The organism is Microbacterium sp. TWP3-1-2b2 (assembly GCF_049896145.1).
Lineage (GTDB): Bacteria > Actinomycetota > Actinomycetes > Actinomycetales > Microbacteriaceae > Microbacterium.
In genome coordinates, this window is sequence record NZ_JAFCTS010000001.1 from 852,540 (window position 1) to 966,316 (window position 113,777).

The 113,777-nt window shown below is 66.4% G+C and carries 109 protein-coding genes and 2 tRNA genes (2 of these 111 cut by a window edge); 72 read left to right on the forward strand and 39 right to left on the reverse strand.

Annotated features, from left to right (window positions below; translation table 11 throughout):
* Both ACP7AR_RS04260 and ACP7AR_RS04265 read right to left on the reverse strand, forming a co-directional pair.
* Positions 1-188 carry the 5' end (the start) of a formate/nitrite transporter family protein gene (locus tag ACP7AR_RS04260; protein WP_426183113.1) on the reverse strand. 757 nt of this gene lie to the left of the window's left edge, so 188 of the gene's 945 nt are visible here — the first part of the coding sequence; it begins with the start codon at positions 186-188; its stop codon lies off the left edge, out of view.
* Positions 189-348: 160 nt separating this feature from the next.
* On the reverse strand, positions 349-633 hold the full coding sequence (locus ACP7AR_RS04265; protein ID WP_426183115.1) for a hypothetical protein: 285 nt from the start codon (positions 631-633) through the stop codon (positions 349-351).
* An 85-nt stretch (positions 634-718) separates the two neighbouring features.
* Between ACP7AR_RS04265 and ACP7AR_RS04270 the strand changes: the two genes are divergently transcribed.
* The 48 genes from ACP7AR_RS04270 to ACP7AR_RS04505 all read left to right on the forward strand — a co-directional run bounded on the left by ACP7AR_RS04270 (position 719) and on the right by ACP7AR_RS04505 (position 56,342).
* Entirely contained in the window at positions 719-2,056 is a 1,338-nt protein-coding gene (locus tag ACP7AR_RS04270; RefSeq protein ID WP_426183117.1) for a replication-associated recombination protein A, read from the forward strand.
* A gap of 193 nt (positions 2,057-2,249) precedes the next feature.
* The gene (rpsD, locus tag ACP7AR_RS04275) at positions 2,250-2,879 is read left to right on the forward strand and encodes a 30S ribosomal protein S4 (protein WP_426183119.1); all 630 of its coding nucleotides are present in this window, start codon (positions 2,250-2,252) and stop codon (positions 2,877-2,879) included.
* A gap of 108 nt (positions 2,880-2,987) precedes the next feature.
* A complete protein-coding gene (locus tag ACP7AR_RS04280) occupies positions 2,988-3,176 on the forward strand; it encodes a hypothetical protein (protein WP_426183121.1) in 189 nt (62 codons plus the stop codon).
* A 67-nt stretch (positions 3,177-3,243) separates the two neighbouring features.
* Positions 3,244-5,904: an alanine--tRNA ligase gene (gene alaS, locus ACP7AR_RS04285; protein ID WP_426183123.1), complete on the forward strand. Its 2,661-nt coding sequence runs from the start codon at positions 3,244-3,246 to the stop codon at positions 5,902-5,904.
* Positions 5,901-6,374: a Holliday junction resolvase RuvX gene (gene ruvX / locus ACP7AR_RS04290; RefSeq protein WP_426183125.1), complete on the forward strand. Its 474-nt coding sequence runs from the start codon at positions 5,901-5,903 to the stop codon at positions 6,372-6,374. Before alaS ends, ruvX begins: the two co-directional genes overlap by 4 nt.
* A gap of 2 nt (positions 6,375-6,376) precedes the next feature.
* Positions 6,377-7,849, forward strand: a complete 1,473-nt coding sequence (mltG, locus tag ACP7AR_RS04295) for an endolytic transglycosylase MltG (RefSeq protein ID WP_426187626.1) — start codon at positions 6,377-6,379, stop codon at positions 7,847-7,849.
* Positions 7,850-7,853: 4 nt separating this feature from the next.
* Positions 7,854-8,678, forward strand: a complete 825-nt coding sequence (locus ACP7AR_RS04300; RefSeq protein ID WP_426183127.1) for a shikimate dehydrogenase family protein — start codon at positions 7,854-7,856, stop codon at positions 8,676-8,678.
* 57 nt (positions 8,679-8,735) lie between these two features.
* A complete protein-coding gene (gene aroC / locus ACP7AR_RS04305) occupies positions 8,736-9,965 on the forward strand; it encodes a chorismate synthase (RefSeq protein WP_426183129.1) in 1,230 nt (409 codons plus the stop codon).
* Positions 9,952-10,470: a shikimate kinase gene (locus tag ACP7AR_RS04310; protein ID WP_426183131.1), complete on the forward strand. Its 519-nt coding sequence runs from the start codon at positions 9,952-9,954 to the stop codon at positions 10,468-10,470. Before aroC ends, ACP7AR_RS04310 begins: the two co-directional genes overlap by 14 nt.
* Positions 10,467-11,555 carry a 3-dehydroquinate synthase gene (aroB, locus tag ACP7AR_RS04315; RefSeq protein ID WP_426183133.1) on the forward strand — a complete coding sequence of 363 codons (1,089 nt, stop codon included), beginning with the start codon at positions 10,467-10,469 and terminating at the stop codon, positions 11,553-11,555. The genes ACP7AR_RS04310 and aroB overlap by 4 nt, the downstream gene beginning before the upstream one ends.
* Positions 11,552-12,103, forward strand: coding sequence for a GNAT family N-acetyltransferase (locus ACP7AR_RS04320; protein ID WP_426183135.1), 552 nt, complete (start codon positions 11,552-11,554; stop codon positions 12,101-12,103). Before aroB ends, ACP7AR_RS04320 begins: the two co-directional genes overlap by 4 nt.
* Positions 12,100-12,543, forward strand: coding sequence for a type II 3-dehydroquinate dehydratase (aroQ, locus tag ACP7AR_RS04325; protein WP_426183137.1), 444 nt, complete (start codon positions 12,100-12,102; stop codon positions 12,541-12,543). Before ACP7AR_RS04320 ends, aroQ begins: the two co-directional genes overlap by 4 nt.
* Positions 12,544-12,638: 95 nt before the next feature.
* On the forward strand, positions 12,639-13,199 hold the full coding sequence (efp, locus tag ACP7AR_RS04330) for an elongation factor P (RefSeq protein WP_426183139.1): 561 nt from the start codon (positions 12,639-12,641) through the stop codon (positions 13,197-13,199).
* Between the two features lie 3 nt (positions 13,200-13,202).
* The gene (gene nusB / locus ACP7AR_RS04335) at positions 13,203-13,613 is read left to right on the forward strand and encodes a transcription antitermination factor NusB (protein ID WP_426183141.1); all 411 of its coding nucleotides are present in this window, start codon (positions 13,203-13,205) and stop codon (positions 13,611-13,613) included.
* Between the two features lie 70 nt (positions 13,614-13,683).
* Entirely contained in the window at positions 13,684-16,938 is a 3,255-nt protein-coding gene (locus ACP7AR_RS04340) for an SNF2-related protein (RefSeq protein WP_426183143.1), read from the forward strand.
* Positions 16,939-17,119: 181 nt separating this feature from the next.
* Positions 17,120-18,508 carry an MFS transporter gene (locus ACP7AR_RS04345; RefSeq protein WP_426183145.1) on the forward strand — a complete coding sequence of 463 codons (1,389 nt, stop codon included), beginning with the start codon at positions 17,120-17,122 and terminating at the stop codon, positions 18,506-18,508.
* Between the two features lie 2 nt (positions 18,509-18,510).
* On the forward strand, positions 18,511-20,133 hold the full coding sequence (locus ACP7AR_RS04350) for an FAD-dependent oxidoreductase (RefSeq protein WP_426183147.1): 1,623 nt from the start codon (positions 18,511-18,513) through the stop codon (positions 20,131-20,133).
* Entirely contained in the window at positions 20,130-22,232 is a 2,103-nt protein-coding gene (locus tag ACP7AR_RS04355) for a molybdopterin oxidoreductase family protein (RefSeq protein ID WP_426183148.1), read from the forward strand. Before ACP7AR_RS04350 ends, ACP7AR_RS04355 begins: the two co-directional genes overlap by 4 nt.
* A 94-nt stretch (positions 22,233-22,326) precedes the next feature.
* On the forward strand, positions 22,327-23,904 hold the full coding sequence (locus ACP7AR_RS04360; RefSeq protein WP_426183149.1) for a Rieske 2Fe-2S domain-containing protein: 1,578 nt from the start codon (positions 22,327-22,329) through the stop codon (positions 23,902-23,904).
* A gap of 71 nt (positions 23,905-23,975) precedes the next feature.
* A complete protein-coding gene (pyrR, locus tag ACP7AR_RS04365; RefSeq protein ID WP_426183151.1) occupies positions 23,976-24,506 on the forward strand; it encodes a bifunctional pyr operon transcriptional regulator/uracil phosphoribosyltransferase PyrR in 531 nt (176 codons plus the stop codon).
* Positions 24,503-25,468 carry an aspartate carbamoyltransferase catalytic subunit gene (locus ACP7AR_RS04370; protein WP_426183153.1) on the forward strand — a complete coding sequence of 322 codons (966 nt, stop codon included), beginning with the start codon at positions 24,503-24,505 and terminating at the stop codon, positions 25,466-25,468. Before pyrR ends, ACP7AR_RS04370 begins: the two co-directional genes overlap by 4 nt.
* The gene (locus tag ACP7AR_RS04375; RefSeq protein WP_426183155.1) at positions 25,468-26,769 is read left to right on the forward strand and encodes a dihydroorotase; all 1,302 of its coding nucleotides are present in this window, start codon (positions 25,468-25,470) and stop codon (positions 26,767-26,769) included. The genes ACP7AR_RS04370 and ACP7AR_RS04375 overlap by 1 nt, the downstream gene beginning before the upstream one ends.
* Positions 26,766-27,275: a hypothetical protein gene (locus ACP7AR_RS04380; protein ID WP_426183157.1), complete on the forward strand. Its 510-nt coding sequence runs from the start codon at positions 26,766-26,768 to the stop codon at positions 27,273-27,275. Before ACP7AR_RS04375 ends, ACP7AR_RS04380 begins: the two co-directional genes overlap by 4 nt.
* A complete protein-coding gene (gene carA / locus ACP7AR_RS04385; RefSeq protein WP_426183159.1) occupies positions 27,272-28,414 on the forward strand; it encodes a glutamine-hydrolyzing carbamoyl-phosphate synthase small subunit in 1,143 nt (380 codons plus the stop codon). Before ACP7AR_RS04380 ends, carA begins: the two co-directional genes overlap by 4 nt.
* Entirely contained in the window at positions 28,414-31,701 is a 3,288-nt protein-coding gene (carB, locus tag ACP7AR_RS04390) for a carbamoyl-phosphate synthase large subunit (protein ID WP_426183161.1), read from the forward strand. Before carA ends, carB begins: the two co-directional genes overlap by 1 nt.
* Entirely contained in the window at positions 31,698-32,543 is an 846-nt protein-coding gene (gene pyrF, locus ACP7AR_RS04395; protein ID WP_426183163.1) for an orotidine-5'-phosphate decarboxylase, read from the forward strand. The genes carB and pyrF overlap by 4 nt, the downstream gene beginning before the upstream one ends.
* Entirely contained in the window at positions 32,536-33,441 is a 906-nt protein-coding gene (gene gmk / locus ACP7AR_RS04400) for a guanylate kinase (RefSeq protein ID WP_426183165.1), read from the forward strand. Before pyrF ends, gmk begins: the two co-directional genes overlap by 8 nt.
* An 84-nt stretch (positions 33,442-33,525) precedes the next feature.
* Positions 33,526-33,783 carry a DNA-directed RNA polymerase subunit omega gene (gene rpoZ / locus ACP7AR_RS04405; RefSeq protein WP_033107065.1) on the forward strand — a complete coding sequence of 86 codons (258 nt, stop codon included), beginning with the start codon at positions 33,526-33,528 and terminating at the stop codon, positions 33,781-33,783.
* Between the two features lie 14 nt (positions 33,784-33,797).
* Positions 33,798-34,994 (forward strand): methionine adenosyltransferase, encoded by a 1,197-nt coding sequence (metK, locus tag ACP7AR_RS04410; protein ID WP_426183167.1) that lies wholly within the window; start codon positions 33,798-33,800, stop codon positions 34,992-34,994.
* A 43-nt stretch (positions 34,995-35,037) separates the two neighbouring features.
* Complete coding sequence (locus tag ACP7AR_RS04415) at positions 35,038-36,978, forward strand: primosomal protein N' (RefSeq protein WP_426183169.1); 1,941 nt, start codon at positions 35,038-35,040, stop codon at positions 36,976-36,978.
* Between the two features lie 25 nt (positions 36,979-37,003).
* Positions 37,004-37,939 (forward strand): methionyl-tRNA formyltransferase, encoded by a 936-nt coding sequence (fmt, locus tag ACP7AR_RS04420; protein WP_426183171.1) that lies wholly within the window; start codon positions 37,004-37,006, stop codon positions 37,937-37,939.
* A complete protein-coding gene (locus ACP7AR_RS04425) occupies positions 37,936-39,429 on the forward strand; it encodes an RsmB/NOP family class I SAM-dependent RNA methyltransferase (RefSeq protein ID WP_426183173.1) in 1,494 nt (497 codons plus the stop codon). The genes fmt and ACP7AR_RS04425 overlap by 4 nt, the downstream gene beginning before the upstream one ends.
* 4 nt (positions 39,430-39,433) lie before the next feature.
* Positions 39,434-40,114: a ribulose-phosphate 3-epimerase gene (gene rpe / locus ACP7AR_RS04430; RefSeq protein ID WP_426183175.1), complete on the forward strand. Its 681-nt coding sequence runs from the start codon at positions 39,434-39,436 to the stop codon at positions 40,112-40,114.
* The gene (locus ACP7AR_RS04435) at positions 40,111-40,374 is read left to right on the forward strand and encodes a phosphoribosyl-ATP diphosphatase (RefSeq protein ID WP_033107061.1); all 264 of its coding nucleotides are present in this window, start codon (positions 40,111-40,113) and stop codon (positions 40,372-40,374) included. The genes rpe and ACP7AR_RS04435 overlap by 4 nt, the downstream gene beginning before the upstream one ends.
* A gap of 37 nt (positions 40,375-40,411) precedes the next feature.
* The gene (hisG, locus tag ACP7AR_RS04440; protein ID WP_426183177.1) at positions 40,412-41,251 is read left to right on the forward strand and encodes an ATP phosphoribosyltransferase; all 840 of its coding nucleotides are present in this window, start codon (positions 40,412-40,414) and stop codon (positions 41,249-41,251) included.
* A gap of 13 nt (positions 41,252-41,264) precedes the next feature.
* Positions 41,265-42,026, forward strand: coding sequence for an imidazole glycerol phosphate synthase subunit HisF (hisF, locus tag ACP7AR_RS04445; protein WP_426183179.1), 762 nt, complete (start codon positions 41,265-41,267; stop codon positions 42,024-42,026).
* Positions 42,023-42,406 (forward strand): phosphoribosyl-AMP cyclohydrolase, encoded by a 384-nt coding sequence (gene hisI / locus ACP7AR_RS04450; protein WP_426183181.1) that lies wholly within the window; start codon positions 42,023-42,025, stop codon positions 42,404-42,406. Before hisF ends, hisI begins: the two co-directional genes overlap by 4 nt.
* On the forward strand, positions 42,403-42,993 hold the full coding sequence (locus ACP7AR_RS04455) for a Trp biosynthesis-associated membrane protein (RefSeq protein WP_426183183.1): 591 nt from the start codon (positions 42,403-42,405) through the stop codon (positions 42,991-42,993). Before hisI ends, ACP7AR_RS04455 begins: the two co-directional genes overlap by 4 nt.
* A gap of 48 nt (positions 42,994-43,041) precedes the next feature.
* On the forward strand, positions 43,042-43,272 hold the full coding sequence (locus tag ACP7AR_RS04460; RefSeq protein WP_426183185.1) for an HGxxPAAW family protein: 231 nt from the start codon (positions 43,042-43,044) through the stop codon (positions 43,270-43,272).
* A 2-nt stretch (positions 43,273-43,274) separates the two neighbouring features.
* Positions 43,275-44,051 carry an indole-3-glycerol phosphate synthase TrpC gene (gene trpC / locus ACP7AR_RS04465; protein WP_426187628.1) on the forward strand — a complete coding sequence of 259 codons (777 nt, stop codon included), beginning with the start codon at positions 43,275-43,277 and terminating at the stop codon, positions 44,049-44,051.
* Positions 44,048-45,316: a tryptophan synthase subunit beta gene (trpB, locus tag ACP7AR_RS04470; protein ID WP_426183187.1), complete on the forward strand. Its 1,269-nt coding sequence runs from the start codon at positions 44,048-44,050 to the stop codon at positions 45,314-45,316. Before trpC ends, trpB begins: the two co-directional genes overlap by 4 nt.
* Complete coding sequence (trpA, locus tag ACP7AR_RS04475) at positions 45,313-46,116, forward strand: tryptophan synthase subunit alpha (RefSeq protein WP_426183189.1); 804 nt, start codon at positions 45,313-45,315, stop codon at positions 46,114-46,116. The genes trpB and trpA overlap by 4 nt, the downstream gene beginning before the upstream one ends.
* A 10-nt stretch (positions 46,117-46,126) precedes the next feature.
* The gene (lgt, locus tag ACP7AR_RS04480) at positions 46,127-47,149 is read left to right on the forward strand and encodes a prolipoprotein diacylglyceryl transferase (RefSeq protein WP_426183191.1); all 1,023 of its coding nucleotides are present in this window, start codon (positions 46,127-46,129) and stop codon (positions 47,147-47,149) included.
* Between the two features lie 89 nt (positions 47,150-47,238).
* Positions 47,239-51,807 carry a glutamate synthase large subunit gene (gene gltB / locus ACP7AR_RS04485; RefSeq protein ID WP_426183193.1) on the forward strand — a complete coding sequence of 1,523 codons (4,569 nt, stop codon included), beginning with the start codon at positions 47,239-47,241 and terminating at the stop codon, positions 51,805-51,807.
* Positions 51,800-53,266, forward strand: coding sequence for a glutamate synthase subunit beta (locus ACP7AR_RS04490; protein WP_426183195.1), 1,467 nt, complete (start codon positions 51,800-51,802; stop codon positions 53,264-53,266). Before gltB ends, ACP7AR_RS04490 begins: the two co-directional genes overlap by 8 nt.
* Before the next feature lie 58 nt (positions 53,267-53,324).
* Positions 53,325-54,773 (forward strand): pyruvate kinase, encoded by a 1,449-nt coding sequence (pyk, locus tag ACP7AR_RS04495; protein WP_426183197.1) that lies wholly within the window; start codon positions 53,325-53,327, stop codon positions 54,771-54,773.
* Between the two features lie 76 nt (positions 54,774-54,849).
* Complete coding sequence (locus ACP7AR_RS04500) at positions 54,850-55,638, forward strand: alpha/beta fold hydrolase (protein ID WP_426183199.1); 789 nt, start codon at positions 54,850-54,852, stop codon at positions 55,636-55,638.
* Positions 55,638-56,342, forward strand: coding sequence for an esterase/lipase family protein (locus tag ACP7AR_RS04505; protein ID WP_426183201.1), 705 nt, complete (start codon positions 55,638-55,640; stop codon positions 56,340-56,342). The genes ACP7AR_RS04500 and ACP7AR_RS04505 overlap by 1 nt, the downstream gene beginning before the upstream one ends.
* Here the strand turns inward: ACP7AR_RS04505 and ACP7AR_RS04510 are convergent.
* From ACP7AR_RS04510 to ACP7AR_RS04525, 4 genes are all read right to left on the reverse strand, one after another.
* Positions 56,339-57,250, reverse strand: coding sequence for a CPBP family intramembrane glutamic endopeptidase (locus ACP7AR_RS04510; RefSeq protein ID WP_426183203.1), 912 nt, complete (start codon positions 57,248-57,250; stop codon positions 56,339-56,341). The genes ACP7AR_RS04505 and ACP7AR_RS04510 overlap by 4 nt on opposite strands.
* Before the next feature lie 115 nt (positions 57,251-57,365).
* Positions 57,366-58,049 carry a response regulator gene (locus ACP7AR_RS04515; RefSeq protein ID WP_426183205.1) on the reverse strand — a complete coding sequence of 228 codons (684 nt, stop codon included), beginning with the start codon at positions 58,047-58,049 and terminating at the stop codon, positions 57,366-57,368.
* Positions 58,046-59,176: a sensor histidine kinase gene (locus ACP7AR_RS04520; RefSeq protein WP_426183207.1), complete on the reverse strand. Its 1,131-nt coding sequence runs from the start codon at positions 59,174-59,176 to the stop codon at positions 58,046-58,048. Before ACP7AR_RS04520 ends, ACP7AR_RS04515 begins: the two co-directional genes overlap by 4 nt.
* A gap of 61 nt (positions 59,177-59,237) precedes the next feature.
* Positions 59,238-59,320: transfer RNA gene (locus tag ACP7AR_RS04525), tRNA-Leu, on the reverse strand.
* Between the two features lie 101 nt (positions 59,321-59,421).
* Between ACP7AR_RS04525 and ACP7AR_RS04530 the strand changes: the two genes are divergently transcribed.
* Positions 59,422-60,048 (forward strand): ANTAR domain-containing response regulator, encoded by a 627-nt coding sequence (locus ACP7AR_RS04530; RefSeq protein WP_033107049.1) that lies wholly within the window; start codon positions 59,422-59,424, stop codon positions 60,046-60,048.
* A complete protein-coding gene (locus ACP7AR_RS04535) occupies positions 60,045-60,587 on the forward strand; it encodes a GNAT family N-acetyltransferase (RefSeq protein ID WP_426183210.1) in 543 nt (180 codons plus the stop codon). Before ACP7AR_RS04530 ends, ACP7AR_RS04535 begins: the two co-directional genes overlap by 4 nt.
* A gap of 10 nt (positions 60,588-60,597) precedes the next feature.
* On the opposite strand, the gene ACP7AR_RS04540 is transcribed toward ACP7AR_RS04535, so the two are convergent.
* A complete protein-coding gene (locus ACP7AR_RS04540; RefSeq protein WP_426187630.1) occupies positions 60,598-60,984 on the reverse strand; it encodes a hotdog fold thioesterase in 387 nt (128 codons plus the stop codon).
* Between the two features lie 84 nt (positions 60,985-61,068).
* Here ACP7AR_RS04540 and polA point away from each other — a divergent pair, with 84 nt between their 5' ends.
* The 8 genes from polA to ACP7AR_RS04580 all read left to right on the forward strand — a co-directional run bounded on the left by polA (position 61,069) and on the right by ACP7AR_RS04580 (position 70,382).
* Complete coding sequence (gene polA / locus ACP7AR_RS04545; RefSeq protein WP_426183212.1) at positions 61,069-63,702, forward strand: DNA polymerase I; 2,634 nt, start codon at positions 61,069-61,071, stop codon at positions 63,700-63,702.
* 48 nt (positions 63,703-63,750) lie between these two features.
* Positions 63,751-65,427 (forward strand): DUF885 domain-containing protein, encoded by a 1,677-nt coding sequence (locus tag ACP7AR_RS04550; RefSeq protein ID WP_426183214.1) that lies wholly within the window; start codon positions 63,751-63,753, stop codon positions 65,425-65,427.
* 6 nt (positions 65,428-65,433) lie between these two features.
* Positions 65,434-66,459: an LLM class flavin-dependent oxidoreductase gene (locus tag ACP7AR_RS04555; protein WP_426183216.1), complete on the forward strand. Its 1,026-nt coding sequence runs from the start codon at positions 65,434-65,436 to the stop codon at positions 66,457-66,459.
* The gene (locus ACP7AR_RS04560) at positions 66,456-67,808 is read left to right on the forward strand and encodes an MFS transporter (RefSeq protein WP_426183219.1); all 1,353 of its coding nucleotides are present in this window, start codon (positions 66,456-66,458) and stop codon (positions 67,806-67,808) included. Before ACP7AR_RS04555 ends, ACP7AR_RS04560 begins: the two co-directional genes overlap by 4 nt.
* A 35-nt stretch (positions 67,809-67,843) precedes the next feature.
* On the forward strand, positions 67,844-68,599 hold the full coding sequence (locus tag ACP7AR_RS04565) for an SGNH/GDSL hydrolase family protein (protein WP_426183221.1): 756 nt from the start codon (positions 67,844-67,846) through the stop codon (positions 68,597-68,599).
* Complete coding sequence (locus tag ACP7AR_RS04570) at positions 68,596-69,225, forward strand: YczE/YyaS/YitT family protein (RefSeq protein WP_426183223.1); 630 nt, start codon at positions 68,596-68,598, stop codon at positions 69,223-69,225. The genes ACP7AR_RS04565 and ACP7AR_RS04570 overlap by 4 nt, the downstream gene beginning before the upstream one ends.
* On the forward strand, positions 69,222-69,965 hold the full coding sequence (locus ACP7AR_RS04575) for a formylglycine-generating enzyme family protein (protein WP_426183225.1): 744 nt from the start codon (positions 69,222-69,224) through the stop codon (positions 69,963-69,965). The genes ACP7AR_RS04570 and ACP7AR_RS04575 overlap by 4 nt, the downstream gene beginning before the upstream one ends.
* Positions 69,966-70,118: 153 nt before the next feature.
* Positions 70,119-70,382, forward strand: coding sequence for a DUF6458 family protein (locus ACP7AR_RS04580; protein WP_426183227.1), 264 nt, complete (start codon positions 70,119-70,121; stop codon positions 70,380-70,382).
* 25 nt (positions 70,383-70,407) lie between these two features.
* Here ACP7AR_RS04580 and ACP7AR_RS04585 read toward each other — a convergent pair whose 3' ends face one another.
* The 4 genes from ACP7AR_RS04585 to ACP7AR_RS04600 all read right to left on the reverse strand — a co-directional run bounded on the left by ACP7AR_RS04585 (position 70,408) and on the right by ACP7AR_RS04600 (position 73,660).
* Entirely contained in the window at positions 70,408-70,827 is a 420-nt protein-coding gene (locus tag ACP7AR_RS04585) for a GNAT family N-acetyltransferase (RefSeq protein WP_426183229.1), read from the reverse strand.
* Positions 70,824-72,074 carry an MFS transporter gene (locus ACP7AR_RS04590; RefSeq protein WP_426187632.1) on the reverse strand — a complete coding sequence of 417 codons (1,251 nt, stop codon included), beginning with the start codon at positions 72,072-72,074 and terminating at the stop codon, positions 70,824-70,826. Before ACP7AR_RS04590 ends, ACP7AR_RS04585 begins: the two co-directional genes overlap by 4 nt.
* Before the next feature lie 91 nt (positions 72,075-72,165).
* The gene (locus tag ACP7AR_RS04595) at positions 72,166-72,753 is read right to left on the reverse strand and encodes a GNAT family N-acetyltransferase (RefSeq protein WP_426183231.1); all 588 of its coding nucleotides are present in this window, start codon (positions 72,751-72,753) and stop codon (positions 72,166-72,168) included.
* Between the two features lie 76 nt (positions 72,754-72,829).
* The gene (locus ACP7AR_RS04600; protein WP_426183233.1) at positions 72,830-73,660 is read right to left on the reverse strand and encodes a class I SAM-dependent methyltransferase; all 831 of its coding nucleotides are present in this window, start codon (positions 73,658-73,660) and stop codon (positions 72,830-72,832) included.
* 95 nt (positions 73,661-73,755) lie between these two features.
* On the opposite strand from ACP7AR_RS04600, the gene ACP7AR_RS04605 reads away from it, so the two are divergent.
* Genes ACP7AR_RS04605 through ACP7AR_RS04615 form a run of 3 tightly spaced genes read left to right on the forward strand, consistent with a single transcriptional unit; the run spans position 73,756 to position 75,365 of the window.
* A complete protein-coding gene (locus ACP7AR_RS04605; RefSeq protein ID WP_426183235.1) occupies positions 73,756-74,439 on the forward strand; it encodes a winged helix-turn-helix transcriptional regulator in 684 nt (227 codons plus the stop codon).
* Between the two features lie 53 nt (positions 74,440-74,492).
* The gene (locus ACP7AR_RS04610) at positions 74,493-74,813 is read left to right on the forward strand and encodes a hypothetical protein (RefSeq protein WP_426183237.1); all 321 of its coding nucleotides are present in this window, start codon (positions 74,493-74,495) and stop codon (positions 74,811-74,813) included.
* 54 nt (positions 74,814-74,867) lie between these two features.
* Positions 74,868-75,365, forward strand: a complete 498-nt coding sequence (locus tag ACP7AR_RS04615; RefSeq protein WP_426183239.1) for a GNAT family N-acetyltransferase — start codon at positions 74,868-74,870, stop codon at positions 75,363-75,365.
* Here the strand turns inward: ACP7AR_RS04615 and ACP7AR_RS04620 are convergent.
* The 6 genes from ACP7AR_RS04620 to ACP7AR_RS04645 all read right to left on the reverse strand — a co-directional run bounded on the left by ACP7AR_RS04620 (position 75,328) and on the right by ACP7AR_RS04645 (position 80,604).
* Positions 75,328-76,260 carry an aminoglycoside phosphotransferase family protein gene (locus tag ACP7AR_RS04620; protein ID WP_426183241.1) on the reverse strand — a complete coding sequence of 311 codons (933 nt, stop codon included), beginning with the start codon at positions 76,258-76,260 and terminating at the stop codon, positions 75,328-75,330. The genes ACP7AR_RS04615 and ACP7AR_RS04620 overlap by 38 nt on opposite strands.
* A 38-nt stretch (positions 76,261-76,298) precedes the next feature.
* A complete protein-coding gene (locus tag ACP7AR_RS04625; protein ID WP_426183243.1) occupies positions 76,299-76,820 on the reverse strand; it encodes an AAA family ATPase in 522 nt (173 codons plus the stop codon).
* Between the two features lie 157 nt (positions 76,821-76,977).
* On the reverse strand, positions 76,978-77,328 hold the full coding sequence (locus tag ACP7AR_RS04630; RefSeq protein WP_426183245.1) for a hypothetical protein: 351 nt from the start codon (positions 77,326-77,328) through the stop codon (positions 76,978-76,980).
* Positions 77,329-77,390: 62 nt separating this feature from the next.
* Complete coding sequence (locus ACP7AR_RS04635) at positions 77,391-79,748, reverse strand: ATP-binding cassette domain-containing protein (RefSeq protein ID WP_426183247.1); 2,358 nt, start codon at positions 79,746-79,748, stop codon at positions 77,391-77,393.
* Between the two features lie 41 nt (positions 79,749-79,789).
* Positions 79,790-80,200, reverse strand: coding sequence for a VOC family protein (locus tag ACP7AR_RS04640; protein ID WP_426183249.1), 411 nt, complete (start codon positions 80,198-80,200; stop codon positions 79,790-79,792).
* Positions 80,201-80,205: 5 nt separating this feature from the next.
* Positions 80,206-80,604: a helix-turn-helix transcriptional regulator gene (locus ACP7AR_RS04645; RefSeq protein ID WP_426187635.1), complete on the reverse strand. Its 399-nt coding sequence runs from the start codon at positions 80,602-80,604 to the stop codon at positions 80,206-80,208.
* 142 nt (positions 80,605-80,746) lie between these two features.
* On the opposite strand from ACP7AR_RS04645, the gene ACP7AR_RS04650 reads away from it, so the two are divergent.
* Positions 80,747-81,349: an HdeD family acid-resistance protein gene (locus ACP7AR_RS04650; RefSeq protein WP_426183251.1), complete on the forward strand. Its 603-nt coding sequence runs from the start codon at positions 80,747-80,749 to the stop codon at positions 81,347-81,349.
* A gap of 64 nt (positions 81,350-81,413) precedes the next feature.
* Here ACP7AR_RS04650 and ACP7AR_RS04655 read toward each other — a convergent pair whose 3' ends face one another.
* The gene (locus ACP7AR_RS04655; RefSeq protein WP_426183253.1) at positions 81,414-82,178 is read right to left on the reverse strand and encodes an SDR family oxidoreductase; all 765 of its coding nucleotides are present in this window, start codon (positions 82,176-82,178) and stop codon (positions 81,414-81,416) included.
* A 121-nt stretch (positions 82,179-82,299) separates the two neighbouring features.
* Between ACP7AR_RS04655 and ACP7AR_RS04660 the strand changes: the two genes are divergently transcribed.
* From ACP7AR_RS04660 to ACP7AR_RS04675, 4 genes are all read left to right on the forward strand, one after another.
* Positions 82,300-82,773, forward strand: coding sequence for an NfeD family protein (locus ACP7AR_RS04660; protein ID WP_426183255.1), 474 nt, complete (start codon positions 82,300-82,302; stop codon positions 82,771-82,773).
* An 8-nt stretch (positions 82,774-82,781) separates the two neighbouring features.
* Entirely contained in the window at positions 82,782-83,714 is a 933-nt protein-coding gene (locus ACP7AR_RS04665) for an SPFH domain-containing protein (protein ID WP_426183257.1), read from the forward strand.
* On the forward strand, positions 83,711-84,505 hold the full coding sequence (locus ACP7AR_RS04670; RefSeq protein WP_426183259.1) for a glycerophosphodiester phosphodiesterase family protein: 795 nt from the start codon (positions 83,711-83,713) through the stop codon (positions 84,503-84,505). The genes ACP7AR_RS04665 and ACP7AR_RS04670 overlap by 4 nt, the downstream gene beginning before the upstream one ends.
* Positions 84,506-84,618: 113 nt before the next feature.
* On the forward strand, positions 84,619-85,002 hold the full coding sequence (locus tag ACP7AR_RS04675) for an RNA polymerase-binding protein RbpA (protein WP_426183261.1): 384 nt from the start codon (positions 84,619-84,621) through the stop codon (positions 85,000-85,002).
* Here the strand turns inward: ACP7AR_RS04675 and lnt are convergent.
* The 9 genes from lnt to ACP7AR_RS04720 all read right to left on the reverse strand — a co-directional run bounded on the left by lnt (position 84,999) and on the right by ACP7AR_RS04720 (position 94,865).
* The gene (gene lnt, locus ACP7AR_RS04680) at positions 84,999-86,567 is read right to left on the reverse strand and encodes an apolipoprotein N-acyltransferase (RefSeq protein WP_426183263.1); all 1,569 of its coding nucleotides are present in this window, start codon (positions 86,565-86,567) and stop codon (positions 84,999-85,001) included. The two genes, ACP7AR_RS04675 and lnt, sit on opposite strands and share 4 nt — an antisense overlap.
* Positions 86,568-86,578: 11 nt before the next feature.
* Positions 86,579-89,053, reverse strand: coding sequence for a DEAD/DEAH box helicase (locus ACP7AR_RS04685; RefSeq protein ID WP_426183265.1), 2,475 nt, complete (start codon positions 89,051-89,053; stop codon positions 86,579-86,581).
* Positions 89,050-89,811: a twin-arginine translocase subunit TatC gene (gene tatC, locus ACP7AR_RS04690; protein ID WP_426183267.1), complete on the reverse strand. Its 762-nt coding sequence runs from the start codon at positions 89,809-89,811 to the stop codon at positions 89,050-89,052. The genes ACP7AR_RS04685 and tatC overlap by 4 nt, the downstream gene beginning before the upstream one ends.
* A gap of 62 nt (positions 89,812-89,873) precedes the next feature.
* Positions 89,874-90,122: a Sec-independent protein translocase subunit TatA gene (gene tatA, locus ACP7AR_RS04695; protein ID WP_426183269.1), complete on the reverse strand. Its 249-nt coding sequence runs from the start codon at positions 90,120-90,122 to the stop codon at positions 89,874-89,876.
* Positions 90,123-90,172: 50 nt separating this feature from the next.
* Positions 90,173-91,144, reverse strand: a complete 972-nt coding sequence (locus tag ACP7AR_RS04700) for a helix-turn-helix transcriptional regulator (protein ID WP_426183271.1) — start codon at positions 91,142-91,144, stop codon at positions 90,173-90,175.
* Positions 91,144-92,178 carry a helix-turn-helix transcriptional regulator gene (locus ACP7AR_RS04705; protein ID WP_426183273.1) on the reverse strand — a complete coding sequence of 345 codons (1,035 nt, stop codon included), beginning with the start codon at positions 92,176-92,178 and terminating at the stop codon, positions 91,144-91,146. The genes ACP7AR_RS04700 and ACP7AR_RS04705 overlap by 1 nt, the downstream gene beginning before the upstream one ends.
* A complete protein-coding gene (locus ACP7AR_RS04710; RefSeq protein WP_426183275.1) occupies positions 92,178-93,152 on the reverse strand; it encodes an FKBP-type peptidyl-prolyl cis-trans isomerase in 975 nt (324 codons plus the stop codon). Before ACP7AR_RS04710 ends, ACP7AR_RS04705 begins: the two co-directional genes overlap by 1 nt.
* 10 nt (positions 93,153-93,162) lie before the next feature.
* On the reverse strand, positions 93,163-94,179 hold the full coding sequence (locus ACP7AR_RS04715) for a tRNA (adenine-N1)-methyltransferase (protein ID WP_426183277.1): 1,017 nt from the start codon (positions 94,177-94,179) through the stop codon (positions 93,163-93,165).
* A complete protein-coding gene (locus ACP7AR_RS04720; RefSeq protein ID WP_426183279.1) occupies positions 94,176-94,865 on the reverse strand; it encodes an HAD family hydrolase in 690 nt (229 codons plus the stop codon). Before ACP7AR_RS04720 ends, ACP7AR_RS04715 begins: the two co-directional genes overlap by 4 nt.
* Before the next feature lie 90 nt (positions 94,866-94,955).
* Between ACP7AR_RS04720 and ACP7AR_RS04725 the strand changes: the two genes are divergently transcribed.
* Positions 94,956-95,810 carry a PAC2 family protein gene (locus tag ACP7AR_RS04725; RefSeq protein ID WP_426183281.1) on the forward strand — a complete coding sequence of 285 codons (855 nt, stop codon included), beginning with the start codon at positions 94,956-94,958 and terminating at the stop codon, positions 95,808-95,810.
* Positions 95,811-95,856: 46 nt separating this feature from the next.
* Here ACP7AR_RS04725 and ACP7AR_RS04730 read toward each other — a convergent pair whose 3' ends face one another.
* Positions 95,857-96,684, reverse strand: coding sequence for an undecaprenyl-diphosphate phosphatase (locus ACP7AR_RS04730; RefSeq protein WP_426183283.1), 828 nt, complete (start codon positions 96,682-96,684; stop codon positions 95,857-95,859).
* A gap of 28 nt (positions 96,685-96,712) precedes the next feature.
* On the reverse strand, positions 96,713-98,008 hold the full coding sequence (locus ACP7AR_RS04735; protein ID WP_426183285.1) for a M20/M25/M40 family metallo-hydrolase: 1,296 nt from the start codon (positions 98,006-98,008) through the stop codon (positions 96,713-96,715).
* Between the two features lie 120 nt (positions 98,009-98,128).
* Between ACP7AR_RS04735 and ACP7AR_RS04740 the strand changes: the two genes are divergently transcribed.
* Positions 98,129-98,211 (forward strand) — tRNA-Leu (locus ACP7AR_RS04740).
* 72 nt (positions 98,212-98,283) lie between these two features.
* Here the strand turns inward: ACP7AR_RS04740 and ACP7AR_RS04745 are convergent.
* From ACP7AR_RS04745 to ACP7AR_RS04755, 3 genes are all read right to left on the reverse strand, one after another.
* Complete coding sequence (locus ACP7AR_RS04745) at positions 98,284-99,585, reverse strand: MFS transporter (RefSeq protein WP_426183287.1); 1,302 nt, start codon at positions 99,583-99,585, stop codon at positions 98,284-98,286.
* 29 nt (positions 99,586-99,614) lie between these two features.
* Positions 99,615-100,715, reverse strand: a complete 1,101-nt coding sequence (locus tag ACP7AR_RS04750) for a VIT1/CCC1 transporter family protein (protein WP_426183289.1) — start codon at positions 100,713-100,715, stop codon at positions 99,615-99,617.
* Positions 100,716-100,842: 127 nt separating this feature from the next.
* A complete protein-coding gene (locus ACP7AR_RS04755; protein WP_426183291.1) occupies positions 100,843-102,585 on the reverse strand; it encodes a DEAD/DEAH box helicase in 1,743 nt (580 codons plus the stop codon).
* A 142-nt stretch (positions 102,586-102,727) separates the two neighbouring features.
* Between ACP7AR_RS04755 and ACP7AR_RS04760 the strand changes: the two genes are divergently transcribed.
* Complete coding sequence (locus tag ACP7AR_RS04760; RefSeq protein ID WP_426183293.1) at positions 102,728-103,570, forward strand: SGNH/GDSL hydrolase family protein; 843 nt, start codon at positions 102,728-102,730, stop codon at positions 103,568-103,570.
* Here ACP7AR_RS04760 and ACP7AR_RS04765 read toward each other — a convergent pair whose 3' ends face one another.
* On the reverse strand, positions 103,571-104,371 hold the full coding sequence (locus ACP7AR_RS04765; protein ID WP_426183295.1) for a TrmH family RNA methyltransferase: 801 nt from the start codon (positions 104,369-104,371) through the stop codon (positions 103,571-103,573).
* A gap of 74 nt (positions 104,372-104,445) precedes the next feature.
* On the opposite strand from ACP7AR_RS04765, the gene ACP7AR_RS04770 reads away from it, so the two are divergent.
* Together ACP7AR_RS04770 and ACP7AR_RS04775 are read left to right on the forward strand one after the other, a co-directional pair.
* Positions 104,446-105,285, forward strand: a complete 840-nt coding sequence (locus ACP7AR_RS04770; protein ID WP_426183297.1) for a Sir2 family NAD-dependent protein deacetylase — start codon at positions 104,446-104,448, stop codon at positions 105,283-105,285.
* Positions 105,282-105,866: a histidine phosphatase family protein gene (locus tag ACP7AR_RS04775; RefSeq protein WP_426183299.1), complete on the forward strand. Its 585-nt coding sequence runs from the start codon at positions 105,282-105,284 to the stop codon at positions 105,864-105,866. Before ACP7AR_RS04770 ends, ACP7AR_RS04775 begins: the two co-directional genes overlap by 4 nt.
* Before the next feature lie 10 nt (positions 105,867-105,876).
* Here ACP7AR_RS04775 and ACP7AR_RS04780 read toward each other — a convergent pair whose 3' ends face one another.
* From ACP7AR_RS04780 to ACP7AR_RS04800, 5 genes are read right to left on the reverse strand one after another with little or no spacing between them, the layout of a single operon-like run.
* Positions 105,877-106,686, reverse strand: a complete 810-nt coding sequence (locus tag ACP7AR_RS04780; RefSeq protein WP_426183301.1) for an HpcH/HpaI aldolase/citrate lyase family protein — start codon at positions 106,684-106,686, stop codon at positions 105,877-105,879.
* The gene (locus ACP7AR_RS04785) at positions 106,676-107,161 is read right to left on the reverse strand and encodes a MaoC family dehydratase (protein WP_426183303.1); all 486 of its coding nucleotides are present in this window, start codon (positions 107,159-107,161) and stop codon (positions 106,676-106,678) included. Before ACP7AR_RS04785 ends, ACP7AR_RS04780 begins: the two co-directional genes overlap by 11 nt.
* A 9-nt stretch (positions 107,162-107,170) precedes the next feature.
* Positions 107,171-108,322: an acyl-CoA dehydrogenase family protein gene (locus ACP7AR_RS04790; RefSeq protein WP_426183305.1), complete on the reverse strand. Its 1,152-nt coding sequence runs from the start codon at positions 108,320-108,322 to the stop codon at positions 107,171-107,173.
* Complete coding sequence (locus ACP7AR_RS04795) at positions 108,319-110,253, reverse strand: acetyl/propionyl/methylcrotonyl-CoA carboxylase subunit alpha (RefSeq protein ID WP_426183307.1); 1,935 nt, start codon at positions 110,251-110,253, stop codon at positions 108,319-108,321. The genes ACP7AR_RS04790 and ACP7AR_RS04795 overlap by 4 nt, the downstream gene beginning before the upstream one ends.
* 4 nt (positions 110,254-110,257) lie before the next feature.
* On the reverse strand, positions 110,258-111,811 hold the full coding sequence (locus ACP7AR_RS04800; RefSeq protein ID WP_426183309.1) for a carboxyl transferase domain-containing protein: 1,554 nt from the start codon (positions 111,809-111,811) through the stop codon (positions 110,258-110,260).
* Positions 111,812-111,905: 94 nt separating this feature from the next.
* Here ACP7AR_RS04800 and ACP7AR_RS04805 point away from each other — a divergent pair, with 94 nt between their 5' ends.
* Positions 111,906-112,493 carry a TetR/AcrR family transcriptional regulator gene (locus tag ACP7AR_RS04805; RefSeq protein WP_426183311.1) on the forward strand — a complete coding sequence of 196 codons (588 nt, stop codon included), beginning with the start codon at positions 111,906-111,908 and terminating at the stop codon, positions 112,491-112,493.
* A gap of 63 nt (positions 112,494-112,556) precedes the next feature.
* On the opposite strand, the gene ACP7AR_RS04810 is transcribed toward ACP7AR_RS04805, so the two are convergent.
* A protein-coding gene (locus ACP7AR_RS04810; RefSeq protein ID WP_426183313.1) for a dihydrolipoamide acetyltransferase family protein crosses the window boundary here: on the reverse strand, positions 112,557-113,777 show its 3' portion. 138 nt of this gene lie beyond the right edge of the window; the window shows 1,221 of its 1,359 coding nt (coding positions 139-1,359); its start codon lies off the right edge, out of view — the gene reads right to left on this strand; the stop codon is at positions 112,557-112,559.

Below are 113,777 nucleotides of genomic sequence, written 5' to 3' on the forward strand. Positions count from 1 at the left end.
AAGAGCACGGCGCCGAGAAGGGGCTGCCCGGTGTTCGTCGAGACGGTGACGGCGAATGCCGCGGCCATCGTGAGCAGCGCCGCACCCATGAAGGCGCGGATGATCGTGTCGCGGGCAGACAGCTGCATCTTGTAGGCGCCGGCGTCGACCATTCTGGTGACGAGTTCAGCGGGTTTGACGTAGGACACGGGCAACCTCCACGGACGTATCGGATGAGCACAGCGACTGGGCTTGGTGCCAGCGTGACTCACCGGCGTTACCGGCAGTGGCCTCGATCGTTACGACTGTGAAGCGAACCCCTCACATCAGCGGTGCCCGCGTGTGAGGTGCGCGCGTGTGAGGTGCCCGCTACTCGACGGCGGCGTCTGAGAACAGGTCGGCGAAGGGGTCCTCGATCGGACCGGGCGTGGAGGTCTCAGTCGGCTCGGGCTCCGGGGCGAACACGGAAGCGTGCACCGACTGGCTCGCGATGGCGCCGACCACGAGAAGCCCTCCGACGATGCCGGCGATCAGGTTGTCGCGCGTGCGCCGCCTGATCTGGCCGTCATGCCATGCCGTGCGAGCTGCGTACAGGCGTGCGCGCTCGGCTTCGGCACGTGAGCGCTGTGCGTTCTTCGGTCCGCGACCGGCCATGGACTCCTCCTTCGACGCCTCGCTGGGCGCCGTCTGCGAGCCTATCGTGGCGGGCTTTGTCGGTGTGTCGCATTAGCCTGGACGGATGACCTCCGCACCTCTGCTCTCGGGACAGACGCCGCTCGCCGTGCGCATGCGTCCCGTCTCGCTGGACGAGGTCGCCGGACAGCAGCACCTGCTTCGCGCCGGATCTCCGATCGTCGCACTGGCAGACCCCGAGGCGACGTCGCCCGGCGCGGTGTCGATCATCCTCTGGGGGCCTCCCGGCACGGGAAAGACCACGCTCGCGCAGGCCATCGCGCGTTCGTCCGGTCGCCGCTTCGTCGAGCTCTCGGCGATCACCGCCGGGGTCAAAGACGTGCGCGAGGTGATGCAGGAAGCGATCACGCAGCGCGATCTCTACGGGCAGACGACGATTCTCTTCCTCGATGAGATCCACCGATTCACGAAGGCGCAGCAAGACGCTCTGCTGCCTGGCGTGGAGAACGGCTGGGTCATCCTGATCGCTGCGACGACAGAGAACCCGTCGTTCTCGGTGATCTCACCGCTGTTGTCGCGGTCACTGCTGCTCACCCTGCAACCGCTCACCGACGACGACATCGCGCTGCTGGTCGATCGGGCGATCTCCGATGCGCGTGGGCTCAACGGTGCGGTATCGATCGAAGAGGCCGCACGGTCGGCGCTGGTGCGGCTGGCATCCGGCGACGCACGGCGCGCCCTCACCGGACTCGAGGCGGCCGCGGCCGTCGCCATGTCAGGCACGGCCGACGACGCTGAGCAACAGGCCAGCGTCATCACGGCAGACGACGTGGCGCAGGCCGTCGACCGCGCGCTGCTGCGCTACGACAGGCAGGGCGACGAGCACTACGACGTCATCAGCGCGTTCATCAAATCGATCCGCGGCTCGGATGTCGACGCGGCGCTGCACTATCTCGCCCGCATGATCGAAGCGGGGGAGGACCCTCGTTTCATCGCACGTCGTCTCGTGATCTCCGCATCCGAAGACATCGGACTCGCCGACCCTCAAGGGCTGGTCATCGCCACGGCGGCCGCAGATGCCGTGGCGTTCATCGGCATGCCTGAAGGCCGCATCCCGTTGGCGGAGGCGACCGTCTATCTCGCGACCACTGCGAAGTCGAACGCTGCGTATGACGGCATCAATGCAGCGATCGCCGACGTGCGCGCCGGCAGCTTCGGTCGCGTTCCCGCGCACCTGCGAGATGCGCACTATGCCGGCGCCAAGCGCCTCGGCCACGGCAGGGGCTACGTCTTCCCCCACGACAACGAGAACGGAATCGTGCCTCAGCAGTACCTGCCTGACGAACTCGTCGGCCGTCGTTACTACGAGCCCAAACAGCTCGGCGCCGAGCGCGATATCTCGGCCAGACTCGAACGCATCCGCCGTATCCTCGGCGGTCGCTGACCTTCGCCGGCTGCCCCCGTCGGGGGTGCGGATCGTGATCTGTTAGACTTGAGCGGCTCGAAACACAGTTTTCGGGCATCCCCTCGTTCACACCCCACCTTCTCGGCGCCCCGGCGTGCGCTCGAAGGCAGAACGGCGGAGATACGTCCGTGAGGCGTGAAAGACACGTCCACGTCATCGGAAGGAAAACTTCGTGGTTACGAAGTCCCAGGACCGCCGCAAGGTCCGCCTGTCCCGCGCCCTCGGCGTGGCACTCACCCCGAAGGCCGCCCGTTACCTCGAGAAGCGTCCCTACGCTCCGGGTGAGCACGGCCGCACGAAGCGCAAGACCGACAGCGACTACGCCGTCCGTCTGCGTGAGAAGCAGCGTCTGCGCGAGCAGTACGGCATCCGCGAGAAGCAGATGCGCAACACGTTCAACGAGGCTCGTCGTCACGACGGCCTGACCGGTGAGAACCTGGTCGAGCTGCTCGAGATGCGTCTCGACGCCCTCGTGCTGCGTTCGGGCTTCGCCCGCACCACCGCACAGGCTCGTCAGCTCGTCGTGCACCGTCACATCCTCGTCGACGGTCAGCTCGTCGACCGCCCGTCGTTCCGTGTGAAGCCGGGTCAGCTCATCCACGTCAAGGCCAAGAGCGAGGGCACCGAGCCCTTCCAGGTGGCAGCAGCCGGCGGACACGCCGAAGTGCTTCCTCCCGTTCCCGGCTACCTCGAGGTCGAGCTCGACAAGCTCCAGGCACGTCTGCTTCGTCGTCCGAAGCGCGCCGAGGTCCCCGTGACCTGTGAAGTGCAGCTCGTCGTCGAGTACTACGCGGCTCGCTGATTCAGCGAACAGTACCTGCAGGAGGCGTCGGGGTTATCCCGACGCCTCCTGTCGTTTCCGCATACGATGGAGAGACCGCGCCTCGCGGTCCAAGGCAAGGATGACGAGATGAAGACGTTCCTGTGGTTCCTGATCGGTGTGATCGGCGGATTCGTCGCCGCCCACTTCATGAACAAGGATCCTCGCGGTCACGACATCCTCGCCGAGGTCGACGCCAGGATCAACGGGTTCACAACCGTTCTCAGCGACGCCTACCGAGCGCAGGAGGCTCGCCTGGTCGAACCAGGCGACCACTGATCACAAGCACACAGCACCGCGGTCGTCGCGGTGCTCATCCTCCTCACTCAAGGACAGCCGTACCCCTATGAAAACTGCGGACATCGCGCAGCGCTACCTCAGCTACTTCGAGAAGAACGGTCACACAGTGGTGCCCTCGGCATCGCTGGTGAGCGACGATCCGACGGTGATGTTCAACATCGCCGGAATGGTGCCGTTCGTCCCGTATCTCACCGGGCTCGTGCCTGCGCCTTTCGCGCGCGCGACCGATCTGCAGAAGTGCATCCGCACCAGCGACATCGAAGAGGTCGGCAAGACCGTGCGTCACGGCACCTTCTTCCAGATGCTCGGCAACTGGTCGTTCGGCGACTATTTCAAGGAGGGAGCGATCACCTACGCGTGGGAGCTCCTGACCACGAGTGAGGCCGATGGCGGTCTGGGTTTCGCCGAGAAGGACTTCTGGGTCACCGTCTACGAGACCGACGACGAGGCTGCGGACATCTGGCGGCGCGTGATCGGACTGCCGGAGGAGCGCATTCAGCGACTCGGACGTGCCGACAACTACTGGCACACCGGACAGCCCGGCCCCGGTGGCCCCGACTCGGAGATCTTCTTCGATCGAGGCGCGGAATTCGGCCGCGAAGGCGGCCCCGCCGCGGACGACAACCGGTACATGGAGCTGTGGAACCTCGTCTTCATGCAGGACCTCCTCAGCGAGGTCCGGTCGCAAGTCGATTTCGACATCGCCGGTCCGCTGCCGAAGAAGAACATCGACACCGGTATGGGCCTGGAGCGCGTCGCCTTCCTCAAGCAGGGCGTGGCGAACATGTACGAGACCGATCAGATTCGTCCTGTGCTCGACCGCGCCGTAGAACTGTCAGGCAAGCGCTACGGCGCCGTCCACGACGACGACGTCCGCTTCCGGGTCATCGCAGATCACGTGCGGTCCTCTCTCATGCTGCTTTCCGACGGCGTGAAGCCGTCGAACGAAGGCCGCGGCTATGTGCTGCGTCGCCTCATGCGCCGCACCGTCCGCGCCATGCGGCTGCTCGGTGTCGACGCCCCCGTCTTCCCCGAGCTGTTCGCGGCCTCCCGCGACGCGATGAAGTCCGCCTACCCGGTTCTCGAGGCCGACTGGACTCGACTTTCCGGCCTTGCCGTCGCCGAGGAGGAGACGTTCCTCCGCACGCTCGCTCAGGGCTCGACGATCCTCGACCTCGCACTCGCTGACACCAAGAAGGCCGGCAAGCAGACTCTCGCCGGTCCTGAGGCGTTCCTCCTGCACGACACCTACGGGTTCCCGATCGATCTCACGCTCGAGATCGCCGAGGAAGCGGGCCTCAATGTCGATCGCACGGCGTTCGACTCTCTGATGCAGGAGCAGCGCACACGCGCGAAAGCCGATGCGAAGAGCCGCAAGCGTCAGCTCGCCGACATGTCCGTCTATCGCGACTTCCGCGCCCTCGGCGAGACCGGATTCGCCGGCTACACCGATCTCGACATCGAGTCGCGGGTGCTCGGCATCCTGGTGGACGGCCAGCCCGTGGCATCCGCCGGCGAGGGTCAGGTGGCCGAGATCATCCTCGCCGAGACGACGCTGTACGCCGAGTCGGGTGGGCAGGTCGCCGACAAGGGCACGATCGTGGGCGCCGGATTCGAACTCGATGTGCTCGATGTGCAGAAGCCGGTCGCCGGCCTCATCAGTCACACGGTGCAGGTCGTCAGCGGCAGCGTCGCCCTGGACGATCGTGCGACGACCGTCGTGGACGCAGCGAACCGCCGCGCCGCCCGTCAGGCCCACTCCGCGACGCACCTCGTGCACGCCGCGCTGCGTGACACGCTCGGCCCGACCGCGACACAAGCGGGATCGCTCAACCGCGCGGGCTACATGCGCTTCGACTTCTCGTGGTCGCAGGCCCTCTCTGCCGACGCGCGCACTGAGATCGAGGAGATCACCAACCGCGCCGTGCAGGAGGCGCTCGAGGTGACGACGCGCATCGTGTCGCTCGATGAGGCCAAGGAAGCCGGAGCCATGGCACTGTTCGGTGAGAAGTACGGTGATGTCGTGCGGATGGTGGACATCGGCGGACCGTGGTCGCGGGAGCTCTGTGCGGGGACGCACGTGAACACCAGCGCGGAGATCGGGCTGGTGAGCGTCGTCGGAGAGTCCTCCGTCGGTGCCTCCAACCGCCGAATCGAGGCGCTGGTCGGTCAGGACGCATTCCGAGAGCTCGCCGCGGAGCGCGCGATCGTCTCTCAGCTCACGAGCGCCCTCAAGACTCCTCGGGAGCAGCTTCCCGAGCGGATCGCCGAGATCGCAGCGAACCTCAAGACGGCGGAGAAGCGCATCGCCCAGTTCGAGGCGAAGCAGCGTGAGGGGCAGGTTCCCGCTATCGCTGAGGCGGCAGAACGCGTCGGTGCGTACCGCGTCGCGGCGATGTCGCTCGGCGAGGTCGCCTCTGCCGATGACGTGCGCGGCCTCGCTCTCAGCGTGCGTGAGCGGCTCGGCTCTGATGCAGCGGTCGTCGCCCTCGGCGGCATTGCCGCCGGACGACCGATCGTCGTGGTCACCACCAACGATGCTGCACGCTCGGCGGGCGCGAAAGCCGGTGCGCTCGCGAAGCGTGCCGCCGGTGTGCTCGGCGGCGGCGGCGGAGGTCGTGATGATGTCGCTCAGGGCGGTGGCACTGATGCGTCCGCACTCGGTGCTGCGCTCGAGGCCGTGACGCAGGAGCTGCGCGGCGCGTGAGTGGATTTCGCCGCGGTGTGCGGCTCGGCATCGACGTCGGCAAGGCGCGGGTGGGCGTGGCTCGCTGCGACCCCGACGGCATGCTTGCCGTTCCGGTCGAGACGGTGCCGCGATCGGAGAACTCGCTTGCGCGCATCGCAGAGATCGCCGCGGAGTACGAACCGCTGGAATTCGTCGTCGGCCTTCCGGTCAACATGCGGGGTGAAGACACGCCTTCGACAGCGGATGCCCGCGAGTTCGCGGCGACGCTCCAGCAGCTCACAGGGGTACCTGTGCGCATGATGGACGAGCGGCTCAGCACTGTCACGGCGCATGCCGCATTGCGTTCTTCTGGCAGAACTCAGCGAAACTCTCGTAGCATTGTCGATCAGGTCGCAGCAGTGGTGCTTCTGCAGCACGCGATCGACACGGAGAAGAGCACCGGCAACCCGGCCGGGTCCGTGGTCCCAACGGACGAGGAGCCCACTTGAGCATGCCCGAACGTGAGAGTCCAGAACGCGGGTCGAACTCGCTTTCCGACGACCTGTTCTCGAAGCTTCCCGCACCTGGGCACCAGGTTCCCGCCGTCGACTCGACGCCGCCGGCGCCCGGTTCACGCCGCGCGCTGCGCGAAGCTGCCAGGTCCGAGGGGGCCCAGCCTCGAACGGCACAGCCTCAGGCGGCAGAGCGTGCGGCAGCAGAGCCCCATACAGCACAGCCTCATACGCCACAGGCCGGTGAAGCCGCGGAGCCGGACGCAGACATGACGGACGCTGCGGCGGCTACCGAGGGCGCGACCGCCGCGGAGCCGGCATCTGCTTCCTCGTCGGGGCCGGCATCGCTGGACGATCTGTTCGCAGCGGAGCACGACGACTCTGACGGAAGGGCGCCTCGCAAGAAGAAGCGCCGCACCGGCTGCCTCGTCGCACTCATCATCGTTCTTGCCCTGATCGGCGGAGCTGTCGCCGGTGGGTTCTGGGTCATGAACACCTATGGCGACAAGATCAACGAGGTCATGGGCTGGGGAGAGCCGGCAGACTACGAACCCGGTATCGCCTCAGGTGAGGCGCTCGTCACGATCCGCGAGGGCGACACCGGCGCGCCTGTGTCCACGACGCTCTATGAGGCCGGAGTGACCAAGACCGAGGAAGTCTTCTACGACTACCTCGTCAACGAGAACATCGCGGTGACCTTCTACCCCGGCGTGTACAAGCTGCAGCAGAAGATGACCGCCGAGGACGCCCTCGCTGCGCTGCAGGACGACGCGAACAAGATGGAGAACTCCGTCGGCATTCCCGAGGGCGGCACCCTCGAGTCCTCGCTTCCGCTCATCACGGAGGGCATCGGCATTCCTCTGGAAGATCTTCAGGCTGCGGTCGCCGATCCCGCTGCGTACGGTGTGACGGCGCAGAGCCTCGAAGGCTGGCTGTTCCCCGCCGTCTACACGTTCGATCCGGAGGCCACAGCCACGCAGGTGATCCAGCGGATGGTCGACCGCACTCGGGAATCCCTGACCGCGGCGGGAGTGCCTGCCGGCGATGAGCAGCGGATTCTCACGATCGCGTCGATCATCCAGCGCGAGGGTCGCACAGACGACTTCGCCAAAGTGTCGCGTGTCATCCAGAACCGTCTGGACGACGGAATGATGCTGCAGATGGACTCGACCGCGCAGTACGGCTACGGCGAGCTTCATGCCGGTGTGGTGAGCACCTCCACCGAGGCTCAGAACGACGACAACCCGTGGAACACCTACGTCCACACCGGGCTGCCGGTCGGTCCGATCGCGAACCCGAACGACGCCGCCATCGATGCAGCGATGCATCCCGCGGACGGACCGTGGTTCTACTTCGTCACGATCAACCTCCAGACCGGCGAGACGGTGTTCTCCACAACTTACGACGAACATCAAGCAGCCATCGAGACATGGCAAGAATGGTGCCGCGAGAACCCCGACCAGGGATGCTGAATCGATGAGCGCCCGTCATCTGGCGGTGTGGGGCGATCCGATCGCTCACAGCAAATCGCCCGCCCTGCATTCTGCCGCCATCCGTGTTCTCGGTCTGGAATGGGAGTACGGACGCCGGCAGGTGAACGCTGACGGCTTCGCGGCGGCGATCGACGATCTGGATCACTCGTGGCGAGGGTTGTCCCTCACGATGCCCCTCAAGGAGGTGGCGTTCCGCGCGGCGGTTCGGCACGACCGTCACGCCGAATTGACCGGTGCTGTGAACACCCTGCTTCTGGAGCCCGAGTCGGCCGGATTCAACACGGATGTCGGCGGCATCATCGATGCGTTCGCCGAACATGAGGTCCGCAGCGTCGTTCGCGCACGCATACTCGGAGCGGGGGCGACCGCGGCATCGGCTTTGGTGGCTGCCGTAGAGATGGGAGCGCAGCGCATCGACGTGCGCGCGCGCCGGCCGGAACGTGCGATCCCGTTGCGCGCGCTGGGGGAGCGACTCGGAGTCGAGGTCAGTGTCAGCGAATTCGCCGCCAAGATCGACCAGGTCGATGTCACGGTCGCCACGCTTCCCGGCGGCGCTGTGCTGGACGGTTCCGCCGCGTTCGCTGCCGGAGGCGGCACCCTGCTGGATGTCGCGTATGCACCGTGGCCATCCGCACTGGCTGCCGCATGGCCGAGCGGCCAGGTCATCCCTGGCGTCGCGATGCTGCTGCACCAGGCTGTGCGGCAGGTGCGCGTGTTCGTCCACGGCAGTCCGTTGCACGAGCTCGAAGATGAAGCGGGCGTCCTGGCCGCCATGCGCACCGCGCTGATGGTCTCGACGCAGCCATGACGCGATCTCCGCGACACGCGGAGAAAACAAGGTCCTCGCTCATGGGAGACTGGAGCAATGCTCCGCGTGCTCACGGCCGGCGAATCGCACGGCCCCGAACTCATTGCCGTCATGGAAGGGCTGCCGTCCGGCGTCCCGATCTCGTCTGAGGCGATCCAGAAGGATCTCGCTCGCCGCAAGCTCGGCTATGGACGCGGATCGCGCATGAAGTTCGAGCAGGACGAACTCACGATCTCCGGTGGCGTGCGCCACGGCCGCTCCCTCGGCAGCCCTGTCGCACTGCGCATCGGCAACACCGAGTGGCCGAAGTGGATCGAGGTCATGAATCCCGAGCCAGTCGAGATCACCGACAAGTCCCGTGGCCGTTCCGCACCTCTGACCCGTCCGCGTCCAGGGCACGCTGATCTCGTCGGTATGCAGAAGTACGACTTCGACGAAGCGCGCCCGATCCTCGAACGCGCGAGTGCGCGCGAGACGGCAGCACGTGTCGCGCTCGGCGCCGTCGCACGCTCGTTCCTCGGCGAACTCGGCATCCGCCTCGTCAGCCACACGCTCTCCATCGGACCGGTGCGCGTACCCGACGGCACTGCGTTGCCGACGCCCGACGACGTCGACGCACTCGACGCCGATCCGCTGAGGTGCTTCGACGCCGACACCTCGGCGGCGATGGTCGCAGAGGTCGACGACGCGCGCAAGGACGGCGACACCCTCGGCGGCATCGTCGAAGTGCTCGCGTACGGCCTTCCCCCGGGGCTCGGCTCGCACGTGCACTGGGACCGCCGTCTGGACGCGCGCCTCGCCCAGGCGCTCATGAGCATCCAGGCCATCAAGGGCGTCGAGGTGGGCGACGGGTTCGAGACCACGCGCCGACGGGGCTCCGCCGCGCACGACGAGCTCTTCTCCGCCGAAGCGGGCATCACCCGCGGATCCGACCGTGCTGGCGGCACCGAGGGTGGCATGTCCACCGGCACCGTGCTGCGCGTGCGCGCCGGAATGAAGCCGATCGCGACCGTCCCGCACTCCCTGCGCACCATCGACGTCGCCACAGGCGACGCGGCGACAGCACACCACCAGCGCTCCGACGTGTGCGCTGTTCCCGCAGCAGGCGTGGTCGCCGAGGCGATGGTCGCCGTCGAGCTCGCGAACGCCGTGCTGGAGAAGTTCGGCGGCGACAGCATCCGTGAGACGGCCCGCAACGTGCAGAGCTATCTCGACGCGATCCCGGCCGAGCTGCGCACCGCGCCCGCCTCGGAGGCGGCGCTGATCGCCCACGATGAGCACGCCTGAGCAGCTGACGCTCGTCCTCGTCGGGCCCATGGGTGCGGGCAAGACCAGCGTCGGTCGACAGGTCGCCAAGCGCCTCGGTGTCGGGTTCATCGACACCGACAAGCGGATCGCCGCCGAACACGGCCCGATTCCGGGCGTCTTCGAGAAGTTCGGCGAATCGCACTTCCGCGCACTCGAGCAGGCGGCGGTGGCTACGGCACTCAGCGAAGGGGGAGTGATCTCCCTCGGCGGCGGTGCTGTGAGCTCCGCGGAGACGCGAGAACTGCTGCGGCAGTATCCGGTCGTCTTCCTCGCAGTGACGCCCGAGGCAGTCGCCGACCGCATCCGCAGCGGCGGGCGTCCGCTGCTGGCGGGGGACGAGGACCCGCTGCAACGCTGGACCCAGATCTACGAGCAGCGCCGCGGCTGGTACGAGGACGTCGCGGATGCGATATTCGACACCTCTCGCCGGCCGATGCAGCGCATCGCCGAAGAGATCGCAGCATGGAGGAGAGAACAGGCATGAGCACGACCACGATCAGCGTGACAGGGCAGGCGTCCTACGACATCACGGTCGGACGCGGGATCCTCGACCGGGTGTCCGCTGCCCTCGATCCAGCGGTGCGGAAGATCCTCGTGGTGCATCCGCCGACCCTCGCCGCGCGTGCGGCAGAGCTGCGCGACCGTCTTCTCGCCGACACGGCAGAGGGGCCCCGTGAAGTGCTGCTGGCAGAGGTTCCTGACGCCGAGCAGGGCAAGCGCATCGAGGTCGCGGCGTTCTGCTGGCAGATCATGGGTCAGTCCGACTTCACGCGCACGGACGCCGTCGTCGGGTACGGCGGCGGCGCAGTGACCGATCTCGCAGGCTTCGTCGCCGCCACCTGGCTGCGTGGCGTGCAGGTCGTGCATGTCCCGACGACCGTGCTGGGTCTCGTCGATGCGTCGGTCGGTGGCAAGACCGGTGTCAACACCGCCGAGGGCAAGAACCTCGTGGGCGCCTTCTGGGCACCGCGCGCCGTCATCGGCGACCTCGACGAGCTGGGCAGTCTCAGCCCGCACGAGGCCACGGCAGGTTTCGCAGAGGTCGTGAAGGCCGGATTCATCTGGTCGCCCGAGATCCTCGACATCATCGAGGCCGACCCTGCCCGTGCCATCGACACGACGACGGATGAGTTCCGACGCACGATCGAACTCGCGATCGACATGAAGGCACGGGTCGTTTCCGAGGACTTCCGCGAGGCCGGTCAGCGCGAGATCCTCAACTACGGCCACACGCTCGGTCACGCCATCGAGCACGCCGAGCGGTATCGCTGGCGCCATGGTGCCGCGATCTCGGTCGGGATGCTGTTCGCCGCAGAGATCTCGCGGCTCGCCGGACGCCTCTCGGATGAGGCCGCCGACCGCCACCGCACGGTGCTGGAAACTCTCGGGCTGCCGACAAGCTACCGCGCAGGGGCATGGCCGCAGTTGCTCGCGACGATGCAGCGCGACAAGAAGAGCCGTGGCGGGATGCTGCGATTCATCGTGCTCGACGACATCGCCAAGCCCACCGTTCTGCGGGCCCCGGATGAGTCGCTGCTGTTCGCCGCCTATCAGGAGGTGGGCGCATGACGTTCGCAGTGCGGCGCGTGCGCGCGAACGAATGGGAGCGGGTGCGGGACCTGCGCCTCGATGCCGTCCGCGACCCGGCTGCGGCGATCGCGTTCCTACACTCCTTCGAGGAGGAATCCGCGCACGACGATGAGTTCTGGCAGCAGCGCGCCACCGGCGCCGCATCCGGCGACGCTGTGTCGCAGTTCATCGCGGAAGCAGACGGCGAGTGGATCGGCACACTGTCCGTGCTGCGGCATCTCGCAGGCTCGATCGACCATCACGGGCGCCCCGTCACCTCGGCGCGCGGCGATGTGGTCGGCGTCTTCATCCGACCGGAGCACCGCGGTCGGGGGATCATCGAGACGCTGTTCGATGCAGCAGCTCAGTGGGCAGCTTCGATGGGGGATGCGGAACTCACGCTCGAAGTGCATGCCGACAACGCCCGCGCGCAGGCCGCTTACCGACGCTCCGGTTTCTCGGACACCGGAGCACGGTTCATCGCGTCGATCGGTCCCGAGATCGAGATGGCGCGTCCGATCACCGACGGCGATAGGGTGCAGGCGTGACTGCACACCGCCGCATCCTCCTCGTCAACGGCCCGAACCTCAATCTGCTCGGCACCCGTGAACCCGACCTGTACGGCTCCGCGACGTTGGCCGACGTCGAGCGGATCACCGCCGACGCCGCAGCGTCGGCCGGCTTCGAGGTGCGCAGCATCCAGAGCAATCACGAAGGTGTGCTGATCGACGCGATCCATGCCGCACGCGAGGACTGCGTCGGCATCGTGATCAATCCGGGCGGACTCACTCACACCTCCGTCGCACTGCGTGACGCGCTCACAGGGGTCGCTCTGCCGTTCGCCGAGGTTCACGTCACCGACGTGCATGCGCGAGAGGAGTTCCGGCACTTCTCCTACCTCCAGGACGTCGCCGCAGTCCGCGTGATCGGGGAAGGTGTGGACGGCTACGCGAACGCGGTTCGTCAGCTCACCGCGCTCATCCCGTAGAATCGACTGTCGGCCGCACTCATCGAACCCGAAACGGCTCGAACCCGAAACGGCGAAGACCGGCCCCTCACCAACGGAAACGGAACTCTCAGCGCATGGCATCCACCGCAGACATCAAGAACGGCGTCGTCCTCAGCATCGACGGACAGCTCTGGAACGTCATCGAGTTCCAGCATGTGAAGCCCGGCAAGGGCGGCGCATTCGTCCGCACGAAGCTGAAGAACGTCGTCTCGGGTAAGACCGTGGACCGCACATACAACGCCGGCGCGAAGATCGAGATCGAGAACGTCGACCGCCGCGACTTCACGTACCTGTACGCCGACGGCGACGGGTTCGTGTTCATGGACACGACAGACTACGACCAGATCACGGTGGGAGCCGCCACCGTCGGCGACGCCAAGAACTTCCTGCTGGAGAACCAGCAGGTCACGATCGCGCTCAACAACGGCAACCCGCTCTACATCGACCTTCCCGCATCGGTCATCCTCGAGGTGACCTACACCGAACCAGGTCTGCAGGGCGACCGCTCGTCGGCAGGCACGAAGCCGGCGACTGTGGAGACCGGGTACGAGATGCAGGTGCCGCTGTTCATCGAGGCCGGGACGAAGATCAAGGTCGACACCCGCACCGGCGACTACCTCGGTCGCGAGAAGTAAGGCGTGGGCGCTCGGACGAAGGCGCGCAAGCGCGCACTCGACATCCTCTTCTCCTCGGACGTCCGTGGAGAAGACCTTGCGGTCACTCTGGCCGCAGAAGCGAAGCGTGCTGTCAGCGAACCGGCCCGCGAGGCCTCCTGGCTGTATGCGCGCGAGATCGTCGACGGCATCGTCGATCACCGCGATGAGATCGACGAGCACATCGTCACGCACAGCCGTGACTGGAAGATCGAGCGTATGCCGACGGTCGACCGCGCTCTGCTGCGGATCGGCGTGTGGGAGATCCTGCACAATGACGAGGTTCCGACCGCGGTCGCGATAGACGAGGCCGTCGAGCTCGCCAAGGAGTTCTCCACGGACGATTCCGGTGCATTCGTGCACGGCGTGCTCGCCAGGGTGGCCCGCGCCAGCTGACGCACCCCGTGCGGCAGGTGTGCGGGCATGTGCGCGCCGCAGTGTCGGTGCACGCTGAGAGGATGCCGGTATGCCAGCGCCGTACATCGATCCCGCTGTCATCCGCGGTCTCACCGACGAGGGAGGCTACAGCCGGGGCGTCTCATATCAGCGCTCCGGCATGGTCACCCGGACGTCGTGGGATGACGCGGAACGCGTGCTCACGTCGGTGGTTGCCGGTTCGGTCGAGCATGCGTACCGCTGCACCATCCGGTTCTCCGCCGCCGGGATCACCGCGACGATCGCTTCGACGTCGTGCAGCTGCCCAGTTCCTCAGGTCTGCAAGCATGTCGTCGCGACCCTCCTGGTCAACAATGACGATGCCGTGCTGACAGACGCTGTCGCGCCGCACCGCCCGGCGCCACCGGCATGGCGGATGCTCGTGCCGTCTGCGGGCGCGGATGCGCCGACTCCGATCGCGCTGGGCGTCGAACTGCGCCAGCGAGAGCGCAGCGCGTCGCATCACTGGTCGCCGCGCGCTGTCCGCCCCGTCACGCCGCGGGATCTCGCCAAGGGTACGGGAGAGCTGCTGCTCGGAATCCGCCCGCTCATGCGCAGCGCAGCGACCGGAGCATGGATCCAGGGAGATGTGTCCTGGGACTCGGTGCGCCGCTCGGCCGGGCTGTTCGGCCGTGAGCGGGTGCGGTGGTTCGCCGATCTGCTCAGCCTGTCGCGGGACTCTCTGCTGTCCGGCACAGCGGGGGACTGGCTCTCGATGGATCTGATCGAGTCTTCACTGCTGTGGGGGCATCTGCGTCAGGGCAGCGACCTCGGCATCGAGTTGAGATCGACCCAGAAGAGCACGACCGTCGTTCTCGGCGATGAAGCCGTGGTGTCGGCGGAGTTCACGAGAGTGGATGACGGATCGCTCAGCATCACCGCCGAGATCATCGTGGACGGGCGCCCGGTTCCCGCGGCATCGGTGCGAGCCGTCGGCCGCTCAGGGATCTACGCGGCCGAGTCCATCGGCAGTCGTATCGCTCTGACGCTGGCCGAAGTCGAGCTCAGCGACCCCGTGCATGCTCTGCTCAAGGCACAGGGCGCGATCGTCGTCTCGAAATCCGACGAGGCGGCCTTCCTGCGTGAGGCGTATCCGGCACTTGCGCGACATGCGCCGATCCGCACCGTCGGGGCGGTGAAGCTGCCGGCCGTTCCACTGCCGCAGCCGACGCTCGTCGTGACGTTCCGCACCGGCGACACCATCGACTACGTGTTCGAGTGGACGTACCGGGGCTACGGACGATTCCCGCTCTCACCGACGGCGGATGGCGTGCGTGACAACGGCGCAGAACGGGAGCGCCAGAGCGAACTCGAGCAGCTCTGGCGACAGCTCTCCGACTCTGTCTTCGCGGCATCGGACACTCTTCACGATGTCGACGCAGCGGAATTCGTCGCCCACGTCGTGCCCGCATTCCAGGAGCACGGGGTGAGCGTCGTCGAGATCGGCACGCGCAAGGACTACCAGGAACTCACCGGCATCCCGCAGATCACGGTGTCGACCGTCGAGAGCACCGACTCGGACTGGTTCGATCTCGGAGTCCTCGTGAAGATCGACGGGCGCACGATCCCGTTCACCCCTCTGTTCACCGCGATGACCAAAGGCAGACGCAAGCTGCTGCTCGTCGATGGCAGTTATCTGTCTCTGAGCCATCCAGCGCTCGACCGGCTCCGTGAGCTCATCGACGAGGCTTCGGAACTGCAGGAGTGGGAGACCGGCCCTCGCATCAGCCGCTACCAGATCGACCTCTGGGAGGAATTCGAAGACCTCGCGGACGAGGCGCTTCCCGCTGTGAGCTGGCGTGCCACGGCGGAGGGTCTTCGTCAGGCCACCGAGGTGCCTGTCACACCACTGCCGGTGGGGCTCAAGGCCGAGTTGCGGCCCTATCAGAAGGCCGGATTCGATTGGCTCGCCTTTCTGTGGGCACATCGCCTGGGCGGTATCCTCGCCGATGACATGGGGCTGGGAAAGACCATCCAGCTGCTCTCCCTCGTCCTGCACGCCAAAGAGGCGGGCGAGACGCGCCCGTTCCTCGTCGTCGCGCCGACCTCCGTGCTCGGTTCCTGGCAGAGCGAGGCCGCGCGCTTCGCGCCGGGACTGCGTGTGCGCGTGATCGACAGCAGCAGCGTCAAGCGCGACGCGATGACGGATGCCGCGCAGAACGCGGATCTCGTGATCACCTCGTACACGCTTGTCCGCCTCGACGAGAAAGAGTTCGCAGAGACCAGATGGGCAGGGCTCATCCTCGACGAGGCGCAGTTCGTGAAGAATCCCCAGACGAAGCAGCACCGCGCCGTCGCCGCGCTGAACGCCGACGTCGTCTACGCGGTGAGCGGCACCCCGATGGAGAACAGCCTCACCGACCTCTGGGCACTTCTGAAGCTCGCGGCTCCCGGCCTGTTCGCATCCGCCAGGAAGTTCGGTGAGGACTACGTGCAGCCCATCGAGAAGGGCAAGGTCCCTGAGAACGAGGAGGGCGGCGAGTACCGGCAGCGGCGTCTGGAGCGGCTGCGACGTCGCATCCGTCCGCTCATGCTCCGACGCACCAAGCAACTGGTGGCCGCAGACCTCCCGGAGAAGCAGGAGCAGCACCTGCACATCGAGCTCAGCACCGCGCACCGGATGCTGTACGACACAGTGCTCCAGCGCGAGCGGCAGAAGGTGCTCGGGCTCTTGCACGACCTCGACCGCAACCGCTTCATCGTGTTCCGTTCGCTCACGATGCTGCGGCTGCTGAGTCTTTCGCCGGGGCTGGTCGACCCTTCCGACGCGAAAATCGGATCACGCAAGCTGGATGCGCTGCTCGAACATGTGCAGGAGCTGCAGGCGGAGGGTCATCGGGCGCTCGTGTTCAGTCAATTCACCTCGTTCCTGCGGGAGGCCGCGGCTCGACTCGATCAGGCGGGGATCGCGTACGCGTATCTGGACGGCTCGACGACGCAGCGCCCTCAGATCATCGAAGGATTCAGGGCGGGGGAGCAGCCCGTGTTCCTGATCAGTCTGAAGGCGGGCGGATTCGGACTCACTCTCACCGAGGCCGACTACGTCTTCCTGCTCGATCCTTGGTGGAATCCGGCGGCGGAGGCGCAGGCCGTGGACCGCACCCATCGCATAGGACAGCAGAACCCCGTGATGGTGTACCGGATGATCTCGTCTGGCACGATCGAGGAGAAAGTGCTGGCGCTCCAAGAGCGGAAAGCGCGCCTGTTCACGGCAGTCATGGACGACGAGGAGATGTTCGCCCAGTCGCTCACCGCCGAGGACATCCGCGGACTGTTCGAGAGCTGAGCGCGCGACGTCCGCGCGTGTTTCGTGCGCGTGACGCAGACCTCACTGACGCCGATCGCGCGTGTGACTCAGAAGTGACCGGCCGTTAACGCACGCCGCGGTCGGCCGAAACACCACGCTCCTACGGTCGATCTCGTACCGTCCGGGATTCTCGGACCCGCTCGTCGCAGGGAGTGCAGCAATGGTCGCATCCGCCGTCGCAACATCACAGGACCAGCCCACGCTCGTGCTGTCTCGCAGGCCGGGGCGGTGGATCGACGGCTTCGACCCCGAGAACGGCGGATTCTGGCGCGCCGAGGGTCGGGCGATCGCGCGACGTAACCTCGGCTGGTCGATCTTCGCGGAGTTCCTCGGCTTCATCGTCTGGCAGCTGTGGAGCGTCGTCGTCGTGCTGCTGCCGGCAGCGGGCTTCGCATTCTCGAGCGCGGAGATCTTCTGGTTGTTGTCCGTGCCGAGTCTCGTCGGTGCGACACTGCGCTTCCCCTATACCTTCATGGTCCCGCGCTTCGGTGGACGCAACTGGACGATCGTCTCCGCCCTCCTGCTCCTCATCCCTGCGACGCTGCTGGCAGTCGCGGTCGGTGACCCTGACACGCCGTTCTGGCTGATGCTGGTCATCGCGGGCCTCGCAGGCTTCGGCGGGGGCAACTTCGCCAGCTCCATGGCGAACATCACGTACTTCTTCCCCCAGCGGGAGAAGGGGTGGGCACTCGGCCTCAACGCCGCAGGCGGCAACCTCGGCACGTCGGTGGCGCAGTTCTTCGTCCCGGTCGTGGTCTCCATCGGTGCGGGTGTGGGTCTCGGTCTGCCTGTCGCGGGGTGGATGTGGGTACCGCTCATCATGTTCGCGGCATGGGGCGCGTGGCGGTACATGGACAATCTGTCCTCGGCCAAGGCCGACTTCGCAGGGTCGGCAGCGGCGTTGAGGGAACCGCACCTGTGGCTGCTTTCGCTGCTGTACATCGGCACCTTCGGATCGTTCATCGGATTCTCCAGCGTCTTCCCCAAGCTGATCGTCGATGAGTTTCCGGAGTTCTCAGGTCTGCATGTCGGCGCTGCCGTCGTGTCTCTGGCATTCCTGGGCGCACTCGTCGGCTCTGTGTTCCGACCGCTGGGCGGGCGTCTCGCCGACCGCTTCGGCGGAGCGCGGGTGACGATCGCAGCCTTCGCAGTGATGGCGGTCGGCGCGTTCGGCATCCTCGGGGTGCTCGCACTCGAGCAGTTCTGGCTCTTCCTCGTCTGCTTCCTGGTCCTGTTCGCCGCCACCGGAGTCGGGAACGGCTCGACCTACCGGATGATCCCCATCGTCTTCTCGGCCAGGGCGGTCGCGCGACGAGAAGGTGACGCGGCGATGGTGGCGCGTCGTGCTGCAGCAGCACTCGGGCTGATCGCCGGGCTCGGGGCGTACGGCGGCTTCGTCGTGCCCCAGGTGTTGAACGCGTCGCAGCTCGCCTCGGGCGGGTACCAGGCGGCGTTCGTCGGGTTCGGCATCGCTTACCTCGTGCTCCTGAGCATCACCGTCGTCGCCTACGGTGTGCCTCGTGCGTCCCTCGACGGACGGCGGATCTGAGCGTGTCGGACCGCGCGCCACGACTCCGGGTCGTCATCGTCGGCTTCGGCCCCGTCGGTGCGCGGCTGTGCGAAGAGCTGCTTCCTGCCGTGCGGAGCGGCCTCATCGAACTCACCGTCGTCGGCGCCGAGGAGGATGCGCCGTACAACCGTGTGCTCGTGGCCGAGATGGCGGTTGAGCGAGCGGATGCGGCGAGCATCACCCTGCACGATCCGCAGGCGAGCGTCGACGCAGGAGTGCGTGTGCAGCTGGGTACCAGGGTCATCGGCATCGACAGGGTGAGCAGGGCCGTGGAGCTGTCGACCGGAGAGAGCGTGCCATTCGACCGGCTGGTGCTGGCAACGGGCGCGCGCGCGAACGTGCCCACTCTCGCGGGCATCGATCGACCGGCCTTCGACCTGTCGGCACTGTCCCGATCGGGATCCGACGCCATCGCGGCCGACCCGGTACTGCCGGCGGGCGTCACGGTGCTCCGAGACCTCGCAGATGCGGAGCGCGTCCGTGCCGCCGTGGGCGAGCGGTCGCGGATCATCGTTCTCGGTGCGGGCGTGCTCGGTCTCGAACTCGCTCTTCTGGCGGCGGGAGCCGGAGCCGAGGTCAGCGTCGTGCATCACGGACCGACTCCTATGCCGCGCAGCCTCGATCGAGGATCCGGCATCGTGCTCGCGCGTGCACTGCGCGCCGGCGGCGTGACGGTCTACGCCCACAGCAGGGCCGAGGCTGTCGCTTTCCGAGCGGACGATGGCAGGACGCGCACTTTCGATGCACTGGTCACGGCCGACGGCAACTACGTCCGGGGCGATCTGCTGGTGCTGTCGTGCGGCGTCGGCGCGCGAGCAGAACTCGCCACGCTGGCGGGGTTGCGCACCGCTGCGGGCATCGTCGTGGACGCGCAGCTGCGTTCCTGGACCGACGAGCACATCTTCGCGATAGGCGACTGCGCGCACATCGTGGAACGCACGGCAGAAGCGGAGAGCATGTCGCGCCTGCCTGGGGCGCCGTCCGGACTCATCGGTCCCGGATGGCGGCAGGCCGAGTGGCTCGGACGCGAGCTCACTGCTGAGGCCTCCGGGATCACTCTGTCCGCGGCCGCGCCGACGGAGCGGGACCCGGTCGTCATGCTGAAGGCCGACGAGATCGACGTCACGGCAGTGGGCGACGTCGATGTGGATGTCTGGGATTCGCCGCTGCCTGACGAGCCGACACCGCACCGGCATGTCGCCGAATGGGCAGACCCCCAGCACGGCCGCTATCTCAAGCTGGTGACCAGAGACGGCATCCTCGAGGCCTTCGCCTGCGTCGGGATGCCGCGCACCGGCGCCGAACTCACGCTGCTGTACGACCGCCGCGGTGAACTGCCCGCCGATCGTTCACTGCTGCTGAGACTGGAGGGAGCGGATGACGGTGCGATCGCGAGTGCCGATGCCTTCGCCCCTACGGCGACGGTCTGCTGGTGCAACGGAGTCACCGTTCAGCGCATCGAGGACTCGGTGGCCGCGGGCAGCGGCACAGTGGCGTGCCTCGGTCAAGACACCCGAGCCGGCACAGGATGCGGAGGATGCAAGCCGCGTCTCGCAGAGCTGATCGACAGGTTCGCGTCGGCCGGGGAAGCCGCGCCCGCATGAGCGTCGGCACCCACACCCATTGTCCGTACTGCGCGCTGCAGTGCGCGATGACTCTCACTCCGAGAGCAACTGATGCCGCGCTCGACGATCCGTCGCTGACGGTCGCAGGCCGCCCTTTCCCGACCAACCGCGGAGGCCTGTGCAAGAAGGGCTGGACCTCGTCGACTCTGCTGGACTCAGGCGACCGTCTCCACTCGCCCCTCGTTCGGGACACGCACGGCGAGCTGGTGCCCGTGGAGTGGTCTACGGCGCTCGATGTTCTCGCGCAGCGCATCCGCGTGATTCAGGACGCGTCGGGGCCGGACAGCATCGGCGTGTTCGGGGGAGGAGGACTCACCAACGAGAAGGCCTATCAGCTGGGCAAGTTCGCGCGTGTCGCACTGGGAACCTCGCGCATCGACTACAACGGACGTTTCTGCATGTCGTCCGCCGCAGCGGCGGCGAACCGCGCGTTCGGGATGGATCGTGGACTGCCGTTCCCACTCACTGATCTGGATTCGGCGAAGACCGTCCTGATGCTGGGGTCGAATGTCGCAGAGACCATGCCCCCGTTCCTCTCGCACCTCGCCGGCGTCCGCGAGGCCGGCGGCCTCATCGTCGTCGACCCACGCCGAAGCACGACGGCGCGGTTGACCGAAGAAGGGCAGGGGGTGCACCTCGCGCCCGCCCCTGGCACAGACTTGGAACTGCTGCTCGGTCTCACGCACATCGTGATCTCGGAGCGACTGTTCGATGCCGTAGGGGTCGAGGAGCGCACCAGGGGATTCGACGAGCTTCGACACAGCGTGGCCGCATGGTGGCCGGCCCGAGTGCAGCAGGTGACAGGAGTGCCCGTCCGAGCGTTGCGAGACGTGGCGCGGCGTCTGTCGTCAGGGGCGGAGACTTTCATCCTGACCGGCCGCGGCATCGAACAGCACACCAACGGCACTGACACCGCGACCGCAGCGATAAACCTCGCGCTGATTCTCGGCCTGCCGACGAGGCGGGGCAGCGGCTACGGCACGCTCACCGGGCAGGGCAACGGTCAGGGTGGTCGCGAGCACGGTCAGAAATGCGACCAGTTGCCCGGCTACCGCAAGATCACCGATCCTGCCGCACGCGCGCACGTCGCCGAGGTGTGGGGCGTTCGGGCCGACGATCTGCCGGGGCCCGGCCTGCCGGCCGTGCAGCTGATCGCCTCCATCGACGAGCCGGACGGAATCCGGGCATTGCTGGTGCACGGATCCAATCCCGTCGTCTCTGCGCCGGATGCGGGTGCGGTGCGAAAGCGCCTCGGCCGGCTGCAACTGCTCGTCGTCTGCGACTTCTTCCTCTCCGAGACTGCGGCCGTGGCGGACATCGTGCTGCCGGTGACGCAATGGGCTGAGGAGGAGGGCACGATGACGAACCTCGAGGGGCGGGTGATCCGACGCAGGCGCGCGGCCGCTCCTCCCGAGGGCGTCCGCAGTGAGCTGTGGATCCTGTCCGAACTCGCTCGTCGGCTGGACGCCCCCGGTCACTTCGACGTCGAGCCCGCGCTGGTGTTCGACGAACTGGCGCGCGCGTCGGCCGGCGGTGTCGCCGACTACTCCGGACTCAGCCATGCCCTGCTGGACGACGGTCGTGAGGCGTACTGGCCGTATCCGAGCGGAAGCGACGGCACGCCCCGACCGCTTCTGGACGGGTACCGGCACACTGACGGTCGAGCCCGCATCGTGCCGGTCTCCGCCGGCGCCCGCGCAGACGACGCGCCGACCGGAGGGGAACTCACGCTCATCACCGGGCGGCTGCTCGAGCACTACCAATCCGGTGCGCAGACGCGAAGGGTGCCGGAGCTGATGGCCGCGCGCAGCGTGCTCGAGCTGACGATGCATCCGTCCACCGCCGCCGATCGCGGGCTCCGCGACGGGGACTCCGCCACGGTTGAGAACAGTCGCGGCAGAGTCATGGCGAGGGTCGCGACGACAGCGGCCATCCGTCCTGACACGGTGTTCCTCCCTTTTCACTTCGCCGACGCGCACAGCGCCAATCTGCTGACGACCGACGCCACCGATCCGGTGTCCGCCATGCCGGAGTTCAAGAGGGCGGTCGTGCGCGTCCGGGCGTCGACTGCCCGCTGACCCATCGATCCGAGAATGTGTCGTCGCCGCCGGGCCTGGGCCTGCGTTCAGAGGGCCCCGGGTACAATCGTGAGGTCATCTCAGAAGGAGCGCAATGCGGATCACGGGTCTCGGCCACGCCGGTATGTTCATCGAAACGGTCGGCGGAAACATCATCTGCGACCCGGTGCTCGGCCCGTCGTTCTACGGCTCCTGGTTCCCGTTCCCCGACAACCGCGGCCTCGACTGGGAGAAGCTCGGTCGCGAGGCCGACTTCCTCTACATATCGCACCGCCACCGCGATCACTTCGACAAGGCGCTCCTGCAGCGCTACATCCGCAAGGACATCGAGGTGCTGCTCCCGGACTATCCCATCGACGATCTCGAGAAGGACATCCGTGCGCTCGGCTACGACAACATCACCTACGCCCCGGCCGGAGAGGTCATCGAACGCGGCGAGTTGAAGATCATGATCACGCCGCTGCGAGCCCCGAGCGACGGCCCGATCGGCGATTCATCGCTCAGCGTCGACGATGGCACGGCATCCGTGCTGAATCAGAACGACTCGCATCCGCTGGATCTCGAGAAGCTCCTGAGCTTCGGGAAGCCAGACGCATACTTCACGCAGACCTCCGGCGCGATCTGGTGGCCGATGGTCTACGACCTGCCGCACGATGCCAAGCAGAACTTCGCGCGTCTCAAGCGCGACGCGCAGAACAAGCGCGCGATGTTCTACATCGAGAAAGTCGATGCCCCGCACGTGTTCCCGATGGCGGGACCCCCGATGTTCCTGCGCGACGAGCTGTTCAAGTACAACGGTTTCGGCCAGGATGACGACTCGATCTTCACGGATCAGAAGCAGTTCCTCGCGCACCTCAAGGAGCAGGCTCCGCAGTACGACGGCCAGCTGTTCGTGCCGGGCACCGTCGTCGAGCTGGATCATGCCGACATGACGATCACCCAGACGCTGTACACGGATGCCGAGATCGCCCACATCTTCGACGAGAAGTGGGAGTACCTCGAGTCGCAGCGCGCGAGCCGCCAGCAGGAGATCCGCGATGAGGAGGCCTCGCGTGCGGAAGTAATCCCGCCGGAGGAGATGCTCTCCACGCTCAAGGAATGGTGGGAGCCGCTGCTGAAGAAGTCGCGCACCATCCGCCTCGGCGTCGGAGGATGCGTGCGGTTCCGGATCGGCGATCTCGACATGGTGGTCGACTTCCCGCGGGCCAAGGTCCGCGAGTATGCGGGGGAGGAGTGCATCTACTGGTACACGATCCCCGCGGATCTGGTCTCCACGAACATCCGCGACCGTGAGATCGACTGGTCGAACTCGATCTTCCTCTCCATGCAGTTCCATGTGGGCCGAAGCGGGAAGTTCAACGAGTTCCTCACGACATTCCTCAAGTGCCTCTCGGTCGATCGGATCGAGTACGTCGAGAACTGGTACTCCGAGCAGACGGATCAGACCGAGGACACCGAGATCGGTGACTGGGTCGTGCAGCGCCGCTGCCCGCACCTGCGGGCCGACCTCACCAAGACCGGCAAGGTCGATGAGGACGGGGTCCTCACGTGCAGCATGCACGACTGGAAGTGGGATCTGAAGACCGGACGCTGCCTGAGCACCACCGGCCACCCGATCCGGGCCGCGAAGGTCGACGAGGTCACCGACGATGCGCTGCGTCTGGGCGTCTGACGCCGCACGCTAGACTGATTCCTGCAAGCAACCTTTAACACCGTCCAGAGAGGCGGAGAAGGGAGCGGTGAATGAGTGCACGTACTGTGCTGCATGAAGCCGATATCTCGCGGGCTCTCACCCGTATCGCACACGAGATCCTCGAATCCAATCGGGGAGCAGAGAACCTCGTCCTGCTGGGCATTCCGACCCGCGGCGTCACTCTCGCCCATCGCCTCGGCGCGCTGATCAGCAGCATCGCCCAGACGTCGGTGGCAACCGGATCCCTCGACGTGACGCTGTTCCGCGATGACCTCGCGAAGCAGCCGACCAGGTCGCCGCAGCCGACGGAGATCCCCGCCGGCGGGATCGACGGCAAGACGGTCGTCCTCGTCGACGATGTGCTGTTCTCCGGACGCAGCATCCGCGCCGCCCTCGACGCGATCCAGTCGATCGGACGTCCCTCGACGGTGCGACTGGCGATCCTCGTCGACCGCGGACACCGCGAACTGCCAATCCGTCCCGATTTCGTCGGAAAGAACATCCCGTCCTCCCGCCAGGAGCGCGTCAACGTGCGCCTGTTCGAGAACGACGGCGCCGAGGCGGTGACGATCGGAGAATGAGACACCTCCTCGACACGCGGACCCTCGACCGAACGGACGCCCTTCGCGTCCTCGACGTCGCCGAGGACATGTCCGACACGCAGTCGCGTGAGAACAGGAAGCTGCCCACGCTGCGGGGCAAGACCGTGGTCAACCTGTTCTTCGAAGATTCCACCCGCACGCGCATCTCGTTCGAGGCCGCGGCCAAGCGCCTGTCCGCCGACGTCATCAACTTCGCCGCCAAGGGCTCCAGCGTGTCGAAGGGCGAGAGCCTGAAGGACACCGCACAGACCCTGCAGGCGATGGGCGCCGATGCGGTCGTCATCCGTCATCACGCGTCCGGCGCTCCACGCACTCTCGCGACCAGCGGCTGGATCACAGCGGGCGTGGTCAACGCCGGCGACGGCACTCATGAGCACCCGACTCAGGCTCTGCTCGACGCCTTCACCATCCGCAAGCGGCGGTTCGGTGCCGACAGCAGAGGCCGCGACCTCACCGGCGTGCGCGTCGTGATCGTGGGCGATGTGCTCCATTCTCGGGTGGCTCGCTCGAACGTCTGGCTGCTCACGACCCTCGGCGCAGAGGTCACGCTGGTCTCGCCGCCGACCCTGGTTCCGCAGAACGTCTCGCAGTGGCCGGTTCGGGTGCTCTACGACCTCGACGAGGCACTGGTCGACGGTCCGGATGCCGTGATGATGCTGCGCATCCAGCTCGAAAGGATGAACGCCGCGTATTTCCCGAGTGAGCGGGAGTATTCCCGACGCTGGGGGTTGGACGCCGTGCGTGCGGCGACGCTTCCGAGCGATAGCATTGTCATGCACCCCGGGCCCATGAATCGCGGCCTGGAGATCTCCGCCGAAGCTGCGGACTCGCCCCGCTCGACGGTGCTGGAACAGGTCACCAATGGCGTGTCCGTGCGTATGGCTGTGCTGTACCTGCTTCTGGCAGGAGAACGAGACGACGAACGAGGAGAAGGCAGTTGATGGACACCCTCGTGATCACCGGGGCAGAGCTTCTCGGCGCATCCCGCGCCGACATCGTGGTGGAGAACGGCGTCATCGCCGAGATCGGCACCGGCCTCAGCCGCGCCGGCGCCCGTGTCATCGACGCGAACGGGCTCGTTGCACTCCCCGGGCTCGTCGACCTGCACACGCATCTGCGCGAGCCCGGCTATGAGGCGTCAGAGACGATCCTCACCGGCACAAGGGCTGCTGCCGCCGGGGGCTTCACCGCCGTCTTCGCGATGCCGAACACATCTCCGGTCGCCGACTCGGCCGGCGTCGTCGAGCAGGAGCTTGCACTGGGCGAGGCCGCCGGCTACGCCACGGTGCAGCCGATCGGCGCCGTCACCGTCGGGCAGAAGGGCGAGCGGCTGGCCGAGCTCGGTGCCATGGCCACGTCGCGCGCCAAGGTACGCGTGTTCAGCGACGACGGCTTCTGCGTGTTCGACCCGCTGATCATGCGGCGTGCGCTCGAGTACGTCAAGTCGTTCGGCGGCGTGATCGCGCAGCATGCGCAGGATCCGCGCCTCACAGAGGGCGCCCAGATGAACGAGGGTGCCGTGTCGGCCGAGCTCGGCCTCGCCGGATGGCCGGCGGTCGCGGAAGAGTCGATCATCGCCCGCGATGTGCTCCTCGCCGAGCACGTCGGATCGCGCCTTCATGTCTGCCACCTGTCCACCGCAGGGTCCGTCGACATCATCCGCTGGGCCAAGAAGCGCGGCATCGACGTCACCGCAGAGGTCACGCCGCATCATCTGCTGCTCACTGACGACCTGGTGCGCGGATACGACGCGCGGTACAAGGTGAATCCGCCGCTTCGTCGTGAAGAGGACGTGCTCGCCGTGCGCGAGGGTCTCGCCGACGGCACGATCGACATCGTCGCAACTGACCATGCGCCGCACCCCAGTGAGAACAAGGCCTGCGAGTGGCAGGCCGCGGCCAACGGCATGGTGGGCCTCGAGAGCGCGCTGCGCGTCGTGCACCAGTCGATGGTGCAGACGGGCCTGATCGGATGGGCCGACGTCGCTCGTGTCATGAGCGCGACCCCCGCGCGCATCGGGCTGCTCGACGGGCACGGAACGCCCCTGGAGGTCGGTCAGCCCGCGCAGATCACGCTGTACGACGCCTCGCGCGAGGGCACCTTCACCGCGGCCGACCTCCACGGTCGCAGCCGCAATTCTCCCTATCTCGGCCGCGATCTCCCGGGCCGAGTCGAGTGGACGATCCACCATGGCCTCGTGACGGTCGAATCCGGCAGTGTCGTCGAGGAGCTCGCAGTATGAGCATGCGAGACCTCGCGGTCGCCATCACCATCGTGGTGGCGGTGCTGATCCTGCTCTCGATGTACCTCGCGTGGCGACGACGGTTGCGCCGCGACGGGGTGCACAGCGCGCCGATGGGCGTCCCTGAGCATGCGGAGGTCCTCGCCAGGCACGAGGTGCTGTACGTCTCGACGACGCGGCACGACCAACCACTCGAGCGCATGGCGATCGCACCTCTCGCATACCGGGCCCGCGGTGAGATCGCTGTGACCGACCGCGGCGCCGCGCTCTGCCTGGATGGTGCGCCCACGGTGTTCCTCGCCTCCGCGAAGCTCGTGCAGGTCGACCGCGCCACCGTCACGATCGATCGCGTCGTGGAACCGAACGGGCTTGTCCGACTCGTATGGAATGTCTCCGACGACACCGTCGTCGACTCGTACCTGCGCGTCACAGCCGGCGATCCCCAGAACCTCATCTCAGAACTCCAGCGGCTCATCCCCGCGAAAGACACAGGAGCCGAATCATGACACTCCCAGACCCCGCCGTCCTCGTCCTGGAAGACGGCACCCGCCACACCGGCCGCGCGTACGGTGCACGAGGGACCACGCTCGGTGAGGTCGTCTTCTCGACCGGCATGAGCGGATACCAGGAGACGCTGACCGATCCGTCGTATGCAGGCCAGATCGTGCTGCAGACAGCTCCCCACATCGGGAACACCGGAATGAACGACGAGGACACCGAGTCGAGGCGAATCTGGGTCTCCGGCTACATCGTGCGCGATCCCTCGCGCGTGGTCTCGAACTGGCGTGCGAACGCCTCGCTCGACGAGGTCCTCGTGCGCGATGGCATCGTCGGCATCAGCGGTATCGACACCCGCTCGATCACCAGGCACATCCGCTCTGCGGGTTCCATGCGAGGCGGTATCTTCTCCGGCGCGGATGCTGCGCTGGATGCCGACGAGCAGCTGCGCCGCGTGCGGCAGGCCCCCGAGATGAGCGGTCAGAATCTGTCTGCTCAGGTGTCGGTCGACGTCGCGACGGTGACAATGGCACTGGGGGAGCGTATCGGCAATCTCGCGGTGCTCGACCTCGGGGTCAAACAGGCCACGATCGACAACCTCGCAGCCCGCGGCTTCGAGGTGCACGTCCTGCCGCAGTCCGCGAGCATCGAAGACATCCGCGCCGTCGATCCGGTCGCTGTGTTCTACTCCAACGGTCCTGGCGACCCGGCGGCGTCCGGCGACCATGTCGCTCTCCTTCGCAGCGTGCTCGACGACGGGCTGCCGTTCTTCGGCATCTGCTTCGGCAACCAGCTGCTCGGTCGCGCCCTCGGTCTCGGCACGTACAAGCTGCCCTTCGGCCACCGCGGCATCAACCAGCCCGTGCTCGACAAGTCGACCGGCAAGGTCGAGATCACCGCGCACAACCATGGCTTCGCGGTCGAGGCACCGCTGGAGGGCTCCTTCGACAGCCCGAACGGCTACGGCAAGGTCGAGGTCAGCCACATCGGTCTCAACGACAACGTCGTGGAGGGCCTTCGCGCTCTCGACATCCCCGCCTTCTCGGTGCAGTACCACCCCGAGGCCGCGGCCGGCCCGCACGACGCCAACTACCTCTTCGATCGGTTCCGCGACCTGGTCGTCGCGAATGTGAAGGACGCCAAGTAATGCCAAAGCGCGACGACATCAATTCCGTCCTCGTCATCGGATCCGGCCCGATCGTGATCGGTCAGGCCTGCGAGTTCGACTACTCCGGAACCCAGGCCTGCCGCGTGCTGCGCGAAGAGGGTGTCCGCGTCATCCTCGTCAACTCGAATCCGGCCACCATCATGACGGACCCCGACTTCGCAGACGCGACGTACATCGAGCCGATCACCTGGCAGGTCATCGAGACCATCATCGCCAAGGAGAAGCCCGACGCGATCCTTCCGACGCTCGGCGGCCAGACCGCGCTGAACGCCGCGATCGAGCTGCACAACCACGGCATCCTGGAGAAGTACGACGTCGAGCTGATCGGCGCCAGCTTCGAGGCGATCAACAAGGGTGAGGATCGTCAGATCTTCAAGCAGCTGGTGCTCGACTCCGGCGCCGATGTCGCGGCCAGCCGCATCGCCCACACCATGGACGAGGTGCTCGCCGCAGCCGATGAGTTGGGCTACCCGCTCGTCGTGCGTCCCAGCTTCACCATGGGCGGTCTCGGATCGGGATTCGCCTACGACGAGAAGGATCTCCGCCGCATGGCCGGTGCCGGCCTGCACGACTCGCCGACGAACGAAGTGCTCCTCGAGGAGTCGATCCTCGGCTGGAAGGAGTACGAGCTCGAACTCATGCGCGACACGGCCGACAACACGGTCGTCGTCTGCTCCATCGAGAACGTCGACCCGGTGGGAGTGCACACGGGCGACTCGATCACAGTCGCGCCGGCACTGACACTGACCGACCGCGAGTACCAGAAGCTGCGCGACATCGGCATCGACATCATCCGCGCCGTGGGCGTCGACACAGGCGGCTGCAACATCCAGTTCGCCATCGATCCCAGCAACGGCCGCGTCATCGTCATCGAGATGAACCCGCGCGTCTCGCGCTCGAGCGCACTGGCCTCCAAGGCCACCGGCTTCCCGATCGCGAAGCTCGCTGCGAAGCTGGCGCTCGGCTACCGGCTCGACGAGATCCCGAACGACATCACGGGTGTGACGCCGGCGAGCTTCGAGCCGACGCTCGACTACGTGGTCGTCAAGGTCCCTCGATTCGCGTTCGAGAAGTTCCCCGCCGCCGACCCGACGCTGACCACCACCATGAAGTCGGTGGGTGAGGCCATGGCGATCGGTCGCAACTACGCCACAGCGCTGCAGAAGGCGCTCCGCTCGCTCGAGAAGCGCGGCTCGAGCTTCCACTGGGGCGAGGAGACGCGCACCGTGGACGAACTGCTCGAGGTATCGAAGACGCCGACCGACGGCCGCATCGTCGTGCTGCAGCAGGCGCTGCGCAAGGGAGCGACGATCGAGCAGGCATTCGACGCCACCGCCATCGACCCGTGGTTCCTCGACCAGATCGTGCTGATCAACGAGGTCGCTGAGACCGTTCGCACCGCAGGCGAGCTGGACGCCGGCACGCTCCGCTACGCCAAGGAGCACGGCTTCTCCGATGCGCAGCTCGCCGAGATCCGTGGCATCAGCGAGGCAGAGGTGCGCGGCGTCCGCCACGGCCTCGGCATCCGCCCGGTCTACAAGACGGTCGACACGTGCGCGGGGGAGTTCCCCGCTCTCACCCCGTATCACTACTCGAGCTACGACTTCGAGACCGAGGTCGCGCCATCCGACCGCACAAAGGTCGTCATCATCGGCTCCGGCCCGAACCGCATCGGCCAGGGCGTCGAGTTCGACTACTCCTGCGTGCACGCGTCGTTCGCGCTGTCGGATGCCGGCTACGAGACCGTGATGGTCAACTGCAACCCTGAGACGGTCTCGACCGACTACGACACCTCCGACCGGCTGTACTTCGAGCCGCTCACTCTGGAAGACGTCCTCGAGGTGCTCGATGCGGAAGCTGCGAGCGGGACGATCCTCGGCGTGGTCTGCCAGCTCGGCGGGCAGACCCCGCTCGGGCTCGCCAAGGGCATCGAAGCGGCAGGTTACACGGTGCTCGGCACGAGCCCGGAGGCGATCGACATCGCTGAGGAGCGCGAGCTGTTCTCGCAGTTGCTCGACTCGGCCGGGCTCATCGCCCCGCGTCACGGCACCGCCACCGATGTGGACGGGGCCGTCGTGATCGCGGAGGACATCGGGTACCCGGTGCTGGTCCGACCGAGCTTCGTGCTCGGCGGGCGCGGCATGGAGATCGTGTACGACACCGCGAGTCTTCGCGACTACTTCGTGCGCACCGCAGGAGAGGTCATCGTCGGACCAGGAACACCGTTGCTCGTCGACCGCTTCCTCGATGACGCGATCGAGCTCGACGTCGACGCCCTCTACGACGGCGAAGAGCTGTACATCGGCGGCGTCATGGAGCACCTGGAAGAGGCCGGCATCCACTCCGGTGACTCCAGCTGCACGCTGCCGCCCATCTCGCTGGGACGCAGCGACATCGACCGAGTACGCGTCGCGACGCTCGCGATCGCCGAGGGCGTCGGAGTACGCGGCCTGCTGAACGTGCAGTTCGCGATCAGCGCAGGCGTGCTGTACGTGATCGAGGCGAACCCGCGCGCGAGCCGAACGGTTCCGTTCGTGTCGAAGGCGCTCGGAATCCCGCTGGCCAAGGCCGCGAGCCGCATCATGGTCGGTGCCACGATCGACGAGCTGAAGACCGAGGGCCTGCTGCCGGTGTCGGACGGCTCGCGTGTGCCGCTCGGCGCACCGGTGGCAGTCAAGGAGGCCGTGCTCCCGTTCAAGCGGTTCCGCACCAGGGACGGCAAGATCGTCGACTCCGTGCTCGGGCCGGAGATGCGCTCGACCGGTGAGGTCATGGGCATCGACAAGGACTTCCCGACGGCGTTCGCGAAGAGTCAGGCCGCGGCGTACGGCGGCATGCCGACCTCTGGCACCGTCTTCATCTCGGTCGCCGATGCCGACAAGCGCGCCGTGATCCTCCCGGCGCACCGGCTGCAGCAGCTGGGCTTCCACCTCGTGGCGACGGAGGGGACCGCCGAGATCCTGTCGCGCAACGGCATCGCCGTGACCGTGGTGTCGAAGTACAGCGAGACGCTGGACAGCGGCGAGCAGAACATCGTCGACCTGATCAACGACGGACAGATCGACATCATCGTGAACACGCCCTCCGGCGGGGCAGCGCGCGCGGACGGCTATGAGATCCGTGCCGCGGCTGTTGCCGCTGACAAGGCGCTGTTCACCACGATGGCTGTTCTCGGCGCAGCGGTGAGCGGTATGGACGCCGCTGACGAGGGCTTCGACGTCAGAAGCCTCCAGGAGTACGCGATCGACCGAAAGGCAGCTCTGTGACCGGACGGTTCGGGGAACGTGTCAGGGCTGCGCTGAGCGCCCATGGGCCGCTCTGCGTGGGCATCGACCCGCACCAGGCGCTCCTGACCTCGTGGGGGTTGAGCGACTCAGCAGACGGCGTGCGCGAGTTCGGACTCCGGACGGTGGATGCCGCAGCAGGACGGGTGGGGGTCGTCAAGCCGCAGGTGTCGTTCTTCGAGCGTTTCGGCTCCGCGGGCTTCACTGCCCTCGAGGAGGTGCTGGCGGCGGCTCGGGCCGCCGATCTTCTCGTGATCGCCGACGCGAAACGCGGTGACATCGGCACGACGATGGATGCGTACGCGGCGGCATGGCTGACGCCCGGCTCACCGCTCGAGGCGGATGCGCTCACCGTGAATCCGTTCCTCGGCGTGGGGTCGCTGGAGACCACGTTCAGCCTCGCTGAAGAGAGCGGCAAGGGCGTCTTCGTGCTCGCCGCGACCAGCAATCCCGAAGCGGTGACCGTGCAACGGGCACTCTCATCCGATGCGCGGAGCGTATCCGCAGCCATCATCGACGAGGTCAGTGCGCGCAACGCGCGCTCGACTCCAGTGGACGAGTGGGCGAGCCTCGGTTTCGTGATCGGAGCGACGGTCACGTGGACGGATGCCGGCCTCGGCGAGTTCGCTCCGGCCGCTCCCATCCTCGGTCCCGGCTTCGGTGCGCAGGGCGCCGGCCCGACCGACCTGCGAGCACGATTCGGCGCGCACGCGTCGATGGTCATCGCGTCGGAGAGCCGCAGCATCCTCTCGGCGGGTCCGGACGGACTGATCACCGCCATCGACGCCCGCGCCGCAGAGTATCGGAAGGCGTTGAATGTCTGATCGCAGTGTTCCCGAAGTCGATCGTGCAGCAGCGGCACGGCGTGCCGTCGAGCGGCGACGCGCAAGGGCCGCCCTCAAGCGCGACCTGACGACGCGCGTCGTCGCTCCTCAGCTCGTCGCGGCTCAGGCGTTCGAAGACGCCGACTCGGTCGCCGGCTCCATGCGCATCACGGACTTCCTGCTCGCGCTTCCGGCGATCGGCGTGGGCAAGCGCGACCGCATCCTCGTCGAACTCGACATCTCACCGGTGAAGCGTCTCGGCGGACTCGGTGTGCGCCAGCGGGCCAGCCTTCGACGCTGGCTCGACGAGCGTTTCCCCGTGCAGGGCCCGCGCTCAGGACGCAGCCGGCTGCTGGTGCTCGCGGGCCCGACGGCGGTCGGCAAGGGAACCGTGGCCGCCCACATCCGTGAGAACAACCCCGAGATCCACCTCTCGGTCTCTGCGACGACGCGCCCGCCGCGCCCGGGTGAGATCGACGGCGTGCACTACTTCTTCGTGGATGACGCCGAGTTCGATCGACTCATCGCGGAAGACGCCTTGCTGGAGCACGCCGTCGTGCACAACCGCTCCCGCTATGGCACGCCGCGCGCACCGATCGATGCTGCTCTCGCCGAGGGCAAGACGGTCCTTCTCGAGATCGATCTGCAGGGCGCACGCCAGGTGCGAGCCGCTGAACCCTCTGCGACATTGATCTTCCTGCTGCCTCCCTCGTGGGATGAGCTGGTGCACCGACTCGTCGGGCGCGGCACGGAGGACGAGGAGGAACGCACTCGTCGATTGCGCACCGCGAAGGTCGAATTGGCCGCGCAGAGCGAGTTCGATTACCGCATTGTGAACGAGGACGTCGCCACTGCTGCTCGTGAGGTCGTAGAATTGTCTGAGGCGACTGCGCGCTGAGTCATTCCCCGAGCATTTCGAAGGGTCGCGCGCGCGCCGATTCGACTTCGCGACGAACCCGTCGCCTGATCTGGAGGTCCCACCATGGCCGGACACCACACCAAGGGCATCATCGACCCGCCGATCGACAACCTGCTCGACCGCGTCGAGTCGAAGTACGAACTGGTCATCTACGCGTCCAAGCGGGCGCGCCAGATCAACGATTACTACGCCGATCTCCACGAGGGCAACCTGTTCGACAACGTCGGACCGCTGGTCGACTCGTCCGTCGAGGACAAGCCGCTCACGATCGCGCTCCACGAGATCAACGAGGACAAGCTGCGCCTTCGCCACGCTGAGTGAAGGCAGCTTCCTCGATGAGCGCACTGCGCCTTTTCACCTCTGAGTCCGTCACCGAGGGGCACCCCGACAAGATCTGCGACCAGATCTCCGACAGCATCCTCGACGGTCTGCTCGCCGAAGACACCGGTTCGCGGGTCGCTGTCGAGACGCTCGTGACGACCGGCCTCGTGCACGTCGCCGGTGAGATCCGCACCGAGGCGTACGTCGACATCCCCACGATCGTCCGTCAGGTGGTCAACGGGATCGGCTACACGTCGAGCGAGACGGGTTTCGACGGCGACTCATGCGGCGTCAGCGTCTCGGTCGGCGAGCAGTCCAGCGACATCGCGCACGGCGTCGATCAGGCGCAGGAGCATCGTGACGGAGGCTCCGTCGACGCGCTCGACAGCCTCGGCGCGGGCGACCAGGGCATCATGTTCGGCTTCGCGACGATCGAGACGCCCGAACTCATGCCCATGGCAGGCCACACGGCTCATCGCATCGCAGAGCGACTCACAGAGGTGCGTCGCTCCGGCGAGCTCTCGTTCCTCCGTCCTGACGGCAAGACCCAGGTCACGCTCGGCTACGAGGGCTTCACGCCCAAGACGATCGACGCGGTGGTGCTCTCGACGCAGCATCATCCCGACATCTCGCAGGACGAGCTCAAAGAGCAGGTGCGGCGGCTCGTTATCGACCCTGTGCTCGAGAACACCGGACTCGAGATGCCCGCCGATGAGCGGTACTTCATCAATCCTGCCGGCCCATTCGTCACCGGTGGCCCGAAGGGCGATGCCGGTCTCACCGGCCGCAAGATCATCATCGACACGTACGGGGGCGCCGCGCGCCACGGCGGCGGTGCCTTCAGCGGCAAAGACCCATCGAAGGTCGACCGCTCCGGTGCCTACGCGATGCGCTGGGTCGCCAAGAACGCGGTCGCAGCAGGCCTCGCCGAGCGGCTCGAGGTGCAGGTGGCGTACGCGATCGGCGTGGCACGCCCTGTGGGGCTCTACGTCGAGACGTTCGGCACCGGCAAGGTCTCCGACGAGGTGATCACCCGCGCGATCCGTGAGGTCTTCGATCTGCGACCGCAGGCGATCATCGAAGAGCTCGACCTTCTGCGACCGATCTACCGCCAGACCGCCGCGTACGGCCACTTCGGTCGCGAACTCGCGGACTTCACCTGGGAGCGCACGGACCGCGCCGACGAGCTCCGCCGCGCAGCCGGACTCTGATGCACCGGCGTGGGGCGCGGCCGCCCGCACGCGGAGACCGGCGTTGAGCCGGCGCATCGCGCGGGTTCTCCTCGACTCGCCGTTGCCGCAGTTGGATCGACTCTTCGACTACGCCCTGCCCGAAGAGCTCGGTGATGTGCCGGTCGGTGTGCGCGTGCGCGTGCCGCTGCGCACCGCAGGTCGCATGATCGACGCCTACGTGGTCGAGGTCGCCGAGGAGAACGACTCCGAGCGTCCGCTCTCCACAGTCGACTGCGTCGTCTCCGCTGCCGCCGTCATGCCGGAGCGGCTCTATCGCCTTGCTCGCAGGACAGCGGATCGTGCGGCGGGTTCCGCCAGCGACATCCTCCGTCTCGTCATCCCGAAGCGGCAGGTGCGCGTCGAGAAGGCATGGAAGGGTGATGCAGGCGTTCCGCTGCCGTCGTCCGGCTCGATGGAACGCGCCGATGCGGTGCTCGCAGAGTACGCCGGCCTCGTCGATCTGATCGATGCCGGTGAGCGCGGCGCTGTCGAGGCGATCCCCGGCATCCGCGACAGCGTGCTGCGGTGGACGGAGCTGCTCGCCGCTGCGGCGACTCGGGTGCTGGCATCGGGTCGCTCCACGATCCTCGTCGTGCCGGATCATCGCGACCTGGACAGGCTCCTCGCCACGCTGGAGAGGATGCTGCCGCCCGAGGCCATCGTGCGGCACGACTCCCGGCAGACGAACCCGGACCGGTACCGCGGATTCCTTCGCACGCTGGAGGACGCGCCCTGCGTCGTCGTCGGCAACCGCTCCGCCGTCTACGCACCGGTGCAGGCGGGGCTGGTCGCGATCTGGGATGACGGCGATCCACTGCTCGGCGAGCAGCTCGCACCGTACGTGCACGCACGCGACGCCGCTCTGCTCAGGCAGGAGCAGGAAGGCTCTGCCCTGCTGCTGGCCGGGCACACCCGAACGACAGACGCGGAGCGTCTCGTGGCCCGCGGTTGGATGAAGGATGTCCACGCCGAACGGCGTGTGCTGCCGAAGGTCGTGCTGAGCACTCCGCAGGAGATGGAGCAGCCGGCGCAGCGTGTGCACTCCAGCGCGTTCGGCTCCGCACGCAAGGCCACGGAGGAAGGCCCGGTGCTGGTTCAGGTCTCGCGTCCAGGCTTCTCGCCGAGCCTGGTCTGCGCCGATTGCCGTGCACCTGCGCGCTGCCAGCTGTGCGGCGGTCCACTCGGAGCCAGACATCGCGGTGCGGTTCCGGTGTGCGGTTGGTGCGGGCGCTCGGCTCGCGCATGGGCGTGCCCGTCGTGCTCGTCGACGAAGCTGCGTCTCGCATCATCGGGCAGCGAACGCACCGCAGACGAGCTCGGGCGGGCGTTCCCCGGTGTGCGGGTCATCATCGCCGATGGCGCTCATCCCGTGGAGCATGTGTCGGACAAGCCGGCACTGGTGGTCGCGACGCGCGGCGCTGAACCCGTCGCCGAAGGCGGCTACCGCGCGGTCGTGCTACTGGATGGATCCCGGATGCTGCAGGCTCCAGATTTGCGCATCGGGGAGTCATGTCTGCGTTGGTGGTCCAACGCAGCCGCCCTTGCAGCGCCAGGAGCACCGGTCCATCTGGTGGGCGTCGACGGGCCGGTCGGTCGGGCGCTCGCGACCTGGAACCAGGCCGGTTATGCACGATCCGAGCTCGCTGAGCGCGCGCCCCTGCACATGCCGCCAGCCACTCGCGTCGCGCTCGTCGAGGGCGTGCCGGCTTCAGTCGAGCGTGCACTGACCGACCTTCGTGAGTTGCCACTGCCCTCCGACGCGATCCTCGGTCCGGTTCCCATCGAGACCGACGAGGGGCGCGTGCGTGCCCTGGTGCGCTTCGAGTACGCCGCCGGAACCACGGTCGCCACCACACTTCGTGCGGCGGTCGTGGCGGAAGCCGTGAAGCGGCGCCGTGGCCGGGGCCAGAGCAACCGCAGTCCGCTGTCACTTCGGCTCGATATCCTCGATCCTGAGCTGTGACATCCAATCCTTCCGGAGAACCTTCATGCGTCTCGTCTTCGCAGGCACACCCGCCGCCGCCATACCCACCCTGCGCACGCTCGCGCTCTCGCACGAGATCGTCGCGGTCATCACACGTCCTGACGCACCGCAGGGGCGCAAACGCGTACTGACGCCGTCGCCGGTCGCTGAAGCCGCTGCAGAGCTGGGGCTGCCGCTGATCAAGGCAGCGCGGCTGGATGAGGAGGCGACCGGTCGGATCGCGGCGCTCAGGCCGGACCTCGGCATCATCGTGGCGTACGGCGGTCTCGTGCGCGAGCCGCTGCTGTCCACACCGGAGCACGGCTGGATCAATCTGCATTTCTCGATGCTGCCCGCCTGGCGCGGAGCAGCACCGGTGCAGCGTGCGCTGATCGCGGGCGACGCCGAGCTCGGAGCGAGCGTGTTCCAGCTCGTCGCCGCCTTGGACGCCGGTGACGTCTTCGCATCCAGGATCGTCCCGGTGCCGACGGACGCCACCGCCGATGTCGCCCTCGAGGTGCTCGCCGATGACGGCGCCGCTCTTACAGTGGAGGTCGTCGACGGTATCGAGCGCGGCACAGCGGTCGCGGTGCCCCAGGAGGGCGAGGTGTCGCTGGCGCCGAAGCTCACGCTCGAGGACGGCCTGCTGGACTGGACGCTCCCGGTGGAGGCACTCCACGCGCGATTCCGGGGAGTGACACCTGAGCCTGGTGCGCACACGACGATCGGCGGTCTGCAGGTCAAGGTGCTCGAGGCCCGTCCGGCCGACGGCGCCGACCCCCTGGCACCGGGCGAGATCGTCGCGACCAAGCAGGCGCTGCTGATCGGTACTGGCACCGGCCCGTTCGAGGTCCGCAGAGTGCAACCTGCTGGTAAGGCGCCGATGAGTGCGACCGACTGGTGGCGCGGGTTCCGGGGCCGCGCAGCGATCGGCGACGACACGATCAGGGCCGGCGCATGAGCGGCGAGAACCGGCGCGAGCGCAGCGAGAGTGCGAGGAGCAGCGGTCCTGCACGTCGGCAGTCCTCGACCCAGCCGCAGCGCGCGACGCGGAGCACCCGCACCGTGCAGCCGGCACGTCGCGTCGCCTACGACGTGCTGCGCGCGGTGAGCGGTTCTGACGCGTACGCGAATCTTCTTCTGCCCTCAGCGATCGCCGACGCAGCTCTGAATCCGCAGGATGCTGCTCTCGCGACCGAATTGACCTATGGCACGCTTCGCCGTCGCGGCACGTACGACGCCATCATCGCTTCCGCGGCTGGTCGGCCCATCGACGACATCGATGAAGCTGTCCTCGACGCACTGCGGCTGGCGACGCATCAACTGCTCGCAACACGCGTCGCCTCGCACGCGGCCGTCAACGAATCAGTGAATCTGGTGGCGGCCGAACTCGGCAGAGGACCCTCAGGGTTCGCGAACGCCGTGCTGCGAAGGATCTCCCGCGACACGCCGGGTCAGTGGCAGGAGCGCATCGAACGTGAAGCGCGCTCCGACGATGAACGCCTCGGACTGCGCACGGCGCATCCGGTCTGGATCATCCGCGCGCTGCGCCGCGCCCTTGCCGCCGAGAATCGCGAGGAGGAGCTCGAGGCCCTCCTCGAAGCCGACAACGCCTCACCCGAGGTCACGCTGGTCGCTCTGCCGGGATTGGCGGAGCGCGGCACTCCCGCCAGACCTTACGCGCCCACCGCGTTCGGCTCCCCGGGGGGAGATCCGAACACGATCATCACCGCATCCGACGGCGCGATACGTGTGCAGGACGAGGGATCGCAGCTCGTGGCACTCGCTCTCGCGGGCGCCGCACCGATCACGGCGGGGGAGCAGTGGCTCGATCTCTGCGCCGGTCCCGGCGGCAAGACCGCGCTGCTCGCTGCGATCGCTCGGCAGCACGATGTGACGCTGGAGGCGAACGAGGTCGTGCCCACTCGTGCGCGCCTCGTGCGAAACGCGCTGAAAGCGGTGCCAGGAGAGGTCACCGTGCATGAGGAGGACGGACGCGGGCTCACTGCGGCGAACCGAGGGCGTTACGACCGCATCCTCGTCGACGCGCCGTGTACCGGTCTCGGCGCGCTGCGCAGGCGGCCGGAGGCACGCTGGCGCAAGACCCCGGCCGACGTCGCCGACCTCGTGCCGTTGCAGGAACAGCTGCTGTCGGGAGCGCTCGACGCCCTCGCACCGGGTGGCATCGTCGCGTACGTGACCTGCTCGCCGCATCTCGCCGAGACATCCGGCGTGGTGAGCGAGGTGCTGCGAACGCGTGACGATGTGATCGAACTCGATGCTGCCGCCGTGCTGTCCGACCTTGCACAGAACCCGATCGATCTCGCCGCCGACGGCAGCATGCGCGTGCAGCTGTGGCCTCACCGCCACGGCACCGACGCCATGTTCCTCGCATTGCTCCAGCGCAGCGGTGCATCCGAATCCATCACGCACACCGAGACGGGAGAATGACCAGATGAGTCTTCCTGCGGCTCCCCGCATAAACCCCAGCGTCCTGGCTGCCGATTTCGTCAACATGCAGTCGGACCTCGCGCGCATCGCTGCGGCCGACTTCGCGCACGTCGACGTCATGGACAACCACTTCGTGCCGAACCTCACCTTCGGCCCGCAGATGGTCGAGCGCATCCAGGCGACGAGTCCGATACCGCTCGACGTGCACCTGATGATCACGGATCCCGATCGCTGGGCCCCGGAGTATGCCGAACTCGGCGCCGCGAGCGTCACGTTCCACCTCGAGGCGGCAGACGACCCCGTCGCCCTCGCGCGTCGGCTGCGATCGATCGGCGCACGAGCCGGTGTCGCGCTGAAACCGGGCACCGGCGGCGAGAGCCTCTACGATCTGTTCGACGAGTTCGATCAGATCCTCGTGATGACCGTAGAACCCGGCTTCGGCGGTCAGGGCTTCATGGTCGAGACCATGCCGAAACTGCGTGCACTCGCGGATGAGGCTCGACGCCGGGGATCCGACGTGTGGTTCCAGGTCGACGGCGGGATCACCGACGACACCATCGCCCAGGCGGCGCACGCCGGGGCCGACACCTTCGTCGCCGGATCAGCCGTCTACGGCGCCGTCGACATCGAGGCCGCCATCGCTGGGCTTCGAGAGCGCGCGCGAGCCGCTAGCCTTGAATCGTGAAGACTTTCGACGAGCTGTTCGCTGAGCTCAGTGCCAAGGCCGAGACCCGCCCTGCCGGTTCCGGCACCGTCGCTGAACTCGACGGCGGCGTGCACACGATCGGGAAGAAGATCGTGGAGGAGGCCGCAGAAGTGTGGATGGCCTCGGAGTACGAGTCCGACGCCGAAGCGGCAGAGGAGATCTCTCAGCTGCTCTATCACGTGCAGGTGATGATGATCGCGAAGGGGCTCAGCCTCGAGGATGTCTACCGACATCTCTGATGCGCTTCGTCCCCTTCCTCTGATCTGAAAGCTCCCCATGCTGCGCATCGCTGTTCCGAACAAGGGCTCGCTCGCCGAGACCGCCGCCGAGATGCTCGCGGAGGCCGGCTACGCCGGACGCCGCGACTCCAAGACCCTGCACGTCATCGACGCCCAGAACGACGTCGAGTTCTTCTTCCTCCGCCCTCGCGACATCGCGACCTACGTGGCATCCGGCGCGCTCGACGTCGGCATCACAGGCCGCGATCTGCTGCGCGATGCGCCAGAGCAGGCCCGTGAAGTGCAGGCGCTCGGCTTCGCCCGCTCCACCTTCCGCTTCGCCGCACCCGCCGGCCGATACAGCACGATCCAGGATCTCGCCGGCGTACGAGTCGCATCGGCGTACCCGGCGCTCGTCGACGCCTTCCTGCGCGAGCACGGCGTCGAAGCGACGTTGGTGCCGCTGGACGGTGCAGTGGAATCCGCCGTTCAACTGGGCGTCGCCGACGCCATCGCCGACGTCGTGGAGACCGGCACCACGCTGCGTCAGGCCGGACTCGAGATCTTCGGCCCGGTCATCATCGAATCCGAGGCCGTTCTCATCAGCCGCCCTGGCGACGCCGACGGTACAGAGCGACTGCTTCGTCGCCTGCGCGGCGTCATCGTGGCACGCCGCTACGTGCTGCTCGATTACGACCTCCCCGTCGAGCTCATCGATCAGGCGACTGCCATCGCTTCCGGCCGCGAATCTCCGACCATCTCGCCGTTGCAGGACCCGAAGTGGGTCGCGGTCAGGGTGATGCTGCCGCGCTCGGGCATCAACCAGGTGATGGACGACCTCTACGCGATCGGTGCTCGCGCGCTGCTCGTGACCGCCATCCACGCCGCGAGATTGTGATCGGGGGACTCTGATGACGCTGACCAGTCGGGTGATCCCGTGCCTCGATGTCGCAGCAGGACGCGTCGTCAAGGGCGTGAACTTCGAGAACCTGCGCGACATGGGTGATCCGGTCGAACTGGCAGCGCACTACGCCGCCCAGGGCGCGGACGAGATCACGTTCCTCGACGTCACGGCAACGGTCGATGCACGCGCCACCACGTACGACGTCGTGCAGCGCACCGCAGAGCACGTCTTCGTGCCGCTGACCGTCGGCGGGGGAGTGCGCGGCGTCGAAGACGTCGCCCGCCTGCAGGGAGTCGGCGCCGACAAGGTGGGTGTGAACTCCGCCGCGATCGCACGGCCCGAGCTCATCGGTGAGATCGCCGATCGCTTCGGCGCCCAGGTGCTGGTGCTCTCACTCGACGTCAAGCGCGCGCCGACCACCGCATCCGGTTTCGTCGTCACGACCCACGGCGGACGCACGGAGACCGCGCTGGACGCCGTGGAGTGGGCCCGTGAAGCGATCGAGCGCGGAGCGGGCGAGCTTCTTGTCAACTCGATCGATGCAGACGGCACACGCGACGGCTTCGATCTCGAACTCGTCCGCCTGATGCGCGAGGTGTCCTCTGTACCGGTGATCGCCTCCGGCGGAGCCGGCGCCGTGACCGATTTCGCACCCGCGATCCACGCCGGTGCCGATGCGGTGCTCGCCGCGAGCGTCTTCCACTCCGGCGCACTGACCGTCGGCGAGGTCAAGGATGCGATGAGCGCAGAAGGGATCCTGGTGAGATGACAGATCTGGAGACCCGCATCGCGCAGGTCGATTGGAACGCTGACGGGCTCGCGCCGGCGATCGTGCAGCAGTGGGACACCCGTGAGGTGCTGATGCTCGCGTGGGTGGATGCCGAGGCTCTGCGCCGTACGCTCACGACAGGCCGCGTCACCTACTGGTCGCGCTCACGTCAGGAGTACTGGCGCAAGGGCGACACGTCGGGAAACATCCAGCGCATCCACGAGGCGCGACTGGACTGCGACGGAGATGCCATCCTGCTGCTCGTGGACCAGCACGGCCCCGCCTGCCACACCGGCACTCGTACCTGCTTCGATTCCGCCGATCTCGAGGCCGTCGACGGCCTCGCCGCGCGGGAGAAGGATCAAGGCGACGCCGAATGAAGTTCCTCCGCCGTGGGCGCAGCACCGCCGTCATCGCGTTCCTGCTCGCGGGCGCCGTCGGCATCATCTCCTCCACACAGACCTGGCTGAGCGTCGTTCGTGCGGATGCGGGGGAGCCGATCCTCGTCCCTGGTGCGGATGCGCTGGCGCTGCTCGCTCCGCTGAGTCTCGCCGTGCTGGCTCTCGGAGCCGCTCTGGCGCTCGTCGGACGCACACTCCGTTACGTGTTCGCGACACTGGCACTGCTCGCCGGCGCGTTGCTGACCTGGTGGACCGCCGAGATCGTGTTCACCGCGCCGGTGTCAGCCGTCGCGGCGACGGTGACCGAGACCACAGGACTTGCCGGCGGCACGGCCGTGACCGATGTGATCGAATCCATCACTCCTACGTTCTGGCCGGTGCTGGCGTTGATCGGTTGGGTGCTGCTCATCGCAGCGTCGGCTTTCACGATCCTGACGGCCAATCGCTGGAAGAGCGGCGGACGGCGTTTCCGCACCGACTCCACAGCCCACGACGAGGCCGAAGGGCCCGTCGACGCGATCGATTCCTGGGACGACCTGTCACGCGGCACGGATCCGACCCGGTGACCCCGATAGACTGAGATCGCTTTGCCAACGACCGCTTCGGAGGAGACCATGACCAACCCGATCGCTGACCCCGGCCACGGACACTCACCTGCGGCGTGGACCGCTGTGGTGGTCATGCTGTTCGGCTTCACAGCCGGCACGGTCGCCTTCTGCTTCGAGCAGCCCCTGCTGGTCTGGATCTCCGTCGGCATCATCGTCATCGGTCTGCTCCTCGGCTGGATCCTGACCAAGGCCGGTTACGGCGTGAGGGGCCCCAAGTACTCGCCGAAGGGCCACTAATGGTGCTCGCCGACCTGACGGCCGGCGCAGTCGAAGACGCCGAACGCCGTGCGCAGTCCCGTCCGCTCGCGGAGGTCGAGAAGGCCGCTCTTGCTCGTCCGGCAGCCAAGGACGCGCGTGCGGCCCTCGCTCCTGCCGCGACCGTGAAGATCATCGCAGAGGTCAAGCGCGCGAGTCCGTCGCGCGGTGCCCTCGCCGAGATCCCCGATCCGGCACACCAGGCCGCGCTCTACGAGACCGGCGGCGCGTCTGCGATCAGCGTGCTCACGGAGGAACGGCGATTCGGAGGAAGCCTCGCCGATCTCGAGGCCGTCACCGCCCGAGTCGCGCTCCCTGTGCTGCGCAAGGACTTCATCGCGACGCCCTACCAGGTGCTCGAGGCACGCGCCGCGGGCGCCGACCTCGCCCTCCTGATCGTCGCCGGTCTCGAACCGAAGGTTCTGCGCGACCTGTTCGCGTTGATCAACGACCTCGGCATGACCCCGCTCGTCGAAACCCACTCTGCAGACGAGCTGGAGGCGGCGATCGACCTCGGGGCACCGTTGATCGGTGTGAACGCGCGCGATCTGAAGACCCTGGAACTCGACCGCGACCTGTTCAGCAGACTTGTCGATCGAATCCCGTCAGATGCCGTGAAGATCGCCGAATCGGCTGTGCTCACCCCGGCTGACGTCGCCCACTACCGTTCGGCGGGAGCCGATGTCGTGCTGATCGGGGAGGCGCTGGTCACCGGCGACCCTGTCGCGACTCTCAAGCGCTTCCTGGAGGTGGATGCATGAGCTTGCGAGAGCAGCCAGGGCCGTTCTTCGGCGAGTTCGGCGGTCGCTACATGCCGGAGTCGCTGATCGCGGCGATCGATGAGCTGACCGTGGCCTACGAGCAGGCGATCGCCGATCCGGAGTTCCGGGCTGAGCTCGCGCGACTGCTCAGCTCGTACGCCGGACGACCGTCCGCACTCACGGAAGTCCAGCGCTTCGCCGAGCATGCCGGGGGAGCGCGAGTGTTCCTCAAGCGCGAGGATCTCAACCACACCGGCAGCCACAAGATCAACAACGTGCTGGGACAGGCGCTGCTCACGAAGCGCCTCGGCAAGTCCAGGGTCATCGCCGAGACCGGCGCCGGACAACACGGCGTCGCCACCGCCACAGCAGCAGCGCTCTTCGGTCTGGACTGCACCATCTACATGGGCGAGGTCGATACCGAACGCCAGGCTCTGAACGTCGCGCGCATGCGGCTTCTCGGCGCCGAGGTCGTCCCTGTCACCACTGGTTCGCGCACGCTGAAGGACGCCATCAACGACGCCTATCGCGACTGGGTGGCCACGGTCGAGTCCACGAACTACATCTTCGGGACAGCCGCCGGACCTCATCCCTTCCCTGCCATGGTTCGCGACTTCCAGAAGATCATCGGCGAAGAAGCGCGTCAGCAGTTGCTCGATGAGACGGGCAGACTTCCTGACGCCGTCATCGCATGCGTCGGCGGAGGCTCCAACGCGATCGGCATGTTCGATGCGTTCCTCGACGACGCAGACGTGCAGCTGTACGGTGTGGAGGCCGCCGGCGACGGCGTGGACACCGAGAAGCACGCCGCGTCCATCGAGCGCGGTCGCCCCGGCGTGCTGCACGGTGCGAAGACCTACGTCCTCCAGGACGAGGACGGACAGACCGTCGAGTCGCATTCGATCTCGGCCGGTCTCGACTACCCGGGTGTCGGCCCGGAGCACTCGTGGCTCTCTGACATCGGTCGAGCGCAGTACATCCCCGCCACCGACGATGAGGCGATGCAGGCGCTGCGCCTGTTGAGCCGCACCGAGGGCATCATCCCCGCCATCGAGTCCGCCCACGCTCTCGCCGGCGCATTGCGCATCGGCAGGCAGCTCGGCCCTGATGCCATCCTCGCGGTGTGCCTCTCCGGTCGCGGCGACAAGGACATGGACACTGCCGCGCGTTACTTCGACCTCTACGATCGCGAGGCGGCTGAGCGGGATGCCGCAGAGAAGGAAGCCGTGACGCAGTCAGCAGCGGATGCGGCGGCAGGACGATGAGCCGCGTCGAGGCCGCGATCCAGACGGCGCACGACGAAGGCCGCGGTGCTTTCATCGGCTATCTGCCTGTCGGGTTCCCCGATCTGCAGACCAGCATCAAGGCGGCCATCACGCTCGCCGAGAACGGCGTCGACGTCATCGAACTCGGCCCGCCGTACAGCGACCCGGTGATGGACGGACTGGTGATCCAGGAAGCCACTCAGGCCGCCCTCGCCGCCGGGTTCCGCATGCGGGACCTGTTCACGGCCGTACGGGAGATCACCGCGGCCACCGATGTTCCCGTCGTCGTCATGACGTACTGGAACCCGGTGATGCAGTACGGCATAGACCGCTACGCCGACGATCTGCTCGCCGCAGGCGGCGCAGGGCTGATCACTCCTGACATCACCCCGGATGCTGCTGCAGAGTGGATCGCCGCGAGTGAGCGCACCGGTCTCGATCGCATTTTCCTCGCTGCCCCGACCTCGACGGACGAGCGCCTCGATCTGGTCGTCGAGTCATCGACGGGCTTCATCTACACCGTGTCCACCATGGGCATCACCGGTGAGCGCGCAGAGCTCGACCAGGCCGCGCGCACGCTCGTCGCACGGCTCCGCGCCCGCGGCGCGCACCGCGCCTGTGTGGGCATCGGCGTCTCCACGGCGGATCAGATCGCCGGTATCGTCGAGTACGCCGACGGCGCCATCGTCGGCACGGCGCTGGTCAGGGCCCTCCGTGACGGAGGCCTCGACGCGCTCGCTGAGATCACCAGAACACTCGCTGCGGGCACCCCGTCCGCAGTCACCTCACACGAGAACTAGAATCGCACTCATGTCCCTCGCGCTTCACACCGCCATCAGCGGCGTGCTCACCAGCATCCCGAGCCCTCCGGTCAGCTATTTCGATCTCGGGCCGCTGCGGATCCACTTCTACGCGCTCTGCATCATCGCGGGCATCATCGCCGCCACGCTGCTGACGAATCACCGCCTCACCAAGCGCGGGGCAGAGCCCTGGATCGTGATCGACATCGCGATCCTCGCCGTGCCGCTCGCGATCATCGGCGCGCGCATCTTCCACGTGCTCACGCACCCGAACTTCTACTTCGGCGAGGGCAAGAACACCTGGAACCCGTTCGAACCGGGCTCCGTATGGGCGATCTGGGAGGGCGGGATCGCGATCTTCGGCGCTCTTCTCGGTGGTGCTGTCGGCGCATACCTCGGCTGCAAGTGGACTGGTATCCGCTTCTGGACGTTCGCCGACGCCCTGGCTCCGGGTCTTCTGCTGGCCCAGGCGATGGGCCGCTTCGGCAACTGGTTCAACCACGAGCTCTTCGGTCTGCCGACCGACCTGCCGTGGGGACTGGAGATCGAGTCCGACAACGTCGCGTTCCCTCCGGGGCTGGCTGAGGGAACGCTCTTTCATCCGACGTTCCTCTACGAGGTCATCTGGAACGGCCTCGGAGTGCTGTTCCTGCTCTGGATCGGCCGTCGCCTGCAGTTGCAGTGGGGCAAGCTCTTCGCCGTGTACCTGATCTGGTACAGCGCAGGGCGCGTGCTCTGGGAGTCGATCCGCATCGACCCGAGCGAGATCATCCTCGGACTGCGCAGCAATGTGTGGGCCTCGATCCTCGGCGTGGTCGTGGGCATCGTCATCCTGATCGTGCAGACGCGCAGGCACACCGGTCGCGAGGCCGGCCCGTACGTTCCTGGTCGCTCGCGGAAGGACGCCGACGCTGATGTAGAATCGCAGAACATCATCGATGACTTCGTCGACGTGAGCGAGCCTCCGGTCGAAGTCACCGCCGGAGCCACCGCCACAAGCACTGCTCCCGCGAGCGAGGACAGCTCCCGATAAGCCTCCTCGTCGAGTGAGGAATCCACTGCATTGAACGAGCGGGCCGACGTCGTCCCCGGTGTCACTTGATTACCTGAGGACGGTAACCAATGTACTTCCAGCCTCCGTACGGTGCCTCCGGCGCCTACCCCCCGAAGCAGGGCATGTACAACCCGGCATTCGAGAAGGATGCCTGCGGCCTCGCCATGGTCGCGACCCTGCGGGGCACAGCCGGACACGACATCATCCAGCTGGCACTTGAAGCCCTGCGAAACCTTGAGCACCGCGGTGCGATCGGCTCGGATGCCGGCACCGGAGACGGCGCGGGCATCCTCACCCAGATGCCAGACCAGTTCCTGCGTGAAGTCACCGCTTTCGAACTGCCCGATGCCGGCCATTACGCCGCCGGGCTCGCGTTCCTCCCGCTGCAGGCCACTGAGCGCCGCACGCAGAAGGCCGGCGTCGAGAAGATCGCCCGCGAAGAAGGACTCACCGTCCTCGGCTGGCGCGTCGTCCCCACGGCCAATGAGAATCTCGGCAAGCTCGCCGATGAGGCCCGCCCCGCGTTCGAGCAGCTCTTCGTCGCCTCGGCTCCCGGCCAGGAGGCTCTTTCCGGTATCGCGCTGGACCGGGTGGCCTACCGTCTTCGCAAGCGCGCAGGTCACGAGATCGGCGCGTACTTCGTGTCGCTGTCCAGCCGCACGCTCGGCTACAAGGGCATGGTCACCACTCTGCAGCTCGAGCCGTTCTACCCTGACCTGCAGGATGAGCGGTTCACCTCGGAGCTCGCTGTCGTCCACTCGCGTTATTCGACCAACACCTTCCCGTCCTGGCCGCTCGCGCAACCACTGCGGATGCTGGCGCACAACGGCGAGATCAACACGGTCGGCGGGAACCGCAACTGGATGCGGGCCCGTCAGTCGCAGTTGGAGTCCGAGCTGCTGGGCGACGTGCGACCGCTGCTGCCGATCTGCACCCCCGGTGCCAGCGACTCCGCCTCGTTCGACGAGGTTCTCGAGCTGCTCACACTGACCGGTCGCAGCCTGCCGCACGCCATCATGATGATGGTGCCGGAGGCGTACGAGAAGCAGGCCGACATCACGCCGGAGCTTCGCGCGTTCTACGAGTACCACTCGAATCAGATGGAGCCGTGGGACGGACCGGCCGCCCTCATCTTCACAGACGGCACACTCGTCGGCGCGACACTGGACCGCAACGGACTGCGTCCCGGCCGCTGGACGGAGACCACTGACGGTCTCGTGGTCATCGGCTCGGAGACCGGAGTGCTCGAGTTCGCGCCGGAGCGCATCAAGCGCCGTGGACGCCTGCAGCCGGGCAAGATGTTCCTCGTCGACACATCCGCCGGTCGCATCGTCGAAGACGATGAGATCAAGCACGACCTCGCGACACTGCACCCGTGGCAGAAGTGGCTCGATGACGGCGCTGTGCGCCTCGCCGATCTGCCGGAGCGCGAGCACATCGTGCACCCGCCGGCATCCATCACCCGTCGCCAGCGCACCTTCGGCTACACCGAGGAGGAGGTGCGCATCCTGTTGACACCGATGGGGCAGAACGGCGTCGAGCCGCTCGGCGCCATGGGCTCCGACACTCCCATCGCGGTGCTCAGCGAGCGCCCTCGACTGCTGTTCGACTACTTCACGCAGCAGTTCGCGCAGGTCACGAACCCGCCTCTGGACTCCATCCGTGAAGAGGTCGTCACCAGCCTGAAGTCCGGCCTCGGTCCTGAGCGGAACCTGCTCAGCTGGGGTCCGGAGCACACCCGGACGGTGACGCTCGACTTCCCGGTGATCGACAACGACGAGCTCGCGAAGATCCGTCACATCGACAAGGCGCTCGAAGGGCGCTCCTCCGTGACGATCCGCGGTCTGTACCACTTCGACGCCGGCGCGCACACTATGCAGGAGCGTCTCGAGGAGATGTGCGCAGAGGTTGATGAGGCCATCGCCGACGGTGCGGAGTTCATCATCCTGTCCGACCGCGACTCCAACAAGGATCTCGTTCCGATCCCCTCACTGCTCATGGTCTCAGCGATCCACCATCACCTCATCCGGCGTGAGAACCGCATGAAGGTCGGGCTGATCGTCGAAGCCGGTGATGTCCGCGAGGTGCACCATGTCGCGACGCTGATCGGCTACGGCGCCTCCGCCGTGAATCCCTACCTCGCGATGGAGACCGTCGAGCATCTCGTGCGCACCGGTTTCATCACCGGCATCACACCTGAGAAGGCCGTCAAGAACCTGATCTACGCGCTTGGCAAGGGCGTACTCAAGATCATGTCGAAGATGGGCATCTCGACCGTGTCTTCGTACGCCGGCGCCCAGGTGTTCGAGGCCGTCGGACTCAGCCAGAAGCTGATCGACGCGTACTTCACCGGCACGGAGACCAAGCTCGGCGGCATCGACATCGAGGACGTCTTCGCCGAGAACCAGGCGCGTCACGACTACGCCTACCCCGAGGATGCCGCGGCACGGGCCCACGAGCGTCTCTGGACCGGCGGCGAGTACCAATGGCGCCGCGACGGGGCTCCGCACCTGTTCAACCCTGAGACGGTGTTCCGTCTGCAGCATTCGACGCGCAACCGCCGCTACGACATCTTCCGCGAGTACACGAAGCTCGTCGACGATCAGGCGGCGGAGCTGAAGACCCTGCGCGGACTCTTCAACCTCCGCACCGGCGCCCGCCCGCCCGTTCCGCTCGACGAGGTCGAGCCGGTGAGCGCGATCGTCACGCGCTTCTCCACCGGCGCCATGAGCTACGGATCCATCTCCCGCGAAGCGCACGAGACGCTCGCGATCGCGATGAACAGCATCGGCGGCAAGTCGAACACCGGTGAGGGTGGAGAAGACGTCGATCGCCTGCTCGACCCGCAGCGCCGCAGCTCGATCAAGCAGGTCGCCTCCGGCCGCTTCGGCGTCACGAGCCTGTACCTGACCGAATCGGATGACATCCAGATCAAGCTCGCCCAGGGTGCGAAGCCGGGGGAGGGCGGCCAGTTGCCGCCGACCAAGGTCTACCCGTGGGTGGCACGCACGCGTCACGCGACGGCCGGCGTCGGACTGATCTCGCCGCCACCGCATCACGACATCTACTCGATCGAAGACCTCAAGCAACTCATCTTCGACCTCAAGCGCGCGAACCCCTCCGCCCGCATCCACACGAAGCTCGTCAGCCAGTCCGGAATCGGCGCTGTCTCGGCGGGTGTGGCGAAGGCGCTCAGCGACGTGATCCTGGTCTCAGGCCACGACGGCGGAACCGGCGCGAGCCCGCTGAACTCGCTCAAGCACGCGGGCACCCCGTGGGAGCTCGGTCTCGCCGAGACCCAGCAGACGCTCATGCTCAACGGCATGCGCGACCGCGTCGTGGTGCAGGTCGACGGCCAGCTCAAGACCGGTCGCGACGTCATCATCGGCGCCCTACTAGGAGCGGAGGAGTTCGGCTTCGCGACGGCTCCGCTCGTCGTCAGCGGCTGCATCATGATGCGCGTCTGCCATCTGGACACGTGCCCGGTCGGCGTCGCGACGCAGAACCCGGCATTGCGCGAGCGGTTCACGGGCAAGCCGGAGTTCGTGGTCAACTTCATGGAGTTCATCGCCGAAGAGGTGCGTGAGATCCTCGCCGAACTCGGTTTCCGGTCTCTCGACGAGATCATCGGCCGCGCCGACCTCATCGAGGCGAATGCGGCGATCGAGCACTGGAAGACCGACGGACTCGACCTCTCACCCGTGCTGGAGGGCCCGGTGTTCCCGGCCTCCGAGCCGCGTCGCAGCGGTCGCGCGCAGGAGCACGAACTCGACAAGCACTTCGATGTTCCGCTCATCGAGATGGCTCAGAGCACGCTCAACGACATGGCTCCGACCATCGTGGAGCTGCCCATCCGCAACACGGAGCGCGCAGTCGGCACGATGCTCGGCCACGAGGTCACCTCTCGGTTCGGCGAGGCTGGCCTGGCCCGCGAGACGATCGATGTCACGCTGCACGGCACCGCCGGTCAGTCGCTCGGGGCATTCCTGCCCTCCGGGATCGTGCTACGCCTCGAGGGCGATGCGAACGACTACGTCGGCAAGGGCCTCTCCGGCGGCGACATCACGATTCGGCCGTCGCGCGGCTCGAACATCGCGCCGCATGAGAACGTCATCGCCGGCAATGTGATCGGTTACGGCGCGACGTCGGGCACGATGTTCATCTCCGGCGTGGTCGGCGAGCGGTTCCTGGTGCGCAACTCGGGCGCGACCGCCGTCGTCGAGGGCGTCGGCGATCACGCTCTGGAATACATGACAGGCGGGCTCGCCGTGATCCTCGGATCGACCGGTCGCAACCTCGGAGCGGGCATGTCCGGTGGTGTCGCGTACGTGCACGCGCTCTCCACGGAGAAGGTGAATCTGCAGTCCCGCGAGAGCGGTGAGCTGCGGTTGGAGATATTGGATCGCGCGGACCTCGAGGTGCTGCGCAGTCTGCTCGTCGAGCACGTGGAGCGCACTGCCTCTCCACTCGCGGCGGGCATGCTGGAGGACTTCGAGACCGTCGCATCCGAGTTCGTGAAGGTGCTGCCGCGCGATTACGCGGCGGTGCAGACAATGCGTCAGGAGGCGGAGGCAGACGGGCTCGACCCGGATGGCGACGTCGTCTGGAGCCGGATCCTGGAGGTGACCGGTGGCTGATCCCAAGGGCTTCTTGAAAGTCACGGAGCGCGAGCTTCCCGCTCGCCGTCCTGTTCCCGTGCGCATCATGGACTGGAAAGAGGTCTATGAACCCGGAGACAAGGCCGTCCTTCGCCGTCAGGCCGGACGCTGCATGGACTGCGGCGTGCCGTTCTGCCACCAGGGATGTCCTCTGGGCAATCTCATCCCGGAATGGAACGACCTCACCTGGCGAGGCGAGGATCGCTCTGCGATCGAGCGTCTGCACGCCACGAACAACTTCCCGGAGTTCACCGGCCGGCTGTGCCCCGCGCCCTGCGAGAGCGCGTGCGTGCTGGGTATCAACCAGCCGGCGGTGACCATCAAGCAGGTCGAGGTCTCGATCATCGACGAGGCCTTCTCCAAGGGCTGGGTCGAACCGCAGCCACCGGAGCGCCTCACCGGCAAGACGGTGGCGGTCGTCGGCTCCGGCCCCGCCGGACTCGCCGCCGCGCAGCAGCTCACCCGCGCAGGGCACACCGTCGCGGTGTTCGAGCGTGACGACCGCATCGGCGGACTGCTGCGTTATGGCATCCCCGACTTCAAGATGGAGAAGAGCCACCTCGAGTCCCGTCTGCGACAGATGCAGGAGGAGGGCACGCGCTTCCGCGCCGGTGTCGAGATCGGCAAGGACATCACGTGGGCCGATCTTCGCACGCGCTACGACGCGGTCGTGATCGCCACCGGCTCGACCGTGCCGCGCGACCTGACGATCCCCGGACGCGATCTGGACGGCGTACATTTCGCCATGGAATACCTCGTGGAGTCCAACCACGCGGTCGCGGGCGATGTCGTCCACAACCAGATCACCGCTGAGGGCAAGCATGTCATCGTCATCGGCGGCGGCGACACCGGTGCAGACTGCATCGGCACGGCGCACCGTCAGGGCGCGTTGAGCGTCACGAACCTCGCCATCGGTGTGCAGCCCGGTGCCGATCGACCCGATCATCAGCCATGGCCGATGATGCCGACGGTCTTCGAGGTCTCTTCCGCACACGAAGAAGGCGGCGAGCGTCACTACCTGGCGTCGACCGTGGAGTTCCTGTCGAACGACGCCGGTGAGGTGCGCGCGCTGCGTGTGGCCGAGACCGAGTACGTCGACGGCCGGCGTGTGCCCAAGAGCGGCACCGAGCGGGAGATCCCGGCCGACCTCGTGCTGATCGCGATGGGATTCACCGGCCCCGAGCAGGACGGCTTCACCGAGGACATGCGTCCCGAGACCACCGACCGTGGTGCGTTCGGGCGTGACGGCTCCTACGAGACCACCGTCCCCGGCGTCTTCGTCGCCGGCGACGCCGGCCGCGGACAGTCGCTCATCGTATGGGCGATCGCAGAGGGCCGTGCCGCTGCCGCCGGTGTGGATCGTTTCCTGATGGGGGACACGGTGCTTCCGGCACCGGTGCGCCCCACGGATGTCGCGATCGGCCTCCAGCCCGCGTAGGCTGGCGGAGGCATCGTCGCCAGTTCTGTTTCCCCCCACTCTCACCCTGGAGATTCTGTTGAGACGCGCGAAAATCGTCGCCACGCTGGGCCCGGCCACCTCGAGTTACGAGAACGTTCGAGCCATCATCGAAGCGGGGGTCGACGTCGCCCGGCTGAACCTCAGCCACGGTGACTATTCCGTCCATGACGCCAACTACGCCAACGTCCGCCGCGCCGCGGATGACGCAGGCAAGGCCGTCGCCATCCTGGTCGACCTGCAGGGGCCGAAGATCCGCCTCGGGAAGTTCGAGAACGGCCCATACGAGCTCGCCGCGGGCGACATCTTCAAGATCACCACGGAAGACATCATCGGCAACCGCGAGATCTGCGGCACCACCTTCAAGGGACTGCCGCAGGACGTCAAGCCGGGCGATTTCCTCCTGATCGACGACGGCAAGGTACGCGTCGAGGTCGTGGAGACCGACGGCATCGTCGTGACCACCCGCGTGATCGTCGCCGGTGCGGTGTCGAACAACAAGGGCATCAACCTGCCCGGCGTTGCCGTGAACGTCCCTGCGCTCAGCGAGAAGGACGAAGCCGACCTCCGCTGGGGTCTGCAGATCGGTGCTGACCTCATCGCGCTGTCGTTCGTGCGCAACGCGTCCGACGTCGTGCGAGTGCACGAGATCATGGCTGAAGAGGGCGTCAGAGTGCCCGTCATCGCCAAGATCGAGAAGCCGCAGGCCGTTGATGCCCTCGAAGAGATCGTCGACGCATTCGACGGCATCATGGTCGCCCGAGGTGACCTGGGCGTCGAACTGCCGCTGGAAGCCGTTCCGATCGTGCAGAAGCGGGCCGTCGAGCTCGCTCGACGCAACGCCAAGCCGGTCATCGTCGCGACCCAGATGCTCGAATCGATGATCTCCAGTCCTGTGCCGACGCGCGCGGAGACCTCGGACGTCGCGAACGCGGTCCTCGACGGCGCGGACGCGGTGATGCTGTCCGGCGAGACGAGCGTGGGGGAGTACCCCATCGTGGTCGTCGAGACCATGGCGCGCATCGTCGAGTCGACTGAGGAGCACGGTCTGGAGCGCATCGCGCCGCTCACGGCCAAGCCGCGCACGCAGGGTGGTGCCATCACCCTCGCCGCGCTCGAGGTCGCAGACTTCGTCGAGGCGAAGTTCCTCTGCGTGTTCACCCAGTCCGGTGACTCCGCTCGCCGCCTCTCGCGCCTGCGCTCGCGCATCCCGATGATCGCGTTCACGCCCGAGCCAGGCATCCGCCGCCGGATGGCCCTCACCTGGGGCATCACCTCGAACCTGGTGGACGTCGTCCAGCACACCGACCTGATGTTCCTGCAGGTGGATGACTACCTGTTGAAGAACAACCTCGCGAAGGAAGGGGACAAGGTCGTCGTGATCTCCGGTTCCCCTCCCGGAATCGTGGGATCCACGAACGACATCCGCGTCCACAAGGTCGGAGATGCCGTGAACGGCGCTGCGCCGATCTACAAGGACGCCGTCTGACCGACGGCTTCCGAAGGGGTGGGGCTTCGGCTCCACCCCTTCGTCGTTCCCACTCGCAAAGGGGTAGGTTGCAGTCATGGCGAGCCGCGTGCGCACCCGACAACCTCCCGTAGAGCGAGGAATGCAGGCGTTTCGCGCCATCGCGACCGAGGCGCCCGATCAGGATCAGGATGCCACGGCGATCGTGCTGGTGCATGGGATCGGGACATCGCACCGCTATTTCCAGCGACTCCACGATGCCCTCGCGGTGACGGCGCCGGTCATCTCCGTCGATCTTCCGGGCTTCGGCGGTCTCCCCAAACCCGACTCCGACATCGATGTCTCACAGATGGCCGACGCTCTCGGCGAGCTCCTCAGCGAGTGCGTCTCCGGCCCTGTCGTGCTGGTGGGGCACTCGATGGGGTCGCAGTGGGTCGTCGAGACCGCGCTTCGCCATCCCGAACTCGTTGCACATGTCGTCATCATCGGCCCCGTCACAGACGAGAAGCACAGGAGCGCGCTGGCGCAGTCGCGCGCGTTGGCACTGGACATGCTCGGTGAGTCACCGCTCATCAATGCGGTGGTGCTCGCCGATTATCTCCGGTGCGGCGTCCCCTGGTATCTCACTCAGCTTCGCCACATGCTCGTCTATCCGATCGAAGACAGAGTGCGTGACCTGACGAGACCACTGCTCATCATCCGCGGCAGCAGAGACCCTGTTGCGGGGCGGAACTGGTGTCGACGGCTCCGTGATCTCGCGCCTGCCTCCGTACTCGTGGAGGTACCAGGCGGCCGCCATGTCGTCCAGGGCACGGCGCCTGCCGCCGTCGCTTCCGCGATCCGCTTTCACACGGCACCGCACGCGCCAGAGGCGATCAGCACGTGATGGGGCCGTTGAAGGCCGCGGGCTGGTGGATCCTCGACTATGCCTACGCCCTGGTGTGGCAGAGCAGGGCATTGTTCGACCGCACCGACCCGGCATCGTTCGCCACAGGCACCCAGGCCCCGATCGTCATCCTTCCGGGGATCTACGAGACCTGGAAGTTCATGCAACCGATCGTCGAGGAGCTTCACGACCGCGGTCATCCAGTGCACGTCTTGGAGATGCTCGAGCGAAACCTGCATCCAGTCGCCGAGATGGCTGATCTGGTGACCGACTACCTGCACCGCAACGGACTGCGAGATGTCACGATCGTCGCGCACAGCAAGGGCGGACTTGCCGGAAAGCTGGTGATGATCGGGACCGCCGGAGATCAGGTGCGGGGGATGGTCGCAGTTGCCACACCGTTCGGCGGCTCGAGATACGCGCGCATGATGCCGTCGCGCACGCTGCGCGCGCTCGCTCCCAAGGACCCTGTGATCCTGAGACTCGCGCAAGAGCTCGCGACCAACAGGAAGATCGTGTCGATATACGCGCGGTTCGATCCTCACATCCCTGAGGGGAGCGAGCTCTCCGGCGCGACCAACATCCGTGTGGACACGGGAGGGCATTTCCGGATCCTCGCGCACCCGCAGGTGATCGACGAGCTGGGAGCGCTCAGCGGCAAGAGCTCTCCAGGTGACCCGACGTGCGTGGGCGACACGGACTAGGAGAGTCGCGCATCGCGACCGACGAAGATACGTCCTCGACGCTGAGCGATGCGGAGAAGCACCACTGTGGCGATCGAGCAGACGATGACGGCGACGATGCTCGCCTCAGGCCCGAAGTCTCCGCCCGTCAACCAGGCGGGCCCTGAAGTGTGCGCCGTCACGAGGGCGTCTCGGGCCTCGCTGCCCGATGTCACGGTGCCGAAGATCGCGACGGTCGCGACGTTCCAGCCCAGATGCAGACCGATGGGCAGCCACAGCGAGCCGGTGGCGGCGTAGGCGGCACCGAGCATCAGCCCCGCCTCGACGGTGATGGCGATCGCACCCCAGAGCGTCGCCCCGGGGTTCACGAGGTGGACGAGGCCGAAGAGGACTGCGGAGACGGCAAGAGCGAGCCACGTTCCCCACCGCCGCTGGACGAGCCCGAAGATCACGCCTCGGAAGAGCACTTCCTCTGCGACGGCGATCGCACACATGATCCCGATGACGCTGAGGGCCCCGCCGATCGAGCCCCAGCCGGTTATCCGGTACCCGCCGAACACCGCGAGCACGGCGATGGTGGCAGCAGACAGCAGCAGCCCACCCGCGAGGCCGATCAGCACCAGTCTTGCCGCCCTTCTGGGAGCGAGCTCAGTGGCGCCTCGGCGTTCGACGCGGTGCACCGCGAACCGATACAGCCACAGCATCAGCACAGCCAGCAGCGGTCCGATGACGAGAGCCGCGACCGGGTTCTCGAGCGCAGCGGCGATCGAGTTGGACACGATCATCATGATCGCGAACCCGACGACCATGACGGTGACCTGCACCCATCTTCTGGAGAGGGGCCGCCGGCGTTGTTCGCCGCCTACCGCACCGTCGCCGAACTTCGCCCGAGTCTCAACCGGCGTGGACTTCTCGTGATTCGTGTTCATGTGGTTCGTGCTCCTCGATAATCGTGCGGGGTCGAGGAACACGCTACGGACGACCGCGCCAGCGCGGCATCACGCGGGAGAGGACACTTCCGGTAGCTCTGCAGAGGGATCGTGGTCAGGGATCGCCGACGATACCGAGGCGATGCGCCAGGACCACCGCCTGCACGCGATCGCGGAGCTCGAGCTTGCTGAGGATGCGGGAGACGTACGTCTTCACGGTCTCATGACTGATGACGAGCGCGAGCGCGATCTCCGCATTCGAATGCCCCTCGGCGATGAGCGCAAGCACTTCCTGTTCTCGAGCGGTCAGCGAACCCAGAACGCTGAGGTCGCGGCTCGCGGGGCGAACGCGTTCGCCGTATCGACCGATCAGCGTGCGCGTCACCGCGGGCGACAGCAGCGAGTCACCCGCCGCGACGGTACGGATCGCATCGAGAAGCTCTAGGGGCCTGGCATCCTTCAAGAGGAATCCGCTGGCGCCGGCCCTCAGCGCGTCGAAGACCAGCGCGTCGAGGTTGAACGTCGTGACGATCAGCACCTTCGCGGGATTGCCGATGCCAGGACCGGCGATTCGCCGAGTGGCCTCTATGCCGTCCAACCTTGGCATCCTGATGTCCATGACGACGACGTCCGGCTTCTCCTGCTCGACGATGCGAATCGCGCTCTGCCCGTCGGCTGCCTCACCGACGACGCGGAGATCGGGCTGTGCGTCGATGATCGTCACGAACCCGGTACGCACGAGATCCTGGTCGTCGCACACCACCACACGGATCGGCTCGACGTCGCTGTCCGCGCTCATGCGTCGATCCGCGCGCGGACGAGGAAACCGGTGCCGACGGAACCGGCTTCGAACTGCCCACCGACCAGCGCGATGCGCTCGCGCAAGCCGATCAGGCCGTGCTCGCCGCCGTTTCCCAAGCCGGTTGTCGTGGCCATATCGGTTCTGACCGTCACGTCGATCTCCTTCTCGTCGTAGCGGATGCGCACCAGGGTGGCGGCGCCATACGCGTGCTTGATCGCGTTCGTCAGGGCCTCCTGCACGACGCGGATGACGGCCAGCGCTGACGCGGCATCCACGGTGCGCGGTTGTCCCTCCCGAGTGAACTCGACCGGCTGGCCACCCGCGCGTGCACGCTGCACGAGTTCTTCGACATCGGCGATCGCCGGCGTCCTCGGCGAGTCATCTGAGAGCGAATCCGTCGCCGCGTCCAACGCGCCAAGGAGGCCCCGCAGATCGGTGAGCGCGGCTCTTCCCGTCTCGCCGATCGTGGTGAGCGTCGTCCTGGTCCGTTCGCTGTCGTTCGCCGCGTACTGTGCGGCTTCGGCCTGCACCACCATCGCGGTCACGTGATGCGTGATCACATCGTGCAGTTCCCTGGCGATGCGTCGGCGCTCCGCCTCGACCGCAGCCAGTGCGGCTTCTGCGCTCCGATGCTGCTGCGCCCGCGCCCGGCTGCGCAGCCACACACCCACCACCCACAACGACGTCAGCAGCAACCCGAAGACGACGTGGTCCAGCAACCGTGTCGGCGAGCCGACCCACGTCAGCGCGAAGCAGAGAAGGACATAGCCTCCTGCCGCGCAGGCCGCTGTCACGCGCCGGTGACGGCGCACCAGCGCTCCGGCTCCGACGACGCTGACCAGCAGGCCCAACGCGGCGAACGTCGTCGGGTAGCCGAGCAGCTGATAGGCGCCGAATGCAGAGCCGACCACAGCGAGACAGACAGCGGGCCAGCGGCGCAGCATGGCCACCGTCGCCCCCTGAGCGACGAGAAGCAACCAGCCAAGAGCATCCATCGTCCGATCGGGCAGCTCAGCCAGATCGACTCCCTGACGTTCCACGCCGGGGACGAACGCCAATCCGACAAGAGCTGCGGCAGTCAGGACATCCCAGCGGCGCCACAGCGAGGACAATCGGGGATCCATGCGGTGCGGCTGCTCCATCCGAGTCATCGAGGTGACGTGATGAGTGCCTTCGTCACGAGCGTGCCGGCGGTGGGACTCGAACCCACACGTCCTTTCGAACAAAGCATTTTGAGTGCTCCGCGTCTACCATTCCGCCACGCCGGCGCGTGGTGCGTCTACGACTTTAGCGCAGGAAGAACGCCCGCTTCGCGCGCGCGGCGGGTTCCTGAGACTGATGCTCGGATCCACTCCACTACAATGGACACGTGACTGAGCAAGAACAGGCAGAACCGGCTGAGCAGCCCACGGCATCCGCCCCGCGACGTGTCGTCGTCGCTGAGGACGAATCGCTGATCCGACTCGACATCGTCGAGATCCTCCGCGACAACGGCTTCGACGTCGTCGGAGAGGCCGGTGACGGCGAGACTGCTGTCGCGTTGGCGACCGAGTTGCGTCCCGACCTGGTGATCATGGACGTCAAGATGCCTCAGCTCGACGGCATCAGCGCTGCAGAGAAACTGCACAAGGGCAACATCGCCCCTGTCGTGCTCCTCACCGCATTCAGTCAGAAGGAACTCGTCGAGCGTGCGAGCGAGGCCGGCGCCCTGGCGTACGTCGTCAAGCCGTTCACTCCGAACGACCTTCTTCCTGCGATCGAGATCGCTCTCGCCCGTCACGAGCAGATCATCACGCTCGAGGCCGAGGTCGCCGACATGGTCGAGCGCTTCGAGACCCGCAAGCTCGTCGACCGTGCCAAGGGCCTGCTCAACGAGAAGATGGGCCTCAGCGAGCCGGAGGCGTTCCGCTGGATCCAGAAGGCTTCCATGGATCGTCGCCTGACGATGCAGGATGTCGCCAAGGCGATCATCGAGCAGCTCGCACCCAAGAAGTGACCTTCGACCTCGGCGACGGCATCCGTCTTCGTCTGGTCGATCACGGTGATGCCGAGGCGTACGCCGCCGCGTACGACGTGAATCGTGCGCATCTCGCCTACTGGGATCCGGTTCGCGACGAGAGCTTCTACACGGTCGAGTGGCACAACGGACTGGTCACGCAGTATCTGCGAGATCACGCAGACGGACGCGCTGCTCGCTTCGTGCTCACTCATGATGACGGCCGGATACTCGGCGTCGCCAACGTCACCAACATCGTCAGGGGGGCGTTCCACAGCGCGGATCTCGGCTATTGGATCGATGCGTCGCTCGCTGGTCGGGGCGTGATGACTCGCGTGATCGCGATCGTGATCGACTACGCTCGCGCCGAGCTCGAGCTGCATCGTCTGCAGGCGAGCACGCTGCTCGAGAACGCGGCTTCGCAGCGGGTGCTGCGGCACAACGGGTTCGAGCAGATCGGAATGGCGCCGAAGTATCTGCGGATCGCAGGGGAGTGGCAGGACCACCTGCTGTTCCAGCGGATCCTCTCAGACAGCTGAGAGCGCAGGCTCAGTGCTCGGGCAGATCCTTGATCATGTTCGTGATCCGGATCGTCGAGCAACGGCGGCCCTGATCGTCGGTGACGACGATCTCGTGAACCGTCATGCTGCGGCCGAGATGGATCGGCGTGCACAGGCCGGTCACGATGCCGGAGCGAGCGGATCGCGTGTGGGTGGCATTGATGTCGACGCCGACGGCCAGTCGACCAGGACCGGCGTGCAGGTTCGCAGCCATCGAGCCGAGGGACTCGCCCAGCACCACGTACGCTCCGCCGTGCAGAAGGCCGACGGGTTGGGTGTTCCCCTCCACCGGCATCGTGGCGACGCTGCGCTCCACCGTGAACTCGGTGAACGCGATGCCCATCCGCTCCGCCAGGGTGCCCATTCCGCGTTCCATGACCCACTGCAGTCCGGGTGTCAGGGTGGTCTCGCCCACGTGTCCTCCTCAGCGCGTGTCCGTCGTCCTCGTTAGGCTGACAGGGTGACGGACTCCGCAAAGCCTACCCTCATGGTCGTCGACGGCCACTCGCTCGCCTATCGCGCGTTCTTCGCCCTGCCGGTCGAGAACTTCACCACGAAGGACCATCAGCACACCAACGCGATCTATGGCTTCCTCTCGATGCTCGTGAACCTGATCAAGGCCGAGCAGCCGACGCACATGGCGATCGCGTTCGACACGTCGAGGCACTCGTTCCGCACCGACGCCTACCCCGAGTACAAGGCGACCCGGTCCGAGTCTCCGCAGGAGTTCCGCGGTCAGGTGCCGCTGCTGCAGGACGTGCTGGCAGCGATGTCGATTCCCGTGCTCACGAAAGAGGGCATCGAGGCTGACGACATCCTCGCCACCTTGTCGGTGCAGGGCGCCGAGCAGGGCTACGACGTGCTCCTGGTGTCCGGCGACCGCGACACGATCCAACTCGTCAATGACAAGGTGACGCTCCTGTATCCCTCGGTTCAGGGCGTCTCGCAGCTCAAGCGATACGACCCGGCCACAGTCGAGGAGCGTTACGGCGTCCGCCCGGAGCAGTACCCGGACATCGCCGCGCTCGTCGGCGAGACCAGCGACAATCTCCCCGGCGTGCCGAAGGTGGGGGAGAAGACCGCAGTCAAGTGGCTGACTCAGTTCGGCGGTCTCGATGAACTGCTCGATCGCGCCGACGAGATCAAGGGCGTCGTCGGGGGCAACCTGCGCGAACACATGGACGCGGTCAGGCGCAACCGCAAACTCAATCGTCTGCTCACCGACGTCGAACTGCCCGTCGCACCAGATGATCTCGCGGTCGCCCCGATCGATGCGCAGGCCGTGCGTGACATCTTCGCTCGCCTGGAGTTCCGCACCCTGCTCCCTCGTGTGTTCGATGCGGTCGGCGCGGGCGACGAGGCCGTGCACGACGAACCCGCGGTCGCGATGCCCGACCCCATCGAGACGTCCGTCACCGAGCTCGCGCAGTGGCTCGGCGAGCAGAGCGACGAACTGGCCGTCACGCTCGTGACAGGTGGCGGCGATATCTCCCGCATCGCCGTCGCCAGTCTGACCGAGCTCCGCGAGACGGATTGGAGCGACGCCACCGCCGACGCGCTTCGTCTCTGGCTCGAGTCCGACACCCCCAAGGTGCTCAACGACGCGAAACCGCAGGTGAAGGCATTGCACCGCGCCGGCATCCGTCTGGGCGGGCTCAGCTACGACACACTCCTCGCGGGGTGGCTGCTGCGCCCGAGCTTCCCCGACAAGACCCTCGCGCATCTCGTCGATCGTTATCTCGACGAGAAGCTTCCGGTGGCCGACCCGACGCAACTCGTCCCCGAGACCGACGGTGCGACGCCGTCGCAAGAGGCATGGTTCACGCTGCGGACGGCCGCCGCACTGCGCGACGACCTGCCGGAGTCGGTGGCGGCTGTGCTCAGCGACATCGAGCTGCCGACGCTGCTCGCCCTCGCCGACATGGAGATCGCGGGCGTCGCCGTGTCGCACGACGTGCTCTCGACGTTCTCCGCTGAACTCGCTGCGCGCACCGACGGCCTCGCGACCGACGCGTTCGCGCTGGTGGGCCGGGAGTTCAACCTCGGCTCGCCCAAGCAGCTTCAAGAGGTGCTTTTCGAAGACCTGCAGCTGCCGAAGACGCGAAAGACCAAGACCGGCTATTCGACAGATGCCGCAGTGCTCGCCGACCTGCAGGAGAGCAACCCGCATCCCTTCCTCGATCTGCTGCTGCAGCATCGCGAGGCGACAAAGCTCCGGCAGATCATCGAGTCGTTGGACACGGCGATCCGTGATGATCATCGCGTCCACACGACCTATGTGCAGACGGGAAGCCAGACAGGCCGGCTCTCCAGCACAGACCCCAACCTGCAGAACATCCCGGTGCGCACCGAGGAGTCCCGGCGCATCCGCAGTGCGTTCGAAGTGGGCGAGGGCTACGAGACTCTGCTCACAGCCGACTACTCGCAGATCGAGATGCGCATCATGGCGCATCTTTCGGGCGACAAGGGTCTGATCGAGGCATTCAACAGCGGCGAGGATCTGCACCGGTTCGTCGGTGCCCGTGTCTTCGGTGTCGAACCGTCCGGGGTGACCTCGGCGATGCGCACGAAGGTCAAGGCGATGTCGTACGGTCTCGTCTACGGGCTCTCGGCCTTCGGCCTGTCAAAGCAGCTGCGCATCGAGCAGTCCGAGGCGAAGCAGCTGATGCTGGAGTACTTCGCGCGATTCGGTGCCGTGCGCGATTACCTGCGCGCATCGGTCGTGAAGGCCAAAGAGGACGGCTACACCGAGACGATCTTCGGCCGCCGGCGGCCATTCCCCGACCTCAGCAGCCCCAACCGCGTACTGCGTGAGAATGCTGAGCGTGCCGCGCTCAATGCTCCCATCCAGGGCAGCGCGGCCGACATCATGAAGGTCGCGCTGTACGAGATCCACGCAGATCTGCGGGCGGCCGAGATGCGCTCTCGGGTCCTTCTGCAGATCCACGATGAGCTCGTGGTCGAGGTGGCGGCGGGGGAGTGGGATGCAACCGAGAAGATCGTACGCACCCGCATGGCGGATGCTGCGGATCTCTCAGTGCCACTCGATGTCCAGGTCGGTCGCGGGCACGACTGGAACGAAGCCGCGCACTGAGCTGAGTACGGAGGCACTGCGATCAGTGTCGGCGCTACGCTGAAGGACATGACGACTACCCCTCGCACGCCCTCAGCGATCGACAAGGTCGCAGAAGACTGGGTCGACACCCTGGTGGAGCTCGCGCCCACCCTCGGCACGTACATCGGACGCAATGACGCCAACGATCGCTACGGCGATCTGAGTCCGGACGGTCAGGAGCAGTATGCGGCTGAGGTGCGCAAGACGCTCAGCGCGCTGGACGACCTGAATCCGTCCGATGCTGTCGATGAGGTCACCAAGGCCGACCTCGGCAGCGAACTGACGCTCGATCTCGAGTTCCACGAGGCCCGCTGGCATCTTCGTGATCTCAACGTCATCGCCTCCGCGGCGCAGGACATCCGTCAGGTGTACGACCTCATGCCGACCTCGACGGCTGATGACTGGTCGGTCATCGTCAAGCGTCTCGCGGCAGTGCCGCACGCTCTTCGCGGATACACCGCGACTCTGCGAGAAGGCATCGCACAGGGCGTCGTTCCCGCTCGTCGTCAGGTCGCGGAGGTCGCGGATCAGATCCTCCGTTACACCGCGGACGATGGTTTCTTCGCCTCGTTCGTCGCCGGCGCCACTCCGGACGAGGGCGCGCTGCCTGCGTCTCTCGCCCGCGACCTCGCCGACAGCGCGTCGGCGGCGCGCGTCGCATACGACGAACTGCGTGACTTCCTCACGGGAACGCTCGCGCCGGCCGCGACTGAGGTGGATGCGGTGGGCCGTGAGCTCTACGCCCTCAATTCCCGCCGATTCCTCGGCGCTGAGATCGACCTCGATGAGACCTACGAATGGGGCCGTGAAGAACTCGCCCGCATGGTGGCCGAGCAGACGGCGATAGCGAACGAGATCCTTCCCGGTTCCACTGTCGAGGAGGCAGTGGCGCATCTGGAGGCCGACCCGGCTCGTAAGCTGCACGGCACCGAGGCGCTGCAACGCTGGATGCAGGAGACCAGCGACCGTGCGGTGGCCGAGCTCGGGGCTACGCACTTCGACATCCCGGAGCAGATCCGCACCCTTGAGTGCATGATCGCCCCGACCCAAGAGGGGGGCATCTACTACACCGGTCCAACGGATGATTTCTCACGTCCTGGACGCATGTGGTGGTCGGTACCAGAGGGCGTCACCGAGTTCGACACGTGGCGAGAGCTCACGACGGTCTATCACGAGGGAATTCCCGGTCACCACCTCCAGATCGGTCAGGCGGTGTACAACCGCGCTGAATTGAACTCGTGGCGTCGCCTTCTGGCCGGGACGTCAGGGCATGCAGAGGGCTGGGCGCTCTACGCAGAAAGACTGATGCAGCAGCTCGGCTATCTGGATGATCCGGCCGACCGATTGGGAATGCTCGACGGACAGCGCATGCGTGCCGCCCGTGTGGTGCTCGACATCGGCGTGCACCTGGGAAAGCCGCGACTCGACGGAACGGGCACCTGGGACGCCGATTACGCGCTCGACTTCATGCGTCGGAACGTGAACATGTCGGATGAGTTCGTGCAGTTCGAGGTCAACCGCTACCTCGGCTGGCCGGGCCAGGCGCCCTCGTACAAGGTGGGTCAGCGCATCTGGGAGCAGGTGCGAGACGCCTACCAGCTGCAGCAGGGCGACGGGTTCGACATCAAGCAGTTCCACAAGCGCGCCCTGAACCTCGGCGGCGTCGGACTCGACACGCTTCGCACGGCACTCGTGGTCAGGTAGAGGCGCATGGGACTCGAGTTCGGTCTCGACACATTCGGCGACATCACGCGCGATCCGGACGGCGAACCGCTGACGGCAGCGCAGACGATCCGCAACATCGTCGAACAGGCCGAGCTCGCCGACCGGGTCGGCATCGACTTCTTCGGCGTGGGGGAGCATCATCGCAAGGAGTTCGCGGTCTCGGCTCCCGAGATGGTCCTCGCCGCCATCGCATCACGCACCGAGCGGATCAGATTGGGCACGGCCGTCACCGTGCTCTCGTCCGACGACCCCGTGCGGGTCTACGAGCGATTCGCGACGCTGGACGCGCTGTCAGGCGGCCGTGCGGAAGTGGTGCTCGGACGCGGCTCCTTCACAGAGTCGTTTCCGCTCTTCGGCTTCGATCTGCGCGACTACGAGGCGCTGTTCGAGGAGAAGCTCGAGCTGTTCGTCGAGCTCGTGAAGGAGAAGCCGGTCACCTGGTCCGGCACCATGCGTCCGGCACTCGTCGACGCCGACGTGTTCCCGAAGACGGAGAACGGTCTTCGTACCTGGGTCGGCGTCGGGGGCAGTCCCGAATCAGTCGTGCGCGTGGCGCGACACGGCCTCGGACTGATGCTCGCAATCATCGGCGGCCCCGCAGCGCGTTTCGCGCCGTTCGTCGAGCTGTACCACCGCTCGATCGCCGCGTTCGGCACTGCGGAGCATCCGATCGCGGTTCATTCACCGGGACACATCGCCGAGACCGACGAAGAGGCCTGGGATGCCGCGTATTCAGGGTTCGAGGCCATGAACAACACGATCGGCAAGGAGCGGGGCTGGCCCGTGTACAGTCGCGCGCGCTTCCAGAACGATGTGGGCCCCGCCGGTGCCATCTACTCCGGTTCCCCCGAGCGCGTCGCGCAGAAGATCGCAGATACGGTCCGCACACTCGGCATCGGCCGCTTCGATCTGAAGTACGCGACCGGCACACTCGGTCACGAACAGCTGATGCGCAGCATCGAGCTGTACGGCACCGAGGTGATCCCGCGTGTCAGAGATCTGCTGAAATGAGCAGTTCCGGCATCCCGAGCCGCGCATCACTGGCGGAGCGCCTCGACACGCTGCCGTTCACTCGTCGGCATCTGAAGGTGCTCTCGGGCTCTGGCATCGGCTGGGCACTCGATGCGATGGACGTCGGTCTCATCTCGTTCGTGATCGCAGTCCTCGCTCAGCAGTGGGATCTGTCGAAGACCGAGACGGGATGGATCGCTTCGGTCGGATTCATCGGAATGGCGATCGGCGCGACGTTGGGCGGCCTCCTGGCGGATCGCCTCGGGAGACGTCAGGTATTCGCGATCACGCTGCTGATCTACGGGGTGGCCACAGGTGCCAGCGCGCTCGTCGGCGGACTTGCGATGCTGCTCGTGCTGCGGTTCTTCGTCGGGCTCGGTCTCGGTGCCGAGCTGCCGGTCGCCTCGACCTACGTCAGCGAGTTCGCGCCACGCCGCATCCGGGGTCGGCTCATCGTCATCCTGGAAGCGTTCTGGGCCGTCGGCTGGACCGCCGCGGCGCTGATCGGCTACTTCGTCATCCCGGCTTCGGAGTCGGGTTGGCGCTGGGCATTCGCCCTCGGCGCCCTGCCTGCCGCCTACGCGATCATCGTGCGCTGGGGCCTTCCTGAATCACCCCGCTGGCTCGCGTCCCGCGGAGATATCGCTCAAGCCGAGAGGATCATCACCAAGTTCGAAGCGGATGCCGGTGTCACCAGCGTCCCTCTCGTCAGCAAGGCGCCGACGGCCCGTGTCCTCGCAGACGACGCCTCGTCACGACTGGGCACCCTCTGGTATCCGGAGTTCCGTGTGCGGACGTTGTGCATCTGGCTGATCTGGTTCTGCGTAAACTTCGCGTACTACGGCGCGTTCATCTGGATTCCCAGCATCCTCGTTGATGCCGGCTACGACCTCGTCCGTTCCTTCGGCTTCACGCTGCTCATCACACTCGCGCAACTGCCGGGGTATGCCGTAGCCGCGTGGCTCATAGAAGTCTGGGGGCGCCGCACGACCCTGTCGGTTTTCCTGGCCGGATCGGCTGTCTCTGCCGTCCTGTTCGGCACGGCGACAGGTGTCGGTGCGATCATCGCGACAGGGATGGCGCTGTCGTTCTTCAATCTCGGCGCATGGGGCGCGCTGTATGCGGTGACGCCTGAGATCTATCCGACCTCACTGCGCGGCACGGGTTCCGGGTGGGCCGCAGGTGTCGGCAGAGTGGCATCGATCGTCGCTCCGCTGATCGTCCCTGTGCTGCTCGGCGTCGGGGGAGCGCCGCTGCTGTTCGCCGTCTTCGCCGGGTTCTTCGTCGTCGCCGCGATCGTGACGTGGGGGTTGGTGGACCGAAGAGGTCAAGCGCTGGACGATCGCTGAGCCGTCGTGCCTGCGGGCGGGCATAGGCTGGTTCGGTGACTGATGTGAGGTTCGTGGCGATCGGCGACTCGTTCACCGAGGGTGTCGGTGATGAATTGCCGGACGGTCGGGTTCGCGGGTGGGCGGACATCGCTGCGCAAGGATGGGCGGATGCTGCCGGGCACACGATCCAGTACGCGAACCTGGCGATCCGTGGCAAGCTCGCCTGGCCGATCGTCCAGGAGCAGCTCGAGCCGGCGCTCGCGCTGAATCCCACGCACCTCTCCTTCAACGGCGGCGGCAACGACATGCTCCGACCTCGAACCGATCTCGAGCACATCGCTGACACCTTCTCCCGCGTTCTGCGTCGATGCGATGAGCAGGGCGTCACCGTGATTCTGCTTTCCGGCGCGAACCCCGCGGGTCAGCTGCCGATGGGGTCGCTCATCCAGCGTCGCGGCGACGAACTCTCGGCGGCGGTTCTACGACGTGTCGCGGACCGCCCTGACGTCATCCGGGCGTTGAATTGGCCGGATCGTGAACTCGCGCGAAGTCCGTACTGGTCCGAGGACCGTCTGCACATGAACGCGGCCGGTCACCACCGCGTGGCCGCCAGGGTGCTGGACGCCCTCGGCTACGAACCGCCAGCGGAGTGGTGGGCCCCAAATGCGGTGGGGCCGGCGGGGGCAGTCGGTCTCGCGTATTACCGCGAGCATGTGGGTCCGTGGGTCAGAAGGCGACTGACTCGGACATCATCGGGAGATGGGCGTGCCGCGAAGTACCCCTCGTGGGTCGAACGAGATCCCCATTGAGCGCACTGCGCGGACGCAGGCTGCCCCGTCGCACCGTGCAACTGCTCGTCGGGCTGTTCCTGTACGGCATCGGGATCGCCTTCATGGTGCGCGGGCAGATCGGCGCCGCGCCGTGGGATGTGCTGACGCAGGGCATCACGCGTCACGTGCCTCTCACCTTCGGAGTCGTGACGATTCTGGTCAGTATCGTCGTGCTGCTGCTGTGGATCCCGTTACGGCAGAAGCTGGGGTTCGGTACCGTTCTCAACGCATTGCTCGTCGGACCGTCAGCGGACGTGGGACTCGCGTTGATCCCGGTGGATCAACCGCTGTGGCTGCGAAGCTGCTTCTTCGCGATCGGGCTGCTCGTCCTCTCCGCCGCGACCGGACTCTACATCGGGGCGCAGTTCGGGCCCGGGCCCCGAGACGGCTTGATGACAGGACTGCACAAGCAGACCGGCTGGCCGATCTGGATCGTGCGAACGGGTCTCGAGATCGTGGTCGTCGCGGTCGGTTGGGTCCTCGGTGGCAACGTGGGGATAGGCACCGTCGCGTTCGCGCTGCTGGTCGGTCCGCTCTGCCAGTACTTCATGCGCCTGTTCGCTATGACGATCGGCCCGCAGACACGGAGAGGATACGCCACGTGAGCGACATCCAGATGGCGCAGATGCCCGCCGGAGAAGTCACGCTCCACGATGCTCGGCGCGACCTCCAACGGACGGTGTCACTTGATTCGTTCGAGATAGGCGTGTTCGCCGTCACAGAGGAACAGTTCGCCGAGGTCCTCGGCATAGCGTCGCGGCATCCACGACGGCCCGCGGCGGATCTGAGTTGGTTGCGTGCCGTGCGCTTCTGCAACGCGGCGTCGGAATGGGAGGGTCTCGACCCCGCGTACACCTTCGACGGTGAAGACATCACATGGCACGTCGACAGCGACGGCTATCGGCTGCCGACCGAGGCGGAGTGGGAGTACGCCTGCCGCGCCGGGTCGACGGGACCGCATTACGGTCTCCTCTCCGATGTCGCTTGGACGGCAGCCGACGGCGTCACCACGCCGCAGAACGTCGGAGGCAAGCTCCCCAACCTCAACGGCCTGTTCGACACCCTCGGCAACGTGTGGGAGTGGTGCTGGGATCTGCTCGATCCCGCGCGCTATGACGACTACCGCGTCTTCCGCGGCGGGGGATACGCAGACGACGCCTGGAGCGTGCGCGCCTCGGTGCGACGCGGCGGCGCACCGCGCATGCATCATGATGACGTCGGGATGCGTCTGGCACGCGGCGGCTTCGATACCGCCGACGCCGCACAGGGATGGTCGGCAGCGGTCGACCGAGAGCGTGCGGCATCGGATGACGCGCTGTCCGTCGGATGGACTCCGCGTCGCTAGCGTCGGAGCGAACCTCTGCTCGTCCGCCTCGACGTTTGGCGCGGTGTCAACCCCCTTCGCCTTCCCCTTCTGCGCTGGCATGGTCGAATCACCGAACGAGCACTCCGCTCGTCATCGGGGTGTCGACGGTCGGCACCGGGAAGGAATGCGCACATGAGCATCGGTACTGGAGTCGTCCTCTTCGTGATCGGCGCGATTCTCACATTCGCGGTAAACGTCGAAGTGGCGTGGGTTAATCTCGATCTGGTCGGCTACATCCTGATGGGAGCGGGAGTCGTCGTGTTCCTCATCGGACTGGTGTTGCTTGCCCGGCGCCGTCGGTCGGACACCGTCACGCATACGACTGTGGATCCCACGGTCGGAGAACGTACGACGCGTCAGTCGACATCGTCCAGCGACGCGGCGTCGGACATCTGACCGGCCGCATCCGCGAGGAACGAGGTCAGGACATCGCTCGAATCATGTAGCGGTCGGGATCGTCAGGAGTGGTGAAGCCGTACTGCGCGTACAGCCCGTGAGCGTCCGCTGTCGCGAGGAGCATTCGGCGCAGTCCGAGCGGTTCGAGGTCGGCGATGACGCCCTCGACGAGGAGCTTGCCGATGCCGTTGCCGCGCTCACCTGACGCGACGAAGACGTCGCACAGCCAGGCGAACGTCACGCCATCGGTCACGACACGTGCATACGCGACCTGCTCGCCGGTGCGGGCATCCCATACGCCGTAGTTTCGAGATGCATCGATCGCAGCGTCCTGCACAGCGCGGCTGCGTCCCTCCGCCCAATACGACTCTTCGCTGATCCACTGATGTACGCGTGCTCTGTCGATGCGTTCATCATTCTGAGCGAAGGAGAACCGGTCGGTCATCTCTCAGCCTTTCGATCAGGGTCCAGGCCTATGCGAATGCGAGTGCGCTTGCGTTCGATGAGGATGAAACAGGCGCCCACCAGCCAGATCGGCACCTGCGCGAGAAACGCGATGCGGAAGGCATCGAGTGAGTACGTGTCCGGGGTGCCTGCGCCTTGCAGATCGAGTGCCAGCCCGATCAGGAAGATCGCGATGAGCGCGGAGATGAAGCCGCCCCCGTTGGTGAGGCCCGTTGCTGTGCTGAGCCGGTGAGCCGGATTATGTGTTCGGGCGTGATCGAACGCGATCATCGAGGCCGGCCCGCCGGTCGCGAGGGCGACGGCCAGCACGAAAAGCAACCAGAGCGGCGCCGGCCCGGGCTGCAGCAGAACGACGATCCAGGCGATCATCTGAATCGCGACTGCGGGGAGAACGAGCGCCATGGATCGCTGATTCGGCATGCGACCGGAGAGGTTGCCGATTATCGGTCCTAGTATCATGCCGGCAACGACATATGTCGAGATGATGGTGGCCGCTTGCGCTGTCGTGACGCCTTCACCGGCGGTGAGGAACGGCATGCCCCACAGAAGCACGAAGGCGGTTCCCGCGAACGGCGTGGTGAAGTGCGACCAGAATGCCAGTCTGGTGCCCGGATGCGCCCAGGCGGCGCGTATGCCGACACCGGTGTCGATCGCGGATGTGACGACACGAACGACACCGGTGTCAGTGTTGACAGTGACGTCCACGTCGAGCTCCGGCGGGCGATTGCGTATGACGACCCACACCAGGACGGCGAAGAGGATGCCGAGACCGGCGATGCTGCCGAACGTGATGGACCAGGTGGTCGCGTGCAGCAATGCAGCGAGCGGGATCAGCGCCACCAACTGCCCCGCCTGACCGATCACACCGGTGAACTGCACCATGACCGGACCCCGTTGAGCCGGGAACCAGATCGCGATGAGTCGCAGCACAGCAGGGAATACAGCGGCGTCGCCCGCACCGAGGAGGATGCGCGCGACGATCGCGATACCGATGCTGGGGGAGACCGCGATGGTGAGCTGTCCGATCGCCATCAGGATCATGCCGATCGTGATGATCGGTCGCGCGCCGTATCTGTCGAGCAGCACGCCGATCGGAATCTGCATGCCGCCGTACACGGCCAGCTGCACGACGGCGAACAGCGACAGAGTCGAAGCATCCGCCTGGAATCGTTCCGCCGCGTCCACACCGACAGCTCCGAGGGACGTGCGATTGGTTATCGCGAGCATGTAGGCCGCGACGCCCACCGACCAGATCAACCACGCCCTCCATCCGATCGTGGAGACAGGGGAGGCGGGGGTCGTACTCACGCGTTTCAGCCTACTCGCGGGGCGCTTCGTCGATTCTCCTGCCGAGGATGCAGAGCGCGGGGGAGTCGCCTATACGGATGCCGCATGCCGCTTCCTGCCAGCCCTGGGCCGCATAGAAGCGTCGCGCGCGCGTCGCTACTTCATAGCAACTGAGCACAGCCGTCGGATACGGAAGCTGTCGGAGCACTGCGCTCATCAGCGAGTCGGCGACACCGAGCCGTCTGTGCGTGCCTGCCACTGCCAGCTCCTCAATCGCGAAGCACGCATCGCGCACCCACTCCTCGCGGGCGGCTGCGGGGATCTGCTCGACGATGCGGTCACGCCACCAGTCTCCTTCGACAATCCCGGTTCCGAGGGTGAGACCGATCACTTGAGACTCGTCCCATGCGAGGAGCAATCGAAAGTCCTGCTTCGTGGTCATTCTCTGTCGTATGCGTTCGGGAAACGATGTCCTGCTGAGGTGAGGGTCGTCGCCCTGAGGCGGCTCTGCGAACACCGCTGCATACAACTCCGCTGCCTCCGCAAGCTGCTCGTCGGTGCCGTCCCACGGCGAGATCACGATTGATTCCCTGCGAGATCGGGTTCGCGTTTCCGGCATGCTCCGATCATGCCGGAAAGCCAGTCGAGCGAAGGAGAGGCCGACCGTGTGGCGCACCCGACCGAGCGCGCTGGGCTCAGACCCCTCGAGCCGTCGCCAGCAGGTATTCCCAATCCATCGCACCTGCGTGGAGGTGGCGCTGGGCGAGAGCGATCATCGCAGCATCCAGTTCCTCCGCTCGTCCATTCGCCTGCGCCGCACGGTACGCGGCGGCCGTCGGCCCGTACAGGTCGCGGAAGAAGTCGCGGAACTCGACGGCGGTGGTGAATCGTTCGACATGCAACTCGCGTCGCTCCAGCGATAGAGACGTCACCCGGTCGGCCAACAGTTCACGAACGTGTCGCTCATCGCCCCACAGCGGTGGCGGTTGCACGTCGGCAGGCGGTGCAGGCACGAATGGCCGAAGCGTCCGGAACAACTCACCGATGAAGCCCTCAGGGGTCCAGTTGATCAGCGCAAGACGACCGCCAGGGCGCAGAACCCTCGTGAGCTCGTTTGCCGCCTTCGCATGGTGGGGAGCGAACATCACTCCGACGCACGAGAGCACGACGTCGAACGATGCATCCTGGTAGGGCAGAGCTTCGGCATCCGCCTGCTCGAAAGCCAACTCGATTCCTTCCTTCTCCGCTTCCGCCCTGCCTATCTCGAGCAGCTCCGGCGTCAGGTCGCTCGAGACCACTGATGCGCCGGTGCGTGCAGCTTTGAGAGCGGCATTGCCCGTGCCCGACGCCACGTCGAGTACTCGATCGGTCGACGACACCTGTGCGGCAGAGACGAGAACCCGTCCGAGTTCCGGAATCACCTCTCGTGCCACCGCGGAGTAGTCTCCCAGTGCCCAGACGGCCCTGTGCTTCGCTTTCAGCGCGCGGTCCGCTTCGGCTTGAGGGTCTGTTGTCGTGATGTCCATGGTTTCCTCCTGGTTGTGTATCGACACCCCTCACGCTAAGAAAGCGGCCACCGCCGCTCTAGTATCAGATCTGTACCGGGTCTATCGTGTGTTGCGTGGGCGCTCCGTACTACCAGTTCTGCCCCGTCGCCAAGGCGATGGAGCTGCTGGACGAGCGCTGGACAATGCTCATCCTGCGTGAGCTTCTGCTCGGCACGGAACACTTCAATGACCTGCGCCGAGGGCTGCCTCGAATGTCGCCGACGCTGCTGTCGCACCGGCTGGATCAGCTGCAGCGCGCGGGACTCATCGAGCGGGTGAGTACGGGCGCGGATGTGCGCTACATCCTGACGTCGGCGGGGACCGAGCTGCGTCCCGTGATCGAGCAGCTCTCCAGTTGGGGCGTCCGATGGATCGGAGAACTGGGAGACGCCGACCTCGACCCGAAGCTGCTCCTCTGGGACATGCACCGCAACCTGGATACCGCCGCAGTGCCCGCGGCGCGCACAGTCATCGCACTGCAGTTTCCGGATGCGCGTCCGGCCCAACGTCGATGGTGGCTCGTGATCGACAACGGAATCGCTGACGTCTGCGATGCAGATCCCGGATACGAGGTCGCGGTCGAGGTGCGCTGCTCGCTGCGCGCGCTGACCCGATACTGGCGCGGTGACGTGGAGTGGACCACCTTGTTGCTCTCCGAAGATGCGGCGATGCTCGGACCGAGCCATCTGCGCAATGCGCTTCCCTCCTGGTTCACCCGGCCGGGGTACGCCAACGTGCCACGACTCGTGGGCGTGTGAGCGCTGGCGTTGTCCGGTGGCGCTTTCCTGACCGTCGCGTGGTGGAATAGAGCATGGCCGATTCTCCCTCTCTCGCGATCATCATCGAGGGCAGTCCGCACCTGCCACCGCCTCTGCTCAAAGAGCTTTACGCCATCACCGGGCGTTCCTCGGTCGACCTGACTTCGGCGATCCGCGACGGTGCGGATGTGTACGCCGCGGCGCTCTTCGGCAACGACCACGTTCAGGTCGCCCCGCGGCTGGAGAAGACCGCCGCGTTCTGCGAGCAGAACGGCCTGAGCTTCCGTGTGGAAGAGACGTATGAAGGCGAGACCTCGCGAATCGATGTCGCGACGATGCGCAGCATCCTCGAGTCCTCCGACGGACTCCACTGAGCTCAGTCGAAGAATCATGATCGAAATGTCGGGGGCATATGGCATCGTCATCACATGAGTGAGATTCGGTTGCGTCAGTGGTCCGAGAACGACGAGGGCCTGCTCCGGCGCGGTAACACTCCCGAGATGACCGTGCATGTCGGCGGGCCGGAGACAGAGGCGCAGGTGATCGCGCGTCATGAGCGATATCTGCGCTTCTGGGAGACGAACGAAGCGCGGTGTTTCGTTGTCGTCGACGGCTCAGAGTCGCTCGGCGCGATCTGCTCGTGGAAGACGACGTGGCGCGATCAAGAGGTGCTCGAGGCCGGGTGGTTCATCGTCCCCGAAGCACAGGGGAGGGGAGCCGGTTCCGCAGCGCTGCTGCTGCTCATCGACGATGCTCGCGAGCACGCCGAAGACACTCGTCTTCTCACGGCCTTCCCCGACGAGAAGAACGCGCCGTCGAATGCGTTGTGTCGCAACGCCGGTTTCACGCTCGCCGGGAAGCGCGCTGGAGTGTTCCGCGGGGCGGATCTCATGATGAATGAGTGGGTCTTCGAGCTCCAGAGCTGACCTCCGGATCAGAAAGAATGCGACTCAATGTGCTGCGCCCGAGCATACTCATCTCGGGGTTTGAGTCGCGGTAGTACCAGACCAGCCCCATGGACTGTTGGAACGCCCAGGCGGCACCGCGCGACCACTCGATAGAGCCGATATCCAGGCCCTCGCGAAGCACACTGCGCATATCGCGGTCCAGCAGGTGCCACGCGGACACCAGATCGAGCGCGGGATCGGCGGGGGAGAAGCCGCCGCCGTCGAGGACGCCCGTCAACCTCTCTCCGTCCACGAGCAGATTTCCGGGAATCAGATCGCCGTGCGTCATTCTGTCCGGCCCGGAGCTGGGCAGTACGCGAAATCGTTCCCACAGGGCACGAAGCTCATCGACCGGAAGCAGCCGCGTGCTCTCGCGAAAGCAGGTCTCCATCCATTCGTCCGAGTCCCGCAGGTCGCCTCCTCGGCCAGCGCCCGCGAACTGACCGCCGCCGGTGTCGGCCTCACGAAGTGCTCGTATGAGGGTGATCAGATCTCCGGCGAAGTCGGCGGAGTGCGCGAGACCATCGGGGGTGCCGACGCGGCCGGGGAGCCAGGTCTGAACCGACCACGGCATGGGATACCCCTGTCCTGGCCTGCCGTGTGCGACGTGCACCGGTGTGGGGATCGGGCACACTGCAGCGAGCTCGTCCATCGCCGCTGCCTCCTTGCCGAGTGACTCTGCCAGCTCCTCCGGGTCTCCGGGGGTCAGGGGAAATCGGGCCGCGACGTCCTCGCCGATCCGGAAGATCGCGTTCACTGTGCCGGCGCCCGCGACGTGACGCACGGACTCAGCATGCCACCGGGGGAACTGCTCGGCGATCAGGTGCCGGACGATCTCTTCGTCGACGTGCAGCTGGTCGGGATGCATCTTCATACTGCGACGCTAGTGGTACACACTGGTTCTTCCTGGTCTCACGGACCGAGATCCTGCAGGATCGTGTCGACGATGTCATCGGTCGACGACTCCGCGCCGATACGGTGTTCCTCGTACCAGGGGAGTGGTTGCCAACCATCGTGCCACTCGCGGATCTTGTCCTCGCCGACGACGTTTGCCAGAGGCCGGGCGGCGTGGCGTCGGAGGGTCTCGTCGAGACCGACGTCGAACTGGTAGAAGCGCGTCGTGCCGCGATGCTCACCATGCAGCAGCTCGAACGGGCCCGCGTAATCGCGCAGATTGAAGATGCCGTCGAGGATCACGTCGTGCCCGAGGTCGAGCGCCTGGCGCGCGGCCGCGACGATCATGACACTGGCGTCGTACGATCGCTGTCGTCGATCGAGATTGTGCAGCACCTCACGTCGAACGTGGTCCTGATGGATGAGTGCGACTCGCGGACCGAGTCTCGGCCGGAGCGCGATCGACGTCGTCGTCTTTCCCGATGCCGCGTCACCGCGGATGATCACCAGACGTGTGGATGCGCTTCCGACCAGAGCCATCACGCCATCGTCGCAGGAATCAGGAGAGTCCAGACGCCGGATGTCACGTCACGACCACCTCATTGCACGACAGGAGAGATGCAGGTGAACTCGAACTGACATAATGTGCATTATCGGCATATCCGGACAGCAGCGCATTGCGAGACAAGCGCCTCATTCATCCTTGCGCCTCAGCGCGGCTGACACCGGCGCACAGCACAGGTTCACGTTGCACGACCACACCCGAGCCATGAGAAAGCCGTCGCAAGTCACTGACGTTGGTGAGCTGCGACGCTCGCCCAAAGGTGTGACGGCGATAGCTGTTCGCCTCGATGGCCGCGCCCCTTGTTTCCGGTGAGAGCCCTGTAAGAGGCGACTTTGATCTGACATAATAATGGCCCCCGAAGTCCAGCTCTACCGTTTTCCTGACCAGGGTGCGCTCGACCGGTTCCTCGCCGATCCGCGACGTCAGGACCTCGCTGCCGAGCGCGATCGCGTGATCGTACGCACCGGGCTCTTCCCGGTTCACTCTCTGATGCGCTGAGACATTCGGCAGACCGCGTCGGAGCGACTCGCGATGGGTTCCCCGGACTACGCGCCGACGTACTGAGCCAGGTGCTCCCCCGTCACCGTCGACTTCTTCTCTACGAGATCGGCAGGCGCGCCCTCGAACACCACGCGTCCGCCGTCGTGCCCTGCCCCAGGACCGATGTCGATGATCCAGTCGGCGTGCGCCATGACAGCCTGATGGTGCTCGATCACGATGACCGTCTTGCCGGCGTCGACCAGCCGGTCGAGCAGGCCGAGGATCTTGTCCACGTCAGCGAGATGCAGTCCAGTGGTGGGTTCGTCGAGCACGTAGACGTCGCCCTTGTCCCCCATCTGGATCGCCAGCTTCACGCGTTGGCGTTCGCCGCCGGACAACGTCGACAACGGCTGGCCGAGCGACAGATACCCGAGACCGACGTCTTCCAGCCGCCCGAGGATCGCCATCACCGCCGGAATCTTCGACTCACCGTCCGAGAAGAATTGCCGCGCCTCGGAGACAGGCAGATCCAGAACCTCGGTGATGTCCTTGCCTGCCAGTTTGTAATCCAGTACCGCGGCCTGGAAGCGCCTGCCGCCGCAGTCCTCGCACGGCGTCTCGATCGTGTCCATGAAGCCCAGCTGGGTGACGATGACGCCGGATCCCTTGCAGGACGGGCACGCCCCCTCGGAGTTCGCGCTGAAAAGCGCAGGCTTCACACCGTTGGCCTTCGCGAACGCCTTGCGGATCGGCTCGAGCATGCCCGTGTATGTCGCGGGATTGCTGCGCCGCGAGCCCTTGATGGCGCCCTGATCGATCACCACCACGCCTTCTCGACCCGACACCGAACCGTGGATGAGCGAGCTCTTCCCCGAACCTGCGACGCCGGTGATCACCGTCAGCACACCGGTCGGGATGTCGACATCGACGTCTTGCAGGTTGTTCGCGTCGGCGCCACGCACTTCGATAGCGCCGTTTTTCGTTCGTACCGTCGACTTCAGCGAAGCCCGGTCGTCCAGGTGCGTGCCGGTGAGCGTCCCGCTCTCACGGAGCCCCTCGAGAGTGCCTTCGAAGCAGATCTCGCCGCCGGCCGACCCTGCACCGGGCCCAAGGTCCACGACGTGGTCCGCGATCGCGATCGTCTCCGGCTTGTGCTCGACGACGAGCACAGTGTTGCCCTTGTCCCGCAGCTGCAGCAGCAGCGAGTTCATCCGCTGGATGTCGTGCGGGTGCAGCCCGATCGTCGGCTCGTCGAACACGTAGGTGACGTCGGTCAGCGAAGAACCGAGATGACGGAGCATCTTGATCCGCTGAGCCTCTCCCCCTGACAGCGTTCCGGACGGCCGATCGAGGCTCAGATATCCCAGCCCGAGGGTGACGAATGCCTTGAGGTTCGCGCTGAGTGCGGTCAGCAACGGTCCCGCTTCCGGCAGATCGAGTCCGTGGACCCACGCGGCGAGGTCGGTCACCTGCATCCGGCACGCGTCCGCGATGCTCACGCCATCGATCTTCGATGACCGTGCGCCCTCGGTGAGACGTGTGCCGTCGCAATCCGGACAGGTCGCGAAAGTCGCAACCCGCTCGACGAACGCTCGGATGTGAGGCTGCAGCGCGTCAAGATCCTTCGAGAGCATCGCCTTGGTGATCTTCGGGATGAGGCCCTCATACGTCATGTTTATGCCGGAGATCTTGACCTTCGTGATCTCGCCGTAAAGGAAGAGGTGTCGCTGCTTCTCAGTGAAGTCTGCGATCGGCTTGTCAGCGGGGTAGAAACCCGACTGCGAGAATCCCTTCACCATCCAGCCGTCGGCGGTGTATCCCGGCACCATGATCGCGCCCTCATCCAACGACTTCGACTCGTCCACGATCTGCGCGAGGTCGAGGTCGGAGACCGCTCCCCTGCCCTCACATCTCGGGCACATGCCACCGAGGTAGATGGCGTCCTTCACGATCTTCTTCTCACCGCCGGGACCGGTCATCACGCCGCTGGCCTTCTGCGTCGGGATGTTGAAGGAGAACGCCGTCGGTCCGCCGATGTACGGCTCGCCCAACTTGCTGAACAGGATGCGCAGCATCGCATTCGCATCAGTGACTGTGCCGACGGTTGATCGCGGATTGGCACCGAGTCGCTCCTGATCCACGATGATCGAGGTCGTGAGCCCCTCGAGCACATCGACATCCGGTCGCGGGACCGACGGCATGAACCCCTGCACGAACGCGCTGTACGTCTCGTCGATCATGCGCCTTGACTCGGCGGCGATCGTGTCGAAGACCAGCGAGCTCTTGCCGGACCCGGACACGCCGGTGAACACCGTGAGCCGGCGTTTGGGGATATCGACGCTGATGTCCTTGAGATTGTTCTCCCGCGCGCCCTGCACGCGGATCAGGTCGTGGGAGTCGGCGGTGTGCGAAACGTCTGCCATCGTCTTCTTTCTGAGGGTGACCAGTGCTGCGGGTGAAGTCGTCAGGCGGCTTGATTGATACGAAGCAGGTTGCCAGCTGGGTCGCGCACTGCGCAATCGCGCTCTCCGTACGGCTGATCCATCGGCTCCTGCACGATGTCTGCGCCGCGGGCGACGAGTTGGTCGAACAATGCGTCGAGGTCATCGCTGGCGAGAGTGACTGCGCCGTAGCTGCCCTTCGCTATGAGCTCCAGTATCGTGCGCCGTTCGTCGTCGCTGATCCCAGGGTCAGTTGCCGGCGGATGCAGGACGATCGAAGTCTGCGGCTGGCCGATCGGTCCGACGGTGAGCCATCGCATCCCGTCGTAGCCGACATCTTTGCGCAGCTCGAATCCGAGGGTGTCCCGGTAGAAGCCGAGCGCAGCCTCGGCGTCGGTGTGTGGAAGGAAGGCGTAGTGAATGGTGATGTTCATGATGCCTAGGTTAGGTTCGCAGCGGTGCGGGGTGCTTCTTGATTCCTGATCGGTCTGGTGACGTGCTTGATCTGGAAGTTCGGGATGCCGGAGACATCGGCCGCACGCTCGCGATACACGCTCGGAGGCACGCCGACGAGCTCGGTGAACCGTGTGCTGAATGTGCCGAGCGACGATGAGCCGACCTCGAAGCACACCTCTGTCACGCTGAGGTCGCCTCGACGCAGGAGCGCCATGGCGCGCTCGACCCTTCGAGTCATCAGGTACGAATACGGCGACTCACCGTAGGTCGCCTTGAACTGTCTGCTGAGGTGGCCGGCAGACATATGCACACCGCGTGCGAGGGCTTCGACATCGAGAGGCCTCGCGTACTCACGATCGATGCGGTCTCGTACGTGACGCATGACCACCAACTCGCGCAGGTGCTCTTGATCAACGGTCTGTGTCGGCACGTCTCGATAATCCCACGGACCGGTGACATGACGAAGGCAGTGCACGCTACGCTGAGCGCATCCTTCAGAGGACCTTCCCAGAAAGGCTGTACTCATGTCTGATCCGTTGACCGAAACGAAGTCTCTGTTCAAGTCGATCCGCATCACACTCGCGATCTCCGGTGCCATCGCACTGATCGCGGGAATCCTCCTGCTCGTCTGGCCCATGAAGACCGCCGTCCTCGTGACAGGGATAATCGCGGCGTACCTCGTCATCGCCGGCATCGTCTACGTCGGTCTCGGGATCTTCTCCGGTAAGAAGGGCGGTTGGGCGCGGATCGGGCACATCGTCCTCGGCCTCCTCTACATCGCCGCCGGGATCATCGCCTTCATGAATCTCTCCGCCGTCACCGTGACCCTCGCGTTGATCACCGTCATCTTCATCGGTGTCAGCTGGATCGTCGACGGCATCGTGTCGCTCACGCTGCTCAACAAGGACGGCTCGAAGGCGTGGACGATCATCTACGCGATCCTCAGCATCGTCGCCGGCATCATCGTGATCTTCTCCCCGCTGCTCGCCGCCGTGGCGTTGTGGTGGATCCTCGGGATCACACTCGTCGTCCTCGGAATCATCCAGATCGTGCGTGCGATCACGCTCGGCCGCGACGAGAAGGAAGCCACGGCGGTCTTCAGCGAGACGACCGCTCCCACCGTATGACTGTAGACACTGAACGGCCGTCGTCCCGCCCAGCGCAGGACGACGGCCGTTCAACGTCGAGACGCTATTCGCCGGCGAACCCGCTCGTGTCGCCGACCAGTCGCGTGTTGTCGGCGGGGACGGGTTCGACGGCGGCCAGTGCCACCTCAGCGGCGAACTCCGAGACGTTGTAGAGCTTGCCCGCAGAGCCTCGGCGCTCCGCGATCGCACCTGGATTGGCGCGCTCGAGCAGCGTCGCGGTGATCGTGCCTTCGATCATGTCCCCGGAGACGACGGTGAAGCCGATGCCCTTCTCCTCCAGAGCCGGGATAAGTTCCCGCAGCGCGTCCTCCCCCGCTCGCTTCGAGCGCGCGACGGGCTCGTACTCCGGCATGGTCGCAGTCGTGCGGATGAAGTGCGCCTGGTGGCTGGTCACGAACACGACGCGCGAGCCGTCACCGAGCAGCGGCATAGCAGCGTTCAGCACGCTCAGCTGCGCATCGCGATTGAGCGTGAGGGCGTAGTCCTCTGCCATCCCGGACTCCATACCGCCCGACGCATTGAGCACGAGGACGTCGAGCCGCCCGTACTCCGCACGCACCTGCTCGAACATCTCACTGACGGATGCCGGGTCCGTGAGGTCGGCGCCGACGACGAGAGCCCGGCGGCCGAGCTCGCGCAGCTGTGCGGCGAGCTTCTCGGCACGCGGGGCCTTGTTGCGGAAGTTGATCACGACGTCCGCGCCGGCCTCGGCGAAGTACCGTACGGTGTCGGCACCGATGCCCCGCGACGAGCCGGTGACGAGTGCGACCTTTCCGGCGAGAGAACCTGCGGGCAGAACGTCGGACACGGTGACTCCTATTGATACGGGGAATGCCGCGAACGCAGCGGCTCATTCACCTTACCAATGCGTTTTCCGTGCCCGAATCGTGTCGCGGCACCGTGGTAGGTTGACGAACAAAGGAGGGCCCATGGACGACGTATCCGTCTTCTTCGAACTGGTCACCGAGTGGGCGTGGATCGGCTGGCTCGTGCTGATCGCCGTATTCCTCGTGATCGAGATGCTGACCCTCGACTTCACGTTCCTCATGCTGGCCCTCGGCAGCGGGGTCGGGCTTCTCACCGGCGTGTTCGGCCTGGCGGTGTGGGCCCAGCTCATCGTCGCCGCCCTCGCCGCTGCTCTGTTCATCCTCGTCATCCGCCCGCCGCTGCTCAGGCGTCTTCACCGCAGTGAAGATCCGACGAAGTCGAACGTCGACGCGCTCATCGGACTGCGCGGAACCGCTCTGGCCGACATCACGCGAGTCTCCGGACAGGTGAAGGTCAGCAACGGCGACACCTGGACCGCCCGCACAGAGACCGCCGTCCCCATTCCGCAGGGAGCCTCGGTCGCGATCGCTGCGATCAACGGCGCCACTGCAATCGTCCGTCCCGTCAACGACTAGGAGAAGCCGTGAACGACTCTTCGTTCATCCCCACCGCGATCGGGTGGATCCTCGCGATCGCCGTCATCATCTTCGTGGTGGTCACGGTCGCACGCTCGATCCGGATCATCCCGCAGGCCACGGCCGGGGTCGTCGAGCGACTCGGGCGATATCACAAGACGCTCATGCCCGGCCTCAACATCCTGGTGCCGTTCATCGACCGGCTCCGCCCGCTCATCGATATGCGCGAGCAGGTCGTGTCCTTCCCACCCCAGCCGGTGATCACCGAGGATAACCTCGTCGTCTCGATCGACACGGTCGTGTATTTCCAGGTCACGGACGCTCGTGCAGCGACCTATGAGATCGCGAACTACCTCGGCGCTGTCGAGCAGCTCACCACGACCACACTGCGCAACGTGGTCGGTGGGCTCAACCTCGAAGAGGCGCTCACCAGCCGCGACAACATCAACGGACAGCTGCGCGTCGTGCTCGACGAAGCCACCGGCAAATGGGGCATCCGCGTCGGACGCGTCGAGTTGAAGGCGATCGACCCGCCCCTCTCGATCCAGGACTCGATGGAGAAGCAGATGCGCGCCGAGCGCGATCGTCGTGCAGCGATCCTCACAGCGGAGGGCACCAAGCAGTCCGCGATCCTCGAGGCAGAGGGTGCTCGTCAGGCCGAGATCCTGCGCGCCGAAGGTGACAAGCAAGCCGCCGTCCTCCGCGCACAGGGTGAGGCAGAGGCGATTCAGAACGTCTTCGCCTCCATCCACCAGGGTGCGCCGGATGACAAGCTGCTCGCCTACCAGTATCTGCAGATGCTGCCGAAGATCGCCGACAGCGAGTCAAGCAAGCTCTGGATCATCCCGAGCGAACTCACCGAAGCCCTCAAGGGCATCGGAAGTGCGTTCACTCCGCGCCCCGGCACCGGCCAGCCGCCCGAGGGCACTCCCGGCGCGTGACGCACCCGTACTTCCTCAAGACACGGCATCCCCGAGTCCTCGCCCATCGTGGTCTTCCGACCGCACAGGGCGAGGGCTCGCCGTCGAGTGGGACGGCATCGGATGCCGTGTGGGAGAACACGGCAGCGGCATTCGCGACCGCGCATGCCGCGGGGGCCGAGTACATCGAGACGGATTGCCGAGTGACCGCCGACGGAGACGTCGTGCTGTTCCACGATGAGACGTTGACACGCCTGCTGTCAGATGACCGGACCGTCGACGAAGTCCGTACTGACGAGCTCGCCGACCTCCTCGCGCCGCATGGCGGCCTGCTCACGGTCGGCGAGATGCTCGAGATGTTCCCCGAGACGCGTTTCAACATCGATGTGAAGGCGGATGCCGCAACCACTCCCCTGGGTCCGATCGTCGCTCCGCACGCACATCGAGTGCTCCTGACGAGTTTCTCTGACGCACGCCGCCGCCGCGCCGTCGATGCGGTTCTGAGCGCAGGAGCAGAGATCCGTCCGGCGACCTCGGCCGGCAGGGCCGGCATGATGCGGGTGAAGCTGCTGAGCGCCCTGCGGCTCCCCTGCGCTCGTGTGCTGCGAGACATCGACGCCCTTCAGATCCCCGAACGGTACGGACCGATTCGTGTGCTGACGTCGTCGCTCGTGCGCGCCGCGCACCGCCACGACGTCGAGGTGCACGTGTGGACCGTGAACGATCCCGCCGACATGCGCCGGCTCGTCGACCAGGGCGTCGACGGCATCGTCACGGATCGGGCGGATCGGGCCTTGCGCACGCTCGTCTGACCCTTTTGCACGAAGTGCTGGGATTCGGCTGTGAATAGCGCCGAGAATCCGCCTGCGTTGAGCCTGCGCACAGGCTGGAGCGCTATACCTGACAGCGACGAGAGGACCACAAAATGGCAGATCGCAGCCTGCGCGGCATCCGACTCGGCGCCCAGAGCCTACAGAGCGAAGAGGGCGTCGTTTTCATGGAACGCCGCGAGACCACGTACAAGTGCGACACGTGTGAGCACGTGACCACACTGATGTTCTCGGCCGACGCCGAGCCGCCCCAGACCTGGGAATGCCGCGCGTGCGGCGCCGAGGCCGTGCTTCGGGTCGATGGCCAGACCATCACCCCCGACGCCACCGACGAGAAGGTCGCACGCACCCATTGGGACATGCTGCTCGAGCGCCGCTCACGCGCCGAGCTGGAAGAGCTCCTCGAGGAGCGCCTCGCATTCATCCGCGCCCGCCGTGGTGCCGGTGAAGACCCGACCCGCGAGAAGATCGGCGCTTAGAGCCGACGACGGGCGCGCCACCACCCGAACAACAGCGCGCCCAGTCCGCCCCACAGCAGCACCTGCTGTACCCAGGGGCCCAGGACGACACCAGCTGTGAGGCCGGTGCGCAGCTCGACATCCTCGAGCAGCGCACCGGCCTCGTCCGCGTTCAACGACGAGACCGTCGTGCCGTCAGGACTGATCATCTGGCTGGTGCCGACGGTGGAGATGTTGACCACGCTGCGTCCGGTCTCGATCGCGCGCATGCGCGCGAAAGCGAGCTGCTGCAGGTTCTCATCCGTGCCGCGGAAGTCTGCGTTGTTCGTCTGGAACACCAGCACCTGTGCGCCGCCCTGGACGCCTTCGGTGATGACCTCGTCGTAGATCACGTCGAAGCAGATCGCCAGGCCAACCGCGACGCCGTCGACATCGACGAGCGGAGGATTGGTGCCATGGGAGTACTCGCGCCCGATGAGCCCGATGAGGTCGGGCACGATCGCGTAGTAGAAATCCCTGTCGGGGACGTACTCGCCGAACGGCACGGGGAAACGCTTGTCGTGCGTCTGCTCCGACGCCCCGTCCTCTGTCCACAGCATGGAGGTGTTGAAGTACTCGTCGCCACGGCTCGTCGCTGCGTTGGCCAGCAGCGGTGCATCGATGCGCGTGGTGATCATGGTCATGCGCCGCGCCAGCGCAGGATCCTGGAAGGGGTCATAATCCACGCCCCCCTCCGGCCACACGAGCAGATCCATCTCCTCGCCGAACAGCGGTTCGGTGGCCTCTGTCTGCGCCTGGATGATCGAGTACGGCTCGCGATCGTCGAAATAGCCGCTGGGCCCGTTGCCCTGCGCCGCGCCGATGCGCATGGTCCCCGCAGCCACGGTCGGGAAGAGCGGCGTGAGGAACATCACCAGCAGGAGGGCTGACGGCACGAGGAGTGCCAGCGGTCGGCGCCAGAGTCGCATGCGTGCTGATTCGATCAGCATCGCGACGAAGAACACGATCAGAAAGCTCACGCCGCTGACCCCCACCCATGATGAGAGTGTGCCCACCGGGCTCTCCGACTGCGTCATGCCGAGCCGCGCCCATGGGAAGCCCGTGTACGGCCAGGAACCGAGCAGAAGCTCTCGCCCCACCCAGAGGGCTCCGACGACCGCAGGAAGGCCCAGGAGGCGTCCTAGGACCCCTGGGAAGGCGCGAGGAAGCCACCGGTACGCCAGCGCGATGGGAATCACTGCGACAGCAGTCAGCGCGGCCTCCAGCGACGCGAGCGCGGCCCACGGGACGACACCGAGATACCGCGATGTCCACGAGACCAAGAGGAAGAAGAACACGGCGCCGTAGACCGCGCCGATCAGCAGCGCTCCCCCTGCTCGCCTCCCGATCAGAGTGAGCAGCAGCAGCGCAACGGAGACGAAGGCGAACGGCCAGACGCTCGCCTGCGGATATGCCGTGTCCATGAGGAAGGCGGCAGCGCCGGCCACTACGACCGCGAGCCACAAAGGGAGCAGAGGAGCGGGCAGAGGATGACGCTGCGGAAGCAGACGAGACCGATGCGCACGGTCGGCAGCGAGGGATGGCATCCGTCACATCCTCACATCGACGAGTAGGAGACGATGCCGCGCCGGACGCCGTCAAGTGCCTGCCGGGCCGTGCGGGCGACATCTGCGTCCTCTGCGACGATCGACAGCTGGTCGAGCAGATCGATCGTCTGCTTCGCCCAGCGCACGAAATCGCCGGCCGCCATGTCTGCGTCCACCAGCACACGATCGAGCAGCGCGCCGCGGGCCCAAGCGTGCATCGCTCCCGCGAGTCCGGCGGCGAGGGGCTCAGAGCCCGGCAGATGGTGATCCTGTTCGAGGTCGTCGAGTTCTGACCACAGTGCGGTCGTCTTCTCGTACGCTCCGCGGAAGGCACCGCGCGGGAGACCGCGCTCTCCCGAGTTCGCCTCATCGCGACGCGGCTCGTACACCAGGCAGCACGCCATCGCTGCGAGCGAGGGCGCATCCAGGCCCTTCCAGAGTCCCTGGCGCAGGGACTCGGCGACCAGGAGGTCGCGCTCACCGTATATGCGCCGCATGGTGCGCCCCGCCTCCGTGAGCGTGGTGCCGTCTCCGGTGCCCGTGACATAGTCCAGGGTCGCGAGCACCTCGACGACTCGATCGAAGACCCGCGCGACCGTACCGGTGCGTGTCTCGATCTGCGCACGGGTGCGGTCGGTCTGGCGCTTGAGCTTCCAGTAGCGCTCCGCCCAACGGGCATGGGCCTCGCGGTCAGGGCAGCCATGGCAGCCGTGTCTCTGCATCTTCGTGCGCAGTGATTGGATGCGCTTCATGCGCTTGTCCCTCGCCGCGCGAGGTGCGTGCGAGTCCTGACGGTTCTTCTTCTCCAGATCGCTGAGCTCACGGCGGATTCCGGCGTACTCCAGGAAGTCACCGTGTTCGCAGTGCATCGCGGACACGTATCCTGCGAGGGATTCCTCTGCCTCGCGCACCTGGCGTGCAAGGCCGACGACGGCACGGTCCGCCTGGAACTGCGCGAAGGATGACTCGAGGATCTGTCTGGCGCGAGGTCGTCCGAACATGTCGATCAGGTTGACCGCCATGTTGTAGGTGGGACGGAAACTGGAGTTCAGCGGGTAGGTGCGCCGAGATGCGAGCGCAGCGACGGCCTGAGGATCCATCCCCTCCGTCCACTGCACGACGGCATGGCCTTCGACGTCGATCCCGCGTCGACCGGCGCGACCCGTGAGCTGGGTGTACTCCCCCGAGGTGATGGCGACACGCGCCTCACCATTGAACTTCTCCATCTTCTCCAACACCACGGTGCGCGCCGGCATGTTGATGCCGAGCGCGAGCGTCTCGGTGGCGAAGACGACCTTCACGAGCTTGCGGCGGTACAGCTCTTCCACGACCTCTTTGAAAGCGGGCAGGAGGCCGGCGTGATGCGAAGCGATGCCCCGCTCGAGGTTCTCGACCCATTCGAAGTAGCCGAGTACTCCGAGATCCTCATCCTGCAGAGATCGCGTGCGCTCCTCGACGAGCTCGCGTATCTCGGCGCGCTCCTCTGCGTTGGTCAGCCGCAGGCCGGATCGACGAACCTGCTGAACCGCCGCATCGCAGCCGACCCTGCTGAAGATGAAGAAGATCGCGGGGAGGAGGTTGGTGCGCTCCAGCAGCCGGATGACTTCCGGTCTGTCCATCCGCTCGATGCGCTGTGCGCTCGCCGCGCGCACCGGACGCCGTCCGCCCCGTTGCGGGCGAGGACTCTGACGACCGGCATGTCTGCCGCTGACGTACGACTGGGCCCGTTTGTTGCTGTCGTAACGCGATCCTGTGAAGGAACGGATGCGCATCAGCTCCTGGTTCACCGTCGCAGTGGCGACTCCTGCTCGATCGTCGAACAGCGGCAGCAGGTCATCACGCACGAGCACGTGCTGTTCCAGAGGCACCGGACGGATCTCCGACACGATGACTTCGGTGTCGCCGCGCACCGTGTCGAGCCAGTCGCCGAACTCCTCGGCATTGGAGACAGTGGCGCTCAGCGAGACCAGCCGCACCTGAGACGGGAGGTGGATGATGACCTCCTCCCAGACCGCGCCGCGGAAGCGATCAGCCAGGTAGTGCACCTCGTCCATGATGACGTAGCGCAGATCAGCCAGCGCCGCCGAGTCTGCGTAGATCATGTTGCGCAGCACCTCGGTCGTCATCACGACGATCCTGGCATTGCCGTTGATGTTCGTGTCGCCGGTGAGCAGGCCGACCTGATCTGCGCCGTAGACATCGACCAGTTCGCGGAACTTCTGGTTCGACAGCGCCTTCATCGGCGTGGTGTAGAACGCCTTGTCCTGCGGCGTGCGCATCGCGAGATGGATCGCGAACTCTCCGACGATGGTCTTGCCTGCGCCGGTCGGGGCGGCGACGAGCACACTGTTGCCGCGCTCGAGCGCGTGACAGCCCTCGACCTGGAACGGATCGAGATCGAAATTCTGGCGTGCGGCGAATTCCGCTGTCTCCGGGTGGGATGCCGCGTCGCGGGCGGCGGCGTATCGCTCGGCGGGCGAGATCATACCTCTACGTCCGGGAGCAGTCCTTGTGCCTTCGCGCGCTTGGTCTTACGACGATCGAACAGCATGGAGAGGCCCGCGGCCGCGAAGAACAGCACCACGAGGATTCCGGCGAGCATCAGCATGCTGACGACGTCGGCGGCCGGCGTCGCGAGAGCGGCGAACACGGTCGCGATCAGGATGGCCACGCGCCAGCCCTTCAGGATCGCGCGCCCCGACATGACGCCTGCGACGTTCAACGCCACCAGGAACACCGGCAGCACGAAGGAGACTCCGACCACCAGCATCAGCTTGAGGCTGAAGTCGTAGAACTGCTTCGCCTCGAAGAGGTTGTTCGCGCCTTCCGGCGTGAAGGTGGCCATCAATTCGATCACGTGCGGCACGACGAGTGCCCCGACGTAGCATCCCGCGAAGAAGAGAGGAACAGCCGCCGCAACGAAGCCGATCGTGTATCTGACCTCTTTGCGAGTGAGGCCGGGCATGATGAACGCCCAGATCTGCCACAGCCATACCGGTGCCGCGATGAAGATCCCGAGCGAGAAGGCGATACGCATCCGAAGATCGAATGGCGACGTCACCGAGGAGAACGTCAGACCGACGAGGTCGTCTCCGCGGGCCTCCGCGATCCTGCGCACCGGCTCGGTGATGAAGGCGATGACCGGGTCGGAGAAGAAGAACCCCAGGATCATGGCGACGAGCAACGCCGCCGCAGAGATCATCAGCCGTCGGCGCAACTCCACGAGGTGGGCGCCGAGCGACATTCGACGTTCATTGCGCGGTTTGTCACTCGCGGCCGACTGCTTGTCGATCGCGGTCACAGTCGTCAGGTGGTGGTGCCGCTGTCAGAGCGGGGTGCTGGTGCGCCCTTGTCTGATGCGGGCGTCGTGTTCGCGACGTCAGCCGAAGCCTGCTCGGCCTTTCCGTCGTCTTCCTTCATGGCCTTCATCTCGCCCTTGAAGAGTCTTGCGGACTGTCCCATGCTCTTTGCCAGTGCCGGAAGCTTGGCAGCTCCGAACAGCAGCAGGATGACGAGCACGAGGACGAGCAGATGCCAACCGGTCAATCCAGCCATGGTTCCCTCCAGGGATCGGGTGTTCGTGCAGTCTACCTGCGGTTGCAGAGTTACGGGTGACGGTACAGCGCGAGTCCGGCCGCCGCCCACTCCTTCGTCGCAGTGCGCGCCGATTCCGGCTGTCGCACCTCGAGATGTCCGCCGAAGCGTCCGGCGACACGCTTTATCCCCCGCGGATCGGCGATGGGCACGCGCACAGTGACGAAGCCGTCGCGGAGTTCTGCATTGTCAGCGCGCACGTAGTCGCCCAGCAGGGGAACCAACCGCTCCGGAAGACGCACCGTGACCTCGTCGTCGTCTCCGATCGTGCCGAACGTGTCGGGCAGAAGCTCGTCTGCGTGCGTGATCGGGATGTCGGTGAGCTCAGGTTCGCTGACACGATCGAGGTGGAAGGTGCGCATGGCCTGCCGAAGATGGCACCAGCCCTGCAGATACCACTGTCCACCGGTGATCAGCACCTGGACAGGGTCGACCGTCCGGGTGGTTGCTGCGGCATCCGGTGCCTGATACCGGAACGACACGGCGACGCCGCGACTGAGCGCGTCGGAGACCGCGTCACGCACGGCGTCGACCGCGCCGGGGGCGATGACGACCTCGGCGGGCACATTGGCCGACGCCCGCGAGAGCTTGGCGAGCAGCCCGGCGACCAGACCTGAATTCGAGACCGCAGGCACGGCGGCGACCACCTGGAGACCGGCGAGCAGCGCAGCGGCTTCTCTCGCCGTGAATCGCGGAACCCGGCGAAGCCCGACGTCGTTCGTGATCTCGATGACGCCCTCCTCGTCGAGGAGGTCCCAGTTGATGTCGAACATCTCGTGCGGCTGCTGCCAGTATCCGGCGTCGCCCGGAAGCCCGATCACCGTGAGCTTCTCGACCATGCCACGCATCTCGTCGATCGTCACACCGAATTCGCCTGCGGCCTCTTCGAGCGAGACCTGCCCACGCTCGAGCAGGTACGGCACCAGCGTGAGATAGGCCCGCACGCGGTCGGATGCGAGGATCGGTTTCGACTTCTCAGCCATCAGCGCTCCCCTCCTGCGTCACGGACGGGGTCGGCACCGACGGATTCGCTGTGAGCGCTGTCCTGATGCGCTGCGATCGTGGCCTCGAGCCGAGCGACCACGGCGTCTCTCAATACAGCGGGCTCCACCACTCGCACCTCAGGGCCGTACGAGGCGAGCTCGTCTGCGAAGATGTGCACGTCGACGAACGGCACGCTGAAGCCCTGCACCTGCGGGGTCGCACGCCGACCGAGTCGCAGCGCGGCCTCTGTGCCGGGAGTGATCTCGAGGAGCGCGGAATTGCGGGCGGCGACCGCCTCGAGGCCAGCGAGTGCACGCTCCCCTGCGCCTTCACGGAGGCCGGCGGCGAAGGTCTGCTTCGTCAAGGAGACGTCGCCGACGATGCGACTGAGCAGGAAGGTGCGCTCATCATCCGCATCGAGGTCTATGCCGTAGACATGCCAGCGCGCCTCGTAATCGAGCAGAGCCAGCGGTTCGACCTTCCGGCGACGCGGAGACTGCTCCCCCGGCTTGAGGTAGTCGAACGTCACCACGCGGCAATCCTCGATCGCGCTCTGCAACGGCGCGAAACTCGCATCCCGAACCGTGATCCGCGGCGCGAATCCGATGATCGGCTCGTCGCCGTCGATTCCCAACGCCCTGATCTTGCGTACACCGGCCTGCGCGTCCGCGGAAGATGATTCCGCACTCCAGACGCTGCCGGCCAGCGTGAGAACCGCGAGCTCAGCGGGGCTGAACTCGATGTCGGCGGGCAGGTCGTACTCGGCCTTCGGAATGCGGTATCTCGCCTCCCGCAGATCATTCGGATCACCGGGGTCGCCGATGGTCTCGATCGGCACACCGAGGGTGCGCAGCTCGTCCTTGTCCCGCTCGAACATCTTCTCCAGTGCGTCCGCGCGCGTTCCTGCATCAGCACGTTGCCGATATCCGGAGATGTTGTCGAGAATCTGCTGCTTCGTGAGCCCGATCTCCGTGGCCATCAGCGCCACGACGAGATTCGTCTGACGCTCTTCGGGCGGGATCCGGGCGGCCATCACTGTGCGGGTGCCGCTGGCGGATCGATGCCGAGGATGTCGACGACGAAGACAAGGGTGGAGTTCGGAGGGACGGCGCCGCCGCCCTCTTCGCCGTAGCCGAGCTCCGGTGGAACGACGATGAGCACCTGCGAGCCGACGGTCTGTCCTGCCAGCCCCTGCGTCATTCCCGGGATCAGCGCTGTGAGATCGAAAGCGGTGGCCCCGCGATCCCACGACGAGTCGAAGACGGTCTTGTCCGCCCAGGTCACACCCGTGTAGTTGACCAGCACGGTGCCATCGTCAGCGACCTTCTCACCCTCGCCCTTGATGAGCGTCTGCACGACGAGATCAGTAGGAGCCGCGCTGTCGGGAACGATGATGCCGGGCCGGCCGTCGGCGGCACGCACCACGGTCGGCATGCCGGATGCGTCGTTGTACTGCGGGGCGCCTTCCGCCTTCGAGGGGAAGACCTTGACGACGTCGAACACCGCGACGACGGGCTCGTCTTCATCGAGTTGGAAGCTCGCCAGATTCTGGGCGCCGAAATCTTCGGCCGAAATCACTGAGAGCACGCGGGTGCCTTCGGTGGCGCATTCCAGCGCCTTGCCGAAAGCGGGCACTCGCTGCGACCAGTAGTCGATGCTCACGAGCTGTGCCTGTTCCTCGTCGAACGCGGTACCGGCGACCGCTTCGCCGGTCTTGCCGGAATAGAGCGCGAACTCGAAGACGGCGCTCTGCGTCGGGCTCGTGAGCGCAGGACCCGTGCCGACGACGACGTCGCTGAAGGAGCTCTTCTGCGCTCCGATCGGCGTGAACAGCTCGACATCCGGCTTGTCGCCCACTTCCCCGCCGATGGTCGCGATGTCGTCGATCCCGGTGGTCGATGCAGCGCGATCGCACGCGGCACCGCCGAAGGCGGGCGCCGCAGCGCACCCGGTCAGGGCGACGAGGGCGAGGCTGAGTGTGGCCAGAGCGGCAGACGTTTTACGCACGCGTTCCAGTCTATTGCGAACGCTCGTCAGAATCGCGCGAAGCGACGGCACGACGCGATCCATCTGCCGCTCTGGTCGCCTCTCTGACGCGCTTGCGCAGGTTCTTGTCCGTGATCTCCCGGTCGCCGACCGCTCCCGGCGTCCACTTCTCGACATCTTCGTCGCCGTAGCTGGACTTCGACGCGCGACGTTTGACCTCGGGTGCGATGGTTCCCGGAGCAAGGCGGCGAGCGGTGAGGAGGAACCCGGTGTGTGCGACCATCCGGTGATCCGGACGCACCGCGAGACCCTCGACGTGCCACCCACGGACCATCGTCTCCGACGCATCCGGGTCGGTGAACAGCCCGGTGCCGCGGATGAACTCAGCGACACGCGACAGCTGCGTGGCCGTCGCGACGTAGCAGAGCACCACGCCACCTGGCGTCAGTGCGTCCGCGACGACATCCATGACCTCCCACGGAGCGAGCATGTCGAGCACGACCCGATCGACGGATCCGGCGGGCAGCTCGACGGGCAGGGCCTCGAGCAGGTCCCCGACGACGACGCGCCACGTCTCGGGCGACTCCCCGAAGAACGTCTCGACATTGGCTCGTGCGACCTCAGCGAAGTCTTCGCGCCGCTCGAACGACACCAGGTTTCCCGTCGGTCCGACAGCGCGCAGCAGAGAGAGCGAGAGAGCGCCGGAGCCGACGCCGGCTTCGACCACCGTGGCACCGGGAAAGATGTCCGCCTGCATCACGATCTGCGCGGCATCCTTCGGATACACGATCGCCGCGCCGCGCGGCATGGACATCGCGAAGTCACGCAGCAACGGCCGAAGGGCCAGATACTCGTGCCCTGAGCTGTTGGCGACCACCGAGCCGTCTGGCAGTCCGATCAGATCACGGTGCCTGAGCACGCCGTGGTGGGTGTGCAGTTCGCCGTCCTCACTGAGAGTGACCGTGTGAAGCCGGTTCTTGGGTCCGGTGAGCTGCACGCGGTCGCCGTCGCGGAACGGTCCGCTCTGGCGTGCCGATGCGACGCTCATCGCAGGACGCCCTGGGTCTGCGCTGCCTTCGTCGAGGCGTAGAGGTCGATGATGTCCTGTGCGGTGCGATTCTCCAGCGTGGGCCACAGCGCGTGCGCCCCCGCTTCATCGAGGGGCACCATGTGCGGAACTCCGAGAGTCACAGCGCCCGAGGCCGCGCCGGCACGCACGCCGGTCACGGAATCCTCGATCACGACCGCGTCCTGGATGTCGATGTCGAGAAGCCCCGCCGCCTTCAGATACGGCTCAGGATGTGGTTTCGGCTGCTCGACGTCATCGCCGGCGACCACGTGCTCGAACGCGTCGAACTCGACGAGTTCGACGACGCTCAGTGCCATTCGGCGCAGCGACATCGTCACAAGCGCGGTGCGGATGCCGTTCGCATGAAGATCACGCAACATCGCCTTCGCACCGGGGCGGAATGGAACCCCCTGCGTCGCCAACGCTGTGCGCACGTCATCCGTGAGAGTGTCGACGATCGCCTCAGGCTCCATGTCGACGCCCGCCGCCCTGAGCATCACCGCGCTGTCGAGCAGGCCGTTTCCGACGAGCTGCAGCGCCTGCTCGTGCGACCAGGTTCCTCCGAATGAATGAACCAGCGCCGTCTCGGCCGCCATCCAGTACGGCTCGGTGTCGACCAGTGTTCCATCCATGTCCCAGAGGACCGCGCGGGGCTTTTGACTCACTGCTCCATGCTAGCCCGGCCGATGCCCCGCACCAGTCGAGCGCGGACTAGCCTTGAGGGATACCTGCGTTCGGGATGGGAGGAGAACTCGATGGATGCACTGGGAAATCGCATCGTCGTCGTCGCGTTCGATGGCTGGAACGACGCCGGCGAAGCGGCGAGCGGCGCGATCGAGATGCTGCGTGAGAGCACCGAGTACGAGCTCGTGCACACCGTCGACCCCGAGTTGTACTTCGACTACCAGTACACCCGCCCGTCGACGAAGATGGACGCCACAGGACACCGTGATCTGCGATGGCCTGAAGCCGCTCTCTGGCGCCCGGCTGCGCCGTCGGCGGACGGATCGCCGGAGTTCTGGCTCCTCACCGGCGTCGAGCCTGCCCGCACCTGGCAGGCGTTCGCCAATGAGTTCATCGACATCGCGCTGCGCGATGATGTCACCGGTTTCATCACGCTCGGCGCGATGCTGTCCGATGTCCCGCACACGAGACCGATCTCGATCTTCGCCTCCAGTGCCAACGAGCAGGTCCGTGAGGCGCTCGGTCTCGAACGCTCGCTGTACGAGGGACCGGTCGGCATACTCAGCGTGATCGAGCATTTCGCCGAGCGCGCGGGCATTCCCACCGCCAATCTCTGGGCGAGCGTGCCGCACTATGTGGCGTCCGCTGCGCCCTCACCCAAGGCGACGCTCGCGCTGCTGGATCGTCTTGAGGAGATGACGGGCATCGACATGCCCCGTGACCGGCTGCGCACGGATGCCGCCACGTGGGAGGCTTCGATCGATGCGGCGGCGGCGGATGACGAAGAGATGACCGAGTACATCCATCAACTCGAGCGCACCCGCGACACGTGGGACTCACCTGAAGCGTCCGGCGACGCGATCGCCCAGGCGTTCGAACGCTATCTGCGTCGCAGAGGCGACGGGCCCGGCGACCACAAGCGCTAGCCTGTCGGATCTCTGAGCCTGCCGCTCCCTGAGCCCTGTCGAAGGGTCAGCCCGAGATCACACCCATGCTCAGCAGCACCAGCAGCGTGATACCGAGCAGGATGCGGTAGATCACGAACGGCAGGAAGCTGCGCTTGGAGATCCAGCTCATGAAGAACGCGATCACTCCGAGGGCGACGACGAAGGCGATGCCGGTCGCTGCGACGGTCTCTCCCAACGAGAAGTACTGATCGGGTGCGTCCCAGCTCTTGAACAGCTGGAAGAAGCCGCTGCCGAAGACTGCGGGAATCGCGAGCAGGAACGCGTAGCGTGCAGCGGCCGCCCGCTCGTATCCGAGGAACAGCCCCATCGTGATCGTGCCGCCGGAGCGCGAGACGCCCGGGACCAACGCCAGCGCCTGAGCGAGCCCGAACATGATGCCGTGCGGATAGGTGATCTGGTCGAGCTTGCGTCGCTTCGCGCCGACGTGGTCGGCGATTCCGAGCAGGACGCCGAACACGATCAGCATGATCGCCACGATCCACATCGACCGCAGCACCGTCTCGATCTGGTCCTGGAAGAACAGCCCGAGCACGACGATCGGGATGCTGCCGATGATGATCAGCCACCCCATCCTCGCGTCGGGATCGTTGCGAGGGAGCTTGCCTGCCAACGACCGGAACCAATGGCCGATGATGCGCGTGATGTCACGCCAGAAGAACACGACCACCGCGGCCTCGGTGCCGATCTGGGTGATCGCAGTGAATGCGGCTCCCGGGTCCTCGCCCGACCCGGTGAACGTGCCGACGATGCGCAGGTGCGCACTGGATGAGATCGGGAGGAACTCGGTGAGTCCCTGGATGACGCCGAGGAACAGCGCTTCGAGCAGGTGCATGGAGGACCTTCTGGTTCAGGGGAGCGCGTCAGTACGTGCGTAGGAGATCGGTCAGAACCTGCTGACCGAAGACAAGCGATTCTATGGGGACGCGCTCATCGACACCGTGGAACATCCCGGTGAAGTCGAGATCCGCCGGCAGACGAAGCGGCGCGAATCCATAACCGGTGATGCCGAGAGTGGAGAGTGCCTTGTTGTCGGTGCCTGCTCCGAGCAGATACGGGATCACCGGCACCCCGGGGTCGCCCCGTCCGAGGCTCTGCACCATGGCATCCACCAACTCGCCCTGGAACGGCGTCTCCATCCCGATGTCGCGCACGACCATCTCGATCACGATGTCGTCGCCGACGATCTGCTGCAGTTCGGCCAGCACCTCATCCTCCGTGCCAGGCAGCACGCGCACGTCGATCAGGGCCTCGGCGCGCTCTGGGATCACGTTGTGCTTGTAGCCTGCAGTCAGCGCCGTCGCATTGGCCGTCGTGCGGAAGGTCGAACGCAGAAACGCCTCAGCCGGACCGGCCGCCGACGCCAGAGCGTCAGGATCGTCGATGGAGCGCCCGGAGAGCTCGCTGAGCCCCTGCAGCAGCGCTTCGGTCGTCGCGGTCAGGCGAATCGGCCAGCGTGTGCGTCCGATCGCCGCGACTGCGTCGGCGAGTTTCACCACGGCGTTGTCATCGTGGAGGCGACTGCCGTGGCCGGCCCGCCCCTTCGCGACGAGGCGGATCCAGATCAGGGCCTTCTCCCCCACCTGCAGCAGGTACGCGCGGCGGTCATCGACCGTGATGGAGTACCCGCCGACCTCGCTGATCGCCTCGGTCGCGCCGGCGAACCATTCGGGACGTTCCTTCACGACGAGAGCCGAGCCTTCGACGCCGCCGTTCTCCTCGTCGGCGAAGAACACCAGCACGAGATCGCGTTCCGGCCGCTCCCCCGCCCGCAGAATCTCCGCGACAGAGGTGAGGATCATCGCATCCATGTTCTTCATGTCGACGGCACCTCGGCCCCACAGCATCCCGTCACGCACCTCGCCGGCGAACGGGTCGACGCTCCAGTCCTCCGCCATCGCCGGGACCACGTCGAGGTGGCCATGCACGACCAGCGCCGGCTTGCTCGAGTCGCGACCCGGAACGCGTGCCATGACGTTGGTTCGTCGGGGAATGGGCTCGTAATACTCGGGGTTCAGCCCGAGACTCTCCAAATACGCACCGACGTACTCTGCGGCCTCTCTCTCCCCCTTGGCGTCACCGCCGCCGAAGTTCGAGGTGTCGATTCTGATCAGGTCGCGAGCGACACGGATCACCTCGGGCAGTTCGACATCAGACATTCCCTCAGGCTATCGAACCCGACCGCGCACTCCCGGCACGCCCGGGAGGCTCCTCGGTTCGAAGGCACCTGCGTCATCTGGTAATGTTTCTCTCCGGTCGGCAACGACTTTTCATCACCTGCGCGGGTGGCGGAATGGTAGACGCGCTACGTTGAGGTCGTAGTGCCCGTAAGGGCGTGGGGGTTCAAGTCCCCCTCCGCGCACAGCACAGCTCCGGAAGATCCCTGGTTCGACCAGGTGTCTTCCGGAGCTTTTGTCTTCCCCGTGGTTCGCGTTCAGAAACCGGGCTTCGCCGCGTCCTCGTGACGGGCATCTCGCAGCGGAGAGAACACGACCACCGCTGCGGCGCCTGCGAAGATCACCGCCGCGATGCCGAGCGTCAGCGGATAGCCGAAGACGGTGGCGAGCATTCCGGCCACGAATGCGCCGAAGAAGAAGATCACCCGGTTCATGGTGCGGATCGTCGAATTCATTCGGCCCTGTATGGCGTCAGGGGCGACCGCCTGACGGTAGCCGGTGTCGTTCGCGTCTTCGATGCCCATCGAGAACCCGTAGATGAACTGCGCCCCCGAGATCATGGGCAGAACCAGCGCAAGGCCGGTGGATGCGGTGATCGGCGCCAGGGCGAGCACCGACCACGGAACGATGACGAGCAGTCGGCCGACGAGGATCGCGCGTCCGGCCCCCAGTCGTGCGCCGAATGCGGGCGCGAACAGAGCGCCGGCGAAGCCGCCTATTCCCCCGCACGCCAGAGCGACGCCGTACGCCCACGGTTCCAGATTCAACTCACGCAGCACGAAGACCGCGAACACCGTCGCCACGATGCTGTTCCCGAGGAACCAGACGTGAATGGACAGCGCGAGCGGGCGGAGGGTTCGATGCCCGTAGGTGTAGCGCATCCCCTCGACGATGTCGTGGCCGATATGGCGCCCATGAATGCGAGGCGAGGGCTCTGCCTCTGTGACTGTGATCCGGGATTGGAGCACGGCCGAGACCGCGTTGATGACGGCGTCAAAGGCGAAGAGGATCGGCGCACCGAGGAGGTTGAGCAGCGCGCCGCCCAGGGCGGGGCCCGCAGTGCCGGCCACGGTCTCGCTCTGACCCAGCCGCGCATTGGCCATCACGAGCGAACTGCGGTCGACGAGGTGAGGAAGCAGAGGCTGAGCCGCCGAGTCCGCGAACAGGGTCAGGACTCCCAGCATCAGGATCACTGCGGCGAGCGACCAGAAGTCGAGGGTGTCCAACAGCAGGAGCACCGGGACCGCGCCGAGCACGATGGCTCGTCCGATGCTGGTGATCACGAGAGTGCGCTGACGCCGCCATCGGTCCATGAGCGCACCGACGATCAGCCCGAGGAAAAGATACGGGACGACGCCCAGAGCGGTCAGGACGCCTATCTCGAACGGCGACGCCGCGAGAACCGTGACGATCAGGATCTGGAAGGCCACGCCTGCGATCGTGCCGCCGAACGCGCGGATGGTCGTCGCGCTCCAGAAGAGTGCGAATGCGCGGATGCGGAGGACCTCGCGCGGACGCCCGCCGTCGCCGGAACCAGGTCGAGCAGCCGCGTCGCGCACTCGGTCAGTGTATTGGGGCGAAGGACCGATCAGACTGCGCCGACTCCGAACACGAGGCCGAGCAGATAGGTGATCGCGGCGGCGCCGAAGCCGATGGCGAGTTGGCGCAGCGCCCGGCGCAGCGGCGGGCCGCCGGAGAGGATGCCGACCATCGCACCCGTGGCCAGCAACGAGGTGCCGACCAGCACGAGGGCCACCACGATGGCTGTGACGCCCTGCAGGCCGAAGATCCAGGGCAGCACCGGGATGATCGCGCCAGAGGCGAAGAGGAAGAAGCTCGAGATCGCCGCCGTCCAATCGCTTCCGATGATGTCGTGGTCACTGCCGGCTGCGCCTGTGCGCACCGGTGCCGTGGCCGCGCGTCGCACGCCTTCTTGAGCGGCCGTGATGATGCGGCGCGACCTCTCCAACGCCTCGCTCTCGCCGATACCCCGTGCGCGATAGACCAGAGCCAACTCGTTCACATCGATGTCGAGGTCGCCGGCAGAATGCGCAGCATCGTCGTTCGCCTCGGTGGAAGCGAGCAGTTCCCGCTGTGACCGCACCGAGACGAACTCCCCAGCCCCCATCGACAGCGCACCGGCGAGAAGACCGGCGATACCGCTGAACAGCACGAGGCTGGAACTCACACCGGTCGCGCCGATGCCCAGCACCAGAGCGAGGTTGCTGACGAGGCCGTCATTCGCACCGAAAACCGCCGCGCGGAATGAACCGGAAAGACGGCGCCTGCCACGAGCAGCGAGACCACGCACCACCTCGTGGTGGATCTTCTCGTCTGCGCGCATCGCGGGCGTCGCGTACTGCTCGGTGTCGTAGGGCGAGCGCGCCTCTGCGCTCTGAGCCAGCACGAGCACGAAGATGGAGCCGAATCGCCCTGCCATCCACGCGAGAAGCCGGGAGCGGATGCCCGCGTTGGGGAGCCTTTCCGGCTCTCCTCCGAGCAGATCGAGCCAGTGCTGCTCGTGACGGCGTTCGGCGTCTGCGAGGCTCTGCAGGATCTCGCGCTCCTCACCCGTCTTGCGCGCGGCCAGCTTCTGGTACACCGTCCCCTCGGCGCGTTCTTCGACGAGATGCCGTGCCCAGCGGCGACGATCGGCCGCGGTCGGATTCGTGGCAGCGGGCACAGTCATGTGATCTCCATGGTGGTGAACGGGCAACTTCAACGCTATCCAGCCGGCGATGCCGGAACCCCCGGAATGCCCGGATTGCCAGCATTTCGGGGTTCCTAACCCTTCGACAGACTCAGGGAACGGCGGGCTACTTGCGTACGCGCTTGCGCAGCACCTCGATGCGGGCCTGCAGCTGCGTCACCGTCGCCTGTGCGACAGCGGGACCTCCGCAGATGCGTCGCAGCTCGGCGTGCACTGCGCCGTGCGGCTCTCCCGCCTGTCGGGCGTACAGACCGACCAGGCTGTTCAGGAGCTGTCGCTGTTCGCGCATCGTGCGGTGAAGCGGCGCCGGGAGCGTGGTGACCGCCTCCGGCCCTGTCTCCGCCTCTCGTGCCTCGCGCAGTTTCGACTGACGCGTCTGACGTTGCATCAGCAGCTCGTGCACGTGCTCGGGCTCGAGAAGTCCAGGGATACCGATGAACTCCTCCTCTTCGGGAGTTCCGGGTTCGGCCAGCTGACCGAACTCCTGGCCCTCGAAGACGACGCGGTCGAAGTGCGCGAGCGACGAGATCGCCTGGTAGCTGAACTCCTGCGTGAGCGCGTCCGATGCTTCCTCTTCACGGTTCGCGCTCTCCAGAAGCGAGTCGTCAAGGCCGTCTTCATCCTTGGTCTGACGATCCAGCGCGTGGTCGCGTTGCTTCTCCAGGTCGTTCGCGAGCCCCATCAGCACCGGGACGTTCGGCAGGAAGACACTCGCTGCCTCACCGCGGCGTCTGGCGCGCACGAAGCGCCCGATCGCCTGCGCGAAGAACAACGGCGTCGATGAGGAGGTCGCGTAGACGCCCACGGCGAGACGCGGCACGTCCACGCCCTCCGAGACCATGCGCACGGCCACCATCCAGCGGCTCGTGTCCGCGCTGAACTTCTCGATGCGCTCCGATGCGGCGGCCTCGTCGGAGAGCACGACCGTCGGACGCTGACCGGTGAGGCTGTGCAGGATCTTCGCGTAGGCACGGGCGACGGTCTGGTCAGTAGCGATCACCAGGCCACCGGCATCCGGCACGTGGTGGCGGATCTCCGTGAGCCGTCGGTCAGCGGCGGAGAGCACCGCCGGCATCCACTCGCCCTCCGGATCGAGCGCCGTCCGCCACGCCTGCGAGTTGACGTCCTTGGTGTTGTCCTGCCCGAGGTGAGCCTCGAGCTCGTCCCCGGCACTCGTGCGCCAGCGCATCTTGCCCGAGTACATGTGGAAAAGCACCGGCCGGACCACGCCGTCCGCGAGGGCGCGGCCATAGCCGTAGGCGTAGTCGGTGGACGACACCCGGCCGCCGGATTCGTCCGGCGCGTATGTCACGAAGGGAATCGGCGCCGTGTCGCTGCGGAACGGCGTTCCGGAGAGCGAGAGCCGGCGCTTCGCCGGTCCGTAGGCGTCTCGGATCGCGTCGCCCCAGCTGAGCGCGTCTCCACCATGATGCACCTCGTCGAGGATGACCAGAGTCTTGGCGTCTTCGGTGAGGTGTCGATGCACCGACGACTTCGCGGCAACCTGGGCGTACGTGACCACGACACCGTGATATTGACGCGAGGGCGCCCAATGACTGTTGCGGAACCGCGGGTCGAGGCGAATGTGCACCCTCGCCGCTGCATCCGCCCACTGGGTCTTCAGATGCTCGGTCGGAGCGACCACGATGATGCGATTGACCTCGCCCATCCGCAGCAGTTCGACGGCGAGCGTCAGGGCGAACGTCGTCTTGCCTGCCCCCGGGGTCGCCGCCACGAGAAAGTCGCGCTGATCGCGCTGGAAATAGATGTCCAGCGCCTCGCGCTGCCATGCACGGAGCTTGTCCGCCGTTCCCCACGGGGCGCGCTGAGGAAAGGACGGAGAGAGCATTGGTTCCAGGATAATCGGTGCCGCAGACACTTCGTCCCGCACGCGGACCGACATTCGCGCGACCCTCCCCCGTTCGGCCACAGCCGAGTAGGCTCGAACACTGCGCGGTCGCAGGTCCGGTCGGCGCAGTGAGGGAGCATCAATGGTCGACGACGAATCGTCCAGAACGCCGTATGTCGCGAACGAGACTCCGCACCCGTGGCGGCGATTCGTCGCGGTGGGCGACTCATTCACCGAAGGAATCGGAGATCCGGATCCCGCGGTCCCCGACGGCCACCGCGGATGGGCGGATCGCGTGGCCGAAGAACTCGGACGCCAGGTCGAAGGGTTCGCTTACGCCAACCTGGCGGTGCGCGGCAAGCTGATCGCACAGATCGTCGCGGACCAGATCGAACCCGCCGTCGCACTCCGGCCCGATCTCATCTCGATCTGCGCCGGCGGGAACGACGTCATCCGCCCTGGCACCGACCCGGACATGATCGCCGAACAGCTCGAGGATGCCGTCGCACGGCTTGCTTCGACGGGTGCCGCGATCATCCTCTTCACCGGCATCGACACCGGCTTCACGCCGGTCTTCCGGCGGTTCCGCGGCAAGGTCGCGATCTACAACGAGAACATCCGTGCGATCGCCGAGCGGCACGACTGCATCGTGGCCGATCAATGGGCGCTGAAGACCGTGCAGGACTCGCGCTTCTTCGACGACGACCGACTGCACTTCAACGCACTGGGCCATCACGAGGTCGCCCGAATGGTGCTGCGGGCGCTGAACGTCCCGAACGACCTGCAGCCGATGCAGCCTGAGCCTCGCCCGATCCGTACCTGGCGCGAGGCTCGCGCCGAAGATCTCGGTTGGGCGCGAGAGCACCTGATGCCATGGGTGCTGAGGCGCCTGCGGCATCAGTCGTCCGGCGACCTCATCAGGGCGAAGCGCCCTGATGCAGGGCCGATCGTGTTCCCCGAAAGCGCGAACCGGGACTCGGAATAGTCAGTTCGCGAGCGCCCACAACGCGACAGCTGCAGCAGAGGCGACGTTCAGCGAGTCCACTCCCCCGCGCATCGGGATCGTGACCACCGAATCGGCCGCCTCCAGCGCCACCCGCGACAGACCGTCACCCTCGGTCCCCATCACGAGCGCCACTCTGTCGGGGCGCTCGGCGACGTAGTCGGCCAGTGGCACCGCGTCATCGCGCAACGCGAGCGCCGCCACATCGAAGCCCGCCGCGTGAAGCGCAGCGACGGCGTCCGTCCACTCCCCGATCCGGGTCCACGGAACCTGGAACACCGTGCCCATGCTCACCTTGACGCTGCGGCGGTAGAGCGGGTCCGCGCAGCGCGGCGAGACGAGCACAGCATCCGCGCCGAGACCTGCGGCCGCGCGAAAGGCGGCGCCGACGTTCGTGTGCTCGATCAGATCCTCCAGCACCAGAACGAGCCGCGCTCCGCGGAGCACCTCGGCCACAGTCGGCAGCGCGGGACGGTGCATCGCTGCAAGAGCGCCACGGTGCACTGCGTACCCCGTGACCTGCTCGGCGACCTCATCGGGCACGACGTAGACAGGGGTGTCGTGATGGCCCAACGCGTCTTCGACCTGACCGATCCACCTGCTCTGGGTGAGCACTGACCGCGGCGTGTGGCCCGCCTCCAGCGCACGTCGGATGACCTTGACCGACTCGGCGATGTACAGTCCCTCTCGCGGTTCCTTCACGCGCCGCAGGACGGTGTCGGTGAGGTTCCGGTAGTCCGCCAGGCGCGGATCCTCAGTGTCGGCGATGTGCTCTAGTGCCATGTCGACCACTCTGCCATCGACGGTGAAGGGTCGTGAGCATTCGTGAGCGCCGTAGACTCGCTCAGGGAGGTTTCGTGAGCGCGACGATCAGTTCCGAGCTGTCAGCCGGCATCGAGAAGTCAGTCGACCTGCTACGCGGACGGAGGATCGCCTTCCTCACCGGTGCGGGTATCTCGACGGATTCCGGGATCCCGGCGTATCGCGGAGAGGGTGCCCGCACGCGGTCGGACCCGATGACCGGGCAGCGTTATCTCGCAGACGAGACCGCGCGGCGGCGCTATTGGATCGGCGGCCACCTCGGTTGGCGCGCCTTCGCCGACGCCCAGCCGAACCGCGGGCACATCGCGCTCGCCGAGATGGAACGCGACGCGATCGCCTCCGGCGTGATCACCCAGAACGTCGACGGCCTGCACCTGCGTGCAGGAAGCAGCCGCGTGATCGAAGTGCACGGCACGATGCGCCGCGTCGTATGCCTGCAGTGCGGGCAGGTGTTCGATCGTCGCGATATCGCGACGCAGATCGAGGCACTCAACCCGTGGATCACCGTGCCGGAGAACATCGTCCTGAACCCGGACGGCGATGTGGCACCGGAGAGCACCGAGGGGTTCATCGTGCCGACCTGCACGGTGTGCGGCGGCATGCTGAAACCTGATGTCGTCTTCTTCGGCGAGTACGTTCCCGCAGATCGCTTCCGGGCCGCCGAGTCGCTCCTCAGAGCGAGTGATGCCCTCATCGTGGCGGGCTCCTCACTCGTCGTGAACTCCGGAGTGCGGCTCATCGAACGTGTCCGCCGCCGCGGCATCCCCCTGATCATCGTCAACCGCGAACCGACCCGCGCCGACCCCTGGGCCGACGTGACGCTCGCGGGCGGTACGAGCGACGTCCTCCCCGCACTCCAGGAGCTTCTCACGTGACCTTCATCACCCTCGTCCGCCACGGTCAGACCGACTGGAACCTGGATCGCCGCATCCAGGGCTCAACCGACATCCCTCTCAACGAGACCGGCCGCGGCCACGCGCGGGATGCCGCGGCGCTGCTCGCCGACGGCACCCATCACGCGATCTACGCGAGTCCGCTCGTGCGCGCGAGAGAGACCGCACAGATCATCGCCGGCGCGATCGGCCTCAGCGAACCGGAGCTCGTCTCCGACCTTCGCGAGCGGGAATTCGGCGAGGCGGAGGGGATGCTCGTCGCCGACTACATCGACCGCTACGGAGATTGGCACGCCGACGTCCCTCGCGCCGAGAGTTTCGATCAGGTGGGACAGCGCGCTCTCGGCGCTCTCGACCTGATCGCCCGCGCATCTCGCCGTCGTTCGGCCCCGGTCGCGGAGTCGATCATCGTCGTCGCCCACGGAGGCGTCATCCGAGCGCTGCTCGATCATGCGTCAGGCGGAACGATGCCCCCGCTCGGCGTGCCGCTCGCGAATGGATCCGTGCACCGCTTCGAGGCGGCTCCCGGTATTCTTCGGCTGCTGGAGACGGTGACCGCCTGACGTCCGGTTCTCAGCTGCCTGCGCGCGCCATCACCGACCGTGCGTGCCGCAGTACGGGCTCGTCGACCATCTGTCCGCGGAACCGGAACACCCCTCGCTCACCATCTGCCGCAGCCAGTACGGCTCTCGCCCAGGACTCAGTCGCCGCATCCGGCCGGTACGCCTTCCGGATGACCGGAACCTGATTCGGGTGGATGCACGCTGTGGCGAGGAACCCGGATGCCGCGGCGTCCACCGCCTCGCGTGCGAGCCCGTCTGCATCATCGAGATCGATGTGCACGGCGTCGATCGCCGCCTTGCCGTGCGCTCCGGCCTCCACGAGCACCCGTGCACGGGCATACCGTGCGACATCGCGGTATCGGCCGCCCGGATCGCGACTGGAAGTGCCACCGAGCGATGCCACCAGATCCTCCGCGCCCCACATCAGCGCGACGACGCGATCGTGAGCGGCGAGCCTGTCCGCCGCTGCGACGCCGCGCGCGGTCTCGCACAGGGTGATCAACGAGAATCGCTCATCGAACGCGTCCAGCGCCGCCGGATCCTCCGCCTTCGCCACCATCACGGTGCGGAAGTCCGTTTCGGCCAGCGCCGCGAGGTCACTCGCGAAGTCACTCGTGCCGGGCGCGTTGACCCGCACGATCACACGCTCGGCTGGGACAGCGGCCTCGACCAGATTGCGTCGAGCCGTTTCCTTGTCCGCGGGCGCCACGGCATCCTCGAGGTCGAGTATCACCGCGTCGGCGCGCCCGAGTGCCTTCGCGAAGCGCTCCGGCCGATCCGCTGGGCAGAACAGCAGGGCGGGTCCGAACTCAAACGCCATCGGACTCCCCCTTCGGCAGACAGTGCACGAGCGCCGTCCGCGTGGCGTTCGCGACGATCACGTCGTCCTGGTTTCGTCCCGTGTGCGCGATCGTGCAGATGCCCTGCCCCGGACGTGACGATGACAGCCGCTTCTCGGTCACGACGCTCTCCGTGTACAGGGTGTCGCCGGCGAACAGCGGATGCGGGAACGCGATCTCACCGAGCCCGAGCTGCGCAACGAGCGTGCCCTGAGTCAGCTGCGCGACAGAGGCGCCCACCATGGTCGACAGCGTCCACATCGAATTCATCAGACGCTGGCCGAACTCCTGCTCTGCGGCGAAAGCGGCATCCAGGTGCAGCGCCTGCGTGTTCATGGTCAGCGTCGTGAAGAGCACGTTGTCGGCCTCGGTCGCCGTGCGCCCCGGTCGGTGCAGGTATCGCGCGCCGACTTCGAACTCCTCGAAGTACAGACCACGCTGGAGGATATCCGTCATGCTGACACGCTATCGGGAGAGCCCCAGTGCCCGCGCGATGACGAGCAGCTGCACCTCGGTGGTCCCCTCGCCGATCTCGAGGATCTTGGAGTCGCGATAGTGACGTGCCACGGGGAACTCGTTCATGAACCCGTTGCCCCCGAAGATCTGCGTCGCATCCCTGGCGTTGTCCATGGCTGCGTCTCCGGCGACGAGCTTCGCGATCGCGGATGCCTCCGCGAACGGCTTTCCGGCATCGCGCAGGCGCGCGGCGTGATGCCAGGCGAGCCGGGCCGTGTGCACGCGCACGCGCATCCGCGCCAGTGTGAACTGCGCGTTCTGCCTCGTGCTCAGGGCGCTGCCGAACACGGTGCGGCTCTTCGCGTACTCGACAGCGGCTTCCAGGCACCCTTCCGCAGCGCCGGTGGAGAGCGCGGCGATCGCGATGCGCCCCTCGTCGAGGATGCTGAGGAAGTTGCCGAACCCGCGTCCCTCTTCGCCGAGCAGGTTCTCCGCCGGCACCCTGGCACCGTCGAAGGTGAGCGGATGCGTGTCTGATGCGCGCCAGCCGACCTTGTCGTAGGGCGCCTCCACCGTGAAGCCCGGCGTGCCGTTGGGCACGATGATGGTGGAGATCTCCTTGCGACCGTCCCGGATGCCGGTGACGGCGGTCACCGTGACGAATCGGGTGATGGGCGTGCCGGAGTTGGTGATGAACTGCTTCGTCCCGTCGATCACCCACTCATCGCCCTCGCGTCGTGCTGTGGTGCGCGTCGCTCCGGCGTCGCTGCCTGCTTCCGGTTCTGTGAGGCCGAACCCTGCGAGAGCACGACCGGCGAGCAGATCGGGCAGGTACTCGGCCTTCTGAGCATCGTTGCCGAAGCGGAAGATCGGCATCGCGCCCAGGCTCACCCCGGCCTCGAGTGTGATCGCGATCGACTGATCCACACGCGCAAGCGCCTCGATCGCGAGGCCGAGCGCCAGGTAGTCGCCGCCCTGGCCGCCGACCTCCTCCGGGAAGGGAAGGCCGAAAAGCCCCAGGTCCCCCATCTGCCCGACGACGTCCATCGACAGGGTGTGCGTGCGGTCGGCCTCATACGACTGCGGCGCGACCACGGTGTCGGCGAACTCGCGCACCATGGTGGCGAGTTCGATCTCCTCAGCGGTGAGGTCCTCGTTCATGTCGTTACTCCTTCTGGGATGTCTTCGGGTGCGACCATCGCGACGGCCTGGTCGCGCTTGGCCTGGTCTCCGACTTTGACGAGCAGATGCACAGTGCCGTCATGGGGAGCGAGCACAGGATGCTCCATCTTCATCGCCTCGATCGAGACGAGCGGCTGCCCTGATCTCACGGTCTCGCCTTCCGCCACGTGCACCGCGACGATGCTCCCCGGCATCGGGGCGCGGGCCTCGGGGGTCGTCTCCGCGCTGACCGGATGCTGCGCGGCGAGTCGTCGCAGCATCCGCTGACGCCGGTCCATTGGCCGAAGACGCGCGGATCGGCCGTCCTCGCTCACCCAGATCGCGCCGTCTGCGTCGGTGGCTGCGGTGACTCCCGTCGTCGCTTCCGAGGAGCTCTCGACGACGTCTTCCGCGTCCGTGAGGAAGGCGACCGCCCGTGCACCTGAGTCGGTGAGCGCACCCCACACGCCCCCACTTCGTCGAAACGGGACGTCCTGCGTGAGACAGGACTCAGCACGTCCTGTCTCGTGGAACAATTCCTGTTTCGCGCCGGTGATCATCGCGGCCGATGGCGGCGCCGGACGCACGGGCAGCAGCGTGTCGATCAGACCGGTGTCGAGATCGCCGTCGACGACACGCTCGTTCGTGAGCAGCTGCCGAAGGAAGGCGATGTTCGTGTCCACGCCGAGCACGACCGTCTGCGCCAGAGCCCGATCGAGGCGGATGAGCGCGGATGCACGGTCGGGACCATAGGCGATGACCTTCGCGATCATCGGATCGTAGAACCCCGTCACTTCGCTACCGGTCTCGATCGCGGCATCCACCCGCACACCCGTAGGCGCCGTGAAGTGCAGGACGCGCCCTGTGGAGGGCAGGAAATCCCGCTCGGGCGATTCTGCGTAGATGCGGGCCTCCACGGCGTGCCCGCTCGGAACGGGCGGCGCAGGCAGCGCGCCACCGGCGGCGACGTCGAGCTGCAGCGCCACGAGGTCGAGGCCCGTGACCGCTTCCGTCACCGGGTGCTCCACCTGCAGTCGCGTGTTCATCTCGATGAAGAAGAAGTCATCGGGAGCATCGGCGTCGACGAGGAATTCGACAGTGCCGGCCCCGACGTAGGCCACGCTCTCGGCGGCACGCACTGCCGCCTCGAACAACCGCTCGGTGAGTCCGGCAGGCAGTCCTGCGGACGGCGCCTCCTCGATGACCTTCTGGTGACGGCGCTGCAGCGTGCACTCGCGCTCACCGAGCGCGATCACCGACCCGTGGCTGTCGCCGAACACCTGCACCTCGATGTGGCGCGGGCGCTGGATGAGCCGCTCCAGGACGAGGGCGTCGTCTGCGAACGCCGCCCTGGCGATGCGTCGGGCTGAGGCCAGCGCTGTACCGAGTCCATCGGCTTCCGAGACGATCTCCATGCCCTTGCCGCCGCCGCCCGCACTCGGCTTGACCAGCAGCGGATACCCGATCTCTTGCACTCGCACCGCGATCTCGGCATCCGACAAGCCCTCCGCCGTGAAACCAGGCACGACGGGCACTCCTCGCGCGGCGACGTGGTCTCGTGCCTTCGCCTTGTCCCCCATGATCTCGATGGCCCGGGTCGAAGGGCCGATGAAGATGATCCCGGCACGTGCGCATGCTTCAGCGAGGGCGACGCTCTCCGAGAGGAACCCGTAGCCGGGGTGGATCGCGTGCGCGCCGCTGTCCCGCGCCGCGTTGATCACAGCCTCCACATCGAGGTACGACTCCGATGCGGGTGCCGGTCCGATCAGGACTGCGTCATCGGCCTCACGAACATGGGCGGCATCGGCATCCGCCTCGCTGTAGACAGCGATGCTGCGCATGCCCCGCTCTCGCACGGTGCGAATGATGCGGCGGGCGATCTCACCGCGGTTGGCGACCAGCACCGCCTCGATGGTCTGGGACTCGTTCATCTCATCACATCCTGAAGACGCCGAAGCGCGGTTCTGGCAGCGGGCTGCGGGCGACGACGTCGAGGGCGAGGCCGAGCAGGTCGCGCGTCTCATCAGGATCCACGATGCCGTCGTCCCAGAGTCGAGCTGTGGCGTAATAGGGCTCCCCCTGTGTCTCGTACTGCGCTCTGATCGGCTCCTCGAACGCCGTGCGCTCATCGTCGCTCCAGCCCGCCCCGCGAGATGCCAGTTGGTCTTCCTTCACCGTCGCCAGCACGGAGGCGGCCTGGTTTCCCCCCATCACCGAGATCCGGCTGGCAGGCCACGTCCACAGGAATCTGGGCGAGTATGCGCGTCCGCACATCGAGTAGTTGCCGGCTCCGAAGGAGCCGCCGATGATGACGGTGAGCTTCGGCACGCGTGTCGTGGCGACAGCGGTCACCATCTTCGCGCCGTCCTTGGCGATGCCGCCGGCTTCGGCATCGGAGCCGACCATGAATCCTGTGATGTTCTGCAGGAACAGCAGTGGGATGCTGCGCTGATCGCACAGCTCGATGAAGTGCGCGCCCTTGAGTGCGGATTCGCTGAACAGCACGCCGTTGTTCGCAACGATGCCGATCGGGTGCCCATGGAGCCGGGCGAACCCCGTCACCAGAGTCGTGCCGTACTCGGATTTGAACTCCCGGAACGAGTCGGCGTCGATGAGCCGGTGGATCACCTCGTGCACGTCGTAGGCGGCATTCACATCGACGGGGACCGCGTCGTACAGGCTGGTCTGATCGGCGGGCGGCCGGGATTCGGCGACCTCCCATGCGGGCGCGAACGGCGCAGGCAGCGTCGCGACGATGTCGCGGAGGATCTCGAGCGCGTGCTCGTCGTCTTCGGCAAGGTGATCCACGACGCCGGAGCGCTTGGCGTGCAGCTCGCCACCACCGAGCTCTTCCGCACTGACGATCTCGCCGATCGCCGCCTTCACCAGCGGTGGGCCGCCGAGGAAGATCGTGCCCTGATTGCGCACGATCACCGTCTCATCGCTCATCGCGGGGACATATGCTCCGCCCGCGGTGCAGGATCCGAGCACCGCCGCCAACTGTGGGATGCGCTCCGCGCTCATGCGGGCCTGATTGAAGAAGATGCGCCCGAAATGCTCACGATCCGGGAACACCTCATCCTGCTTCGGCAGGAAGGCACCCCCGGAGTCGACGAGGTACAAGCACGGAAGCCGGTTCTCCAGCGCGATCTCCTGCGCGCGAAGGTGCTTCTTCACGGTGAGCGGCAGGTAGCTCCCGCCCTTCACCGTGGCGTCGTTGCAGACGACCATCACATGTCGGCCGTGTACGAGGCCGATTCCGGCGATCACGCCGGCACCCGGAACTTCTCCCCCGTACATCCCGTCCGCCGCGAGCGGGGACACCTCGAGAAACGGACTGCCCTCATCGAGCAGCCGCGCGATCCTCTCCCTCGGAAGGAGCTTGCCGCGTGCGATGTGACGGCTGCGAGAGGCTTCGGGCCCACCCAGCGCGGCAGCGGCGCGCCGTTCACGCAGCTCGGTGGCCAGCATCTCCTGGGTGACGGGCATCGCGGCGTCCTCCTCGACTCACGGTGGCATTGAACAGGGCTTTTCGGTTACTGTGCACTAACCAATCAATTTAGGTTAGCGAGCATTAACTGAGATGGCAACCCCTCCGACGGCGCGTGATCGTGCCAAGGCAGAACGCGCGGACTCCCTGTTGCACGAGGCCGCGCGACTTTTCGCCGAGCGCGGATACTCGGGCGTCAGCCTCGAGGACATCGGATCCGCCGTCGGCGTCTCCGGCCCGGCGGTGTACCGCCATTTCGCGGGCAAGCAGGCACTGCTGGGCGCGGTCCTCGTAAAGGTCAGTGAGGACCTGGTCACAGGGGGAACCCGCGTCGCGGCGACGTCGTCCGACGACGAAGGGCGGATGCGTGCGCTCATCGACTTCCACGTCGACTTCGCCCTCACCCACGCAGATGTCATCCGCGTGCAGGACCGGGACCTGGCGCATCTGAGCGATGAAGATCGCGCCGAGGTGCGCCGCCTGCAGCGCACATACATCGACCTGTGGATCTCGGCGCTTGCGCCGTTGCATGACGCGCCGGCCGATGAACTGCGGCTGCGCGTGCAGGCGTGCTTCGGGCTCATCAACTCGACCCCGCACAGCACGCGCAGTGCGTCGCGGTCGAAGAAGTCCACAGCGATGATCCTCATGACGATGGCCCACGCAGCCTTGACGTCCTGACCCAGTCGGCGACCCGGCGGACTCAGCGACCGTGTGTCGTTCGCCGAGCCCGTCGAAGAGTCATCACCGCAGCAGCATCGCGCGCGCGGGCTCCTCGAGGATGTCCGCGACATCCTTGACGAAGCGCGCGCCTTCTGCACCGTCGACGACCCTGTGATCGAAGGACAGGCTCAGCGTCATCACCTGACGCAGCGCGATCTCACCCTTGTGCTCCCACGGCATGCGCCGGACGGCACCGACCGCGAGGATGCCGGATTGGCCCGGCGGCAGGATGGGCGTACCCGCATCGATGCCGAAGACACCGATGTTGGTGATCGAGAACGTTCCGCCGGCGAGCTCCGCAGGCGACGTCTTGCCGGAGCGGGCCGTCTCGGTGAGCGCGCGCAGCGCATCGGCGAGTTGCGGCAGCGTCATCCGATCGGCGTCACGGATGTTCGGCACGATCAGGCCGCGCTCGGTGGCGGCGGCGATGCCGAGATCCACGTAGTGGGGCTGCACGATCTCGCCGGCCGCCTCATCCCAACGCGAGTTGAGTCCTGGCGTGCGACTGAGCGCGAGACAGACGGCCTTCGCCACGATCACCAGTGGTCCGATCCGATGCTCGGCCAAAGCCCGATCGTCGCGCAGGCTGGCGATCAAGTCCATCGTCGCCGTGACGTCGACGGTGTGGAAGGTCGTCACGTGCGGCGCGGTGAAGGCGCTCTGGACCATCGCGGCGGCCGTATGCTTGCGGACGCCGCGGATCGGGATCCGGGTCTCCCTGTCGTCGGATGACGTGCCGGCACTCACGATGGACTCGCGCGGTTCGACGGCATCCGCCTGCCCGCCCACCCGCTCGAGATAGGCGTCGACGTCCTCGCGCGTGATGACGCGGTCCCCGACCTCGGCCGCGATGAGCACGATGTCGACTCCTGATCGCTTCGCATACGCGCGCACGGGAGGTGTCGAACGGGGCCGCTCGCCCACCCTCATCGCAGCGGGGGTCTCCGGGATCACGTCATGGGGCGCTGCCTCCAGCACCGCGGTGTCGGCCCCGGTATCGACGCGTCCCGCCCTGCGCACGCGCCGAGTCGGACGACCGCCCTTCGCCGGGGCAGCTCCGTATCCGACGAGATTGGGCGGGGTCTTCTCCTCAGTCGTTGACGAGGCCGCATCCGACGTCGCTGCACCTGGCTTGTCGGCGCCGGCCACGTCGAATGCGATCAGCGGCGCGCCCACCGCGACCGTCTCCCCTGCACCGGCATGCAGCGCGGACACGACTCCGTCGAACGGAGAGGGCAGTTC

Coding starts and splice junctions, on each gene's coding strand:
- lgt (WP_426183191.1), top strand. CDS start 46,127: ATGTCCCTCGCGCTTCACACCGCCATCAGCGGCGTGCTCACCAGCATC.
- ACP7AR_RS04785 (WP_426183303.1), bottom strand. CDS start 107,161: ATGACGGATATCCTCCAGCGTGGTCTGTACTTCGAGGAGTTCGAAGTC.
- ACP7AR_RS04660 (WP_426183255.1), top strand. CDS start 82,300: ATGGACGACGTATCCGTCTTCTTCGAACTGGTCACCGAGTGGGCGTGG.
- ACP7AR_RS04505 (WP_426183201.1), top strand. CDS start 55,638: ATGGGGCCGTTGAAGGCCGCGGGCTGGTGGATCCTCGACTATGCCTAC.
- ACP7AR_RS04675 (WP_426183261.1), top strand. CDS start 84,619: ATGGCAGATCGCAGCCTGCGCGGCATCCGACTCGGCGCCCAGAGCCTA.
- ACP7AR_RS04705 (WP_426183273.1), bottom strand. CDS start 92,178: ATGGCCGCCCGGATCCCGCCCGAAGAGCGTCAGACGAATCTCGTCGTG.
- ACP7AR_RS04455 (WP_426183183.1), top strand. CDS start 42,403: ATGAAGTTCCTCCGCCGTGGGCGCAGCACCGCCGTCATCGCGTTCCTG.
- ACP7AR_RS04265 (WP_426183115.1), bottom strand. CDS start 633: ATGGCCGGTCGCGGACCGAAGAACGCACAGCGCTCACGTGCCGAAGCC.
- ACP7AR_RS04755 (WP_426183291.1), bottom strand. CDS start 102,585: ATGCTCTCTCCGTCCTTTCCTCAGCGCGCCCCGTGGGGAACGGCGGAC.
- ACP7AR_RS04555 (WP_426183216.1), top strand. CDS start 65,434: ATGGGACTCGAGTTCGGTCTCGACACATTCGGCGACATCACGCGCGAT.
- ACP7AR_RS04515 (WP_426183205.1), bottom strand. CDS start 58,049: ATGAGCGCGGACAGCGACGTCGAGCCGATCCGTGTGGTGGTGTGCGAC.
- ACP7AR_RS04560 (WP_426183219.1), top strand. CDS start 66,456: ATGAGCAGTTCCGGCATCCCGAGCCGCGCATCACTGGCGGAGCGCCTC.
- ACP7AR_RS04355 (WP_426183148.1), top strand. CDS start 20,130: ATGAGCGTCGGCACCCACACCCATTGTCCGTACTGCGCGCTGCAGTGC.
- gmk (WP_426183165.1), top strand. CDS start 32,536: ATGTCTGATCGCAGTGTTCCCGAAGTCGATCGTGCAGCAGCGGCACGG.
- tatC (WP_426183267.1), bottom strand. CDS start 89,811: ATGTCGCTCGGCGCCCACCTCGTGGAGTTGCGCCGACGGCTGATGATC.
- gltB (WP_426183193.1), top strand. CDS start 47,239: ATGTACTTCCAGCCTCCGTACGGTGCCTCCGGCGCCTACCCCCCGAAG.
- aroB (WP_426183133.1), top strand. CDS start 10,467: ATGAGCACGACCACGATCAGCGTGACAGGGCAGGCGTCCTACGACATC.
- ACP7AR_RS04520 (WP_426183207.1), bottom strand. CDS start 59,176: ATGGATCCCCGATTGTCCTCGCTGTGGCGCCGCTGGGATGTCCTGACT.
- tatA (WP_426183269.1), bottom strand. CDS start 90,122: ATGGCTGGATTGACCGGTTGGCATCTGCTCGTCCTCGTGCTCGTCATC.
- ACP7AR_RS04805 (WP_426183311.1), top strand. CDS start 111,906: ATGGCAACCCCTCCGACGGCGCGTGATCGTGCCAAGGCAGAACGCGCG.
- ACP7AR_RS04715 (WP_426183277.1), bottom strand. CDS start 94,179: ATGAGCGTCGCATCGGCACGCCAGAGCGGACCGTTCCGCGACGGCGAC.
- pyrR (WP_426183151.1), top strand. CDS start 23,976: ATGAGTGCACGTACTGTGCTGCATGAAGCCGATATCTCGCGGGCTCTC.
- ACP7AR_RS04375 (WP_426183155.1), top strand. CDS start 25,468: ATGGACACCCTCGTGATCACCGGGGCAGAGCTTCTCGGCGCATCCCGC.
- ACP7AR_RS04610 (WP_426183237.1), top strand. CDS start 74,493: ATGGCCGATTCTCCCTCTCTCGCGATCATCATCGAGGGCAGTCCGCAC.
- mltG (WP_426187626.1), top strand. CDS start 6,377: ATGCCCGAACGTGAGAGTCCAGAACGCGGGTCGAACTCGCTTTCCGAC.
- ACP7AR_RS04595 (WP_426183231.1), bottom strand. CDS start 72,753: ATGCCGGAAACGCGAACCCGATCTCGCAGGGAATCAATCGTGATCTCG.
- ACP7AR_RS04625 (WP_426183243.1), bottom strand. CDS start 76,820: ATGGCTCTGGTCGGAAGCGCATCCACACGTCTGGTGATCATCCGCGGT.
- ACP7AR_RS04280 (WP_426183121.1), top strand. CDS start 2,988: ATGAAGACGTTCCTGTGGTTCCTGATCGGTGTGATCGGCGGATTCGTC.
- ACP7AR_RS04650 (WP_426183251.1), top strand. CDS start 80,747: ATGTCTGATCCGTTGACCGAAACGAAGTCTCTGTTCAAGTCGATCCGC.
- ACP7AR_RS04510 (WP_426183203.1), bottom strand. CDS start 57,250: ATGAACACGAATCACGAGAAGTCCACGCCGGTTGAGACTCGGGCGAAG.
- efp (WP_426183139.1), top strand. CDS start 12,639: ATGGCATCCACCGCAGACATCAAGAACGGCGTCGTCCTCAGCATCGAC.
- hisG (WP_426183177.1), top strand. CDS start 40,412: ATGCTGCGCATCGCTGTTCCGAACAAGGGCTCGCTCGCCGAGACCGCC.
- ACP7AR_RS04780 (WP_426183301.1), bottom strand. CDS start 106,686: ATGGCGTTTGAGTTCGGACCCGCCCTGCTGTTCTGCCCAGCGGATCGG.
- ACP7AR_RS04790 (WP_426183305.1), bottom strand. CDS start 108,322: ATGAACGAGGACCTCACCGCTGAGGAGATCGAACTCGCCACCATGGTG.
- ACP7AR_RS04645 (WP_426187635.1), bottom strand. CDS start 80,604: ATGCGTCACGTACGAGACCGCATCGATCGTGAGTACGCGAGGCCTCTC.
- ACP7AR_RS04380 (WP_426183157.1), top strand. CDS start 26,766: ATGAGCATGCGAGACCTCGCGGTCGCCATCACCATCGTGGTGGCGGTG.
- ACP7AR_RS04725 (WP_426183281.1), top strand. CDS start 94,956: ATGGATGCACTGGGAAATCGCATCGTCGTCGTCGCGTTCGATGGCTGG.
- ACP7AR_RS04585 (WP_426183229.1), bottom strand. CDS start 70,827: ATGACCGACCGGTTCTCCTTCGCTCAGAATGATGAACGCATCGACAGA.
- ACP7AR_RS04580 (WP_426183227.1), top strand. CDS start 70,119: ATGAGCATCGGTACTGGAGTCGTCCTCTTCGTGATCGGCGCGATTCTC.
- ACP7AR_RS04590 (WP_426187632.1), bottom strand. CDS start 72,074: ATGCTCGCGATAACCAATCGCACGTCCCTCGGAGCTGTCGGTGTGGAC.
- ACP7AR_RS04620 (WP_426183241.1), bottom strand. CDS start 76,260: ATGAAGATGCATCCCGACCAGCTGCACGTCGACGAAGAGATCGTCCGG.
- ACP7AR_RS04425 (WP_426183173.1), top strand. CDS start 37,936: ATGAGCGGCGAGAACCGGCGCGAGCGCAGCGAGAGTGCGAGGAGCAGC.
- ACP7AR_RS04370 (WP_426183153.1), top strand. CDS start 24,503: ATGAGACACCTCCTCGACACGCGGACCCTCGACCGAACGGACGCCCTT.
- ACP7AR_RS04795 (WP_426183307.1), bottom strand. CDS start 110,253: ATGAACGAGTCCCAGACCATCGAGGCGGTGCTGGTCGCCAACCGCGGT.
- ACP7AR_RS04760 (WP_426183293.1), top strand. CDS start 102,728: ATGGTCGACGACGAATCGTCCAGAACGCCGTATGTCGCGAACGAGACT.
- fmt (WP_426183171.1), top strand. CDS start 37,004: ATGCGTCTCGTCTTCGCAGGCACACCCGCCGCCGCCATACCCACCCTG.
- ACP7AR_RS04600 (WP_426183233.1), bottom strand. CDS start 73,660: ATGGACATCACGACAACAGACCCTCAAGCCGAAGCGGACCGCGCGCTG.
- alaS (WP_426183123.1), top strand. CDS start 3,244: ATGAAAACTGCGGACATCGCGCAGCGCTACCTCAGCTACTTCGAGAAG.
- ACP7AR_RS04320 (WP_426183135.1), top strand. CDS start 11,552: ATGACGTTCGCAGTGCGGCGCGTGCGCGCGAACGAATGGGAGCGGGTG.
- carB (WP_426183161.1), top strand. CDS start 28,414: ATGCCAAAGCGCGACGACATCAATTCCGTCCTCGTCATCGGATCCGGC.
- ACP7AR_RS04750 (WP_426183289.1), bottom strand. CDS start 100,715: ATGACTGTGCCCGCTGCCACGAATCCGACCGCGGCCGATCGTCGCCGC.
- ACP7AR_RS04765 (WP_426183295.1), bottom strand. CDS start 104,371: ATGGCACTAGAGCACATCGCCGACACTGAGGATCCGCGCCTGGCGGAC.
- metK (WP_426183167.1), top strand. CDS start 33,798: ATGAGCGCACTGCGCCTTTTCACCTCTGAGTCCGTCACCGAGGGGCAC.
- ACP7AR_RS04360 (WP_426183149.1), top strand. CDS start 22,327: ATGCGGATCACGGGTCTCGGCCACGCCGGTATGTTCATCGAAACGGTC.
- ACP7AR_RS04730 (WP_426183283.1), bottom strand. CDS start 96,684: ATGCACCTGCTCGAAGCGCTGTTCCTCGGCGTCATCCAGGGACTCACC.
- ACP7AR_RS04345 (WP_426183145.1), top strand. CDS start 17,120: ATGGTCGCATCCGCCGTCGCAACATCACAGGACCAGCCCACGCTCGTG.
- ACP7AR_RS04800 (WP_426183309.1), bottom strand. CDS start 111,811: ATGCCCGTCACCCAGGAGATGCTGGCCACCGAGCTGCGTGAACGGCGC.
- rpoZ (WP_033107065.1), top strand. CDS start 33,526: ATGGCCGGACACCACACCAAGGGCATCATCGACCCGCCGATCGACAAC.
- carA (WP_426183159.1), top strand. CDS start 27,272: ATGACACTCCCAGACCCCGCCGTCCTCGTCCTGGAAGACGGCACCCGC.
- ACP7AR_RS04640 (WP_426183249.1), bottom strand. CDS start 80,200: ATGAACATCACCATTCACTACGCCTTCCTTCCACACACCGACGCCGAG.
- trpB (WP_426183187.1), top strand. CDS start 44,048: ATGAGCTTGCGAGAGCAGCCAGGGCCGTTCTTCGGCGAGTTCGGCGGT.
- ACP7AR_RS04735 (WP_426183285.1), bottom strand. CDS start 98,008: ATGTCTGATGTCGAACTGCCCGAGGTGATCCGTGTCGCTCGCGACCTG.
- rpe (WP_426183175.1), top strand. CDS start 39,434: ATGAGTCTTCCTGCGGCTCCCCGCATAAACCCCAGCGTCCTGGCTGCC.
- ACP7AR_RS04685 (WP_426183265.1), bottom strand. CDS start 89,053: ATGATCTCGCCCGCCGAGCGATACGCCGCCGCCCGCGACGCGGCATCC.
- ACP7AR_RS04500 (WP_426183199.1), top strand. CDS start 54,850: ATGGCGAGCCGCGTGCGCACCCGACAACCTCCCGTAGAGCGAGGAATG.
- ACP7AR_RS04635 (WP_426183247.1), bottom strand. CDS start 79,748: ATGGCAGACGTTTCGCACACCGCCGACTCCCACGACCTGATCCGCGTG.
- ACP7AR_RS04700 (WP_426183271.1), bottom strand. CDS start 91,144: ATGGCTGAGAAGTCGAAACCGATCCTCGCATCCGACCGCGTGCGGGCC.
- ACP7AR_RS04310 (WP_426183131.1), top strand. CDS start 9,952: ATGAGCACGCCTGAGCAGCTGACGCTCGTCCTCGTCGGGCCCATGGGT.
- lnt (WP_426183263.1), bottom strand. CDS start 86,567: ATGCCATCCCTCGCTGCCGACCGTGCGCATCGGTCTCGTCTGCTTCCG.
- hisI (WP_426183181.1), top strand. CDS start 42,023: ATGACAGATCTGGAGACCCGCATCGCGCAGGTCGATTGGAACGCTGAC.
- trpA (WP_426183189.1), top strand. CDS start 45,313: ATGAGCCGCGTCGAGGCCGCGATCCAGACGGCGCACGACGAAGGCCGC.
- ACP7AR_RS04550 (WP_426183214.1), top strand. CDS start 63,751: ATGACGACTACCCCTCGCACGCCCTCAGCGATCGACAAGGTCGCAGAA.
- ACP7AR_RS04615 (WP_426183239.1), top strand. CDS start 74,868: ATGAGTGAGATTCGGTTGCGTCAGTGGTCCGAGAACGACGAGGGCCTG.
- hisF (WP_426183179.1), top strand. CDS start 41,265: ATGACGCTGACCAGTCGGGTGATCCCGTGCCTCGATGTCGCAGCAGGA.
- ACP7AR_RS04540 (WP_426187630.1), bottom strand. CDS start 60,984: ATGGAACGCGGAATGGGCACCCTGGCGGAGCGGATGGGCATCGCGTTC.
- ACP7AR_RS04460 (WP_426183185.1), top strand. CDS start 43,042: ATGACCAACCCGATCGCTGACCCCGGCCACGGACACTCACCTGCGGCG.
- aroC (WP_426183129.1), top strand. CDS start 8,736: ATGCTCCGCGTGCTCACGGCCGGCGAATCGCACGGCCCCGAACTCATT.
- ACP7AR_RS04300 (WP_426183127.1), top strand. CDS start 7,854: ATGAGCGCCCGTCATCTGGCGGTGTGGGGCGATCCGATCGCTCACAGC.
- ACP7AR_RS04270 (WP_426183117.1), top strand. CDS start 719: ATGACCTCCGCACCTCTGCTCTCGGGACAGACGCCGCTCGCCGTGCGC.
- ACP7AR_RS04340 (WP_426183143.1), top strand. CDS start 13,684: ATGCCAGCGCCGTACATCGATCCCGCTGTCATCCGCGGTCTCACCGAC.